Raw genomic sequence first — 113,460 nt, 5'->3', positions numbered from 1 at the left:
AGAAGGTCGGCCTGTCCATCTGCGTGCTGGCCAACGTCAGCCTCGTGCGGCACAGCGAAGGCGCCGTGGAACAGTTCGAGCGCCTCGTGGCTACGCGGCGGGAGATCATCGAATGCCACGCCATCACCGGCGAGGCGGACTACGTCATCAAGGTCGTCGCCGCCGACATGAAGGCCTATGACCTCTTCCTGCAGCAGCACATCTTCAAGCTGCCCGGCGTCAGCAGTGTGCGCAGCAACGTCGTGCTGCGCGAGGTGAAGTATGAAACCGCTCTGCCCGTGGGTTAGCCGCTCTAAAGTAGGGGCGTCTCCACTCGCCACCGGTCATGGATTCCTTCTTCGCCCAGCTCTCCGATTCCGTCAGCAAGGCCCGCACGCTGGAAGACTTGACCAGGCCGCTGCTCGAGATGCTCGAGGCCGTCACGGGCCTGGAATCGACTTACCTGACGACCATCGACCTCGACAACGGCCTGCAGCACGTCATGTACGTGCGCAATTCGCACGAGCTGCAGATCCCCGAGGGCCTGACCGTGCCCTGGGGCGACACCTTGTGCAAGCGCGCCCTCGACGAGGGGCGGCCGTACACCGACTGCGTCGCCAGCCTCTGGGGTGATTCCGATGCGGCGCGGCTGCTCGGCATCCAGACCTATGTGAGCACTCCCGTGCGTACCGACGACGGCGCGCTCTACGGCACGCTGTGCGCTGCCAGTTCGCGGCGCCAGCCGCTCAGCGCGGAGGCCGAGCATGTGCTGCGCCTGTTCGCCCGCCTCATCGAGCAGCATGTGGAGCGCGAACGGCTCGTCGAAAAGCTGCAGCGTGCCAATGCCGAACTGCAGGCCCAGGCGCTGACCGATGCGCTGACCGGGCTGCTGAACCGTCGTGCGCTGATGCGGGAGCTGACCCAGCTGGCCGCACTGGCCCAGCGCACCGGCAGCTGGCTGTTGGCAGGTGCCATCGACCTGGACGGATTCAAGCAGATCAACGACACCCGCGGCCACGACGCGGGCGATGAATTCCTGTGCAGCATCGCCGTCCAGCTGCAGGCATCCCTGCGCGGCGGCGACGTGCTGGCGCGCATGGGCGGCGACGAGTTCGTCGTCATCGGCCTTGGCCCCAAGCTTGACGAGGACGGTACGGCGGCCGCGGCGCTGCTGCAGCAGCGCCTGGCCTTCGCCACCGTGGGCCGGCACCCGGCCGGCACGGCCAGCGTGGACTATGCCGGTGCCAGCGTCGGCGTGGCCTGCCTGGACCCTCAGCGCGTAGACATCGAGCAGGCCCTGCGCGAGTCTGACGCGGCGATGTATCGCGTCAAGCTGGCGCGGCGCCAGCAGGGCTGAGCAGGGCCAGCGCGGCGTCGAAGTCCAGCCGCTGCAGCGCGTGCTGCAACTGCTCGAAGGCCGTTTCGCCGCAGGCTGAACGAAGGGCCGGCGCAAGCGCGGCGAACCGGGCCAATGCCGCCAGGTCCTGGGCCTGCAGCGCCGCGCGCAACCCCGCCAGCGCCTGCGCGTCGGGCAGGCCCGCGGCCCCAGGCACCTCGGGCTGCCGGACAGGCTCGCGCTGCTGCAGCCAGGGGCGAGCTTCTGCCTCCAGTGCGGCCAGCAGGCGGCCCACTTCGGCCAGTTCGGCGCTGAAGTCAGCGCCGGCCCGGGCCTGGGCCTCGCCGCGTCCAGCTACGGCGGACAGGGCCGCCGCTCCGAGCAGGGCGGCGCTGCCGCCGAGCTTGTGCAGGCGTGACGCCACCCAGGCGGCGTCGGACGACGCGGGCGGTGTCGCCAGGTCGGCAAACTCGTCCAGCAGCCGGGCCAGCAGCCGGGCGAAGAAGTCGGCATCGCCTTGCAGGTGCTGCCGGGCTTCCTCGCGGTCAATGCCGGCCAGGGCGGGCCAGAGCGGATCCGACCGCGCATCGTCCACGCGGGTGGTGGTCGGCAGACGGTGTGGCTGTGTGCGTTCCACCTGCTGGCGCAGCAGAAGCACCAATCCGTCGGGGTCGAAGGGCTTGCTGACGAAGTCGTTCATGCCGGCATCCAGGGCTCGCTGGCGCTCGCTGAGCAGGGCTCCGGCCGTCAGCGCAATCAGGGGCAGCTCGCGCAGGCCGAGCTCGGCTCGGATGCAGCGTGCCGCGGCCAGGCCGTCGAGAACCGGCATCTGCACGTCCAGCAGCACTGCATCGAAGCCCGCGGGCTGGGCCCGCAGCCGGGCGACGGCCGCAGCGCCGTCATGGGCCAGCGTGATGGCGGCACCTTCGTCCTCCAGGATGCGCTGGGCCACTTCGAGGTTGATGACGCTGTCGTCGGCCACGAGCACTCGCACGCCGGGCAGCCGCTGCACGGCCGTCGCCTCGTGCGCCCAGTCCTGCTGCGGCTTTGGCGGCGGCGCGGGCCGAGGGGCTTCGCTTACCGGCTCGAAGGCAAGGCGCACGACGAAGCGGGAACCAGTGCCGGGCGTGCTGCTGACATCGACGCGGCCGCCCATCAGCCCACACAGCTGCCTGACGATGGACAGGCCCAGGCCTGTGCCGCCGTAGCGCCGCGACATGGAGCTGTCGGCCTGGGTGAAGGGCGTGAACAGCCGCGATAGCGCGTCGGCCGGGATGCCGATGCCGCTGTCCTCGACGGTGATCTCCAGGGGCAGGGGGCGGGCGTCGGGGCGTGGGCAGCGAGCCGTCAGGCGGATCCCGCCCACGGCGGTGAACTTGACCGCGTTGGAGAGCAGGTTGCCAATGATCTGGCGCAGCCTCGCCGCGTCGCCGAGCAGCAGCGCAGGCAGGTCGGTGTCCAGGGCCAGCCCGAGCGTGACGCCCTTGGCTTGGGCTTGTGGCTGGAACAGGCCGGCGACCTCCTGCAGCAGCGCGCTCGGGTCGAAGGGGGCCGTCTCAAGCGCCATCTCGCCGGCTTCGATCTTGGACAGGTCCAGCACCGCGTTGATGACGTCGAGCAGCGAGCGGCTGGCGCCGTTGATCTTGGCCAGAAGGTCCTGCTGCTCGGCGTTCAGCGGCGTGCGTTCGAGCAGGAAGGACAGCCCCATGACGGCGTTCATGGGGGTGCGGATCTCGTGACCCATATTGGCCAGGAACTCGCTCTTGGCCGCGCTGGCCGCGTCGGCCGCCTCCGTGGCGCGGCGCAGCGTGTCGGCCACGGCGCGGCGCTCGGTGATGTCCTGCATTGCGCCCATCAGTCGCACGACGCGGCCGCCGGGATCGCGCTCGGCGGCCCCGATGGAATGCAGCCAGCGCGGCTGGCCATGGATCGCTGGCAGTTCCAGCTCCAGGTCCCAGCCCTGGCCGCTGCGCCGGGCCCCGCCCATGGCATCGCGCAGACGCTGCTCGGACTCGGGCGTGAAGCTGCGCAGCAGCCCTTCCGCATCCAGCTCGGGGCCGGGGCCGAGCCGATGGATGGCGTGGGTCTGGGTGGTCCAGGTCAGCTGCCGGCTGTCCAGTTCCAGCTCCCAGGCGCTGACGCCCGTCATGCGGCCGGCGCGCTCCAGGAAGGCCTTGTTGCGGGCCAACTGGCGGTTGGACTCGCGCAGCGCCGCGTCGCGCTGCTGCAGGGCAGCCGTCATCGCATCCAGTGCCTGCGACAGCTGGCCAAGCTCATCGCGACGCCGCAGGCCGCTGCGCGCTGTCAGATCACCCCCCTCGACGGCTTCGGCCACGTTGCGCAGCCTGTCGATGGGCCTGAGCACGCGGCGTAGCAGCAGGCCGGCGAGCATGAGGGTGACGGCCAGCAGAGACAGCTGCGTGGCCACAGTCAGCCAGCGCTGCCGCTGCGCATCCGTGCGCCGTCGCTCGGCCAGGTTGCGCGACAGGTCGAATGCACCGTCGCTGACCCGACGTGTGGCGTCGAATAGCTGGGCAGTCAGTGCCTCGCGGCGCGCGTGCGCCGAAATGTCGTCCTGCACCGTGGCCTCGCGCAGCGCCGCGAAGAGCTGCGGCAGCGCCCGCGCCGTGGCTTGCAGCTCGGCGACCTGCGGGCTGCCGTCATCGTCCGCGTAGTCGGACAGCGCCTGTGACAGCCGCTGGTGCACCTGGCCCCATTCGCGGGCCGCCCGCTCGCCGTGGCGCAGGCCGTAGTCCTGCGTCAGCACCAGCAGGTTGGTGGCGTCGCGCGAGATGACGTCCACCATCTGGCTCTGCGCGTCGTTGCCGGCTGCGGCCTGGCGCGCAATAGCGATGCTCGTCAGGCGCAGCGCGACGACCGCCAGCGCGGCGACCATGCAGGCCATCAGGGCCGGGCGCAGACGCATCGGTACCGTCCGACCCTCTAGGCCGCGACGGGCGGCTCGTGCCCGCCGCCGGGAAGGGCTGTGCACAGCTGCAGGCCGGCGGCTGCGTTGGCGCGCGCAGCATTGAGCGCCGCTTGCGCCGCGACCGCCGCGTCACCCGTGCCGCTGGCGAGCAGTCCGGCGCCCAGGGCCAGGGCAATGCCGTCGTTGCCGGCGTCACGCAAGGCCTGGCGCAGGCGCCGATCCAGCGCGACGGCGCCGGCGCCGGTCGTGTCGGGCAGCAGCAGCGCAAAGACGTCATCAGCGTGGCGGGCCAGCAGGTCTGCCGGCCGCTGTAGCGCCTGCTGGGCCAGCACGGCGACATGGCGCAGCGCATTGTCGGCAGCGGCGGGTCCATGGCGTTGGCGGTAGGCGGCCAGGCCTTCGATGCCGACTAGCAGTAGCGCCAGCGGCTGGCCGCTGCGGCGGGCGCGACGGCATTCCAGGTCGAGCTCCTCGTCGAAGTGCACGCGTTCGACCAAGCCGGTCAATGCGTCGCGGCGGGCGAGGCGCAGCAGGCGCTGGGCGGTGCGGTGCAGGCGCAACTGCATGGCCACGCGGGCGCGCAGCGCCGGGCCGGCCACGGGCTTGGCGACGAAGTCGGCCGCCCCGAGCTCGAACACGGCCGACTCGACGCGGGCATCGGTGTGCCGGGTCACGAAGATGACGGGCACCTCCACCAGCAGCGGATCGGCCTTGAGGCGGCGGCAGACCTCGAAGCCGTCGATGCCAGGCATCTCGGCGTCAAGCAGGATCAGCTCGGGCTGCCAGCCGTGCGCGATGGCCAGCGCCTGCTCGCCGTCGGTTGCGAAGCGCAGCTGGCTATAGCCGGCCAGCAGCCGGCCCAGTTGCTGGATCATGCCGGGGTCGTCGTCCACCAGCAGCACGCGGGCATCGGCCAGCGACGGCAGCAGGGCGTCGAGGCGGCCGGCAAGCGGACTCGGGGCGTTGATGCGGGTCAGGGGCATGGTGCGGCGGGGTCAGTCGTCGTTGCTGATCAGTCCATGGCGCAGGGCCAGCTTCACGAGGGCCGTCACGTCGGGCGCGCCGAGCTTGGCCATCAGCCGGCTGCGGTAGCTGTCCACCGTCTTGGGCGAGAGGTGCAGAGCGGCGGCGATCTCGTTGCTGGAGTGTCCGTTGACCACCATGGAGACGACCTGGCGCTCGCGCACCGACAGGCTGGCGAAGGGGTCTTCGCCGTCGTCCTGGGCGAGTGCGCGGGCGGCGAGTTCAGCCACGCCGGGCCCGAGGTGGCGGCGCCCTCCACGCAGTGCCGCTATGGCCTGCAGCAACTCCTCGGACGGCGAGCCCTTGAGCACATAGCCACTGGCGCCGAGCTTGAGCGCCATGCCGACGTGGCGCGGCTGGGCCGACATCGTCAGTACCAGCGGCCGCACGGGAAGGCGGCGGCGCTGCAGCTCCGCCAGCAGTTCCATGCCCGATCGCGGGCCGACGCAGAGGTCGACGAGGACGACGTCGGGGGCCAGATGCTGCAGCTCGGCCAGCGCCGCGGTGATGTCGCCGCTGTCTCCGACGACCTCATGCCCGGCCTCGGTCAGCAAGGCGCGCAGGCCCTGGCGCACCATGGCGTGGTCGTCGACAAGGTAGACGCGGGCCGGCGGTGTCATTGCGGCATGCGCCAGCGCAGCGTCAGCTGGGTGCCGCCCTGTTCGCGCGGACCCAGCGCGAGCGTCGCGCCGATCGCGCGGGCACGCTCGCGCATGCCGATGAGGCCGAAGTGGCCCGGCCGGCGCTCGAAGCCGCTGGCCAGTCCGCTGCCATCGTCGGCCACGCCCAGCTCGACCTCATCGGCGAAGCCGTAGAGGCTCAGCCGGACCTCGGTGGGGCTCGCGTGGCGCAGTGCGTTCTCCAGGCCTTCGCGGGCAATCATGAAGAGAGCGTACTCGACAGGGGCGGGCCAGCGCTGCTCCAGCAGCTCGGCCTCGGCATCCAGCGCCAGGCGCACGCCGGGGTGCAGTGCGCGGCGCTGGGCGAGCTCGTTGTCCAGTGCCGCGGCCAGGCCCTCATCCTCCAGCAGCGGTGGGCGCAGATCCACGAGCGCCTGGCGTACCTCGCGCAGGGCCTGGTCGGTGAGGCCGCGGGCCTGGTCGCGGGCGCTCGAGGCTTCGAGGTCCAGCGTCAGGCGCAGGGCGGTGAGCGTCTGGCCGAGCTGGTCGTGCAGGGCCTGGGCCAGTCGCTGAGTCGTGCGGCGCTCCTGATCCATCAGTTGCTCGGCCAGCGCCGACAGCGCGGCTTCGGCGTCCACCTGCACGGTGATGTCGACGACGACGCACAGCAGCAGCGGGCGACCCGCCAGTTCCATGGGCTCGGCCACCAGCTTGGCATGTAGCCGGGCGCCCGAGACCGGGCGCAGTTCGCGGTGGTCGACCTCGGTGCGGCCGGCCATGCCCGGCAGCGGCGTCAGGCCGAGCGTGGCGGCAGTCAGGCCAGCCACGGAGGGCGTCGGCCAGTCCAGCAGGCGCCCGAGCTCGTCGTTGGCTTCGATGACGGTCTCGCTGGCGATGTCGATGACCGCGATGCCGACGGGCACGGTGTGGAAGAGGGCGCGGAACTTGGCCTGGCTGTCGCTCAGGGCCTGTTCAGTGAACTTGGACGTCGTCACGTCGGACAGCGTGGCCAGCACGCGGGCGGGCTGGCCCAGGGCGTCGCGCTCCGTCCAGCCGCTGCAACGCAGCCAGCGCAGCGTGGCGCCGGCCAGGCGCAGGTCGATGTCCAGCGGCGCACCGTGCTGTAGATGGGATTGCAAGGCGGCCCGCCACAGGCCCTGGTCGTCGGCCTGCAGTTGTGCGGCAAGGCTGCCAGGGTGGCCGAGCAGGGCCAGCGCCCGCGGCGAGAAGTACTCGCTGCCTGTGGCAATGTCCCATTCCCACAGGCCGTCGGCCACGCCCTGCATGGCGCGGGCGTAGCGTGCCTGCTCGGCGTCCAGCGCGGCTTGGGCGCTGACGTCGCGGGCGATGTAGAGCCAGCCGGTGCCGCTACCCGGCAGCGGCACGATGCTGGCCTCGAAGCGGGCCAGGCGCCCGCTCGCCGTGCGCAGCGCATAGTTCAGCCGTTGTGGGCCGCTGCCGCAGGCAGCAATCGTCCGCCGTGCCAGGTCTGGCGGGCCGATGCTGTGCAGCGGGCGGCCCCGCAGCGTCGCCCAGGGGGCGTGCAGATCGGCGTGGCCAGGCCGGTTGCAGGCTGCGAAGCGCAGGTCAGGACCGATCAAGAAGCAAAGATCGGGCAGGGCTGCCGCGATGGCCGGCGCTGCGCTGGCCCAGGACTCCTGCACCTGCATCTCAGCGGCGGACGGATCTGGCGGGCCGGGCGCCGGGCCTCCCCCGAACTGGCCCGCACGGCCGATCCACTTGCCCGCGAGCATCATCGTCTCCTAGGGAGACCGGCCAAGGTGCTCCTTGGACGAGAGACGCCATCAAAGCGTGCCGTAGCTGTGCAGGCCCGAGAGGAACATGTTGACGCCGAGGAAGGCGAACGTGGTCACCAGCAGGCCCACCAGCGCCCACCAGGCCGACGCCATGCCGCGCAAGCCCTTCATCAGCCGCATGTGCAGCCAGGCCGCGTAGTTGAGCCAGACGATCAGTGCCCAGGTTTCCTTGGGGTCCCAGCTCCAGTAGCCCCCCCAGGCCTCGGCGGCCCAGAAGGCGCCCAGGATGGTGGCGATGGTGAAGAAGGCGAAGCCCAGCGCGATGGCCTTGTACATGAGGTCGTCGAGCTGGGGTAGTTCGGGCAGGCGCGCCGTCAAGCGGCCGCGCAGCGCGACGGCGATGGCCAGGAAGGCCGCGACGCCTGTGATCTTGTAGGCCCAGCCGTTCAGGCCAGTGACGGTGGCGGCCTCTAGCGTGGCGCCGAAGCGCACGGCCAGGATGAGCGCCACGATGCCCAGCGGCATGGCGATGAGGCCGATGACGAGGGCGCGCGTGGTTGCCGTCTTCAGCAGATAGGCCAGTGCCACCATGGCCGCCAGCGCGAAGCTGCCGTAGCCGACGAAGTTCGCCGGCACGTGGATCTTCATCCACCAGCTCTGCAGGGCCGGCACCAGAGGCTGGATCTCCTGCGCGTCGCGTGCCACCGTGTACCAGAGCAGGAAGCTGACCGCGCCGCTGACGACCAGCATCACAAAGGCGCCCAGCGAGCGTGTCGCGAAGCGGGCCTCGTAATAGAGGTAGAACAGCGTCGTCATCCAGCAGAACAGCACGAAGACTTCGTAGAGGTTGCTGACGGGGATGTGGCCGATGTCAGGGCCGATCTGGTGGCTTTCGTACCAGCGCACGAACGTGCCGATGAGGGCCATCAGCACACCGCCCCAGGCCAGCTTCGAGCCGACGACCTCGGCCATGCTGTTACGACCGGCGCCGGTGAAGAAGCCGCCCCAATAGAAGAGCATGCTCATGTAAAACAGCAAGCTCATCCACAGGATGGCGCTCTGGCTGGACAGCATGTACTTCAGCCAGAAAGTCTGCTCGCCGGCGGCGAGGTCGGCGCCGAAGCCGTCAGTGTGCTGGCCGTACAGCGCGATGGCTGCCAGCGTGGCCGCGCCGGCAGCGACACTGAGGGTGCGCAGCGGCTTCCAGAACCAGCCCAGCGCGATCAGCGTCGGCATCGCGCACAGGAGGATGCCCTGCTCATAGACGTCCATGCTGGCGTGATAGCGCCTGAAAGCGTAGCCGCCGCCGAGCAGCACGAGGACGGCGAAGACCCAGTCGAGGGCGTCGCGGCGCTGGAGCGCGTGGCGGCGTGGCAGGTCGAAGGTGGTGGTGTTCATGAGGGCTCCTTCAGCACGGCGGCCTTGAGCTGGGCGAAGAGGGTGGCGTTGTCCGGAGATTCGCGGGTGCTAGACATGGCCATGCGCACCTGCGAGCCGCCCATGTCGAGGCCCGGCGCGATCCAGACCCACAGCCGCCGCTCCTTGACGTAGAGCATGGCGAAGACGCCGACGATGAGCAAGAGGGCGCCCAGATAGACCAGTTTCTGGCCAGGGGCGCGCGCAACCTGGAAGACGCTGGCCTGCACCTGCTCGAAGTCCTGCAGCTGCAGCAGCACGGGCGCAGGGTAGTAGAGGCTGTCGGACAGCGACAGCACGGCCTGGGTCATGAAGCCTTGGCTGGTGGCGTCGGCGGCTACGGGCTTGAGGCCGGCACGCTCGCGGGCGAGCTGATGCAGCTCGAACAGGCTGCCGTTGAGGATGCGCAGCAGCACCTCGGAGACGCGTTGGCGCTCCGGCTCGGGTACGTCGCGCTCGATGAACTGCGACAGCGCCGGCAGGCCACCCTTGACTTCGTCCCCGGGCGTGGCTGCAGCGCCCGAGAAGAGTGTCAGCGCGCGCTGGGCAGTGAGCTTGAGCTGCGGTGCCAGTTGCGGCTGGTGGGGGGGCGTGGCCGAGACGGCGTAGCGTTGAGCAGCGGTGTCGCGCAGGGCGGGGTCGGCCAGTGCTTGGCGCAGGCGCAGCCAGCCATCCAGGTTGCCGTCCTCATCGGCCGGCATGCGCAGGTAGCGGAAGTTCTCGGCCGGCGTATCGCGCACGCCGGCCAGGAAGACCTTCTGGCCCTCCAGCTCGACGGGCAGCATGTAGTTGTTGTACTCGCGCGCCTGGCCGGACGCGTCGCGCAGCCGGTAGCTGAAGCTTGGGCCGACGTTGTGCAAGGCCTTGGTCGAGTTGGACCTGGCGCCACTGCCCAGGTGTTTGCCGAGGCGTTCGCCAAGGTCGACCTTGCGCACGTCGGCGCCGCTGGCGTTGCTTTCGCCGGCAAGGTTCTCGACGTTGATGACACGCAGACCATCGAGCTCCAGCGTCTGGTCGCCGAAGGCCATCTTGGTGCCGACGCGGCCCGCAAGCTCGGCCGGCGCGCCGCCATGGGTCAGCGGCAGGGCCTGGAGCTTGAGCTTGCTGCCGCCGTCTTCGAAGCTGCTCTGGTAGATGGCCAGGCCGTTGTGGATGACGGGCTCGTTGACCTTGACCGTGGCCTCGCGCAGCGTTGCACCGTCATGGATGACGATGTCGCTGGCAAAGCTCTTGGGCATGCCGGTCGGGTAGTAGTCGACGCTGAACTTCTTCAGCTCGATGTCGAAGGGCAGGTCCTGCAACACGACGCCGCTGGGCAGGCTGAGGACGGCGATGCCCTGGCGCTGGTGCTCGGCGACCGAGACGTTGCCGCGGAAGCTTGGGTTGCCTGTGGAGAGTCGGTGTTCAGGCTTGATGTCGGACACGAAGCCGGAGCCGGTGTAGAGCTGCTTGCCCTGCGTCCACATGGCCAGCTTGACCATGGCGTTGCCGTCCAGCACGCCGCCGACGAGGATGAGGACGATGGCCGAGTGCGCCGCCAGGTAGCCGAGCTTGTTGGCGGCGCCGCGGCGGGCCGCAATCATGATGCCGTTGTCGCGCTGCTGCACGCGGGCCTTCCAGCCGAGCTGCGTCAGCGTCGAGCCGATCTCCGCCAGGGCCATCTGCGGGTTGCTGGGCAGCTCGGCGATGGCCTTGTGGTGGTGGGCCTGCAGCGACTGCTCGCGCACGCCTTCCTTGTAGCTCTTCAGGTCGACCAGAATCTTGGGCGTGTTGCGGGCGATGCACAGGCTGGTCGACACGACCAGGAAGGCCAGGATGACGAGGAACCAGGTCGCGCTGTAGACCGTGTACAGCCCCAGCTTGCCGAACACTTCGGCCCAGAATGGGCCGAATTGATTGATGTAGTTGCCCATGGGCTCGCTCTGGCGCAGCACGGTGCCGATGACCGAGGCAATGCAGATCACGCTGAGCAGCGCGATGGCGAAGCGCATGGACGAGAGAAGGTCCAGCAGTTCGCGGGCGACGGAGGGACGGTGAACGGCTTGTGACATCAGGCGCAGGAGCGGGGCGGAAAAAAAGGCCGGTGGGGAGCACCGGCCTTCGTTCTCGAGGCTTGCGAAAAGTTCAGCGCAGGCCGGCGATGTAGTCGGAGACCGCCTTGATTTCGGCGTCGTTCATCTTCGCGGCGACGGTCGTCATGACGGGGTTGTTGGCGCGGGCACCGCTGCGGAAGGCCGTCATCTGGGCCTCGACGTAGTCGCCATGCTGGCCGCCCAGGCGCGGGTACTGGGCCGGCAGGCCGGCGCCGGTGGGGCTATGGCAGCCTGCGCAGGCGGGCACGTTGCGTTCGGCGATGCCGCCGCGGTAGATCTTTTCGCCCAGCATCACCGTCTCTTTGTTCTTGGCAAAGCCGGGCTTGGCAGTCTTGCCAGCGTAGAAGGCGGACACGTTGCGGATGTCCTCTTCCGACAGCGGGGCGGCCATGCCGCTCATGACGGCGTTCTTGCGCTTGCCCGACTTGAACTCGGCCAGTTGCTTGGCGAGGTATTCGGGGTGCTGGCCTTGCAGGATGGGATTGGCCGGGCTGCCGCGCGAACCGTCGGCGGTGTGACAGGCCGCGCACACCTGGGACGCGATGACGCCGCCCTTGCCGATGTCGGGCTTGGCCGACGCGGCCGCGGGCTCGTTTGCATGAGCCGTGGCGGCCAGCAGCAGACTCGACAGGAGGAAGGCGACAGTCTTCATGGATTTATGGGGTTTCGTTGGGCGCAACTTCCAAATTTTACAATGCTGAATCACAGCGCCCGCCCCTGCCATGACCAACGAAATCCCTGATGCGGCGTCCGCCGAGCCGATCACCGAAAAGCTCGCGCTGGCCTGGACGCACACTGCGCGCTTCCTAACTACCGCCAGCCAACTCATTCACCTACCGCCCACCGAGCTGCCCGAGATCGCCTTCGTGGGTCGATCCAACGCAGGCAAGTCGACGGCCATCAACACGCTAGCCCAGCAAAAGCGCCTGGCTTTCGCGTCCAAGACGCCGGGGCGCACTCAGCACATCAACCTGTTCGAGCTGGGCCCCAAGGATGCGCCGGACGCACTCTTTGCCGACCTGCCCGGGTACGGCTACGCGGCCGTGGCCAAGACTGCCAAGCTGCGCTGGCAGAAGGTGATGGCCGACTATCTGGAGGTGCGCCGCAGCCTGTCCGGCGTCGTGCTGATGGTCGACTCACGGCTGGGCTTGACCGACCTGGACAAGCAACTGCTGGAGTTCGTGGCCGCCCGCGTCGCCACGGGCGAGATCCGGCTGCTGGTGCTGCTGACCAAGTCCGACAAGCTCAATCGCAAGGAGGCGGACGCGGCCCTGCGTGCGACAACCGACTTCCTGGCCGGCATGACGACCGAGCATTCCGACGTGGCGGTGACGCTGTTCTCGGCGCTGAAGAAGAGCGGCGTGGGCGATGTGGCGCTGGCCCTGCGCGAGTGGGTGACGACGCACCGGCTGCCGGGGACGGTGCCGGATGCGGTGCTGGCGGCCGAACCACCGGTGGCGGACTGAGTCTCAGCCGCCGTCCAGGTCGCTCATCAGCGTGTCGACGGCGCGCTGGACGATGTTGTCGTCCTCCAGCGCCGTGATGAGGCCGTTGGCCAGCAGGGCCTCCAGCGCGCGGCGCGTCAGCGGCAGGCGCTCGTCGGCCTCGCGGCCGACGAAGAGCATGAACTGGCCGCCCTCGCCGATCCAGGCCAGTTGCGCGGTGTGCCAGTCGCCCTGGATGAACAGGTGGAACCAGCGCCCGATCTCGATGCCGTCGATCCAGCGTTGCAGCGCGGCGCGGGCGTCGGGTGAGTCGTTCTCGTTGTAGAGCTGCACCGGCACGGTGGGCAGTTCGCCGCGGTCAACGTCAGCGCTCAGCCAGTGCGAGGGCACCTGGGAGTCGCGTTCCTCCATCAGGCGTCGCACGATCTCGTCCGCCGAAGCCGGCGCCGCGTTGCCGGCGGCAGCCCGCCTGGGCGCCGGGGCGCGACGCTCTGCCGGGTCCAGGGCCGGTAGCCCGCGCAGCAGCCGGGCATGCTGGGCCATCAGCTCCGACAGCGGCGGCTCGCGCCGGGCCTCGGGCAACTGGATGCTGTCGCAGCCAGCCGACAGGCGCTCGATGAGCACGGGCAGTCGCATCCGCAACGCCTCACGGTCGGCGAGGTCGCGCGGCGTGGTGAGACTGTCGATGACGGCGTCGACGACTTCCATCGCGGCCTGGGCCTCGGGCGAGTCGCGGCCGTGGCGCACCATGGCCGTGACGATGACCTCAACCCAGCTCGTCTGCAGGAAGCGGTGCATGCGCGGACCGAGCGGCGCGTCCACCATCTGGTGGTCGACCTGCTCACGCAGCAGTTCGCGCCATTCGGCGCGCTGGTGCTCGCGCTCCAGGGCGGCGAGCGCGACGGCGTTGCGTTCGCCGCTCTGGCGGGCCTGCTGGCCGATGTGGGCATCCACGCGGGCCAGCGCCTGCTGGAAGAGCTGGGCCGTGGGCGTCGGTGCGTCCACGAGCAGTTGGGCCTCGGCCTCCATGAAGCGCAGGAAGTCGACCAGGCGCGGGTCGTCTGCCCGCTCGAAGGCCATGCCGTGTGCCGCGACGCGGTTCAGCAGTGCCCATGTGGGGTGGTCCTGGCGGCGCAGCAGCGTGTTGTCGGCGCGCGCCAGGCGTACGACGGCGATCTGCAGCCGCGCGAGCAGCCCCTTGAGCGGCGGCAGCAGGCGCGGGTCGGCCAGGATCTGGTCGTAGAGCCGGCTCAGCATGTCCGGGCCTGTCGTGCGCACGAAGGGGGCGGGGGCCTGCGGGTCGCGCGGTACCACCGCACCAGGGGCACCCAGGCCCTGGGGCTTCGAGTTGACGGCGTCGACGCGGCGCGACAGCCCGTCCAGCGTGCCGTGGGCCTGAGGCCGCGCGCCGATGCCGCGGGCGGCCGCCAGGCGTTGGTGGGCCAATGGATCGCTGCGTGCGTTGCCATGGGAGGCCACCATGTCGCCGATGTCGGCGGCGTGCAGCGTCACGCAGGCCTGGGTGTAGAGGCGGTGCAGGGCGCGGGCAAGCGGCGTGGCGGCCACGCGCATCAGCTCGTACTGGGCCTGCGCGCCAAGCGGGCTGGCGGCCAGCGCATGGTGCAACGCATGGGCGAAGAGGGCGGGGCGCAGCGGGTTGTCGCGCTCGCGGGCCCGGGCGGTACCACGCAGCGCGGCGTAGAAATTGCCGATCTGGTGCAGCTCGGCGCGGCTGAGCTCCTCGGCCGTGTGGGCAACGTGGGCGATGGCCACGTCCTGCAGCGCCTGGTGCTCGTCGACGAGGCTCAGGCTTTCCAGGCCGCCGAACTGCAGCGGTGCCCGATGCAGAGGATCTTCGCCGCGCCGGCCGGCCTGCAGCAGTTCGATGAGCTTGCCTTCGAAATCGGCCGCGAAGTGGCTGCGCACCTTGCGCCAGCCCTCGCGCAGCGGGTAGTGCTGGGGCTGGGCATCGAGTTCGTCTTGCACCACATTCAGCAGTTCGCGGGCCAGCGGTCCGGCCTCGGTCAACGCGTGGTCGAGCAGTTCGTGGGGATGCAGACTGGAGAACATGGAAGCAGGGAAACAGCGAGATGAGATTATCTGGCGCGAGCCTGGGGCTTCCCGGCGTGTTGCCCTCTCTTACCTCCCCCCTGAACCGTATGGCCAGCGCCGGACTTCATGACCTTTTCACGCTTTTCCAGGCGGGGCGTCACGCCGAGATGGCGGCCCTGGCGCGCACGCTGTTGGGCGGGCAGCCGCAGGACGGGGCGCTGTGGAAGGCCTTGTCGGTGGCCCAGCAGATGCTCGGCGAGGATGCCTTGCCGGCATTGCGGCGCGCGATGGAGTTGCTGCCTGGAGATGCGGAACTTGCGGCCAACCTGGGGGCGCTACTGGCGGCTCGCGGCCGCTGGGCCGAAGCGCGCGCGGCCTATGAGCAGGCGCTTCGCCTGCGGCCGCGCCTGGCCGGGGCGCACAACAACCTTGGCAATGCGCTGCTGGCGCTGCGCCAGCCCGCCGAAGCACTGGCGGCCTTCGACGCGGCCCTGGCCTGTCAGCCGGGCCTGGCTGCGGCCCTTGGCAACCGCGGACGCGCGCTGCTGGCCTTGGGGCGGCATGACGAGGCAGCCCAGGCATTTGGCCTCGCCGTGGACTCGCGGCCGGGCGATGCCGGGCTGCGCGTGCATGCCGCTACGGCACTGGCGGCGGCCGGCCGTGCGGCAGAGGCAGTGACCCGGCTTCGCGAGGCCGTGGCGCTGGCCCCCGACCGCCCCGAGCCCTGGTTCACGCTCGGCAATCTGCTCCAGGACACTGGGGACGCGGCGGGCGCCGCCGAAGCCTGGGAACAGGTGCTCGCGCTGGACGCCGGCCACGTGGAAGCCGCCTGCAACCTGAGCCTGCTGCGGCCCGAACGCGGCGAAACCGTGCTTGGCGCGGCGCTGGTGGCCGGGGCGGCCGGCGAGCGCCGCGCAGCCGTGCTCGCCAACCTTGGCGGGCTGAGGCTGCAAGAGGGGCGCTTCGGCGACGCCGTGACCGCCTACCGCCAGGCTCTGGCCGATGCGCCCGACTCGTCCCGCGCGCTGAGCAATCTCGCCCAGGCCTTGAAGCGCCAGGGCGCGCTGGACGAGGCCGACGCCGTGCTGAGCCGCCTGATCGAGCTCGATCCGGCCCTGCCGAGCGCGCGCAGTGACCGGCTGCTGTTGCGCAGCTATCGCCAGGCTCGTGTCGAGGAGGCCATCGCGCTGCGGGCCGAGGCGATGGATTTCGGGCGTGTTGTGCAGGCCGCGCCGCTGCAGCGGCCTGCACCACGCGCGGCACGGCTGCGCGTGGGTTTTGTGTCCGCGGACCTGCGGGCCCATCCGGTCGGGCGCCTGGCCGAGGCCTGGATGCCGGCGCTGGCCCTGCGATGCGAGTTGTCGGTCTATTCGAACTCGCGGGCCGACGATGCGCTGACGCAGCGGCTGCGCGAGGCGGTGCCGCGCTGGATGCGGGCCGCGGATCTCGACGACGCGGCCTTGGCGGCGCGCATCGCCGACGACGGCATCGATGTGCTGATCGACCTGAACGGCCACACGGGTGGGCACCGGCTTGGCGTGTTCGCGCGCCGGCCCGCGCCGCGGCAGTTCAGCTGGCTGGGCTATGCGGCCAGCACCGGGCTGGCAGAGATCGATGGCTTCATTGGCGACCGCTGGCTGTTGCCGGCCGGGACCGAGTCCGGCTTCATCGAGCCGTTGCTGCGGCTGCCGCATAGCTTCACGGTCTACGCGCCGCCGGCCGGCGCGCCGACCGTGCCGCCGCTGGGCGGCGCGCCGTGTTTCGGCAGCTTCAATGCGCTGCACAAGCTCGGCGATGAGGTGCTGGCGCTGTGGGCGCGCGTGCTGGACGCGACACCCGGCAGCCGGCTGCTCGTCAAGGCGCCTGGGCTGCAGAACGAGGCCGAGCGGGCTGCGCTACGGACCCGCTGGCCGGGCGACGCCAACCGGCTGGACCTGGAAGGCCCGGGCCCGCTGGCCGACTACCTCGCTGCCTTCGGCCGCGTGGACATTGCCCTTGATCCATTCCCGCACAGCGGCGGCATGACGACGCTGGATGGACTGTGGATGGGCGTGCCGGTGCTGACGCTCCCCGGGCCGGCGCCGATCTCGCGCCAGGGGCTGAGCTTCATGCAGGCCCTGGGTCTGGCCGAGGACTGGGTGGCGGCCGACGAGGACGACTTCGTGTGCCTGGCCCGGGCCCGCCTGCAGGACCGCTCGGGGCTCGCCGCCCTTCGCGCCGGGCTGCGCGAGCGCATGGCAGCCAGCGCGCTGTGCGACGGCGCCGGCTTCGCCGATGCGCTGCTCGCTCTGGTGGCGGCATGATGCGCGCCGTTGCTGCTCTTGAATTGCCCATGAAACGCATTCTGGTTCTCGGCCTCGCCTGCGCGGGTGCCGGTGCTCATGCCGACGCACCCGCTCGCCCCGACTTGCCGCTATGGGAGGTGGGGGCGGCGGCCGGTGTGATATCCCAGCAGGCCTACCCGGGCGCGGACGAGCAGGTGAGTCGCACGCCGCTGCTTCCCTACGTGATCTACCGTGGCAAGGTGCTGCACGCCGATGACGAGGGGGCGGGCCTGCGCGCGGTGCGTACCGAGGCCTTCGAACTGGACGTGTCGTTCGCGGGTTCGCTGAGCGCCGGTGGCAAGTCGCTGCGGGCTCGCGAGGGCATGCCACGGCTGGGAACGCTGGTCGAGTTCGGGCCGGTGGGGCGCTGGTTCCTGAACGGGCGTGGCGCCGAACAACGCCTGACGTTCGAGCTGCCGCTGCGCGGCGTGTTCGAGGCGCGCGACCTGCGCCGGCATCGCGGCATGAGCCTGGAGCCGGAATTGAGCCTGGAGCACCGTACCAAGGGCGGCTGGAGCTATGGACTGGGCGTAGCGGTGCTGATCGGTGACGAGCGGCTCGGGGCGACCTACTACGGCGTCGCGCCCGACGAGGTGTTGCCGGATCGGTCGGCCTATGGCGCGCGCGCGGGCCTGATCGCGTGGCGGCTGAAGGGTGGCTTGTCGCGCCAACTGGCGCCGGACGTGCGCGTGTTTGCCTTCGGTCGCGTGGACAGTGTGGCGGGTGCCGCAAATCGCGACAGTCCCCTGGTGCGCCGGACGACCGGGGCCAGCGTCGGCATCGGGCTGACCTACACGCTGAAGCGGTCCGCGGCGCGCGCCAGCGACTGACCTCTTCGCCAGCGGAAGGTGAACGAAAAAAAGGGGCTGCGCGAGCAGCCCCTTTTCGTTCAGTGCTTGCATCGGCGACGGGTGTGTCGCCGATGTGGACTTACATGTCCATGCCGCCCATGCCGCCCATGCCACCCATGCCGCCAGGCATGCCGGCCGGAGCGTCGTCCTTGGGGGACTCGGCGACCATGCACTCGGTCGTCAGCATCAGCGACGCGACGGAGGCGGCGTTCTGCAGCGCGGTGCGGGTCACCTTGGTCGGATCCAGGATGCCCATCTCGATCATGTCGCCATAGGTGCCGTTGGCAGCGTTGTAGCCGTAGTTGCCCTTGCCACCCAGCACGGCGTTGACGACGACGGACGACTCTTCACCAGCGTTGTAGACGATCTCGCGCAGCGGGGCTTCGATGGCCTTCAGGATCAGCTTGATACCGGCGTCCTGGTCGGCGTTGTCGCCCTTGATCTCGCCAGCGGCTTGCTTGGCACGCAGCAGGGCCACGCCACCACCGGCGACGATGCCTTCCTCGACGGCGGCACGCGTGGCGTGCAGCGCGTCTTCCACGCGGGCCTTCTTTTCCTTCATCTCAACTTCGGTGGCGGCACCGACCTTGATGACGGCCACGCCACCGGCCAGCTTGGCCACGCGCTCTTGCAGCTTCTCGCGGTCGTAGTCGCTGGTGGCTTCCTCGATCTGGATACGCACTTGCTTGACGCGGGCTTCGATGTCGGCAGCGGCACCGGCGCCATCGATGATGGTGGTGTTTTCCTTGCCCACTTCGACGCGCTTGGCCTGGCCCAGGTCAGCCAGCGTGACCTTCTCCAGCGACAGGCCCACTTCCTCGGCGATGACCTTGCCGCCCGTCAGGATGGCGATGTCTTCCAGCATGGCCTTGCGGCGGTCACCGAAGCCCGGGGCCTTGACGGCGACGACCTTCAGGATGCCGCGGATCGTGTTGACCACCAGGGTCGCCAGGGCTTCGCCCTCGACTTCCTCGGCAATGATCAGCAGCGGACGGCCAGCCTTGGCGACGGCTTCCAGCGTGGGCAGCAGGTCGCGGATGTTGGACACCTTCTTGTCGTACAGCAGCACGAAGGGGTTGTCCAGGATCGCGGATTGCTTTTCCGGGTTGTTGATGAAGTAGGGCGACAGGTAGCCGCGGTCGAACTGCATGCCTTCGACGACGTCCAGCTCGTTGTTCAGGCTCTTGCCGTCTTCGACGGTGATGACGCCTTCCTTGCCGACCTTGTCCATCGCGTTGGCGATGATCTGGCCGACGTCGGCATCGCTGTTGGCCGAGATGGTGCCGACCTGGGCGATTTCCTTGGACGTCGTGGTGGCCTTGGAGGCCTTCTTCAGCTGCTCGACCAGGGCGGTGACGGCCTTGTCGATGCCGCGCTTCAGGTCCATCGGGTTCATGCCGGCGGCAACGTACTTCATGCCTTCGCGCACGATGGCCTGGGCCAGCACGGTGGCGGTGGTGGTGCCGTCACCGGCGTTGTCGCTGGTCTTGGAAGCGACTTCCTTGACCATCTGCGCGCCCATGTTCTGGAGCTTGTCCTTGAGCTCGATCTCCTTGGCCACGGACACGCCGTCCTTGGTCACGGTGGGGGCGCCGAACGAGCGCTCCAGCACCACGTTGCGGCCCTTTGGGCCCAGGGTCACCTTGACCGCGTTGGCCAGGATGTTGACGCCCTCAACCATGCGGGCACGGGCTTCGCCGCCAAAGATCACGTCTTTTGCTGCCATTTGATTCTCCGGATATCTAAATTGGGTTCAGAGTCGATGGATTCGCTCTGGATCGGCGAGGGCGGCGCATCACGGCTTGATGCACCCGCCCCCGAGTCATTACTTCTGAACGACGGCGAAGAGGTCTTCTTCGCGCATGACCAGCAGTTCCTCGCCATCGACCTTGACGGCCTGGCCGGAGTACTTGCCAAACAGCACGCGGTCGCCGACGGTGACATTCAAGGCCACGAACTCACCCTTGTCGTTGCGCTTGCCCGGGCCAACGGCCAGCACTTCGCCTTGATCGGGCTTCTCTGCGGCGTTGTCGGGGATGACGATGCCCGAGGCGGTCTTGGTCTCTTGCTCCAGACGGCGAACGATCACGCGATCGTGCAGGGGGCGCAGCTTCATGGAATCTCCTTGAGAGTAAGTGCTGGAGCGGCCGCGACCTGCACAGGCCGCGGCTCGCGAAAAACTGGGCCTACCGGCATGCCGGCGGACCCGATTTCGTTAGCACTCATGTGTGTTGAGTGCTAGCAGTCAGGCATTATAGGGACGGAGCGTGACGATTCAAGCCACTGTGACGCTGTCGATCCTCAGCTAACTCGGAACTCTCGTCGCCTAAGTCTGAACTCGACAATCGACGCAAGTACTCGCTAACTATCGTTGGCGGAGCCACGCCGCTTGCTGATATCGATGCACTAGCTGGGGAACCAATGGTCTGACCTACCCTGCGGGTGGCTGTCCAGATTGAACACTGGTCCCCGCAACTGTCACGCGGTGTTTGGTCCCGGCCAGATCCCGACGGCGAACTCGAACAGCGCTTCGCCCCGGGCCGAGATGGCAGCCTCATCCCAGGACTCGCGCGTCATCAAGGCGCGATTCAAGTGCAAGTTCGAGTGCTCGAAAAGCGCTTCGCGCTTCGCGCCATAGCCGTGGTTCTGGAGAGCGCGGTTGACGCCGAGGTGGACGAGTGTCAGGTTTCCGAGCCTCGGTATCGCGTCTTCCCGATCAAGAATGGCTTGAGTCCTCGGATCGACATCAGCACTAGAGAAGCGCAGGGGCTGAGCGTTAATGGCGTCGAAGGCCGATGCCGCTGTGCCATCAGCCAGTAACCAGTGGCCGTACCAGGACTTCGGCATGATGTGGTCGATGTCGAGGGCGTCAAGGGTCAGCGGTACAAGCTCCTCTGTTTTCTCGCTGCGCATCGCCGTTTCCAGGCGGTGGAAGATGGCTCGCAGCTTCGCTGCATCGAGCCGTCCAGGATAGGTAGCCCCTTCGATCCACTGACGCTTGAACTCGTCATCGGTCGGCCAGCGCGAGGCTTCGCCGCTCAGCGACGCGAGCGCGGCGCGGAAGGCCACTGTCGTCAAGTCGCCATCGATTAACCGCTTCAGCTGCTGAGCGAAGACCTTGTTGTAGTTCTTCCGGGACAGCCCGCAGACTGCGCGCCGGACAAGGTAGGACTCGATGCAGCTGTAGATCTCTTGCTGTTCATCGGTCGACAGCGAAGAGGTCGCCACGCGGAGGGCGAGGGCATGCGTCGGCGACGCATCCCACACGGCGATGCGGCGCCCAAAGACGGCGATCGGCTCGGACCCGGTTCCCGTCACGAGGGCCCGGTAGTGCTCGCCGAAGCGATTCAGCATGCCAAGCTGTGCGCCAGCAGCATGCGGACCGGCTGCGCTGTCCACGAAGCGCCGGTAGCCGGCGTACAGGCGGCCGACATCAATCTCTTCACCTGTCTGAGCCTGAACGGTCGTCTGGACGAACCACTCCAGGCGCGGCCTGCTCAGCCGGCCCCGCGTTTGCTTCTCTGACCAGATCGGGGCTTCGAACTGACTCCACAGGTTGTTGTAGAGGTCGTCGGCATCCGTGCCTGCCCGCATGAAGATGAAGTTGCGGATGAGGTCGGTGGCGTGCAGCTCCGCGCCATGGCCGTTCAGCGTCTCGAAGATCACTTGGGCGTCATCATCCTCGCCGAGCGAGATGCAGACGATGGACAAGTCAGTCAGCACCGCGGCAGCCAACGCGGTGGCGCGCGTCGCTACGTCGCCCTCCGCCTCGTCGTTGACCCAGTCGAGCATCTGCTCATGAAAGAACACGATCGCTTCCAGCGCTGGAGGATGGTCCGCGCCGATCTTGCGCAAGCTACCCGTCTGCGTGAAGCTGGCTGGAAAGCGTTGACGCAGCTCGTCAAGCGACGCTGCGGTCATCGCCAGCTCGTACTGCTTGCGATCACGGAATGTCGGCCACAGCTTGAAGCGCTCGACGGCAACGTCCTCCATCGTCTCTGGGTTCGAGTTGGTCAGGCAGGCCTCGATGAGCGGCAGCAGCTTGTCGTTCTTGGCAGCGCGCAGCGTGTGCACTAGCGCGGTCATCACGTACTGCAGCGTGGTCAGACGCTGCTGGCCGTCGATGATGTGGTGCCGTTCCACCCCGAGAAGGCCGGTCTTCTTCTGCGGCTCCAGCACGACAGCGCCCATGAAGTGGGGGAACGTCTTGCCACCTTGCAGGCGCGCTTCGGCCTTGTCGCGGATGTCTTCCCAGAGTCTGCCCCACTGGTCATCACGATTCCAGACGTACGGGCGCTGGTAGAACGGCACGCGGTACTGGCGCCGGTCTTGGTAGATCTGCTGAACGGTGAAGGTCCTCGAATCCATGTCCTGCCCTCCCTGGGCTCTATGAGCTGCTGACTACGTTTCGAACGAGTGAAGGGCTCTTGGCCTCTTCTAAGCCATCGCCTGCGCCCGCTCGACCAACCCCGCCACATCCTTAAACTTGTCGTAAATGGCTGGCTTCTCGCCAACGGCCAGTGCCTTGAAGTGCGCACGGCCGCACTCGATCTTGGCGCTCTCCGTGTCGCGTAGGTCGTTGCCGAACAAGCTGCTCTTGGTCTCGACGACGAAGTAGAGGCGGTCGCCGTCGGGCGTTGTCACCAGCACGGCCCAGTCGGGGTTGTAGGTGCCCAGCGGCGTGGGCACCTTGAACCAGCCGGGCAGCTTGGCGTAAACCTTGATCGCGTCGTTCTTCTCCAGCTGGTCGGCGAAGTCCCGCTCGACCTCAGAGTCGTAGACGACGTGCTGGTAGACCGAGCGCTGGGCGTCCTGCAGCATGTTCTTCAGGTAGCCGGTCAGCTCTTCCTTCTCGAACAGCTCCTGAGCGTAGTACTGGTCGTCGCCCAGGCGTTGGTAGCGGATGCCATCCACCAGCACGACGCGCTTGCAGCGGTTGATGGCGTCGGCCACGATCTCGATGAACTGCTGCGGGTTGCGCTTGAAGTCGTGCAGGCGATGGCTCTCGACCAGGATCTGCGCGATGCTGCGGCGGGTCAGCTGGGTGCGGTTCTGTAGTTCGGTCAGGATGTCGGGCAGCTCGATGTCGCCCTCATCCAGCACGACGACGCTGGCGCCACCGGTCTCCTGGGCCACGATGCCGGCCTGGCCGATCTCCATGTTGGCCTTGCGCCACTGCAGGCGCACCTTGCTGATGGGCGGCGCAGCGATCACCGCGGCGATGCAGTCGCGGATCAGCTTGTCGTTGTCGAAGTGGACCCGGTACGTGGTCTTGAACTTGATGCGGTCCCACAGCGCCTTGAACTCGGGGCTGTCCAGCACGGCGCGGCGCACCGGCACCTGGCGGCGCTCATCGGCGTTCTTGATCTCCAGCTTGCCGGCAACCTTGCGCAGCAGCTCCAGAATCTGAGCGCGCTGGGCTTCCAGCTCGGGGGGCAGCGTCAAGCTGCCGTCCTTGATGGCTTGGCGCAGGGTGTCCTGTACCTTGCCCTTGGCATCGATCAGGCGCTGCGCGCGCAGGTGCTCGGCCAGTACCTTGGACGCGTCGAAGCCCAGCGGCTTCTGCGTGCCGTCCGTCTGCTTGACGGCCACGCCCGCGAAGAGGTGGTCGGGCACGACGCCGAACTGGAAGCCGTCTTCCTCGATCTCCTTCTGCAGGCTGTCGGCGAACTGCTGGTAGCTCTCGTTGGCGATCACGGTCAGCGTGTTCACCTCGAAGCCGCGCAGGCGCAGGCCTTCCTGGTTGACACACAGCCGCAAGCCGCGGCCGATGGTCTGCCGGCGCCAGCGCTCGGTGGATCGGGTGCTGAAGTTGCAGATCTGGAAGACGTTGGGGTTGTCCCAGCCTTCCTTCAGGGCCGAGTGGCTGAAGATGAACTTCAGCGGCGAGGAGAAGCTGAGCAGCTTCTCCTTGTCGCGCATGATGAGGTTGTAGGTGTCGTCGTCGGCCGCAGTGCTGCCGCTGGTATCCTTCAGCATCTCCACCGTCTTGCCGCCGACCTTCTTCTTGTCGATCGAGAAGTAGCCGTTGTGAACCTCGTGCGCCGCAGCGCTCAGGTCCACTTCGTTGAACATGCTGCGGTAGTCGGGGTGCCGCGCCCAGCGCTGGTACTCCTCTTCGAAGATCGTGGCGTACACGCCCTTCTGCGGGTTGCCCTGCTCGTCATAGACGCGGTACTTGCTGACCTCGTCGATGAAGAACAGGCTGAGCACCTTCACGCCCATGGGGCGCAGGCGCTTCTCCTTGTCCAGGTGCTCCTTGATGGTGCGGCGGATCATCTCGCGCTGCACCGCCAGCGGCTCGACGCCGCCCCAGCTGTCGTCCACGCGCAGGAACTCCTGCCCCCCGGGCAGGTGCAGTTCCATCAGGGCTTCGGTCTTGGGGCTCTTGGCGGCCGCCCGCAGCGTGCCCACGCGCATGTTGGCGTAGACCTCGCGGCCGGTGGTCTGCTCCAGGTCGTCACCGTCCTGCACCACGACTTCCTTGCGCTGCACGCTGCCAGCCTTGCCCAGCACGTCCAGCTCCACCGTGGCAGCCACGACGCCGCGCTTGTTGCTGATGCCCACCAGCTTCACGTAGGGCTTGTTGAAACCCTGCTCGACGGTGGCCGAGGCCACCTCGATCTGCTTGACCAGCTTCTGCTCGTAGGCGTCCACAGCGTCGAGCCGGTAGACCATGTTGTGCTTGTCCACGTGCGTGGCCGAGTAGCGCAGCGTGCACAGCGGGTTCATGCGCGACAGCGCCTTCTTGCCGCGGCCGTCGATGCCGCCGTCCACGCTCTGCGGCTCGTCCACGATGAGGATGGGCCGCGTGGCGCGCACCAGGTCGATGGGCTTTTCGCCGCCCGTCTTTTCGCTGGCGCGGTACATCACGTTCTTGCTCTTCTCGCGGCGCAGGGCTTCGTCAGCTTCTTCCAGCGCTGCTTCCTGCTCGTCGCCGAACTTGTTGATCGCGCCGACCGTGATCACCATGATCTGCACGTTCGAGCTCGTGGCGAAGTTGCGCACCTTGCTCAGGTTGCCGGAGTCGTACTGGAAGAACTCGTAGCCCTTGGCGCTGGGGTACAGCGTCTCGAAGTGCTCGCGCGTGATCTGCAGCGTTTTGTTGACGCCCTCCTTGATGGCGACCGAGGGCACGACGATGACGAACTTGGTGAAGCCGTAGTTGCGGTTCAGCTCGAAAGCCGTCTTCAGGTAGACGTAGGTCTTGCCGGTGCCAGTCTCCATCTCCACGGTGAAGTCGGGCGACAGCTTGGTAGAGGGCGGCACTCCGTTGCGGAGTTGGATCGAGCGCAGGTTCTCTTCGATCTCCTCGTCCAGCAGGGTCAAACGGTTGCCGATGCCCCCTTGCTCGGTAGCCAGCATGCCGTCCAGCGAGCCTTGCGTGGCTGCCAGGTCGTCGTAGGTGCGCGCGGCACGGACCGTCACCGTGAACTCGGTGCGGCAGATCTCCTGCCCGCGGAACAGGTCGCAGACGGCCTTGATCGCCTCGGACTGGTAGGGGAGGTCCGCTTCGAAATGAAGTTTCATCGCAGCTTCCCCGTTACAGGCTACGCACCTTGGCGATGCCGTGCTGTTCGAGGATGGCAGCCAAGTTGGTCTTGGCGACATCGTTCTCGAAGGCGCTGTCGAGGAAGACGCAGGTCACTTCGCCTGCCGTGGCTTGCTCCTTGTGCCAGGTCACGATGCCAAGCGCCAGCGGCTCAGCTTCAGTAGCGCTGATACGGTCGTCGAGACATGCGAGCAGCACGCCGCCCCCGATGCTGTGAACAGCTTTGCCGGCGACTTCCCTTGTCTGCATGGGCACGCACAGGTCGAGTCCGAGCTTGAGCAGCAACTCGTACAGCACATCGTTAGTGCTGCGCCCCGACTTCACATGTTCAAGGTGGTCTAGCAATGCCTGCCCGATGTCGTTGCTGCGCGGTGTCCAGGCCTTGAGGTTGGAGGTGTCCAGGCGAAACGCGCGGAATCCAACATCGACAGAGTTGTGTCCCTCGGTCTTGATCCTTTGCCCTGACCGGCGAAGTCGCTCTTTCGTCAACTCCGAGATGATCGGAGGCCGGCCGATGTTCAAGCAGTAGTCTCGGGAGATCCTTGACTCGGAAGAGTCGCCGATTGGCTCTGGCAGTTGGACGAGCACGTAGCGTCGCTGCCCCCCGTCAGCAGCGTTGAGCATCATCACTGCTTCTCCCATGCTGCCAGACCCCGCAAAGAAGTCCAGGCAGATGTCGTCACGCCCACACCCCAGGTGCGCCAGCAGCTTCAGGAGCTCAGTGGGCTTGGGTGTGTCAAACACAGATTTCTGTCCGAACAGGACCTCCAGCTCCCGTGCAGCATGCTGATTCAGCGGCATGTCAGGGAGTATGGAGGGCGTCGTCATGCCTGGCTTGGCCTCGCTTAGGAACAGCTTTCGCATCGGTGTCGTTGCCGTGCCGTTCACACCCCAGTACAGACGACCGTCCGCTTGTAAGCGATCCATCTCCTCTTTGGAATGACGCCAGCAGGTGCCGTCCCTGGGGTAGCACATCTCGCCAGTAGTCGGGTTCCGCACTCCGAAGTGAAGTGATGCGACATCCCTTCCGCCCTTGGCGTTCGCGGTCGTGTCAATCTTGCGAAACTTGCCCCTCGGGTCTGGTCCACCTGGCTCCCGAAACTCTTGGTACTCGGCATCAGCCTTCTCGGTTCGCGGCATCAAGTTGAGCCGGTCTTCCGCGAGTGTGCGAGCTGAGCCAGCTGTCAGGGTCTTGCCGTACACGAGGATGTGCTCGTGAACGGATCCGATGTTTCTATCGTTGGGAGCCCCGTCGCGCTTCTTCCAGATTAGGTCGATGATGAAGCACTCTTCCCCGAAGACCTCGTCAAGTAACAGTCGGAGATTGGCAACTTCTGTAGAGTCAATTGACACGAACAGAATCCCGTCGTCGCGGAGCAGGTTTCTCGCTAGCTTCGCCCGCGGGTACAGCATCGACAGCCAGTCGGTGTGGAATCGACCGCTCGCCTCAGTGTTGCTACTGATCTTTCGGCCGCCCTCAACCTGACCGGTCAGCTCCAGGTAGTTCCGGATGCTGTCCTGAAAGTTGTCGGGGTAGACGAAGTCCTTGCCGGTGTTGTATGGCGGGTCGATGTAGACCATCTTGACCTTGCCGGCGTAGCTCTTCTGCAGCAGCTTCAGCACTTCGAGGTTGTCGCCCTCGATCATCAGGTTTCGCGTCGTCTCCCAGTCCACGCTCTCTTCGGGACACGGACGGAGCGTGCCGGCGCTGGGCGTCAGGGCGAGCTGGCGAGCCGCGCGCTTCCCGTGCCAGTTGAGGCCGTACTTCTCATCCGCGTCGGTCACGGTCGCATCGCCGACCAGAGCCTTGAGCACGTCGATGTTGATGGCCGGCCCCTTGGTGCCTTCAGTCACCAGCTCGGGGAACAGAGCCTTCAGCCGGGCGAGGTTGTCGGCCAGGATGTCAGCGCTCTGGCTCTCTGGCATGCCGGGTTCGATCTTCTGGATGGACATGGTTCGTTCTTCTTGGACTTCAGTGTTCTTGGGCTTGAGCCACGGCGCCATCGGCGCGTGCGTGGGTCGGCAGGGGCGGCGGTAGATCAGCGGCAAACTCAACTTGGAGCCTGCTGAAGCGCCGGACCATGGGCTGGCTACCAGCCAGTACAGCCAGCATCATGCCAGTCATCAACAGCAGGCCGCTGCAGTTGCGCAGGGCGCCGATCACCAGTGGCTCGGGAAAGCCCTGCGCATGCCTGTGCAGGGCGTGGATGCCGCCGTGCACGAAGGAGTTCAGCGCGGCGGCGTTGTTGTCCTTGAAGGCCTGCAGGCCGAGGAGCGGCTGCGCCGCGGCAGGCTTGTCGGCCAGTTGCTTGAGCATCTCGGCCAGCATCGGCAGCTTGTTGGCCGCAGCTTCGGTCTCTTTCGACAGCGGGGCAGCGAGCTTGTCCACTGCGAGGTCCGTTGCCGCGTAGAGCAGCCACACGGCGCGCGTCAGCGCCTCGTGCTGTAGGCGGAGCAAGCTGAGCGCTGCGGTCGGCAGCCCTTGAGCCACCAGCACCCGGAGCGCTCGGCCATGCTCCAGCGCCACGCAAGCGGCACTGACGCTGGCGCTGATGCGCGCCGACCCGTCGTAAGGGCGGTACTGCTCGGAGTCGATGGCCGCCATAACGGCTCCATCCAGCTCGTCGGCGCGGGCCAGCGCCTGTCCCAGCGCGTCAAGCTTCAAGTCTGCGTCGTGTGGTGCAGTGGTTTGCGTCATGCCGACTCCCCGGACAGCGTGCGCTGCAAGGCCTGCAACCGGCTCTGCGCGGCATGGATCTCTTGGTTCAGCGCCACCTGGCGGGGCATCTGCCTTTCCTTGTCGGCTTGGCTGCGCAACTGTGCGATCTGTACTTGGAGCTGGCGGCAGTCCTGCAGGGCAACGTGCCGCGCCGCGGCTTGTTCACGCGTCAGGCTGGGCAGGAAGCGGCCTGTTTCCTTCGCGATGTCCAGCGCGCTCGCCGTGTCCAGCCAGCCTTGGTAGAGGGCGTACAGGTCGGACTGGGGCTGCTTGGCCAGCGCCACCGACGCGTAGAAGTCGGCGCCATGCTCTGCGTCTGGCAGCAGGACGGACAGTACGGAGCCATCCAGCACCGTCTTGTCAGCCTCATTCTGGGATGCGCGGATGTGAGCGAGCGACAGGCTGGCGCCGAGGTCGGAACTGGCGAGCAGCAGCACGGGGTAGGGCACGGCGCGATGCAGTAGCTCGGCCAGGCGGCCGGGTTTGGCGCCGGGCTTGAGCTTTAGGCTCAGCACCGCCACTTCCAGATACTCGCGCTGCTCATCCTTGAAAGCCGGCACACCGATCAGGTGGGGCTTGAGGGACGCCAGCCACTGAACCTCGTCGACGCCGTCCTGCACCTGTCGCTTGTCGGCCGCCGTGGCGGCGCCATGCTCGGCCAGCAACTTCTTGGGCACGCGCTGGTCCACCCGAGTGGCATCGGGCAGACCGAGGGCTTGGATCAGTGCATCCGCACTCATGCCGCTGCCGTGCTTGCCGCAGCTCCAACTGCCGTGGCGGTGGTGCCTGGCAGTACAACCAGGTAGGCCAACACCTCGAAGTCGTTCATGCCGGCGAACTCGCCTCGCATGGCATGGGTACCGCCCGGCGCAAAGAGACTGGCGACAGCCCGCTCCTCACCTTTGCCGACGATGGAGCCGACCGCGGCGGCCAGGAGGTCTTGGGCGTGGCGCATGTCGGAGAACTGCCGTGTGCTCTTGGCGTGGCGAGCGACGGCGCCTGCGTCGGGCAGCTCGCGGCCCATGCTCAGGCGCTTCAGCCGATCCAGCACGTGCTTGGCCTGTGTGTAGGGCAGCAGGACGGTTCCGTGCTCGCCGATGTGCACCAAGTAGATGGGCGCCAGCGGGTAGTTGGGGTCGACGGCCTTCTCTGCCGCGACGCCCTCGGCGCGCAGGCAGAAGAGCATGCCGGGCGGGATGTCGGCTTCGTGGGTGGTGGTGACGGCGCAGGCACCCAGGGGCATGCTCTCCAGCTTGCCGGGGTGGGCCTTGAGGTAGCGCGCCAGATCGATGCGGTAGTCGGTGAGGGTCAGGTCGGTGATGGACACGCCGCTGGACAGGTCTTCCAGGTCGATCACCGCGTCCTGCAGCTTCAACAGCTGCTTGCGCCGGTACTCCAGGTCGTTCATCGGGTCGCCAGACTGCTGCTCGATGATGTTCTCTTCACCCGTGGCGGAGACGTCCAGCAGCACCATGCGACCGCTGACGCGCTGCTCCAGGCCGATGTACTCCTCCAGCTCCATGTTGGGCCAGAAGTTGACGAGCTGGATGCTGGTGTTGGGCGAGCCCAGCCGGTCCACCCGGCCGAAGCGCTGGATGATGCGAACCGGGTTCCAGTGGATGTCGTAGTTCACCAGCCAGTCGCAGTCCTGCAGGTTCTGGCCTTCGCTGATGCAGTCGGTGGCGATCAGCAGGTCGAGCTCGCCCTCGTGGGCAAGGCCGGCAGGCCGCTCCTTGGACCGGGGGGAGAAGGTCGTGAGGATCGTCGTCAGATCCTTGCGCAGGCCTGGCAGGGTAGACCGATTCCGCCCCGCGCCTGTGACCAGGGCAGCTTCGACCTGTAAGTGGGTCTTGGCCCAGTCCGCCAGGTGCTCATACAGGTACTCGGCCGTGTCGGCAAACGCGGTGAAGACGATGACCTTGCGGTTGCCCGCGTTGATGGGGTTGCGCACCTTCTCCGCGATCAGGTCACGCAGCTTGCCGAGCTTGTCGTCGCGGGCCGCGTCGACTTGGAGCGCGGCAGCGTTGAGCGTGGCCAACCGGTTACGGTCTTCGGTGAGGTCCTGGCGCCAGCGGGCGAGGTCGATGTCGCTGAGCAGCACCTTGACCTTGCGGCCGACCAGCAGGGTTTCGAAGGCGGGATCGTCCACGTCGACATCGGCGATGTCGATCTCTTCGAACTCGTCTTCGGCGCCAACGCTGCCGGCCTTGTAGGCCTGCAGCCGGGCCAGGGTCTCGTCAACATCATTGAGCTGGCGGCCCACGGTCAGGGCGAAGGAGAAGACCGAGCTTTCCATGCGCTTGAGCAGGTTGACCCGCATCAGGTGGATCAGGCTCTCCTCGCGGTCGACCTGGCGAAAGATGCTTTCGCCGCCGCGGATGGCCGTGCTGTACTTGGCGTCGTAGCTGGACAGCTTGTCTTCCTTGACGTAACGCAGCGGCGCGTAGCTGGCCAGCTTGAGCCGGCGGATCTCGAAGTTGATCTCCTTGATCGGCTGGAACTCACCAGCCTTGTCGACATCGGCCTTGATGTTGATGGGAGGTAGGCGACCGGGGAAGCGGCCGGTCTCCGAGGTGCCGTAGTACTTCTCGATGTGTCGGCGGGAGCGCGCGATGGTCAGGTGGTCCAGCAGCGCAAAGTAGTCGAAGCCCAGCATCTCCACCAGCAGCTGCGGCGTGCGCTCTTCTTCTGGCAGCTCCAGCCAGCGGTTGAAGGACTTCTGAGCACGGCGCGTGGTGCTGTCGATGCTGGCAATGCCGTGGTCGAAGAGGGCGGTGTCGTCGCCCTCGGTGACGAAGGCGATCTGGTTCTTCAGATCGGCCAGGCGGTTGTTGACCGGCGTGGCTGACAACATCAGCACGCGGGTCTTGACGCCCTCACGGATGATCTTGCGCATCAGGCGGTCGTAGCGAGTCTCGGCGCCTTGCTTCGGAGCCTTCTTGTTGCGGAAGTTGTGGGACTCGTCGATGACGACAAGGTCATAGTTGCCCCAGTTGACATGCGCAAGGTCGACGTCGCCCGACAGGCCGCCGTCACGCGACAGGTCCGTGTGGTTCAGTACGTCGTAGTTGAACCGGTCTGACGCCAGGAGGTTGCGCTGGTCGTTGGCCTTGTAGATGGTCCAGTTGTCACGCAGGCGTTTGGGGCACAGCACGAGCACGCGGTCGTTGCGCAGCTCGTGGTACTTGATGATGGCCAGCGCCTCGAAGGTCTTCCCGAGGCCGACGCTGTCGGCAATGATGCAGCCGCCGAAGCGGTCCAGCTTGTCGATGGCGCCAACAACGCCATCGCGCTGGAACCTGTAAAGCTTCTTCCAGACGACGGTGTTGCGGATGCCGGTAGCCGACTTGACGATGCGGTCCTCGTCCATGTCCTGGCTGTCCGCCCTGAACAGGTGGTACAGCATCGCGGTGTAGACGCTCATCGGGTCGCGCGCAGCTGCCAGCTCGTCGAGGGCTTGCAGGATGGCGGTCTTCGCGGCGGGTTGCTGGCCGAGACCCTCCCACTGGAGGTCGAACCACTGGGCCAGTGTCTCGGCCTCCTGAGCCGTCTCCGACGCCTGGATGAAGCTCAGAGGGTTGCCGGGTGTGATGCCCAGTCCATCGGTCGATAGGCCGAAGGATCCGTGAACGGCTTGCCTGGCTTTGCCATCAGGGCCGCGAAGGACCGCAAGGCCTTGGGGTATGGCACCTTGTGCGCAACGCACCTCCGCCTTGGCGCGAATCCATTCTGCGAACTGCTTGGCGAGGTTCGGAGCCCGCAGGCGATTCCGTGCAGGGCGATCAGCCGCGTTGCCCAGTAGGCTGAAGTCGGCGGCATCTGCGGACATCAGCAGGCGGGCGGCACTTAGCTTACTGACGCCTTCTTGAAGCGCTTCGAACGCGAACAATGACTCCGACGCCGTCATCAGGTCGATCTGGTTACCAGGCTGGAGCCCCGGCGAAATGATGTCTACGACACGGTCGGTGCCTGCATTGCGGATCAGCTTCATCGTCTTCTTACTCCCTGTAGCAATCTAACCCAGGGGCGAAGTGATTCGGCAGGGAGTTCTTCCTAGGTGGTGCCGTGTGCCAGCGTCACATGTAGAACCTGTAGGACGGATTGGGCGACGGATCGTCGCCTAGCTCCGTCATCACCATCCCCACGCGGCGAGCGAATGAGATCGTCACGGGGTAGCGCGCCAACCCGTCGGAACTGTTCCAGTTCATCTTGGTCAGCGTCAGGATTTCTTCAGCGCGCGCCTTCAAATCCGTTTTGTTGTGGCTGCCAAAAAGCAGTGGAGCGGGGATGTGGGGGCCAGGGTACTCCTTCCACCAAGGCACGTAGCCGGTGGTGAACAGATAGTTCTCCCTGCCGTCGACGTCCACCCAAGTGCCGCGCCAGACCTCTTGGCTCCCCTTCTTCACGAGGCGGAAGCCAGTCTGTCCTAGCCAGACCAAATCGATGGCAGCTGCCTTACTTAGGCCCGCATTGAATCCATCGGCTTCCTCCGCGTGGTAGCGAGAAGTCTTGTGCACCACCACACGGTCCGGCACCGTTCCGGCGTTCTTGACGTAGGCGTCGATCACTCGGTCAATGAGATCAGCAGCCTGAGCTTGCTTGAGGTACGGCTGTTTGTATTCGACCTGGTCCTTGGGGATCGTTGCCCCACGCAGCACAAACGGCTGCACCGTGCTCGAGAAGGCTTGAGCCACGCTGGCATACATGACGTCGCCTGCCTTGCGCTTGAGGTGGTGGAATGAAACACCGACGAAGCAGTAGTTGGAAGGCAGGTCCTTCGGGCGCCATGGGATTGAACCGGCCTTGTAGAAGAGCGACGTCCCGAGGTTCCACGCCCGTGTGGCGCCACTTTGACTTGCCTTGTCCTCGCGATAGGTGTGCTCGCGAATTACCTGAAGCGGCACGGCATTCGGGCGCTGCATCATGCGTGCCTTCAAGGCTCGGTAGAAGTTCCGGAACAGAAGTTCTTCAGCCTGTGGCTTCAGCTCCGCTATCCGCTTGAGTTCCTCTGGATCCGGTGCGAATAGCTCGGTCTGCTTGTCATCTTCGCGCTGCAGATACTCAAGTGCTTGTCGCTCCTCGGGGCTGAGCTTGGAGTTGGTAACTCTCAGGTCAGCCTCGGACTCTCGGAAGGCGACCAACACCACCCTCGGACGGACGTCGTTGAACATGGACTCGATCTTTCCGCCGTAGAGGTCGAGCAATCCTTCAAACTTGTCTGCCGGATTCTTGCTCTGCTGCAGCGCAAACTCCTTCTGGTCAATCGTCCTAATGAACTGGTCAGGGATTTCGTAGACGCACCCGAATGCTTTCTCGGTGCCGGGAAAAGCACCGAAGCGACTGGCGTTCGCCTCGTCGCCCATGACCAGTCCACGCATCACAGAGAACCAGGTCTTGATCGCCTGCACCTCTTCTGCGGGGCACACCAGTCCAAGCTGATGCGTCTCAAGTCGATCAGGCACGGCCATCAAGGCGCCGCTCTTTCGCATTGCCAGCCGAGGGTCGACTCCAAACTCGCCACGACCGAACTCAAGGAGTGGTTCACCCAAAACCTGCAACCTGATCGTCATTGGCCAGCCTCCGCGTTCGGGTCAAAGATTTCGATCTCGTGGAAGGCCCCCGCCATGAGCAGGTCGTAGTCGCCCGTGGGGCACAGCTGAACGGTGGCCGCACCGCGAGCCAGGTACCGTGACCAGAACCCGAGATCGCTCACGACTGCCTGATTTCGATCGAAGCGCATCCGGCTGGTGGATAGCTTTGTTCTCCGATACGGCGGCAACGGAGTCCTGCCGTCCGCCTCTGTGAACATATAGAAGGGTTTGATCTGGACGGCCCAGGCTCCCTGGAACCGAATCACGTCGAAAGCAAAGCCTTCGTTCTCATGGAAGACATCCCTCTTGTTCTCCCGACGCTTCACCATCTCACGCTCCACGCCGGAGCGCTTGGGCGCGTCGTACCTGATCTTCACCGGGTCATCAGTCAGCTTTACAAAGTAGGCGCGGTGGCCACCGCCTTCAACGTACAGCCCGTCAGCCTGAAAGCCACGAAGGTAGCGGACGAAGTGCTCTCGCAGCAGATGCGACACCGTGCTGTGCCCCCCCTGTTGGCCGGCGAAGTGGTCCACATCTACCACCTTGTACGTTCCGGAGCGAGCGCCCAAAACCGCTGGCTTGCAGAAGCTCACCGCTCTATCCCTCTGGCGAATCAGCACGTGTGTGCTCTCAGGCATCGCTTGACCCAGCAGATCTACACCGCTCGGCACGTTGATCTTGGGACTGTTCTGCTGGTCAACCGTCGTGATGGCGCCAGGCATCACCTCGAACCGAAGGTGGTTCGTCATGTATGCGCCGAACGGGTGTAACGCCAGAGCAGTCTCCGAGCTTCCCGGAGCCTGCTGACGCGCCTGAAAAAGTTCTGCGATGAAATGCGTATTGCCGGGCTCGACCAAATACCGTGCGGTACCACCTTGCTCGAGCATTAATTCCTTGGCATCGCTTAGCCCAGAGCCTCGCTTGTCCATCGGTCCGATGCCATAAAAGACGTCAGCGATTGAGTAATTTCGTATGTCCGTGACGGAGCGAACGGGTGCGAACTCTCCGTCCGCACCGGGTGAAAGTCTCTTCAGTACGACTTCCGGCAAGCCCCCGGGGTTAGAGAAACGAATTCGACTGCCTTCCTCCACATCGATCTTGCTTTGCTCAGCAGCTGAATAGTCTCGATGAACGAGCATGTTCACGATCATCTCGGTGATGCTTCGTGAGTGATAGGCTTGCTGCCTTTTTGAAGATGAGCTCGTCTTCACGCGCAACTGAGGATTCACCTCTGCGGAATCCAGCAACTCGCGTAGTTCAGCAAACTGTTGAATGAGATTGCCGTTGATGAGCTTTCGCTTCTTTCCACCTTGCGTGAACTCGACGCACGCCTGCGGAAAGAGCGATTGAACGTCCTTTCCGAACAGAATGACTGCCTCGGGGGTTGGCCTAGGTTCACCGTTTGCGTCAGCGAGAACAAGACCAAGCTCGCCAAGAAGTCCCCACATCCTGGCGCGATCAACCCGCGGACGCAGCACCTTGTCGCAGTACTCGCCAAGCTTCGCAAGGATCAAGTCATGGTCGAGGTCATCCAGGGCCAAACTGCGGCTGGTCTTGATGGGACTGTTCTGCTCAGCGCGTGCTGACGGCCGATAGACATCCTGATCACGAAGAGTCTCGTCAAGATCGATGAGTAGCTCATCGAACCCATCGATAGTGAGGTTAAAGAAGTTGCCCCCAATCGCGGACTGAAGTGCTTCTACGCGATCATGCAAGGGTGCTCTGCCGAGGTCGCACCAGTACACCCCGCACTTGAAGGCGAGAGTTGACTGCATAAGAGCCTGGAAGAGCCCATTCATGATGGACGGCTCGCCGCCGCGATACCCAACCACTACCAGAGGTGAGGCGGTCAGCATCTGCTTGAGCATCTCAACCAGACCAGGTGGGAGACTCTCGGTCTCCTCAGTGGTGTTCAAGTCCGTGTAGGAGTCGATTGCGCCATGCAGGTACACGACCATCGGTTCCTGGCCGTAGACCGAGAACGAAATGTGGTCATCGGGCGTCTGGTTGATCTCAACCGGACGCGGAACATGCGGAGCGAGCGCCGACAGGGCTTCGACGATGCAGCCATCGAAGTTGGTGGTCAGAGTGACGCGTGAGAGGCCTCGCTGCGCAAGGCGCGCAAGGGCGTGATAGCCCTCTGAGGTGCCGTTAAAGGGACGCAACTCACGCCGGAAAAACTCGCGCCTGTACTCGCGGGGAACAAGAAGCTGGCGCACGGCCAACGGGAAGTTGTCGCCAAGCCGGCCGGGCTCGGCGATGAACCAAGGCTGTTCGGAGAGGAATCGCGCGATGTCGCCTGGCATGACCCGGGCAGTGCTACTGGTGCCCAGCTTCTTTCTGGCGTAGACCTCTTTTGCTATGCGCTTGACCGCATCATCGGCGAGAGGGACGCCGGATCTGTAGGAAGCGCCTGCACCGAGCAAGAAGACGGGCCTTGCCCGCTGACTGGCTTCGAATAGAGCAGACAGCTGACGCACCGCCGATAGGTGGGCCTCAGAACGGTGTGAAGACTGCGTGCCAGATCCCATATTGTGTTTTCTCCCTGCAGACGCAGGGCGATGTTGACACAAGCGGTCGGCGCTGGCTCCGCGCTACCTGGCTTTTTGCCGAGCCGGCTGCATCGCTGTGCAGCCTGATGCAGGTCGCAGCGGGGATATGGGCCGTTGGGGTATCCGGTTGGAACCAATGCTAACTTCTACTCCGATGGCAGGCGCTTCACCTCGGCCACGAGCTGAAGCTGCTGCAGATAGTCGTTGTGAAACCGGGCCAGCCAGCGAACGACGTGGGCGTTTTCCAGCAACGACTTGATGTGTGCCTTGATGATGGCCAGTTGAAGCGTTAGGTCGCCGTAGGTCTCCTCGATCAGCTTCGTGTCAGCCTGCATGGCCGCCAGCTCGCGCTGTAGCCGCTGAACGGTCTCGGTTGCGCCAGATCGCTGCACCTTGACCTTGGTGTCCGGTGCCAGTTGGTCCGGTGGCGTGTGCTGAAGCATCGCCTGGGCGAACTTCACGGAGTAGTTCTCCAGCCCAACCATAGTGCGAGCGACGTCGATCTGTCGGAAGTGGCCCATCTTGCGCAACACGCCGAACATGGTCCTGCCGGCTGGTTTGTCAGCGAGTAGCCGAACGACTTCATCACAGATGCCCTCCAGCATCCGGAAGCTGTCGGTGATCGACCGCTCCGACACGTTCAGCGCGGCGGCAAGGCGCTGCACCGAAGCGCCACGCTCCGCAGCCCGCACGATCATCTTGTGTTCCTGGACCACCGACAGCCGGCTGACGCGCTTGTTGTACGTGTAGCCCTCATCGTCCGTCGACACGAGGCACATGGCCCGATCGACACCGAGCTCACCCAAGGCCATGTGTCGGAGATGTCCATCCAGGATTTGGAACCCGCCCTGGTGGGCCGGGTGATGGATCACGACGAGCGGTTCGACGAGCCCGATCTCTGACAACGAAGACTTGACCTGCTTGTACTTGACGCTGATCTTGAGCGTCGAAGGCACAACCCGGCTCGGATGGAGGAGGTTCAGTGGAACCTCAATGCAGTCCAGCTCGAACCCCAGGCGAATGGGCTTGATGGGCTTTTCCATCAGACCAGCCCCGACTTCTTCGCCGTCTCGGCCAGCGGCTTCGGCATGCTGGTCAGCCCTTCCGTCTTGAGCAGCTTGCGGAACTCGGCGTTGGCCAGCAGCTCCTTGAAGATCTGCTGGACGACGGTCAGCGTGGACTGGGTGTTTTCAGCGCGCTTCTGGATTCGCCGGTGCTCGTCGGCATTGCGCTGATAGAGCTTGGTCAGCTCCTCAGGGGTCATGCGCTTGTACTGGGAACCGCCGCGGCCGTAGATCTCAGGACTGTGCCGCTTGCCGCTGCGCGCCCGGTTCTCAAGGATGCGCCGCATCACCGCGACCTTGCGGCCTTTGAGGTCACCACGGTTGTAGGCTTCGAGCAGTAGCTCCTGCGCTTCACTGTCATTGGCCCGGGCGATCTGCACAGCGATGTGCAGCGGGACGTGCCCAGCCTCTGCTGCGGTCAGCAGCCGACGCTCGCCGCGTTCGAGCAGCGTGCCAACATGGTTGACCCACGACGCTGTGCAGCCGATCTTCTTGCCAATTTCGGCGTCCGAGTAGCCTTTGCTGCGAAGCACACCTACCTGCTCCAGCATCTCGCTGGCGCGAGGCGTGCGGCGGGCGATGTTTTCCACCAAGCTCATCACATGCCCGGTCTCCTCGTCGGTGTCGACAACCAGCGCAGCAATGCGTGACTGCCCAAGTGCCTTGCAGGACTCCAGCCGGCCTTGACCGCAGATGAGCGCGAACTTCGTGCCGTCGTCGCCGGCGGGCAGGCGCCGAACGGTGATGGGGCGCTTGAGGCCAATCTGGCCGATGTTGTCAGTGATCTCCTTGTGCAGCTTGGTGTTCCGGACCCGAGGGTTTGCGACCAACACCGCCTCGATCGGGATCATCTCGACGCGTGAGGATTTGTCCGTCATGCCGCCTCCGCGTAGGCAGTCCTGGCGCAAAGCGCATAGAAATCGTCGAGCGCATTGACGCGATAGAAGTCGAGCGAGAAGCCGTTTGCCTCCCGCTCTGGCAGCTGTGACGCCCCGAAGTCCAGCGACGGCAGGACATAGAAGTCGAAGGGATCCCGGTTGGACTGGTCCATCCGGGTGACGATGGTGATGTCGGGCTCCAGGCTGGCGTCCAACCGAATCAGCCAGCGGAACTTGCCAGCTGGCGTGGGTTTGCACCGGGCCACGACGACCGACACCGTGAACTCCTCGTTCACCGTGAGGAGGTCCGTATCCTTGTTCGATCTAGCACAGCCGCCCACGTCGCTGATGCCCTGCGCGACGCGTTGCATCACGGTCGGGTGATACCGACGCAGAGCACGGTTGATCTCCAGATAGGCGCAGTCCCGTCGAGGCTGAAAGCCGACAAGGTTGTACGCCCGGTACAGGCTGCCGAAGCGGGTCCTATAGCTGGAGCTGGACGGCAGCCCGTCCTCCTCGTCGATCAAGACGCCCGACAGGCCGCCGTGCCGTTCCAGCACCTGGCGCAGCAGCGCGAGCATCTCCTCGTCATCAAGATGGCGTGACCGCTGGGCAATGATGGCCTGGGCCTGCCAGAACAGCTCCGGGCGGACGATGGCCTCGAAGGCGCCGTCCTTGCGGATCCAGTCTGAAGGCGGGTTCTGCTTGTGCTCGATCTTCAGCTTGAACGAGGTTCGGTTGTAGACGTTGTTGCCGATGTACTTCTCATTCGTCAGCACCTGGTGCACGGTCCCGCGGCTCCAGGGGCGCCCGAGGTCTGTCTTGAGACCCTGCCGGTTCAGCTCCGATGCGATCACGCGCTCGGGTTTGGCGTCTTCCAGGAACAGCCGATAGATCTGGTGGACCGTCGCGACTTCGGCTTGCGGGCCGGGGACCAGAAAGACGCGGTCCGTCTGGATGCTCTTCTTCTCGCCCCGTGTAAGCAGCCCCTTGACGTTGTGGTGCTCATCCACGAGCTGTCGACGCAGGCCGAAGCCCGGTGCACCACCCTGCCGGTAGCCGCGCTGGACGAGGTTGCGGTGGCCGGCGAACACCTTGACCGACAGCTCGCGGCTGTACTCCGCGGCCATGCTTCTCTTCAGGCCTACCATCACGGTCGAGGAGAGAGACCCGTCGTTCTTGAACTGCTCGGCGCAGTAGATGATGCGGATGCCGCGGCGCTTGCAGGTCTGCTCATAAACGGCGGCCTCGTCCGGATCAGGAAATCGGCCCCAGCGGCTGATGTCGTAGACGAGCACAGCGGAGAAGCCAGGATTCGGCGCGCCGACGTCGTTGAGAAGCTGCTGCAACCCGGGCCGGCCACGCAGGTTCAGGCCGCTCTTGCCGGCGTCCATGTAAGTTCGGACAACCCGCATCTTGTGCAGTTCGGCGTACGCCGCGATGACCTGGGCTTGGTTGTCGGTGGAGTACTTCTGATGCTCCGTCGACATGCGGACGTATTGCGCCACGGGCAACAGGTCGTCGGGTGCTCCATGCATATCGGACTCGACATGCAAGCGCAGATTCAATCCTTCAGTCATCGCAGCCCTCCCGGGCGAACGGTCATCGGAAGGTCATGGTTGCCGCCCGAAGTGACCGTTAGATGACGCCTTCATGGCGAAGGCGCTTCCATCTAGGGGGATAGCCCGAACTGGTTCTGAAGCCGGGCCTGAGCATGGCGGATCGAAAACGGGCGGTAGAAGGCCGCCACGTAGAGTCCAGCAGCGACCACCGTCAACTGCGCGGCAATCAGGGCTGCCCCCAGGCTGACGCAGGAGAGGCAGCCCTGGGTGTGAAGTGCATTTCCCGCCGCTACTAGCAAGCCAATGACCGCCGCGATGGTAATGATGCAAATCACCCGAGCGCATGCGATGGCCGCTCGCAGCCGGAGTGAATGGCTGTTCCGCACCGTCCCACGGTGCGACGCACTTGCCGCGGAATCACATGCCCAAAACACGCAGAAGGCGCTCAGCCACCCTTGGAACTGGAGGTGCCGGAGCGCATAGATCTTCGTGGGATCAAGCCGTCGGAAGTCGTCGAAGCCCTCGACGAGCAAGATGCGGCGGTTGAGGCGATCCTGCCAGCCCGGGCGCCTGTCGAACTTCCGGGTCAGGAGCGCAAGCACGCAGCGCCTGGGCCTCAGGACCAGCTGCCACCACCGCAACCTGTATGTCATCACGTAGCTCACGGGCGGAAGTTCGGCGAGCCGCTCCATGAGCGTGCCGTCGGCGTTACCAGCCTCGTTGAAGAACTTCAGCGCTTCCCGAAAGCGCCGCTCGTTCTCGAAGTCCGGTAACTCCGGTGGGCTCATGGCCGAACGCCGAGGAGGGTCTCGATCTCATTCTTGCTGTTGGCGATCGCCGCAGCGCCAGCGGGGGCGAGATGCTCACGCCTCTGGCGATACAGGCGCTCAACGAGCGCCCATTTGTAGTCGTCCGGGCAGTCCGCCCAATGAAGGGCGCAGTACTGACCGACATCCCTGACGCACGACCTGATCAGCTTCCAGTCGTCCCCCGACACGCTGACCGCGGATGCACCTGCCAGCACGACGCCGATGTCGACCCCAACCTCCTGCGCCGCCTGGAGGTAGCTCGTGTTGAGTGCGTTCTGGTCTGTCTCAAACCGGTGCTGAGTCATCAACGAAACATCGCACGCCTCGCCAAGTCGCTTCTGCGATAGGCCAAGCCGTTCCCGCTCGCCGCGCAGCCGAGCGCCGATGCCTTGAATGACCTTTAACATTTTTGTAGAAGAAATCTTATTTTCGAGATATCTTATGGCATTCAACAAGACAGTGCTGTAGTGCTTGAGCAAGAACGCCTGACCCAAGTTAAGGAGGCCTTCGAGGCCCGCGGCTTGTCGATCGCCGAGTGGGCGCGTGCGAATGGCTTCGATGCGCCCATGGTGTACGCCGTCCTTGCGGGACGCGTGCAGGCCAGGCGCGGTAAGGCACACCGCATCGCGATGGCGCTTGGCGTGAAGCAGGCGCCGATACACGCCGACTGGCTGGACAGGGTGTTCACCGCTTCCAAGCCAGCCGTCCCCCGAAGCTCTCAGCTCGAGGAGGCCACCATGTAGAAAAAAGAACGCCGACCCATCCGAAGATTGGCCGGCGGTCCCGCTTCGAGAGGAACTCCCTAAGCTGTGGCAGGCCCGAGTTTCCTCCTCCGCGGGACCCCAGTCAAGGCCGCCTATGCGCGATGCGCAGGGCGTTGACTCCCAAGGAGGTTCTATGAAACCAGCACGGCGCGTCGTCACGCGCTCGCCGCACAAGAACGTCGGCGTGGTCTGCTGCCCCTGGCTGCAAGTTGATCCGATCGAGTTCGAGTCCATCATGGAGCGATGGTTCCTGACCGTCGCGGTGCTGCTGCCGCGTCTGCAGCGAATCGAGCATCAGCCTTTTCGACTCGAATTGCCTCCACGAGAGGACAGCACAAAGCCCACAACCTATGTGCCGGATTTCTTGCTCACCTTCGACTCCGGCGAACAGGTCGTCATCGAGGTCAAGCCTTCAGCGTTTTTGAAGAAGCACCACGCAAAGCTGACGGCGGCTGCTGACGCTCTTAGGGCGCAAGAGAAGACCTTTTTTGTCATCACGGAGAAGAATCTTCGATCGGCCGGACCAATGGCCGACGCGATGCAAATCCGTCGGATCGCCAGGGGTGAGTTTCCCGATGCCGATGTTGCTCGAACTTTAGCGGTGCTAGCCGATGAATCAGGCTATGTGGCCGCCGGTGAGCTGAGCGCTCGCGCCGGCGTGGGACGCGACGTGGTTGCGTGGCTCGTGGGGCGGCGCTTGGTTGGAACCAAGGCTCCCCGCGTCGTTGATGACGCAACCCTTCTGATTCATCTCGACAAGGAGGACTGCCATGCCGCGCTATCAGTTGGCCGCTGGTTTGCTGCTACGCCGTGGTGAACGGGTGCTCGCCGTCCGCCGGATCATTGACAACAAGACGGTTGTGTTGGAAGACCAGGCCACCGGAGCGTTCTCGAACTCGTCGGTGGCCAAGCTGTCGGCCGATGTTCTGGATGGCACGTTGGCACTGGTGCACACCACATACATCAGCCCGGACGCAAGTCCGCCCGAAGAGAAACCGATCGACCTTGTGGCGTCTCTGGACTCGCTTCCGGAGCGATATCGCAAGGAACTGCTTCGGAAGCGTGCATACATTGCGCATCTGCGGCGCCACGGCCTAAGCCGTGGGATGCGACGGGACATCAAGAAAAAGCTTGCGGCGCTTAGGGCACGGCTTGCTTCGAACGGCGAAGACGGGTGCGTTGACGATGATCCGACGGAGAAGGAGCTGCGTGGGCGGTTGACCCTGCCCGTGCCATCAGCGTCCACCGTCATGAACTGGTGGCGTGTGTTTGAGATCGAAGGCAGTGCACCCAGCGCTCTGATCAGCAAGAACGTCGACCGAAAGCGCCGCCGAGTCCTGCCGGACTTCGTCTTCGCTATCGTCATGGAAAAGCTGCGGGGCCACTACTGCACCCGGGCTCAGCCTCCGTTGACGGATACGGTCATCGAGATCAACAAGCGCCTCGAGCACCTCTCACACCTCGGCGATCCTTATCAGGTTAGCGAGTCAACAGTACGCCGCGCGCTGACCGAGATTGAGCCTTTCGCGGTGGATGCGGCGCGACACGGTACGGCGTACGCCCGCAACAAGTGGAGATACAGCTTGAAGGGGGTGTGCGCAACCCGGCCCCTTGAGCGTGTTGAGATCGACCACACGCTGTTAGATCTCGTGGTCGTCCATGACGCGAACGGCATGCCACTCGGACGCCCCACGGTCACCATGGTCGTGGATGCGTTCTCTGGTTACGTCCTGGGCTTCTTCATCAGTTTCTGGGGGACCGGGCTGCCTTCAACCCTGAGCGCCATCCGGCAGGCCGTGCTCCCCAAAGACGAGATCACGGCAGCAGCGCCCGGCTTGAAGCGCCCTTGGCTTGCCTGGGGGTTGCACGATCTGTGGGTGGTCGACAACGGCCTCGAATTCCATTCGCCCCAGTTCCGCCTTGCGGCACTCGAGATGGGGGGCGACGTGCTGTTCTGTCCAGTCCGCCAGCCTTGGTTCAAGCCGGTCGTCGAACGGACGATGCTGGACTTGAAGATGGCCTTGCCCAAAGAGGGGCTCGTCAGGAAGGGCCTGACCAACGAGCTTCCGCTCGATCCACTCAAGTCGGCCTGCATCCGTTTCAGTGACCTTTGTTTTGCTTTGCTGAAGGCATTTGTGGACGAGCATCCGACCCAAGTGAACGATCGCCGGCTCGCGCGCCCGTTGGATCTATTCGCCGAAGGGCTGGACAGCATGCCCATGCCCGAGCTGCCCGCCGACCTGAAGTCTTTCGATTTGCTCGGCTGCATGTCTAGGCAGTTGACGGTCGGCAATGAGGGGGTCGTCATGGAGTACCTCCGATTCAATTCGAAAGAGCTGCAGGACATCCGTCGCCGGACAGCCAGTACCTTCCCGACCATGGTGAAGTTTCAGCCGGGGGATCTGGGAATGGCTTACGTCCAGGATCCGGCTAGCAAGCGCTGGTTGTGCGTTCCCTCGACAAATCCGGAATACACCTCCGGGCTTTCTCTCATCCAGCATCGGGCGATCCGCCAAATGCGCAAGGACCACCTTGAGAGCATCGGCGCGGAGAAGCAGTACCTCACCGCCAAGGCGGAGCTCAACGAAATCTGGGCGAATGCAGTGAAAGTCGGCCGAAAGCTGAAGGGGCTGCAACTACGGGCCATGCAGGGTCTCACGTCTGCCGACGTCCTCGGTGGTGCTGCCCCTTCATGCCCACCGCCGGACGAGTACTTGTCGCGCGCCGAGGCCGATCCGACCGAGGGCGTTGAGCGCGATGTCCCCTCCTACGAATCTTTCCAGATGGAGTGACACATGACCTCACAGGTATTGTCTGCAGCCCACCTGGCGTGCCAGCAAATCGGTCAGGCGGTGGTCCTGCACGACGCATTCAAGCAGGCCCGGGACACGATCATCGACCTCGTCGAGGTGGCCGAGATCAGCCGGACACCGTTCGGTGCCAGCGTAATGGGGCCAAGCGGCATCGGCAAGAACACCTTGATCAGCGCCCTTCAGCAACAGGTCGGCAGCGCTGATCTGCTTGGCGCTCGACCGCTTGCCCTGAGCCTGTCGATCCAGGCAACGCCGTCCGTAGGCCAGGTCATCGCTTCCATGCTGACGCAGCTGTCCTTCCCCCCGACGATTCGGCCGGCGAAGATCTATGACCAGTCAGAGGACCTGATCTCGGCCCTGAAAGAACAGCGGATCAAGCTGCTGTTCATCAACGAGGTACATCACCTCACGCAAGGACAGCGAAAGTTGTCCGGGAAGACGATCACGGACTACCTGAAGCTGGTAGTCGACGAGACCAATATCGTCGTAGTCATGCTGGGCGTCGCCGGAGGGGGATACCTGGAACAGCTCAATGATCAGCTGTTCAGCCGGGCGCCGGCGCGGTGCAAGTTGGAGCCGTTCTCGGCCAACGACAAATGGATCGGCTTCCTGCAGGCGCTGGCAAACGAATGCAGGGCCTTCGACATTCACATCGCGCACCGCAAATTCAGTCGGCAGATCCACCGTGCGACGCATGGGCTCATTCGCCCGTTGAAGCAGCTCCTCGAAATCGCGGTCCACTTGGCAGCAAAACGAGGGTTGCTGGCCATCGACGAGCAGTCGCTTTTCGATGCCTTCGCCGTGTTGTTTGGCGCGAGTGGAAGCGTGGCGAATCCATTTCTCAAGAAGGTCGTCCATGCTGCGCCAGCTGCCGCGTAGTGACGAGGCCTTCGCGGATGAGGCGGTCCTCGGCTACGCCTTGCGCATGGCTGAAGCGAATCGGGTTCGAGGCCTTGCTGGCACGGCGCGTCTGCTTGGCTGCAGTTCGGTTGTGCGAGGCGGCGAGGCGCATGCGGCGGCCATCGCGCAGCTCTACGGTGCGTCTCCGTCGCGCCTGATCGCACTCGCGCCCCATCAGTTGCGCCGTGACGGTGAGCTTCATATCTCACTGATGGGCCGTGAGCTCTCAAAGCCTTGGCTGCTGCGATCACATCGCCCGCAGGTGTGTCCGACGTGCCTTGCTGTCGACGGCTATGCGCGTGTCGACTGGGACGTACTTTTCATGACCCGGTGCAGGCTGCATTGGACGCCGCTCCTGGATCAGTGTCCGAACTGCAAGGAGGCCTTGTGCTGGCGGCGCATGACGCTGACGCGCTGCAGGTGTGGACAAGACCTCTCCCGGATTGATCCGGGCAGTCCATCGGACGGCGTGCCGACGTGGATGACTGCATGGCTTGCAGATCGCATGGATCTGCCGGCCGTAGCGGGGGTGCGATCGGTCAGTCACGGCGATCTGGATAAGTTCTTCGATGCGATGTCGGTTGATGGGGCATCGCGGTTGATTTGGGCGCTGGGCGTCAGGCGCAGCCAGCACGACAACGTCGATCCCGGGAGGACACACGGCCCGATGCAGACCCGGGAGGTTGAGGCAATGGTCGAGCGTGCGGGTGCTCGTCTGCGGCAGATTGTTTCGGGCTCAAGGCCGGCGGATGAGATCACCTTGGCCGTTCACATCAATGCCCTCGTCACCTTGGCGGCACGGGGCTTGACTGACCATGACCGTCGGACGTCCACCCAGTTGGTTGCCAAGCTTGGCTTCAGGACGTGGAAGAGCGCCCGTCTTCGAGATCGAAGTCCGCATGCGCAGTTGGAACTATTTGGATCCGTGCTGGGCTGACGATCGGGAGATACCCATGCCTTACCGTCTCCATGGCGCCCCGGCGCCGTTTCCGACTGAGTCCCCCAACTCCTGGCTGCAGCGCCTTGCGTATCGCTATGACCTTGGCTTCGCTGACTTGCAGGAGGCGGTGGGAGCGCGGTGGAACTTAGACGCTGACGTCGAGTTGTCGCGTCCAGCTTATGGTGCGCTCGCTCGCGCCTGTGGTCGGCCGGTGGCTGAAACCAGCTTGATGTATTCCATCTTTTGCGCCGGGCTGGGAGCTCAAGTGGCGCTTGGCGATTCTGACGGGCGACCGCTGTACAAGTTCTGCCTGGCCTGTTTCCAGGAAGACGCAGTTCCCTATCTGCGTATCGAGTGGCGACTGAGGCCCTGGAAGGCCTGCCCTCAACATCTATGTTCCCTGCGGCGGGCCTGTGGTGCCTGCGGCAAAGCTTGGCGCATGGAGAACGCAGTTCTCCGTGAGCGCCATTCGAAGGCGCGGACGCTTGCACATTGCAGATGGTGCGGCTTCGACCAGCGGAAGATGCCCCGGGATATGCCTTCCCCGAACCTTGCCCGCGACGCAGCGCGCGGTCGTGCGGTGCTTAGCGCGTTGGCAAATCGGCATGCTGAAGTCGTTCGGGGGGGCTCAATAACCAGGGTCAGCGCTTCCTTCTTGCTATCCAACCTGCACCGTGCTCAACCGTTAGCGACAGCCGTCGACGAAAGCTTTGTAAACCTGGTCATTGATCGGACGGCGACCATAGGAAAAGAGCGCTGGCTGGCTTTGCAGCGGGCCGGTATCGCCCCGCAACAACCGGGGCGCCTCTGCATCCTGTACGACAGGCATCACATCGGAATCAGAGATGGCGGCCGCGTACACAAACTCGTGTCGTTACCGGCGCAGCAGTGGCCGAACCGCGATAGACCGTTCGCGACGACGCCAAAAGCAGGCGAGTCCGTGGACTCGCTGAGTCGCACGTTGCGCTCAACGGGGACAGGAGCTCACGCTGACCTCGGGGGGGATGTGCATGGTGATGAGGAGTCCAATGAAGTGGTCTGTCGGCCTTGTGGTGCGACAGCTGCATGATGAAGAAGAAGTTTTTGCAGGCGGCGATGTTGATGGCCAAACGCAACTCGCCGTACTTGCCGTTGGCACAGGCCAGAGCGCTTTTGACCGACAGCTCGACGGCGCGGACGCTGATATTGCAAGCCGCAGACATGGTGACGGTCCGAGGCGCCGCCCGGCTTGCCGGCGTCAGTGTGGTCAAGATGCGCCGATGGATCATGGAGGTCCGCGTTATCGCGGTCATGGATGGGGCCGGCGTTGTAAATTGCCGCAGTGGCGGATTGCGTCTGAAATCTGAGAGGTTCTACCTGCGATACCAGCGCACAACGGGGCTCGACCTAGGCGCGCCGGGGAACGCCGGGGAATTCAGGGGGCTGAAGATCCGTTGGCCTCGGCCGTGCTGTCCAGGTCCCATCCTTCGCGCCGAGCGAGCTCCTTCAGGATCCAGCGCGCTTCAGCGGGACTCAGCTTCCAACGAAGCCGTTCATGCTCGATTCCCCGCCTCAGACGATCACACAGTTGCGCGGACGACCATGTCGGGTTCTGTGTTGCGAACTGGAGCGCAGCCTTCTGCAGCTGCTCGACCAAATCAATGCAGCCTTCATATCGGAGCTCCACTTCATCGGGTGTCATGCCGACCACATATCGCCCATCGATGAGACGTGCCACAAACTTTTCCGTTGAACCTGGTAGGGCGCTGGTCTCGATCGCGCGAGGGAAGTCGTTTGGAACCATTTGCAATCCTGTTGAGTCTCGCTGCGACCCGCATCCCTGCCAGCGTAAAGCTGCGAGGCCGCTTGTGCTGCGCGTCGTCACAGCATAAGCACTGACTGGCTCATCTGGTGAGCCAGTCACAGTCCCTGCCAGTCTCTGCGCAATGCCACATACCAGCCAACTCGGCATCCCGAGCCCACCAGGCACATCCCAAGTTCAACTAGATTCAATGACCTACGCCGCGCACAAACAGGGACACTGGAACCTTCGCGTGATCGAGTTCGACGCTGGGGAGGACTCGTACTGCGCTGTGCACGAGGTGTACTACGACGCGAACGGCCGCCTTCGAGGCTACTCGGTAAACCCGGCGGTCGTGATGTGGACCGTCGACGATGAGCCAGGCGCCCCTCAGAGGGCTCTCGAGAAGATTCAGCGAGCTCTCTCGGAGCCACCCATCAACGTGAAGGAGTTCGGATGACGTCGCTCAGAAAGCAACGCATCAGAGTCCGACGCATCCACCAGGTTATGCGCCGCCGGCGGCGGCAGGACGCCATCGATGTCCCGCGGCGTCAACTGGGTTGGCTCAAAGACAAGATCAACGTTGCCGCCGATTTTGATGCCCCGTTGCCGGACGAACTTCTGGATGACTTCGAGGGGTGTCGGCCTGGGCGCTGAAGCGCTGAGGCGCTGGCAAACCAAGTCTGGCATGGCTGTGGCCTGAATAGTGCTGGCGACTGCTACGACGGTGTAACGCAGATCCGCGCAAGGATGGCCATGGTGCCGCTGGACGAAGTCGATCCACCGGCGCTGGCCGAAGGCAAAGCCGCCAATCAGTTCTACGGCAAGCTGATGGATGGGGCGGTGGCGGCGGACAATTATCTTGAGCGCTCAGCGACAACTATCGTGAGCGGTTGACGCAGGCCGCCGGGGAGCGTTTTGCGGGTGGGTTCCTACAGTGGTTGGCTTCCAGAGGGAGGCAGCCACGGTGCCCGGCAAACGCATAACGGACCTGCAAGTGAGCAAGTACAAGGAACTGAGGGGCAAGCACAGCCAGGAGGCTGCTGCAGCCAAGACGGGCATCAGCGTGGCCAGCGCGCGGCGGCTGGAATCGGCGACGACATTGCCATCACAACGCCCACCGCGACACTGGCGCACCCGCGCCGACCCGCTGGCCGAGGTGTGGGCCAGTGAGGTGGTGCCCATGCTGGAAGGCGCACCGTCGTTGATGGCCGTCACCGTGCTGGAGGAGTTGCAGCGCCGCCACCCCGAGCGGTTCGCCGATGGAGTGCTGCGCACGCTGCAGCGGCGCGTGAGCCAGTGGCGCGCCGAGCACGGCGGCGAGCGCGAGTTGTTCTTCGCGCAGGAGCATCCGCCGGGCCGGCTGGGGCTGTCGGACTTCACTGTGGCCGACGATCTGGACGTCAGTCTGGGGGGGCTGGCCTTCCCACACCGGCTGTACCAGTTCGCGCTGGCCCACAGCGGCTGGCGCCATGCGAGGGTGGTCCTGGGCGGTGAGAGCTTCCAGAGCCTGGCTGCAGGGCTACAAGACGCGCTATGGATGGCCGGTGGCGTCCCGCAGGAACACCGCACCGACAGCCTGTCGGCGGCCTTCAACAACCTGGCCGAGCGCGAAGAGCTGACGCGGCGTTACCAGGCCCTGTGCAAGCACTATGGCATGCGGCCCACGCGCAATAACACCGGCGTGAGCCACGAGAACGGCTCCATTGAAGCGCGCCAAGGCAGCCTCAAGCGCGGACTGGACCAGGCTCTGCTGCTGCGTGGCAGCCGCGAGTTCGATGACCTGCCGGCCTATGAGCAGTTCGTGGCGGAGACCGTGCGCCGGCTCAACGCGCGCTGCGCGCGCGCATGGGAAGTCGAGCGCACCAGCCTTCAACCGCTGCCGACTCGGCGCACGTCCGACTTCGAGGAGATGGATGCGCGCGTTAGCAAGTTCGGCGTGTTCAGCGCCAAGGGCGTGCTCTACAGCGTGCCTTCGCGTCTGGCCGGTCAACGGTTGAAGGTGAGGCTGCACAGCACCTATCTGGACGCCTGGCTGGGCGGAGTGAAGGTCTTCGAGTGCGAGCGGCTGCATGCCAGCACGGCCGATCGCCACCCCAAGCGCATTGACTGGCGTCACATGCTGCCCAACTTGAAGCGCAAGCCCGGCGCCTTCGCGCGTTGGGTGTTGCGCGATGCGATGTTCCCGCGCAGCGAGTACGCCCTGGCCTGGGAGCACATTAGCCAGGCGTTGCCCGAGCGGGCGGCCTGCCGCTTGATGGTGGACCTGCTGGACCTGGCCGACCGAGCCAACGTGGTGGCAGAGCTGGCCATCGAACTCGCTCGCTTGCTGGATGGCGCCGAGCTCCCCGACATCGATGTGCTCAGGGACAGGTTCGCGCCACGACCGGCTGCGATGCCTCAGGTGGTCGTGGTGCTGCCGTCAGCGGCGGTCTACGACGAACTGCTGGAGGCCGCATGAGTGCCGACACCAATGCATCGGGGGCAGCGGTGCCACTGATGCTCACCGAGCTGCGCCTGCCGACCATCAAGCGCTTGTGGGCCGATGTGGCCGCGCAGTCCAACCGCGAGGGCTGGCCGGCCGAGCGGCTGCTGCACACGCTGCTGGGCCATGAGATGGCCGAGCGCGAGACGCGGCGCCTGGCCCGTGCACGGGTCGACAGCCAGCTGCCGCCGGGCAAGAGCCTGGCCGACTTCGACTTCGCTGCGGTGCCGGCCGTCTCCAAGGCCCATGTGATGGCGCTGGCCGAGGCCGACAGCTGGATTGCGCAGGGCCACAACTTGCTGGCCTTCGGCCCGCCGGGCACCGGCAAGACGCATCTCGTGGCGGCCATCGGCCACGCGCTGATCGACCGTGGGCTGAAGGTGCTGTTCGTGCGCACCAGCGAGCTGGTGCAGCGCCTGCAGGCAGCCCGGCGCGACCTGCGCCTGCCGGCGGAGTTGTCCAAGCTCGACCGGTTCGACTTGATCATCTTGGACGACCTCAGCTATGCACGGCGCGACCAGGCCGAGACCTCGGTGCTGTTCGAGCTGATCGCCGAGCGGTACGAGCGCAAGAGCCTGGCCATCACGGCCAACGCACCGTTCTCGGCGTGGGATGAGGTCTTCCCGGACAAAGCCATGACGGTGGCTGCGGTCGACCGCCTGGTGCATCACTCGACCATCCTGGAGATGAACGTGGACAGCTACCGACGCCGCGCTGCGTTGCCGGCGCGCCGGCAACGCAGCGCACCTCCAACACCGTGATCAACACCCATCCGCACCGCTCAAGATAGTTGACGCTGGCAGCTCAGGATAGTTGACGCCGGGCAGGGCGGAAGCAGTGGTCGTCGATGTGGATGGGATGAGCGGCGGGCCGATCTATGCGCGGCATGCAAATTTCAGCCACTCCCGGGCGCAAGGTTCAGCGTCACTTGATCAGCCGTTTCGGCAACGTCGGCATTTGAGAGCCGGTGGTGGCGCTCGATGACGGCGCAAGGCTGGAAGCGGACCAAGACTTCGGACGACTCGAACGGCTGCCCAGAAGCGTTCAGCTAGTTAGCGTGTGCTGCGTGGCTCTAGGCAAGCCTGCCAGCCGCTATCAGCTCACGATGATTGCAGTCGGCGGACCATCGTCCTGATCCAGGACATGGCGGTCTCGATGGCCCAGTCTGTCTGCGGCAGTGTCAAGGTCGGCATCGGCTGATCGCCTGGCCCGTGGCCTACCGCATTGCGAACCTTTATGAAGTAGTCTTTCAGCATCTCGCCTTCCCAAAGCTCAAGGAAGCCGTGATCCTTCTTCATCAAGTTGTCGATGTACTGCGCCGCACCTCTCTCCGTGCCTCTAGTCCATCCCTTCTCGGCCGAGACAATCTTGATCGTGCTCTCTAGTGCCTTGGCCGCATAGATCGCTGGATCCTTGCCATTGCTGTCGCGCTGGTCCAAAGCCTCCTTCATGTCTATATCGACGTTTGACCACTTGGGCTCAGCGACCAAGGTCCAGAACGGCTTAGAGACTTGGCGCTCGACGAGCTGGTCAGTTGCGAACTGGATGAAGCCGTTGTGGAAACTCAACGGCGCACCAGCTCGCCGGAAGCGCTCGTTGAGTTCCTCGACCTTCGCGTTGAACACATCGTTGACGGCCTTGTTTCTGGCGATTACGCCTTCAGCTGGGTCGCCTGGTACATGCAGACCTCGCCCTCGTGCCCTGGCCGCGTTGATGCTTGCATCGCGGATTTCAGTAGTCAGGAGGTAGTTGATCGCGGCAACCTCGGTGCCGCGCTTGCGCATCACCAGTTCGATCAGGCTAATGCGGGCCTTGATGTATGCGTCGGGGTCCCACGAGTCATTAAATGGGCCGGTTAGGAATTGCTCGAAGACGTGCTCGTATGAGTACCAGCCGCTGACCGGCATGTCGGTACCGAACGCATTCTTCTGGGTGTAGGAGTAGTAGCGAGGGGCAAGCTCCTTGCGTCCAAGTTCGTTGGCCAGTTGATCGTGCAGTTCCTTGTACATCGCGACGTTGATCGTGTTCTCTTTCCCATCGCGCCAGTACGGATAGACCTCCTTGATGAGGTTGTAGATCTGAGTCAGCAGGCGGCGCTCGGACTCGCCGAATTTGGTCCAAATCGGCTGGTCTTTATATCGGTCCGCGAAGATGTCAGTCAGCATGTTCTTTAGCTCTTCTCCCTGAGTCGCATCAATGCTAAGCGAACGACTGAAATGCTAGGTAGGTGATTCGACCGCAGCGGGGCCTTAGCGCCCGTCACATCGCGCGCTAAGGGCCCGCCAAGATCGCGAAACGGCACTCTCCGCTTGGAATTCTTTGTGTGTCGGGCATGGCCCGGTCAACGTCCGCACCCGCTGCCAAGCAGCCGCTCGTCAGGGGTGGCCGCCAATGCTCATGAACACTGGTTCAGCTGTTCATGGCGCTGAACTGGGCGCTCACGTCCACCGGAATACGCACGGCACAGGATCGACGACAAATGGATATACAAGGCGATCGGGGCGCTGAGTGCCTGGTACAGAGTAGACCGCATCGTGGCCTTCTGTCCCATTGCCCCCTTCGCCACCGCGGATGCGGATGCTTTGCACGGTGAACCTCAGGGATGAGGGCTGCTCAGCTTGGCGGGAATTCGACCCCGTACCCTGTTAGTCAGCATGCGAGCTGGCGAAGTGAGCGGCTGATGTGACCTGCAACCCGCCACCTGTACCAGGGCAATAGAGAAGAATCCGCGCACCGTAGTCAGTGCGGTCATTGGTGGAACTGCTTCGGTACTCGGCGGGGGCAAATTTTCTAATGGTGCGCGGACTGCGGCGTTTGGGTACCTCTTTAATTGCCTCGCCCACAAATGCAATGGCGCCGACTACGACTCGAAGGACCCGAACTTCCATGAGTACGGGCCATTTGCGAGTTCGATATGCGACACGGCGGCGGCGGGGTGCCTTGACGCCGCTCGGCAGCAGTTGCTGTGCAGCTCTGCGCCGGGTGCTGGCCAATGTGCTGTGGTTGGGAGAACAGTACCTCAGGAATTGAGCGGCCTTACCAGCGCGAATCCGATTACCCAGTACGCTCCGAACCAAGACATGGTCATCAATGGCACCTCGCCGGGCCATGTGTTCAACGATGGCTACGTTGTGCGATGGCTCTCGGTGAACGATGCGGGCATTGCTCAGATTTGGACCTATGGGCGAGGGGTCAATACAAACTTTTTAACGACGTTCGGCAATCAGTACGGTGGTGTAGCGATATTCAAATGGATGGGTCTGCGGAACTCTGCCAAGGCCAACAACCAAATCAAGAAGGATGGCGATGGGCCTTGAGTTCTTATTTGCGCCAATCACGATGCTGGTCTTTGCTGGCGTCATGTTCGGCCTAGTCCTGTTGCAGCGCCTACTGTTCCGCAGTGTCTTCGCAGTCTTGGGGGCGAAGCAGGTGACGGTTGGGTATGCCATCGTCTTGGTTCTGAGCCTTGTGCTTGGCGCTATCTCGGGTGGAGACTCTCTCAGAGCCTCGGCGGCCAATGGGCTGCTAGCGTGCTACCTCTCTCTGATGTTCGTCACGCTCGGCCTGTTGCCGCTCTCGCTGTTGCTGGCGCGGCGCGGCAAGGTCTCGATTGCCGCAGTAATCGGAGCGGGCGTCCTCTTGTCGATAGTCATCGGGGTCGGCATGGTGTTGACCGTCGGGCTTGATAGGGTCGTTGAGCGCGGCGCAGGGTGGCTGACCATGCAAGGCTCCACTCTCGGGTTTTTGGTAGCGGTGTCGATAGCCTTCGCGTTGGGCCAGAAAACGCGCTGATGGATGGCGGACAGCCGGGTCTGAAGCGCACCATCCCAGCGGGTTGCCTGAAGCCCGAGGAACATCGCTACACGGGGCAACAACTCACCCCGCCATGCAACCCCATCCCCAACCTTGCCCTTCCTGGTATGTCCTCGACGCCGCCGGCCCCGAGCCGGTGCACCTGCTGACTGCCACTGGCGCTGCCGTGACATTCCGCGGTTGGGATGCAGCCATAACGCGATACAACGGCGGCAGCGACCCGAACTACTTGTCGAAGGTGAAAACCCAATTGCAGAACCTGTCATGCGCAAAGCCACCATGCTGAAAACCTTCGCCGCTGTCGTGGTGGCAGTCTCGTCGGTGGGCTGTTCATTGGCCGCAGGATCTTCGGCATCGACGGCTCGATGCCTGGACGGTCGCCAAGCTGCGCTCAAGGCCGGAGGCTTCTCTGGGCCGCTGTTATGCGACGGGCCGCGCGCGTCCTTCAAGCTGGCGGGAACCATTCGCGGGACAAAGCAAAGCTACTTGGCATATGACTACAGGTATCAGTTCATGCCAGAGGGCGGCAATGTTCTGCATGGAGGGCAGCGCGTGCTCGTCCTGACTTCCGAGGGACGGTACGTCGGTCAATACGCGTTAACACCGCCACCGCCGTTGGATGTTGCGGTCAATGATGTTGCTATCGTCATCAGCATTGGTGGAGACCCCAAGGGCACGATTGAGTTCAAGGATGGCCCCCCACCTGAGGCCTTCGTGGATGGCGACAAGTTGACGTTCTTCAAGTGATCGTCAATATTGCTGTGATGAGCCGCGCGACCACGCCCGTGGTCAGCCCACCAAGTAAAGCTATTCCGCAACGCGTTGCGTCCCCGCCCAACCACTGGCGTGGTTTGCGGCCTACAGAGGGTCCCGCTTCGGGATGGGAGGCTTCTCGATGTTGGCCATGAAGTCCTTGGATGCCGCAGCCCACGCGGCTGGCGACACGCGCAACCACGGCCCCAATGTCTCCTTCAGGCAGGCGTGGCAGATGTCGAGTTCCACGTGATTGCCATCGCCAAGGTCTGAGCCCCAGCTCGCATCGAACTCGATCTGCAGGAAGTTGTTGAAGCCGTCGTCGACGTTGTGCTGCGCTTCGGCGCCGCAACGGTCGCAACGAAGCTGAAAAACAAACGGCTGCGGCCGGACATCTTTGATCCTCATGGCGGCTCCTGAAACCGCCACGGGGCGGCTTGCCGAATGGTACTTAGCCTCAGGTTTCTTGCTTCCTCTTCGCCGTCGTCGACAGGCGGTTCAAGGTGAGTTGGCCGGTCGCTGCGCACGACGACGGTGTTGGCCAGCCGGACCTACACGTGCCCACCTTCCCATTACGCATAGCAGCTGCTTCCTTCAGTCTGATCGATCAAGTCCTGTTTATTTAGACAGCACTTTCGGTTCAGACTTAGCTGGTGTCGGCAGGCGAAAGTTCAAACTTAGGCGACGAAGCGCGTCAAAGTTGTTTGACGAGCTTTCCGGCTGCCCCAGGGCGATCGGTTCAGAGTTAGCTGGCGTTCAACAGACGCGCCGGCATGTGTGGCGTTCGGGGCCTGCTGGTTGCAGCTGTCCCGACGCCCAAATGAAACGACCGCCGGGCGGCGGTCGTTGGCTGGGTGGGAGTGGCGGCCTAGCGCGACGCGCGCTTGCGGGTCCAGCCCAATGCGCCCAGCGCACTCAGAGCGAGGGCGATGCCGCCGGGCTCGGGCAGTTGCCCGCCGCCTGCGTTGGTCGTGAAGGTCAGGTTGTCAAGCAGGAACGCCTGGTTGTCGGCTTCGAACTTGACGGTGCTGGCCCCCTTGAAGCCGCTCAGGGAGATTACATTGGACCAGGTGCAGAAGAAATCGCCGCCGCAGGCCTGGGCGCCCAGGCTGTCGAGGCTGCTCAGCAGTGCGCCGGTCGCGTCGTAAATCGATACCGACAGCTTGGAGTCGCCATTGCTGCCGGAGTAGATGAAGGACAGCGCGTCGAAGCCGTTCCCCACCTTCAGCGTCATCGAGCTGGTCTGGTTGTCGTTCGGTTCGGCCAGCCACAGGGCGCCGCAATTGCCAACGCCGGGGAAGGCAATGGCGATGGGGTCGTTCGGGAAGCAAGACACATTCGCCGCCGTCCAGGCCGCGCCGGACGCCTCGACGAACCACGGTGCTCCTGCATACTGGTTGGTGAGCGGCGCGGTGGCCGTCACATCGTTGAAGTCCAGCGTGACCGTGCCTGCCATGGCCGGCTGCAGGGCAACTGCCAACGTTAGGGCCAGTAGTTTGCTCGTCTTGCGCATGGCGTTCTCCGTCCAGGATTCGAGTTGGGTTTGTGGAAGGAAATGTAAACAAGCCATCTCATAACCGGCTGGCCCCGCCCCCCTGCAGTTGAGGGGGCATCAGGGGCCGGGGGGCGCCGAGCTTGAGGGGGGTGCCTGGCCTGTGCCGCGAGCCCGTCGGAAGCTGCCGGAGCGGTGCGAAGGCCTTGGCTACACTGCCGTGGGTGGAAACCAAATGGCTTGAAGACTTCGTCAGCCTGGCCGAGACGCGCAGCTTCTCGCGCTCCGCCCAGCTCCGCCACGTGACCCAGCCGGCTTTCTCGCGCCGCATCCAGGCGCTGGAGGCCTGGGCCGGCGTCGACCTGGTCGACCGCTCGTCCTACCCGACGCGGCTGACGGCCGCGGGTGCCACGTTGCTGGCCCAGGCGGTTGAGCTGCTAGGCCATCTGCAGGCCACGCGCAACATGCTGCGCAGCCATCAGGCGGCGGATCAGGACATGATCGAGTTCGCCGTGCCGCATTCGCTGGCCTTCTCCTTCTTCCCTCACTGGCTGATGGGTCTGCGGCGCGGCTTTGGCGCCATCAAGTGCCGGCTCAATGCAGCCAATGTGCACGACGCGATGCTGCAGCTGAGCGAAGGCAACTGCGACCTGCTGCTGGTCTACCACCATGCCAGCCAGCCTTTGCAACTGGACCCCGAGCGTTATCAGATGGTGTCCCTGGGCCACGAGACGCTGTCGCCCTATGCCAGGGCCGACGCCCAGGGCGAGCCGATGTTCCGCCTGCCCGGGCGGCCGGGTCAGAAGATCCCCTTTCTGAGCTACGCGGCAGGGGCCTATCTCGGCCGGCTGGTCGAGCTCATCGTCAAGGAGGCCGACTGTGCCTTGAACCTCGACGCGATCTACGAGACCGACATGGCCGAGGGCTTGAAGGCGATGGCGCTCGAAGGTCATGGTTTCGCCTTCCTGCCGGCCAGCTCAGTGCAGAAGGAGCTGGCCGGGGGGCGCCTCGTGCCGGCCGCAGCGCCGGGGACATTCAGCCTCAGCATGGAGTTGCGGATCTACCGCGAGCGCCCCGAGCTGTCGCGCCGCCAGAAGCCCGCGGCCCAGGCGCTATGGGACTATCTCGCGTCAGCAGCGTGACGCCGACCTGCTGTGCGGGCCGCGTGAAAACCCGTATTCGGACAGAGTGAGAGGCGTGGTCTGCTTGGACCTGTTATCGATGTCCCACTTCCCTGTTGTTGGAGTCTCCATGAAGAAAGTTCTGCTCGTCGCCGCCCTGCTGGCTGGTGTTTCGGCCGTGCACGCCCAAGACACGCTGAAGAAGATCAAGGACAGCGGCGTCATCACGATGGGCGTGCGCGAGTCCTCGGGCCTGTCCTACACCATTGGTGACGGCAAGTACGTCGGCTACCACATCGATGTCTGTGAGCGCGTCATCGCCGACCTGCGCAAGCAGCTGGGCGTCAAGATTGACGTCAAGTACCAGCCGGTCACGTCGGCCAACCGCATCCCGCTGACGGTCAATGGCACCGTGGACCTGGAGTGCGGGTCTACGACCAACAACGTCGCCCGTCAGAAGGACGTCGCCTTTGCCGTGACGACCTATGTCGAGGAGGTGCGTATTGCCGTGAAGGCCAATTCCGGCATCACGTCCATCAACCAGCTCAATGGCAAGACCATCGCGACGACCACCGGCACCACTTCGGTGCAGACGCTGCGCAAGCACGAGCGGGCCACCGGCGTGGACTTCAAGGAAGTCTTCGGCAAGGACCACGCCGACAGCTTCCTGCTGCTGGACTCCGGCCGTGCCGACGCCTTCGTCATGGACGGCTCCATCCTGGCCAAGAACATCGCGACGTCCAAGAATCCGGCCGATTTCAAGATCGTCGGCGAGGTGCTGTCCGTCGAACCCATCGCGATCATGATCCGCAAGGACGACCCAGCCTTCAAGAAGGCCGTGGACGACAGCATCAAGGCGCAGATCAAGTCCGGCGATCTCGCCAAGACTTACGACAAGTGGTTCCTGCAGCCGATCCCGCCGACCAACACCAAGATCGGGCTGCCGCTGTCCGCCGCGACCAAGGAAGCGTGGGCCAATCCCAACGACAAGCCGATGGAAGACTACGCGAAGAAGTGATTCGCGCAGTGACCTGAAAGACCTTGGAGCGGGTGCCTGGCACCCGCTTTGCTTTAGATGCGAGGCTTGAGGAGAGGGCCATGAGCTGGGACTGGCAGTTCTACTGCAATGACACCGCCACCGGAGAGGCCGTCGCCGGCTGCTTCGGCCCTGGCGGCAAGGAGCAGACCTATCTGCAGTGGATGCTGCACGCCTGGGGCTGGACGTTGACCGTCTCGCTGCTGGCGCTGCTGCTGGCGCTGGTCGTGGGCTCGCTGATCGGCATCATCCGCACAGCGCCCAACCGATGGCTGGCCCGCTTCGGCGAGGCGTGGACGGAGCTGTTTCGCAACATCCCGCTGCTGGTGCAGGTCTTCCTCTGGTACCACGTGCTGCCGGCACTGTTCCCGGTCCTGCGGGATAACCTGTCGTCCTCGGTGCTGGTCGTCTTCGCGCTGGGCTTCTTCACCAGCGCACGTATCGGCGAGCAGGTCAAGGCGGGCATCCAGACCCTGCCGCGCGGCCAGCGCTATGCCGGGCAGGCCATGGGCATGACGCTGCCTCAGACCTACCGCTTCGTGCTGTTGCCCATGGCCTTTCGCATCGTCATCCCGCCGTTGACGAGTGAGAGCATGAACATCGTCAAGAACTCCGCCGTGGCCTTCGCGGTCAGCATCCCGGAGCTGGCGCAGTTCGCGCAGCAGGCGTCGGAGGAGACCTCGCACTTCGAGGAGATCTTCATTCCCGTGACGCTGCTCTATTTCGTCTCCGCCTTCGCGATCAACCGCATCGCCAAGTTCATCGAGGGGCGCGTGCGCATCCCCGGCACGGTGGGAGCGAAGTGATGTTGAACCTCGACTACTCCTTCCTGAACTGGGCCGTTATCCAGAGCTTCATCGCCAAGGGTTTCTGGTTCTCGATCCAGCTGACCCTGGTGTCCATGATTGGCGGCATCATCCTCGGCACGCTGCTGGCGATGATGCGGCTGTCCAGCCACCGCTGGCTATCGGTGCCGGCGGCCTTCTACGTGGACACGCTGCGCTCCATCCCGCTGGTGATGGTGATCCTGTGGTTCTTCCTGCTCATCCCCAAGCTGCTCGGGCCGCTGGGCGGGCAGATGTCGGCCTTCATCACTTTCACGTTGTTCGAGGCAACCTACTACTCCGAGATCATGCGGGCCGGCATCCAGTCGGTGTCCAAGGGGCAGGTCAATGCCGGCTACGCGGTGGGCATGACCTATGGCCAGACGATGAGGTTCGTCGTGCTGCCGCAGGCCTTCCGCAACATGCTGCCGGTGCTGCTGACCCAGACCATCATCCTGTTCCAGGACACGTCGCTGGTCTATGCGGTCGGCGAGTACGACCTGCTCAAGGGCTTCGAGGTCGCGGGCAAGAACTTCAACCGTCCGGTCGAGACCTATCTCGTCGCCGCCGTTGTCTACTTCGTCATCTGCTTCGGCCTGTCGCAGCTCGTGCGCCGCCTGCAGAAGAAGATCGCCATCATCCGTTGATTGGGGGCCACCATGATCGACATCAAGAACATTTCCAAGTGGTACGGCAGCTTCCAGGTGCTGACCGATTGCACGACGTCCATCAAGAAGGGCGAGGTCGTTGTCGTCTGCGGGCCCTCGGGCTCGGGCAAGTCGACGCTGATCAAGACGGTCAATGCGCTGGAGCCCTTCCAGAAGGGCGACATCGTCGTGGACGGCATCTCCATCGCCGATCCCAAGACCAACCTGCCCAAGTTGCGCTCGCGCGTTGGCATGGTGTTCCAGCATTTCGAGCTGTTTCCGCACCTGTCGGTGACTGAGAACCTGACCATTGCACAGATCAAGGTGCTGGGCCGTTCGCCGGCCGATGCCAAGGCCCGCGGCCTGAAGATGCTGGATCGCGTGGGCCTGTCCGCCCATAAGGACAAGTTCCCCGGCCAGTTGTCCGGTGGCCAGCAACAGCGCGTGGCCATCGCGCGTGCGCTGTCCATGGACCCCATCGTCATGCTGTTCGACGAACCGACGTCGGCGCTGGACCCGGAGATGGTCGGCGAGGTGCTGGACGTGATGGTGCAACTGGCCAACGAGGGCATGACCATGATGTGCGTGACGCACGAGATGGGCTTCGCCAAGCGCGTCAGCAACCGCGTCATCTTCATGGACGCGGGCAAGATCAACGAGGACTGCAGCAGCGCCGACTTCTTCAACAAGCCCGATGAGCGCTCGCCGCGCGCCAAGGACTTCCTCGCGAAGATCCTGCAGCACTGAACTGCTGCGGCATGAAAGCGGGGCCGCTCGCACGGGCCTGGAGAATTTCTTCGGCTGGATGAACCGCGACATGCTGGTGGGCCGGCGTCAAGAGACGCATCGTGGACGAGGCCGCTCTGCGGCTCATCCGTGCCAGCGGCGAATGTGGCGAAACGGAGGGGGCGAGCAACAGCCGCCACTGGTAGAGCACAGCGACGGCCCACTCAAGATGGCCCCGACCATCAACCACTTCGAGCAGCTGGGCCTTCCCGGTCTCGCATCATCCGGAACTCTCGAACCGCCCGTTGCGGAGTCGCATGCCGGCCGGTGCGCGAGGGGCTCAGGCTACAAGGACTGACTCCTGCCCCGATTCAGGGCTCGATTGCCGCGCCCACCAGCGCGCCAGCCGCCACAGTGCCGATGCGCGTCGCCTTGCCGGATGTCAGGTCGATGCGGTACCAGATCGACTGGCCGCCCATCGTGATGGCCGAGTAAGCCGCATTGGATACATCCGAGATGTCCAGCGTTGCCTTGTCGAACGATCCCACGCCCAGCGAGCCAACCGTGTAGAGCCGCCCCGTGTTAGGCGAAACGATCGGCTGTGCGCCTTCCTTGCTGCCCTGGTGCACCAGCACACCCTGGCGGCCGTCCAGCGCGTAGTTGGTCGTGATCTTGTCGTTGTCCTTGTTGTACGTGTAGCCGGCCGCGACGACACCAGGTCTCTTGCCGGCATTCACGTCCGCCGCGTCGTAGGCCAGCCTGCCGTCCAACTGCACTCCGGGCTGGTCCGGATCGCCGTCGACGATGGCGCCGGTGTCCGGGTGCAGGCGCAGGTTGTCGCCGGCGTCGTTGACGACTCGGATGCGGTCAACTGTCGGGTTGAAGTCGAAGCCCCACTCGGTGGTGCTGCCCCCAGGTAGCGCGCTGGGCGCGCCGACCGTGGCGAGCGCGCCGGTTTTCGTGTCGATGCGGTAGAGCTGGCCGCTGGCACCCAGGCCGAACAGCTGGCCCCTGGCGACGCGGTAGTCGATGCCTACCAGCCGGTCACCTGCGTTGAAGCCGGTCAGCGGCTTGCTGGACAGTGTTTTCTGCGGCTGGCCGGCATTGAACTGCACCAGCAGCTGACTGGCTGCCGTCACGGCGTAGATTGTCTCCCTGGTTGGCGGGCCGACCTGCTCCGAAGGCGCGCTGGCGCAGCCGGCGATCAATGCGGCGGAGGCAACAAGTACGAGTGTGTGACGGGACATGGCAACGCCTTTCGGTTTCCAGGGGCGAACGCTTTATACGTTCACTGCCCGGTGTCACTGTCGGGCGGCTCGGCCCAGCGACGGCGAACTAGAGGAACATGCCCCCCGAGGCTTCGATGCGCTGGCCGGTGATCCAGCCCGCATCACGCCGCATCAGTGTGGCCGCCGCGCCGCCGATGTCCTCGGCCTCGCCGACGCGGCCCAGCGCGGTGACCGACGCCACGAAGCGGGCCACGTCGGCGTTGTCGCGCACTGCGCCGCCGCCGAAGTCCGTTGCGATCGCGCCGGGCGCCAGCGTGTTGACGCGGATGCCGCGTGCCGCCAGCTCCTTGGCCTGGTAGCGGCCGAGCACTTCCACGGCCCCCTTCATTGCGGCATAGGCCGAGTAGCCGGGCAGCGTGAAGCGTGCCAGGCCGCTGGAGATGTTCAGCACGCGCGCGCCCGTTCTTTCTCCGGTTGCCAGCAGCGGCAGCAGTGCCTGAGTCAGGAAGAACGGGCCGCGCAGGTGGATGGCCACCATCGCGTCGAACTGCGCCGGCGTCGTCTCAGCGAAGCTGGCGTGCGCGCCAGCGCCGGCGTTGTTGATGAGGCCGTCGAGCGTCTTCGCGCCCCAGTCGGCCAAGCCGTCACGTAACCGCGCGGCAAAGCCGGCGAAGCTGGCCGCGTCGGCCACGTCCAGCCGGAGCGCCTGTGCGCGGCGGCCCAGCGCCTGGATCTGCGCGACGACGGCGTCAGCCGCGCTGGCGGCTTCGCGATAGGTCAGCACGATGTCGTGCCCGTCGCGGGCCAGTGCCAGCGCCATCTGGGCGCCCAGGCCTCGGCTGCCGCCGGTGATCAGGGTGATGGGGTGGGGCGTGGAAGTCATGGGTGCTCCGTCGGGTGGTTGGGTGGGACGGAGGTGAATTTATTGTTCGACTAGAAATGGATAAAGTCTCAAAAAATGAAATGACTGTGCTTTGAATGGACGCCAATATCGACCTCGCTGCGCTGCGCGTCTTTCTGCAGGTCGCCGAGCTGGCCCATTTCAGTCGCGCGGCTGATGAGCTGGGGCTGCCCAAGGGACGGGTCAGCCAGGTTGTGCGCGAACTGGAGGCCCGACTGGGCAGCAGGCTGTTCCAGCGCACGACGCGGCGCGTCAGCCTGACCTCGGACGGCGAGCTACTTGCTGAGCGCGCCCGCAGCTTGCTGGCCGACGCCAGCGAGATCGAGGCGCTGTTCCAGCAGGACCGCCAGCTTGGCGGCCGCCTGCGGGTGGACATGCCAGTGCGGCTGGCGCTCGGCCGCGTGTTGCCTGCGCTGCCAGGCTTCCTTGCCGAGCATCCGGGGCTGCAGGTGGAGCTGAGCTGCTCGGACCGGCGCGTGGATCTGGTGGAGGAGGGGTTCGACTGCGTGCTGCGCGTGGGTGCAGTGCACGACCCGCTGCTGGTGGCCCGCCCGCTGGGGCGGGTAAGCCTGATCAACGTCGCCAGCCCCGCCTACTTGGCGGCTCGGGGCACGCCCCGCACTCCCGACGACCTGCTCGCCCAGGGCCATGCCCTGGTTCATTACAGCCAGACCTGGGCTGACCGCCGACCGCGCTTCGATTGGGTGGGAGGTGATGGCCGTCCGCACAGCGTGCATCTGCCGGCGCGGGTCAGCGTCAACCACACGGACGCCTATGAGGTGGCTGCGCTTGCCGGCATGGGTATCGTCCAGGCGCCGCACATCGGCCTGCAGGCGGCCTTGGCCCAGGGGCGGCTTGTGCGCGTTCTGGCGGGCTTCGAGCCGGCGCCGCTGCCAGTCAATCTGGTCATGAGCCAGCGCCGCCACACGCCTCGGCGCGTACGCGTCTTCATGGACTGGCTGGCCAGCCTGCTCGCGGCCGACCTGGACGACGACAATCCCCTCCCATCATGACCAACACCCTCATCCTCACCCGTCCGGACGACTGGCACCTGCACCTGCGCGACGAGGCCGCGCTCGCAAGCGTGCTGCCCTATACGGCGCAGCAGTTCGCGCGCGCCATCGTCATGCCCAACCTGCGCCCGCCGGTCACCGCCGCCGCGCAGGCCGTGGCCTACCGCGAGCGCATCCTGGCCGCGTTGCCCAAGGACGGCCCCGGTTCCGACTTCCAGCCGCTGATGACGCTCTACCTGACGGACAACACACCCGTCGATGAGATCAAGCGCGCCAAGGACGCTGGCGTCGTTGCGCTCAAGCTCTATCCGGCTGGTGCCACGACCAACAGTGATGCCGGCGTGACCGACCTGCGCAAGACGTACAAGACGCTGGAGGCCATGCAGCGCGAAGGACTGTTGCTGCTGGTGCATGGCGAGGTGACGGACGGCGACATCGACGTCTTCGATCGCGAGGCCGTGTTCGTCGAGCGTGTCATGAAGCCGCTGCGCGCGGCGATGCCGGAGCTCAAGGTCGTCTTCGAGCACATCACGACCAAGGACGCCGCGCAGTACGTGACCGAGGCCGACCGCTTCACGGCCGCCACCATCACGCCGCAGCACCTGCTCTACAACCGCAATGCCATCTTCACCGGCGGCCTGCGCCCGCACTACTACTGCCTGCCCGTGCTCAAGCGTGAGGAGCACCGCCAGGCGCTGCTGAAGGCCGCAGCCTCCGGCCTGCCGAAATTCTTCCTTGGCACCGATAGCGCGCCGCATGCGTCGGTGATGAAGGAGAACTCGGTCTGCGGCGCCGGTTGCTTCACGGCCATTTCGGCGCTGGAGCTGTACGCCGAGGCCTTCGAGGCCATCGGCGCGCTGGACAAACTTGACGCCTTCGCCGGCCACCATGGCCCCGATTTCTACGGCCTGCCGCGCAACCGCGGCACTGTCACGCTGCAGCGCCAACCCTGGACGCTGCCGGAGGCCGTGCCTTTCGGCGAGGCGCAACTCAAGCCGCTGCGCGGCGGTGAAACCCTGCAGTGGAAGCTGATCGCATGAACGACAACAAGAAAGTTGCCTTCCTCGTCGACTTCGACAACGTCGCCACCGACGTCATCGAGCAAGCGCTGAACGCCGTGTTCAAGGACTACGGCGCCGCCCACATCCGCCGCGCCTACTGCAACGCCGAGCAGGCGCTGCGTGAGCAGAGCTTCCTGAAACGGCTGGGTCTGCGCGCCATCGTCAACCTCGCCATCGGCAAGAACTCGACGGACATTGCGCTCGCCGCCGACGCGATGGACCTTGCCATTGCCGAGAAGCCTGACGTCATCGTGCTGGTGTCGTCAGACAGCGACTTTGCGCCGCTGGTGCTGCGCCTGCGTGAGAAGGGCGCCTGGCTGCGTGGCTTCGGTCAGTACGGCAAGACCGGCGACGGCGTCATCCAGATCTATGACCAATTCAACGAGCTGGCGCATGACAGCGGGCGCTCGTCGGCGAAGTCCGTGCCCAAGCCTGCGGCGAAGCGGGCGCCAGCCCGCAAGGCCACCGCTGCCAAACCAGCGGTGAAGAAGGGCGAACCGCCGAAGTCGGCGGCGCCTGCGCCGACTCCGGCACCCAAGCCAGCCGCTCCGGCGGCAGCTCCGGTGAGCTCCCCCGTGGCAGCGCCGATGCCGGCTGCCAAGGCCGCAGCGCCCGCCCAGGTCGCCAAGGCGGCCCCGGCCGCCCCGACCGTCAAGGCGGCCCCGCACCCCGTGGACGCCAACGTCGCCGCGGCCAAGGAAATCAACGCCGTGTTGAACCTGCTGCCCAAGCTGGCCGACGGCCAGTGGCACGACCTCGGCGCCGCTGCCAAGGTGCTGAAGGCGGCCGGCCTGCTGGCGAAGAATGCGCCGTCGACCAGGCTCTTTCGCAAGCACCCGCAGGCCTTCCAGCTGCAGCCGGAAAAGAATCCCAATCAGGTCCGCTTCGGCCACGGATGATCTGCCCCGACTGGGCGCTGCCCTGGTTCGCGCCCTACCGTGGCGTGGCCAGTCCGGTGCTCGCGCGGTTGGCGGCTGGCCAGCCAGTGCACCAAGCGTTGGGCCATGAACGCTTCGAGCCGGCCGGCCCGCTGGCCGCCGGCTACGAGCAGCACGTCGCCGCCACCGGCCGCGTGCCGACGCGGCATAACGCGCATGACCTTTTCAACGGCCTGGTCTGGCTGCGCTGCCCGGCGTTCAAGGCGGCACTGAACCGGGCTCACATTGCAGCGCCGCCGGCGCCGCCGGGCCGGCGCGGCCCGGTGCGCGACGCGCTGACGCTGCTCGACGAGAGCGGCCTGCTGCTGGTCGCGCCGGCGCCGCTCCAGCAGGCCTTGCGCGAGCAGGACTGGGGCACCCTCTTCATCACCCGGCGCGCACTGTGGCAGGAGACCCGCGCCCTCGTGGTGGGCCATGCGCTGCTGGAAAAGCTGCTCGCGCCGCGCCCGCCACTGTGTGCCCGCGTCCTCTTCGTGGCCGATGCCGAGGCGCCGCAACTGCCTGCGACCCTCTGCCCGGCCGACCTGCCGCCCCTGCCGGTGCTCGGCATTCCTGGCTGGTGGGCGCCGAATGCTGCTCACGGCTTCTACGCTGACGACCGGATTTTCCGCCCAAAGCGGCTAGCATCGGCGCCCGCCTAGGGAGGTTTCGCTTGTTGATGAAGTCCTGTTTGAAGCTGCTGACAGGTATGGCCCTCGCCGGCCTGGCTGCCTTCGCCGCCGCGCAGCCGGCGCCGCCCGTTGCTCCCCCCGCCGCAGCGCCCCAGGCCCAGCAGCCGCCCACCGTGTCCGCCAGCGCTCGGCGCCTGTACGAGCGCAGCAAAGGACAGCTGCTGCAGATCCGCACGCTGCTCAAGACCCAGGACAGCCAGGCCTCGGTGGGCTCGGGCTTTCTCGTCAGCGACGACGGTCACGTTGTCACCAACTACCACGTCATCAGCCAGTTCGCGCTGGAGCCCGACAGCTACCGACTGCGCTACGCGACGACCGATGGCCAGAGCGGCGCGCTGGAGCTGCTGGACTTCGATGCCCGCCGCGACCTGGCGTTGCTGCGTGCCGTCGATGACGGCAAAGGCGGGGGGCTGAGGGGCCGCGGCGCGCTGGGTTTCAGGCCGCAGAGCCAGCCACTGGCCAAGGGCGAGCGCATTTACTCCATGGGCAACCCGCACGACGTCGCCTTCGCCGTCGTCGAGGGCAATTACAACGGCCTGGTGGAGCGTAGCTTCGACCCGCTGATCTACTACGCTGGCGGCATCAACCCCGGCATGAGTGGTGGCCCGGTGCTGGACGAGGACGGCTTGGTCGTTGGCGTCAACGTGTCCACGCTGCTTTTCGCGCAGCAGGTCAGCTTCCTGGTGCCCGGCGAGTTCGCGGAAGGGTTGGTCAAGCGCAGCCTCGCCGCCAAGCCGATTCGCACCGCGGCCTGGAGCCGGCTGCGCGACCAGCTCACCAGGTACCAGGACGAACTCGTCACCCGCTTCCTGGCTCTGCCCTGGGAGAGTGCCAACAACGACCGTTACCGCCTGCCGGTGCCCAAGCAGGACTTCATGCGCTGCTGGGGACGGGGCACGCCCGCCGACACCAAGGGCCTGGACTTTGAGCGTTCGCAATGCCGCATGGACCATCCGCTCTTCGTGGGCGGGAACCTGCAGACCGGCTGGCTGGACATGTCCCACGAGGCCTATGACGGCAGCAAGCTCGGCGCGCTGCGTTTCGCGCGCCAGTATTCGGGCAGCTTCCGCAACGAGCGACTGGGACAGGCCGACAAGTCGCGTACCGCGCCTTATTGCAAGGAGCAGTTCGTTGACCGCGACGGCCTGCCATTGCGTGCCGTCGTCTGCCTGCGCGCCTACCGCAAGCTGGAGGGGTTGCACGACCTCAGTGTCCTTGTGACGACGGTGGATGCCGCCAAGGAAGGCGCGCTGGGCCGCTTCGACGCCCGTGGCGTCAGCTTCGACAACGCGCTCAAGCTTGCGGCGCACTACCTGGAGGGCTTCGCGTGGACGAACAGCAGCAAGGCCAAGTGATGGCGGACGCCCCGGTGGCGCCGGCATCGGCCGTCGTCGAGCTGCTGGGCCGCGACGGCCGCGCCACCCTGGTGCAGCGTGTGACGAGGTGGCCGGTGCGCATCGGCCGCTCGCCCGGCTGCGACATCGTGCTGGACGACGGCCACCTCGCCGCCGAGCATGCGGAACTCCACCTCGCGCCGGGCGGAGGCGTGCTGCTGAAACTGCTGGAAAGCCGCAACGGCGGCCACGTCGGCCGGCAGCGCATGGTTGCCGGCGACGAAGCCCCGTTGCCCGCGGGCGGTGTCTTCCAACTGGCCGGCTGCTCGCTGCGCCTGCGCACTACCGATGACAGGCTGGCGCCGGAGCACCTGCTCATCGTCGACAAGACGCGCCACTGGGCATTGGTGCCGCTGCTGCTGGTGTCGATGCTGTTCTTCCAGTGGGTGGATCGCTGGAGCGCCGTCGACCCCGACGCGCGCTGGGTGGACTATGCGTCGCCGCTGCTGGCTCCGCTTGCCTTCGTGCTCGCCTGGGCAGGGTTGTGGTCGCTGGCCAGCCAGCTGTTCCGGCATCGTTTCCCGTTCACGACGCATCTGCGCCGCGCCCTGGTCGTCGTCGTGGTGCTGCAGGTGCTGGACTGGACCCTGCCGGCAATCGCCTACGCTGTGTCCTGGCCGCGCCTGTTGGCCCTGGAGTCGCTGGCAACGCCCGTGGGTGCTGCGGTGCTGGTCGCCTGGCATTCACGTCTCGTTTGGCCGGGTGCGCGGCGGACGTTGAACGGCGGCATCGTGGCCTTGCTGCTGCTGGGCCTGGGCCTGCAGGTTGGCAGCCGTCAGGAGCAGCAATACGTCTTCGGTCCGCCCTACCTCGCCAGCCTGCCCCCGCCGGCTCTGCGCCTCGTGTCGCCCAAGCCGCCCGAAACCCTCATCGAATCGCTGAAGCCGCTGAAGGCTGAACTGGCCAAGCAGGCCCGCAAGGACAACGAGGGCTTCGAGGAAGATCCAAGCGGCGAGTAGCTGCCGCCGGCCCTGCGCGGGAGCGCTCAGTTCTGAGGCAGAAAGCCCTCGACGGACAGGTAGCGCTCGCCGGTGTCGTAATTGAAGCCCAGCACGCGCGCATTCGCGGGCAGCTCGGGCAGCTTCTTCGCGATGGCGGCCAGTGTTGCGCCGCTGGAGATGCCCACCAGCAGCCCTTCTTCGCGGGCGCAGCGGCGGGCGTACTCGCGCGCGGCCTCGGCCTCGACCTGGATGACGCCGTCAAGCAGCGCGGTGTCCAGCACAGCCGGGATGAAGCCGGCGCCTATACCCTGGATGGGGTGGGGGCTGGGCTGGCCGCCACTGATGACCGGCGAGGCGCTGGGCTCCACGGCGTAGACCTTGAGCCCGGGCCAGGCGGCCTTCAGCACCTGGGCGCAGCCAGTGATGTGGCCGCCGGTGCCCACGCCCGTGATCAACACGTCCAGACCTTCGGGGAAGTCGCGCAGGATCTCCTGCGCTGTCGCCTTGACGTGGATGGCCGGGTTGGCTGCGTTCTCGAACTGCTGCGGCATCCATGAGCCGGGGTGCTGCTCCAGCAGCTCGCGGGCTCGGGCGATGGCGCCCTTCATGCCCTTCTCGCGAGGCGTCAGGTCGAAGCTTGCGCCGTAGGCCAGCATCAGGCGGCGGCGCTCGACGCTCATGCTGTCGGGCATCACGAGGATGAGCTTGTAGCCCTTCACGGCCGCAACCATGGCCAGGCCTACGCCGGTGTTGCCGGAGGTCGGCTCAATGATGGTGCCGCCGGGCTTGAGCAGGCCTTGCGCCTCGGCGTCTTCGATCATGGATAGCGCAATGCGGTCCTTGATCGAGCCGCCCGGGTTGCTGCGCTCGGACTTGATCCAGACTTCGTTGGCGCCGAACAGGCGCTGCACGCGGATGTGGGGGGTGTTGCCGATGGTGTCGAGGATGCTGGCGGCTTTCATTCGCGTTCCCTGGGGCAGTGCTGAGATAATCGCTAGTGTGAAGCAAGCCAGACCGCCGCTGGGGCAAGCATGGAAACATGGCCCTGGAGGAAGGTCCGGACTGCATAGAGCGGCGTAGCAGCTAACGGCTGCCCGGCGTAAGCCGAGGATCAGAGCAACAGAGACGAGCCGGTTAAGTCCGGGTGAAACGGGCAATCTCTACGCGCAGCAACACCAAGTAGGCCAGCGTCGATGCGGCTCGCAGAGCTGGCGGGTAGGTGGCACCGAGCCGGGCAGTGATGTCCGGCCCAGAGGAATGGCGGTCACGCCGTCCGAACCGCAAGGGGAGGGCGGTGCACAGAATCCGGCCTATCGGCTTGCTTCACTCTTTCTTTCGCTTCCCCTTCCCGCATCCTTTTTTCCTCGCCAAGCGCGTTTGCAGCGGCTAGATTCACGCTTTAACGACGTTAGCCCCATCGCGACGTCGTGCCACTCCATGCCTGGCGCCGCGCGGCGCAGCCGCCGCCCCGGGCCGGGCGGCCATCGAATCTTCCACGGTGCTCGAAGTGCCCGAATCGAGTGCTGGGTTCAGGCTTCGGGCGACATCAAGGGGAGTGTTGCGATGAAGTTGAGCAATCTGCGTTTGCGCTCCAAGCTGATGCTGGGCTTCGCCCTGCTGGCGGCTGTCGTGCTGCTGGTGTCGGGCCTGGCGTTGAACTCACTGAGCCGATCCAACGGCCGCTTCACCGGCTACCTGGAGGGCGTCGGCGAGCGTGAGAGCCTGGTCAACGACGTGCGTGGGGCGGCGTCTCGGCGGGCCATTGCGGCGCGCAACCTGGTGCTGGTGACGACGCCGGCCGACCGTGACCTTGAGAAGGCGGCCGTCACCCGGGCGCACGAGGACATGGGGCGGGTCATGGCCGCGCTCAAGCAGGCGGTGGCCCAGGCGGGCGACCTGGGCGAGCGCGATGCTGCCCTGGTGGCCGACATGGAACGTATCGAGGCCCAGTACGGCCCGGTGGCCCTGGCCATCGTTGGCATGGCGCTGGACGGCAAGCGCGACGAGGCGATCGCCAAGATGAACGGCGAGTGCCGTCCGTTGCTCGCTGCGCTGTTGAAGGCCACCGAGGACTACCTCGCCTACGAGGGGCGCGAGTCTCTTGCGCGCGTGCGCCAGACCGAGGTTGCCTATGGCCGCGACCGCGCGGTGATGGCGAGTGCCAGCGTCGCGGCTGTGGCTGCCGCGGTACTGCTGGGCTGGGCGCTGAGCAATGCCGTTACGCGGCCGCTGGAGCGGGCCGTGCGGCTGGCCGAGGCGGTAGCCTCGGGCGACTTGAGTTCGGACATCGTCGTCGACCGTGACGACGAGACTGGCCAGCTGCTGGCCGCTCTCAAGCGCATGAACGACGGCCTGGTGGACATGGTGGGGCGTGTGCGCCAGTCGGCGGACAGCATCGCCACCGCGTCGCAGCAGATTGCGACAGGCAACCATGATCTGTCCAGCCGCACCGAGCGGCAGGCCAGCGCGCTGCAGCAGACTGCGGCGTCCATGCAGGAGATGACGTCCACGGTGCAGCAGGCTGCCGAGAACTCCCGCCAGGCCAGCCCGCTGGCCACCGCCGCGACCGAGGTGGCGGGGCGTGGCGGCGACGTCGTGCAGCGCGTCGTGACCACCATGGGCGAGATCAGCGATTCCAGTCGCCGCATCGCCGACATCATTGGCACCATTGATGGGATCGCCTTCCAGACCAACATCCTGGCGCTGAACGCGGCAGTGGAGGCTGCGCGGGCCGGAGAGCAGGGGCGCGGCTTTGCCGTCGTGGCCGGCGAGGTGCGTGCCCTGGCCCAGCGCAGTGCGCAGGCGGCGCGCGAGATCAAGGGACTGATCGGCGCCAGCGTCGAGAAAGTCCATGCCGGCAGTCAGCTCGTCGGCGAGGCCGGCGCGACCATGGGCGACATCGTCAGCCAGGTGCGCCGCATGACGGACCTGATGGCCGAGATCAACGCCGCTGCCACCGAGCAAAGCAGCGGCATCGGCCAGGTCAACCAGGCGGTCGCATCCATCGACCAGGGCACACAGCAGAACGCCGCACTGGTCGAGCAGAGTGCCGCTGCGGCCGAGAGCTTGCGGCAGCAGGCTGCCGGCCTGCTCGACGTCATCGCGCAGTTCAAGACGGCGCAGTCGCGACACGGTTTTGCGTGAGGCGAGCCGCAACCCCACGCAGGCACGCGTGGGGGCGGGTCGATACACTGGGCGGCCGCCGCAACCCGTGGCTGCCTGCCTGTCCACCCGACCGCCCCGATGAATCCTGACGCCAGCCGCCTGTGGCGCGCGCCCCGCTGGGCCCTGTCCGTTCTGCTGGCCTGCCTGGCCATGGTCGGCCCCTTCTCCATCGATACCTACCTGCCGGCCTTCGCCGGCATTGCTGAGGCGCTTGATGCGACGCCGGTGGAGATGCAGCAGACGCTGTCGGCCTACCTGCTGGGCTTTGCCTTCATGAATCTCTTCCACGGTGCGCTGTCGGACTGCTTCGGCCGCCGGCCTGTCGTGCTGGTCGGCCTGGCCGTCTTCACAGGGGCCAGCATCGGCTGCGCGGTGGCAAGCTCCATCGGCCAGTTGGTGTTCTGGCGCACGGTGCAAGGCATGTCGGCCGGCGCGGGCATTGTCGTGTCGCGGGCCATCATCCGCGACATGTTCCCGCCCGCGGACGCGCAGCGGGTGATGTCGCAGGTGACGCTGTTCTTCGGCGTTGCGCCGGCCATCGCGCCCATGGTGGGCGGTTTCCTCTTCGTGCACGCCGACTGGCACTCGATCTTCTGGTTCTTGACGGCGGTTTCTGCGGCGCTGCTGGTGTCCAACTGGCGGCTGTTGCCTGAGACGCTGCATCCCAACCTGGTCCAGCCCTTCCACGTCGGTGCGCTGATGCGCGAGTACTGGCGGTTGTGCACCAGCAAGCGCTTCATGATGCTGGTGCTGGCCAGCGGAATCCCGTTCAACGGCATGTTCCTCTACGTGCTGGCCACGCCGGTGTTCCTGGGCGACCATCTGCAGTTCGCGCCGACGCAGTTCTTCTGGTTCTTTCTGTGCACTATCGGCGGCATCATGGCCGGCGCCGCCGTCAGCGGCCGGCTGGCCGGCAAGATGTCGCCGCAGCGCCAGATCATGCGGGGCTTCCGCATCATGGTGGCGGTTTCGGCCGTCAACATTGCGCTCAATCTGGTCGCGCCGCTGAACGCCTTCTGGGCGCTGCCACTGATCGGCCTGTTCTCCTTTGGGTGGGCGATGATGGTGCCGGTCGTCACGCTGCTGGTGCTGGATCAGGTGCCTGAGCGCCGCGGGATGGCCTCATCGCTGCAAGCCTGCATTGGTTCGGCGGCCAACGGCCTCGTCGCGGGCCTGCTGGTGCCGCTGGTCATGCATTCAACGGTGGCCCTGGCGCTTACGTCCGCAGGGTTGATGCTGATCGGCCTGGTGGCTTGGTACGGCGTCAGGCGCTCGATCGCTGCCTGATGTGCCGCTCAAGCTCGCGGCTAGCCTGCCGAAAATGACCGGCATGAAAACGCGCGTGACTCTCTCCGCCTGCCTGCTCGCGCTTGCTGCTCAGGCCCAGGAGCCCAAGGAGCCTGTCGAGGTGCTGCGCCAGCGCCTGGCGGAGCGGCTGGCGACTCCGGTCGAAGGCCTTGCCACCGCCCGGCCTGCGGCCAAGGCCGCACGGACGCCCAAGGCCGAGACGCCCAAGCCCATGCATTGGGGCTATGCGGGAGAGGTTGGGCCGGAGCATTGGGCCGAGCTGGCGCCCGAGAACCGGCTCTGCGCCATCGGCACGCGCCAGAGCCCCATCGACATTCGCGAGGGGCTGGCCGTCGATCTGGAACCCATCGCCTTCGACTATCGGCCCGGCAGCTTCTCGGTGCTGGACAACGGCCACACCATCCAGGTCGACGTCGCGCCGGGCAATGGGCTTACCGTCATGGGCCGGCGCTACGAGCTGCAGCAGTTCCATTTCCACCGCCCCAGCGAGGAGCGCGTCAACGGCAAGCAGTTCGACATGGTGGCCCATCTCGTGCATCGGGATGCCCAGGGCCGGCTGGCCGTGGTCGCGGTGCTGCTGGAGCGGGGGCGCGATGACAAGGCCCATCCCATCATCCAGACCGTCTGGGGCAACCTGCCTCTGGAAAAGGGCGAGGCGCTTCCGGCCCAGGCGCTCATCGACCTGAACCAGCTGCTGCCCGACGAGCGGGGCTACTACACCTACATGGGCTCGCTGACGACCCCGCCCTGCAGCGAGGGCGTTCTGTGGATGGTGCTGCGCCAGCCGGTCGCGCTGTCGGGCCAACAGCTCGACGTCTTTGCCCGCCTCTACCCGATGAACGCACGGCCGTTGCAGGCTGGCTCCGGCCGGGTCATCAAGGAGTCGCTGGGCGGTCCCTGACGGCACCAGGGCGGCCCGCGGCCGTCGTGCGCGACCCTGACAGCCAGTCGTAGAGCGTCGCGAACAGTTGCTCGGCGACGACGGGCTTGGCGACATGGTCGTCCATGCCGGCATCCAGGCAGCGCCGGCGCTCCTCATCGAAGGCATTGGCCGTCATGGCCAGGATGGGCAGCGTGGCGCCCTGGGGCAGCCGACGGATCGCCCGGGTCGCGTCAAGGCCGTCCATGACGGGCATCTGCACGTCCATCAGTACGAGGGCATAGTCGCCGGCCTTGACCATCTCGATGGCCTGGCGGCCGTCCACGGCCACGTCCACGGCCAGCCCGGCACTGCCGATGAGGGCGACGGCCACCTCCTGGTTGACCGGGTTGTCCTCGGCCAGCAGGATGCGGCGCGGCTCCGTCCTGGCCAGTCCGGCCAGCCGTTCGCGCGCCGAGTGCGGCCGCGGCGCTGGCGTGGCCGTCGAGGGGGTGTAAGCCGCAGCTTCGACGTTGAGCGTGAACCAGAAGCTGCTGCCGCGACCCAGTTCGCTGTCGACACCGACGCTGCCACCCATCAGCGCGGCCAGGCGACGGCAGATGGCCAGGCCCAGGCCGGTGCCGCCGTAGCGGCGCGTCGTTGAGCTGTCGGCCTGCTCGAAGTCACGGAAGAGGCGGGCCTGCGCCTCGGGCGCGATGCCGATGCCACTGTCCTCCACCTCGAAGCGCAGCGCCAGTCCGGGGCCGGTTCCGCCCTCGGCCAGCCGTGCGCTCAGGCGCACGAAACCCGTGTCTGTGAACTTGACTGCGTTGCCGGCGAAGTTCAGGAGCACTTCAGAGATGCGCTGCGGGTCGCCGATCAGCGCCCGCCCGCGCAGGGCCGGCGCGATGTCGGTCTCGACGCGCAGGCGCTTGGCGGCGGCAGCCTGCGTCGTCATGTTGGCGATGTTGTCCAGCACTTGGTCGACGGTGAACTCGCGTCGCTCCAGCTGGACCTTGCCAGCCTCGATCTTGGAGAAGTCCAGCACGTTGTTGATGACGCTGAGCAGGTGTTCGGCGGCATCGGCGACCTTCTGCAGCCGCTGCTGCTGCTCGGGTTCGATGGTGTCGCTCTGGGCAAGATAGGTCAGGCCGATGATGGCGTTCATCGGCGTGCGTATCTCGTGGCTCATGTTGGCGAGGAAGGCGCTCTTGGCGAGGCTGGCTGCTTGCGCCGCCTGGGTGGCCTCGGCCAGTTCGGCCGTACGCGCCTCGACCAGTTCCTCCAGGTGATGGCGGTAGCGCTCCAGTTCCAGCGCGTCTCGGCGCTGGCGCGAGATGTCGGTCAGGAAGCCATGCCACAGCACGCTGCCGTCGGCCTCGCGCTGGGCGATGGCGTTGCCGTACAGCCAGCGCTCGCCGCCATCGGCCTGGGGGGTGCGGAATTCCTGCTGCCAGGGGCTGAGGTTGCGGGCCGAGGCGAGCAGGCTTTCGCGCACGATGGCGCGGTCGTCAGGGTGGATGCGCTCGAACCAGGGGGCGGCGCTGCGGCTGAGTTCTGCGCTGCCGAGCAGGAAGTACTCGCGCACGGCTTCGCTGACGTAGGCGAAGCTGAACTCGCCGCTGACGGCCAAGCGCAGCTGGTAGACGACGCCGGGCACGGTCTCGGACATGCCGCGCAGTCGCTCAATGAGGTGGCGCTGCGCGTCGAACTGCTGCTGAAGCGCGTCGCGCATGTGCTCCAGGTGGCTGCCCAACTGGCCGATCTCGTCATCGCGCCGGTGCTCCAGCTTGGCGCTGAAACGACCTTCGGCGAGGTCGTTGGCGAAGCCGCCCAGCTCGCGCAACGGGCGAAACAGCCGCGAATTCAGCAGCCACAGCACCAGCGCGAGCGAGGCCAGCAACTGGCCGCCGACGGTCGCGCCGTAGAGCCAGCGCTGGCGCAGCACGGCAGCCGTGCTGAGGTGGTCGTCGATCTCGATCTGGATGTGGCCGATGCGTGTGGCGCCACGCAGGATATCCCGCCCGCCGGTCAGCGTCTGGCCCAGTCGGCGTTCGGGAAGGTGGTTCTCGATGAAGGGAAGGCCTTGCGACGCGTCGTTGACGCTGACGCGCACGACCTCAGGCGACTTGACGATGGCCGATACCACCTCGCGTGCCGCGACGGCATCCAGGTTCCATAGCAGCTCGGGCAGGCTGCTAGCCAGCACGTCCAGCTTTGCATCCAGGTCACGCTGCAGGGACTGCTCGGCCACCCTGGATTCGCGCAGCCCGATGAAGAGGCCGCCGACGATGAGTGCCGGCAGCAGCAGGCCGATGCTGGCGCCCAAGGCCAGGGCGGCGAAGAGCGAGGATGAGTGCTGGCGGCTCAAGATGCAGTCACGCCGGCATGAGGCAGGCGCGCGCCCCGACGCACTCGGGTCGTCCCTGGCCCGTTTTTTCGGGGGGCGGTGAGGCGTCGACGATAGGCCGCGATGGCCTCGACCATCGGCTCGGCGTTCTTCGGCATGCGCGTGTCCATGTCATGCATGGTATGCGTGGCGCACCTGCGGCGGCGGCAAGGCGTTGCCCGAAGCACACGGGGAGCAAGAACGGCACATGGTTTCCTCGGTGGGTGGGCGGCAGGCTGAAACCGCCTGAAATTTCAGCAGAAATCGCCGCTTGCCAAACATTCTGAGTGAGCAATGCTCAGCGCATGCCGTGATATGTGCAGCAAAACCAGGATTGGCTCCGTCCTTCGACGGCTTCGCCACGGACCGGATCTGCCGGGCTAGTCCGTCGCGGTGCCTGACGTGCTTTTCACCGGCCAGGAGGGGCAGGTCGATCACATGGACCTCGCCAAGGCGCGCTTCGTACTGGCCTTCCATGACTGCGGAACCCATTTCGTCGGGGAAAGCAGTGCACGCTGCCGGCTGAAGTTGCAGACGATTTGGTCGGTATCCCGGGAGACTTCGCGAAGCGCGCCTTCGCATCGGAGGCGGCCGCATAGTCGTTCTGCACGGAGCGGCCCGCGCTTCGTGCCGGGCGGGACGCGGCCAACCCGCCGCCCATCGTGAGTCAGGCTGTTGGGTTGGGGGCAGCGTTCATCTTGAACCGCCTGCGGTACACCGTTGGAGGCAATCCGACCACGCGATGGAAACGGGCTCTGAACGTTATCGGTGATTCGAATCCGGTGGCGCTGGCGATCTTCTCAATGGAGGCGGCTGACGTTTCAAGCAACTCCTGTGCTCGCCGCACCCGCATCCTAAGCAACCACTGAACGGGCGTTGACCCAACTTGTTCTACGAACCGGCGCGCGAAGGTTCGAGGTGACATGCAGGCGCGAGCGGCCAGAGTCGCTACGTCAAGGCGCTGGTCGAGGTTGCGCAGCATCCAGTCGATCAGCGGTGCCAGTGTGCCGTTTCCGGCGGGGGCGTGTTGCTGGATGAACTGCGCTTGGCCACCGTCGCGGTAGAGCGGGGCAACTGCCAGCCTAGCTGAGTGAGCGGCAACAGCTTCGCCGTAGTGGCGCCGCACCAGATAGAGGCACATGTCGAGTCCCGCCGAGGCGCCAGCGGACGTGACGACGTCGCCACTGTCGACGAACAACACATCAGCGTCAACGTCGACTTCCGGGTGCCGTCGCTTCAGCTCGGCTGTTGCAGCCCAGTGCGTGGTTGCTCGCCTGCTATCCAGCAGGCCCGCTGCTGCCAAAAGGAACGCGCCGCTGCAGATGGATGCGACCAGAGCGCCTTTCTCATGGGCTCTTTGAACAGCCCGAAGCGCAGAGGGTGAGAAGGGGGCGTGGACATCCTCGATGCCTGGCACGATGACAATTTCAGCGGAGCTCAGCTCTCTCAGGCGCCATTGCGTGCAGATCTCGAACGAACCGGCTGCGACCCGGTCCGACTCGGCACACACGCGGACTCGGTAGCCGGCCTCTCCGTTTGGCAGCTTCACGCGACTGAATACATCGCAGGCGATGCCAAGGTCATAGGGAATGACGCTCTTTGAAGCCAGGATGGCAACCGTCTTCATGTTGCGGGTTGGCAGAAATCAACCAAATGATGGCAATTCTGCCACTCGCGGTCACTAGGAGGGTCGCGTTACAAATGACCTTCACCTCAGCCATGACGCTATGCCATCGACACCCCATGATCAGCACCTCCCCACTCAACGGTCGACAGCGAACAGCAGAGACACAACGTCGCTCCTTGGAGCTGAGATTGAACAGTTGCGCTCGCTTGAGTTCGCCTCAATCTGCGAGGCCGTAACACTCATCCTTTTACTCGGTATTGCCGTCCCGCTGAAACATCTCGCCGGCTCAGCCTTGGCGGTGAAGGTGATGGGACCAGTGCATGGGCTGGCGTTCTTGATATATGCCTGGCTCATCGTTCAGACTGTGGCTGCGGGCGGGTGGCGTCCACGCGAGGTTGCATTGCTCTTTCTGGGGGCAATGCTTCCATTCGGAGGGTTCTTCAACCGAAAGCGGATTGCTCGCAGAGCGGCGTCATTGCTGCAGGAGAGTCAGCGTTGATCCCGTCCGTCTACTTGGCGCTCAAGGGTCTTCACGTTGCGTCTGCCTTGGTCTTCTTTGGAGGCACCTTGGCTGTATCGCTTCTTCTGTCAATGCCAGTTGGCCCAGAAGCCATGGGTAACGCTGCAAGAGCGGTGCGCCGATGGGACCGCGGAGTGACAACCCCCGCGATGTTCCTTGTATGGGCGTTTGGAATCTTCGCCGCCGTTCAAGGGCACTGGTTCTCTAGCGCCTGGCTTCAGCTAAAGCTCGCGTTTGTGGTGGCCGTTTCTGTGATCCATGGTGTGCAGTCGGGGCGGCTGCGGACTTTGGCGGAGAAGCCCGGCGCAGCGGCGGCGGCGAGTTCGTGGCGGCTATGGTGCGTCGTGGCTTGTGCGGTAGCGATCGCACTGCTGGCCACCATCAAGCCGTTCTGAATGGCCAAGTGATGGCGGTCCGGGCGGCCTTCTCCGCAGCGACCAAGCAATATGCAGCAGTAGCGTTACTTGTGCCGGGGCAGTTCCTCTAGAAACGAACGCCTTGACGTTCGGGGTCGCGCGTCAGCTTTCAGGCCATCTCCGGTGTGAGGTGACGTCAAGTATTGCCGCCCCTTGGGGGGTGTACTGGATGTCGCTTGACAGGCCGGGCGGCCGTGATCGTTGTCCTGTCGCCTGTTGTCATTGATCGGCGTAATCCGGCCACTCGCGATCGGCATTTACCGGCCACTTGAGCCTGTGCCGAGGGGCGTCTCGAACGACCCCGTAGGGGCCTTCATTTTGCGGTGTTTTCAGGGCCCTTCGATCCCCCCTTTTTCGACGCCGGTGGCACCTTCGGGTCGCGGTAGCTGCGCCCGTCCAACTCCAGGCAATAGGCGTTGTGGCGCAGCCGGTCCAACGTGGCCGAGGCGAGCAGCCGGTTGGTAACGAAGGCCTGATCCCACTCGGCGAAGTCCAGGTTGCTCGTCACGATGGTGGCGGCCTGCTCGTAGCGCTCGGCGATGAGGTCGTGCAGGTCCTCGTCGGCGGGCGCGCGAAGTGGCTTGAGCCCGAAGTCATCAATGATGAGCAGCGGCACGCGCGCCAGCGTGGCGAGCCGGCGCTCGTATGCGCCGGTGGCCCGCGCCGCGTTCAGGCTCTGGGTGAGTGCCGTGCAGGTGGAGAAGACCACGTCGACGCCTTGGCGCACCGCGCAGTGCCCGAGCGCCTGCGCCAGATGCGACTTGCCGATGCCCGACGGGCCAACGATGAGTACTGGGGACTTCTCGCTGAGGTAGCGCCCGGCGGCCAGGTCCGCCACGAGCGCGCGGTTCAGCCTCGGCAGCCGCTCGAAGTCGAACTGCTCCAGCGTCTTGGTCGTGCGGAACTGGGCGCGGCGCAGCCGCATCGAGAGCTTCTTGTTCTCGCGCCGGGCGACCTCGTCGCCGATCAGCATGGCGAGGAACTCGGTGTAGGCGAGCTTGCCCTCGATGGCCTGGCGGTTGCGGGCTTCGAGCGAGTCGAGGATGCCCGACAGGCGCAGCATCTTCAGCTGCGGCGTGAGCTCGGGGATGGGGCTGGTGTTCATGTGGAGTCCTTGGTGGGGCCGTGGCATCGAGCTGGCCTCGCGCGCGCGTCCACGGCCCCGCCGGCCGCGTCGTGCGAGGCGAGGTTCAGTGCCGTGTGCCTTCGCCGTCGAAGAGCTCGGCAGCGGCGCGCGTGAAGCGGGCATGGCCATAGGCCGCCGGCGTGTCGGGCGCAGCATTGGGCTGCAGGTCGGCGTCGGTGGCCAGGATGGTCTTGACGGTGCGGTAGTGCGCGCTGTCATGCGTGAGCGCGCGGTCGCAGGCCGTCTCCAGTCGTTGGTGGCCGTAACGCGTGGCCAGCGCGAGCACGCCCTGGGCCGCTCTGAGGCGTTCGCTGACGCGATCGGCCAGCAGGCGCTCGACGAGCTCCGCGCAGCGGGGCCCGACGTCGGCGGCGCGTGCGAGGCACCAGGCCTTGTCGCGAGCGAAGAAGGCACGCGCCGGCGGCGGCAGGTGGTCGCGCTGCGTCATGCGCTGACCCGGCCGCCGGGCGCGCAGGTGCGACGCCAGATGCCGGTAGTCCTCGTAGAGCACCACCACGTTGTCGGTGGCGCGCAGCCACAGCTCCTGGCCCACATGGGTGAAGGGCGCGGAGTAGAAGGCTCGATCGAACTGCACATGGCAGTCGCGATGCACGCTGACGCGCTGCCACGTGCCCAGGTCGGGTGCGATGGCAGGCAGCCGACGCATGAGCGGGCGCTCCAGTGCGAACAGCACCAGTGGCTGCTGCAATGTCGTTCCGTGCCGACGCTGCCCCGCCTCCTCCAGCACCCAGGTACGGACCTGCGCGTTGAGGTCGACCAGGTCGCGGAAGCGCCGCGTGGGCAGGAAGTTGCCTTTGACGTACTTCACGCCGGACTCGACGATGCCCTTCTTCTGCGGGTCGTGAGGCGGGCAGGCCTCGATTCGGAAGCCGTACCCTTCGGCGCACTCGGCGTAGGCGCGCTGCACCAGCGGGTCGTGCCGACAGGCCTTCACGATGGCGCACTTGGCGTTGTCGACAATGACGCGCTCGGGCACGCCATCGAACCACTCGAAGGCGCGGCGGTGACAGCCCAGCCAGGTCGCCACGGTCTGGTCCCAGACGAACTCGACGTACTGGTGGCGGCTGTGGGCCAGCGTCATCACGAAGGCCCAGGTCCGCCGGGGTTTGCCGTCCGGATGGGTCAGCACGGGGCCGGCTCCGAAGTCGACCTGTGCGGCCTCGCCCGGCGCGAACGACAGGCGCACCGTCGCCTCCGGTGGCCGCGCAGCCTGCATGCCTTGCAGCATGCGCCGCACCGCCGAGTAGCTGCCGGTGAAGCCGTGCTCGCGCTTGAGGGCGGCGTGGATCGCGCTGCCCTGCACGCCGGCGTCGAACCAGCGCTGCACGACCTCGCGCAGCGGCTCAAGGCTGGAGACGGTGGAGGCGGCCCGCTTGGGCGGCGTCAGCGCCATGACGATGGCTGCGTCGTCGGGCAAGTCGGCGGCGGCATCGAGCCAAGCACGGGCCTGCGCCACCTTTACCAGCTCAGTGGTCAGGCCTGCAAAACGCCTGGAACCCGCATGAACACTGGCATTGCGGGTGATCGCCGATAGTCCGAACTCCCAGTTTGCGTTGCAATGACGCGCAGTTCCTGGGAGTTTGGAGACCACCGCCGATGGCCACCGACGACTTCTTCCGCGCGCGCCTGGAGCAAATGATCGACATGCGCCACGCGCTGGCGGTGCTGGCCACGCGCATGCCGTGGGCGCAGATCGAGGCGTCGCTGGCGCCGCTGTTCGCGCACCAGGATCGCTCCGGCCGTGTGATCGAGGACACCGACCTGTTCGGCCCGACACTGGCGGTGGCCGGAGCCGGCGTGAGCCAGCGTGGCCGCCCACGGCTGCCGATCCGGCTGATGGTGGCGCTGCTGTACTTGAAGCACGCCTATGGCGAGAGCGACGAGTCGGTGGTCGAGCGCTGGGCCCAGGACGTGTACTTCCAGTTCTTCAGCGGACAGGTGTACTTCGAACCGCGGCTGCCCTGCGACGCGACGCAGATCGGGCGCTTCCGGCGGGTGCTCGGCGAGGCCGGCGTGGAGCAGTTGCTGAAGTCCACGATCGAGGCGGCCGTGGGCATGAAGGCGATCCGGCCCGCGGAGTTCGAGCGCGTGATCGTCGACAGCACGGTGCAGGAGAAGGCCATCGCTCACCCGACCGACAGCCGGCTGCTGGAGGTGGCGCGCGAGAAGATCGCGCGGCTGGCGCAGCGCGCGGGCTTGCAGCTCAAGCAGACGCATCAGCGCGAGGGCAAGACGCTGCGCCGGCGCGCGGCCGGCTATGCCCACGCCAAGCAGTTCAAGCGCTTGAAGCGCGTGCTGCGCCGCCAGCGAACGATCCTCGGGGCGCTGCTGCGCGACGTGCAGCGCAAGATGGTGACGCTGCCGCAGCAGGCCCAGGATCAGCTGAACATCTGGCTGCAGCGGGCCGAGCGCATCCGCACACAGCGTCCGCACGACAAGGGCAAGCTCTACGCCTTGCACGCGCCGGAGGCGGAGTGCATCGGCAAGGGCAAGGCCCGCCAACCCTACGAGTTCGGCTGCAAGGTGAGCCTGGCGGTGACGCACAGGCAAGGCCTCATGGTGGGCGCCAGGAGCTTCCCCGGCAACCCGTTCGACGGCCACACCCTGGCCGCACAAATCGAGCAGACCACGGTGCTGCTGCAGGACCTCGGTGTGAAGCCCACGACGGCCATCGTCGATCTGGGCTACCGCGGCGTGGATCACGAGGTCGCGCCGGTGCAGGTGATCCATCGCGGCAAGCACAAGACGCTGACCAACACGCAGCGCCGCTGGCTGAAGCGTCGTCAGGCGATCGAGCCGGTGATCGGCCACACCAAGCACGACAACGGGATGCATCGCTGCTGGCTCAAGGGCAGCGAGGGCGACGCCTTGCACGCCGTGCTGTGCGCGGCCGGCTTCAACATCCGCTGGCTGCTGCGTGCCATCGTGCGTCTGGGCCTGGCGGCCCTTCTCTTGTACTTGCGCAGCCTCGCTGCATTGGCCTGGCTGGCCCTGCATCGCTCCGCGACCGCCTCAGGCCGATCAACGGCCATCGATCACCGGCTCGCCTTCACGCTGCGCTGAGTTGGTGGAATAGAAATTTGCAGGGCCGACTCAGTGATCTTGTCGCGGCCCAGCAGGCCGCTGCGCGCGATCTCGCGCGCCGTGTCGCCCGCGCGCAGCCGCACGAGCACTTGTCGGTACTGGAACATCTCGATCCTTCTGCGACCCACCTGCCAGCCCTCCAGGCAACGAAAGCCAGGGACGGTAGCGGTGAGGTGGTTGAAGACTCGAGACGCCTTCTCGGCCGACGGCTGGCCGGTAAACGCCGATCACGAAGTGGCCGGTATATGCCGATCCTGCACTGGCCGGTAAATGCCGATCACGTGCTGGCCGGCAGATGCCGATCCTGGTCGCCGTTGTCTACCGGCTCAGCTGGCCGGTATATGCCGATCCTCGGGTGGCCGGTTTATGCCGATCGCTGACACCTGTGAACTGGTCTGAGGCGGGGAGGGTGGCTGGCTTGACGGTGGACGCCAGTTCGCGACCGTGGTCCAGGCTTCGCGAGGGGCGCGCATGGCGCTTCTTTGGCGGGGGCGTGCGTCGATCTGCGACCGTGACAACCGCTGGTGGGCGAATTCCTCAGTTTGCGAGTCCGTACCGCTAGCTCGCCGGGCGGAAGGTGCCTCGCCGGAACATGGGACAAACGTGATGAAGGTTGAGTGCGTAGTTCAAGCTCCACTTCGCAACATCCTGCCAAGTCCTTATTTATGAACGTATTTTCTCGGCATAACTGTATAAAACGACAGTCAACCCTAAGTGCTTGATTTCATTGAAAAAACTTGTGCCGAACCTTGACCCGCTACGGTCCGACCCTTAAAGTGGGAGGAAGTGTCGTTTCGTGGTGAAAAGTGTCGGAAATCGTCTTTCAGGGAGCCTCCAACTTGGCGTTAGACGCCAAGGGCCGCCTGAGTGTGCCCAGCCGACACCGCGAGGTGCTGCAGTTGCTCTGCCAGGGGCGCTTGACGGTCACCAAGCATCCCGATGGTTGCCTGATGCTGTTCCCGCGGCCGACCTGGGAGGTCTTTCGCGACAAGGTCGCGGCACTGCCGATGTCGGCCGCCGGCTGGAAGCGGGTCTTCCTCGGCAACGCGATGGATGTCGACATCGACTCGGCAGCGCGCGTGCTGATCTCGCCCGAGCTGCGCAAGAGCGCCGGGCTCAAGAGCGATGTGATGCTGCTGGGCATGGGTAGCCACTTCGAACTCTGGGATGCCGAGGCCCATGCTGCCCACGAGGCCGACGTGATGGCCGGTCCGCTGCCCGACGCGCTCAAGGATTTCAGCTTCTGATGGCCGCCGGGATGGACGAGACCACGTTCCGCCACACCACCGTGCTGCTGAACGAGGCGGTCGATGGCGTGCTTGCACGGCCGGACGGCATCTACGTGGATGGCACGTTCGGCCGCGGCGGACATTCACGTGCGCTGCTGTCGAGGCTGGCGCCTGAGGGGCGTCTGATAGCCATCGACCGCGACCCGGAGGCCATCGCCGCGGCAGCAGCCATCACCGACGCACGCTTCGCCATCGTCCACAGCGGCTTTGCCGACATGGCCGAGCAGTTGGCGGCGCTGGGTGTGCATCAGGTGGATGGCGTGCTGCTGGACCTGGGCGTGTCCAGCCCGCAGATCGATAACCCGGCGCGTGGCTTCAGCTTCCGCTTCGACGGGCCGCTGGACATGCGCATGGACACGACGCGAGGGCTGAGCGCGGCGGACTTCCTCGCCAGCGCCGACGAGCGCGAGATTGCACGGGTGATTCGAGACTATGGCGAAGAACGGTTTGCTGCACAGATTGCAAAGGCGGTTGTTGCTCGCCGCGAAACCGGTGCGCCGCTCGCGCGCACCGACGAATTGCGCGAACTCGTGGCTCGCGCGGTCAAGACCCGCGAGCCCGGCCAGGACCCGGCAACACGCACCTTTCAAGCCCTTCGGATTCATGTCAATGGCGAGCTTGAGGAGCTTGAGCAGGGGTTGAGCGCTGCGCTTCGCCTGTTGGCGCCTGGTGGACGGCTGAGCGTTATCAGCTTCCATTCGCTGGAGGATCGGCGCGTCAAGCAGTTCATCGCTGCCCACAGCAAGGCTGAGGTGGACCGCCGGGCGCCGTTCGCGCCGCCCCCGGCGCTGGCGCTGAAGGCGCTGGGCCGCGTGATGCCCAGCGCTGCAGAGGTGGCTGCCAACCCCCGCGCGCGCTCCGCGGTGCTGCGTGTGGCCGAGCGCACGGACGCGCCATTGAAGGTGGTGTGACGCCGTGGCCAAGCTCAACCTCATCCTCCTGCTGGCCGTGCTGGCCAGCGGCCTGGCGCTGGTGCACAACGCCTACGAGTCGCGTCGGCTCTTCGCCGAGCGCGAGCGTGCGAAGAACGAAGGGCAGCGTCTGGCCGCCGACGCCGAGCGGCTGAAGGCCGAGCGTCATGCGCAGGCAACCAACCTGCGCGTGGAGCAGGTGGCCCGCGAACGCCTGGGCATGCGCGTGATCTCGCCGGCCGTCGTCGCGTCGGGGGTGTCGCAATGAGCAAGGGACACAAGTCCGGCGCGCGTGCCCTGGGCTCGGGGCGCGGCGTCAGCTATTCCACCAGCCCGCTGCTGGCCTCCAAGACGCCACCCTGGCGCTCGCGCTTCCTTGTCGCACTGGTGGGCCTGGCCTTCGCAGGCTTGCTGGGCCGGGCCATCTACGTGCAGGTGCTGCACACCGAGTTCTTCCAGAAGCAGGGCGAGGCTCGCTACGCACACACGCTGGAGCTGCCGGCCAGCCGCGGCCGCATCAACGACCGCAGCGGCCAGGTGCTGGCCGCCAGTGTGGCCGTGCCATCCATCTGGGCCATTCCCAAGGAAGTCGACACCGACGCCGAAAAGCGCCGCGAACTGGCCAAGGCGCTAGGCCTGTCGAACAAGGAGCTGGCATCCAAGCTCAACCCCGAGGCCCGTTTCGTCTGGCTCAAGCGGTTGGCCGACGACGACACCGCCGCGCGCGTGAAAGCCATCGGCCTCAAGGGGATCTTCCAGGACCGCGAGTACCGCCGCAAGTATCCGGAGGGCGAAGCGGCGGCTCATGTAGTGGGCTTCACGAATGTCGAGGACCGTGGCCAGGAGGGTATCGAGCTGGCCTTCCAGAAGGAGCTGCAGGGCCGCGACGGCTCGCGCTCGGTCGTGCGAGACCGCCTTGGCCGCGTCGTCGAGGACATCGGCGATATCGTGCCTGCCGCCAACGGCCACGACATCGATCTTGCCGTCGACTCCAAGGTGCAGTTTTTCGCCTACCAGCGCATCCGTGACGCGGTGGCCGAGAACAAGGCCAAGGCCGGCTCCGTCGTCGTGTTGGACGTGCAAAGCGGCGAGGTGCTGGCCCTGGCCAACTTCCCGAGCTACGACCCCGGTAACCGACAGAACCTCTCCGGCGAGCAACTGCGCAACCGCGCGCTGACCGACGTCTTCGAGCCAGGCTCGACGATGAAGCCCTTCATCGCCGGCCTGTCCATGGAGACCGGCCGCTCCACGCCCGACACGCTGGTGGATACCGGCAATGGCAAGTACGCATTCCAAGGGGCTGTCATCAGCGACACCAAAGCCCATGGTGTGATCCCGGTGCGCGAGGTCATCAAGTTCTCCAGCAACATCGGCGCCGCCAAGCTGGCGATGCAGATGCCGCCGCGGGAGATGCACGAGATGTTCACGGCCATCGGCCTGGGCCAGCGACCGCAGATCAGCTTTCCTGGCGCCATCTCCGGCAAGCTGCGCCCCTACAAGACCTGGCGGCCTATCGAGCAGGCCACCATGAGCTATGGCTACGGCCTGTCGGCATCGCTGTTCCAGCTGGCCCGGGCGTACACGGTGTTCGCGCGCGACGGCGAGATCATTCCGGTCAGCATGCTGCGCCAGCCTCACGACCATCCGGTCGCCGGCATCCGCGTCTTCAAGCCTGAGGTGGCCCGGGAGCTGCGCTTGATGCTGCAAGCTGCGGCCGGCCCCGGCGGCACGGCACCTGATGCCCAGGTGCCTGGCTACAGCATCGGTGGCAAGAGTGGCACGGCGCACAAGCAGGAGGGGCGCGGTTACGCCAGCCACAAGTACCGTTCCTGGTTTGTCGGCGTGGCACCCATCAGCAAGCCGCGCATTGTTGTCGCCGTCATGGTGGACGAACCCACGGCCGGTGCTTACTACGGTGGCAAGGTCGCCGGCCCGGTGTTCAGCCAGGTCACGGCGCAGACACTGCGCTTGCTGGGCGTGCAGCCAGACCTGGACGTGAAGAGCCAGATCGTCGCCAACCAGAAGGCTGTCGCGGTCGAGGAGAGCTTCTGATGCTGACACGCCTGAAATCCTCCGACGCTGCCGCCCGTTGGCTGGCCGAATGGTGCACCGGCACGCTGCGCACCGACAGCCGTCATGTCCAACCGGGCGACGCCTTCATCGCATGGCCTGGCTATGCCCGTGACGGCCGCGAGTTCGTTGCCGCGGCGCTGGCCTCAGGTGCCGCCACCTGCCTGGTGGAGGATGGCGACGTCGAGCGCTTCGGCTTTGTCGATGCGCGCGTGGCTTCGCTGCCGGGGCTTAAGGCGCGCACCGGTGAAATCGCTGCGGCCTTCTTTGGAAATCCCACCGACGTGCTGGACGTCATCGCCGTCACCGGCACGAACGGAAAGACCTCGTCGGCCTGGTGGATCGCGCAGGCTTCCAGTCAGTTGGGCCGACGCTGCGGCGTCGTAGGTACGCTGGGCATCGGCGAGCCGCCCAGGCTGGACTACAACGGCCTGACCACGCCAGACCCCGTGCTGCTGCAGGCAGCCTTCGCCCGCATGCGCGACCAGGGCTTCTCTGCCTGCGCCATCGAGGCCAGCAGCATTGGCATTGTCGAAGGCCGGCTGGCTGGTAGCGCCGTGCGCGTAGCCGTGTTCACCAATTTCACGCAGGACCATCTGGACTATCACGGCACCATGGGCGCCTACTGGGCAGCCAAGCGTGCGCTGTTCGATTTCCCCGGCCTGCGCGCCGCAGTCGTCAACCTCGACGATCCCAAGGGAGAGGGCCTGGCGGCGGAGCTGGCGTCGCTGGAAGTCTGGACTACCGGCGTCGAGCGTACCGACGCTCGTCTGACAGCGCGCGGCCTGCACTACACCGGCGAGGGGCTGGCCTTTACGCTGCATGAGGGCGGCGAGGCGGTCCACGTGCAGACCGGCCTGATCGGCGACTACAACGCGGCCAACCTGCTGGGCGTGGCCGGCGCACTGCGCGCGCAAGGCCATGCGCTGGCCGACGTGGCCCGTGTGCTGACCTGCGTGACACCAGTGCCGGGTCGCATGCAGCGTGTTGGCAACGGTCGTGAATTGCCCCAGGTGGTCGTCGACTACGCGCACACGCCGGACGCGCTGGACAAGGCGCTGTCGGCGCTGCAGGGCCTGGCCCAGGCGCGCGGCGGCGAGCTGGTCTGCGTGTTCGGCTGCGGCGGTGACCGCGATGCGACCAAGCGCCCGTTGATGGGCGCCATCGCCGCGCGCCTGGCCGGTCGCGTCTTCGTAACGACCGACAACCCGCGTACCGAAGCGCCCGCACGGATCATGGCCGACATCGCCGTGGCAGCGCCGCAGGCGCTGGTCATCGAGGCGCGCGAGGAGGCCATCCGAACGGCCATTGCCCAGGCCGGGCCGCGCGACATCGTGCTGGTCGCCGGCAAGGGTCACGAGGACTACCAGGAGGTGATGGGCGTGCGCCGCCCGTTCTCCGACGTCGGCGAGGCGCGTGCGGCGCTGCTGGAAAGGGCGGGCCTGTGAACCTCGCAGCGCTGGGTCTGCCCAAGCTAGTGAGCTGCCCTTCGACGGGGCGGCCGACGTACGCATCGGACGAGGGGGGCGCATGTTTCTGACGCTCGCTCGAGCGCAGGCACTGCTGCCGGGTTCGACGCTGGTCGGCGATGGTGAGACGGGCTTCGCCCGCGTGCACAGTGACACGCGCACGCTCAAGGCCGGAGACCTGTTCGTCGCATTGCGCGGCGAGCGATTCGATGCCAATGACTTCCTCAGCGAAGCCAAGGCTTCCGGCGCGGTTGCGGCGCTGGCCGAACGCGGCCTGGCCGAGGCCGGGCTGCCGGGCTTGCTGGTGCCAGACGCCAAGGCTGCGCTGGGCCAGCTCGCCGCGGCCTGGCGCCGTCTGCAGCAGTTGCCCGTCATCGCCGTCACGGGCTCCAACGGCAAGACGACGACGACGCAGATGATCGCCAGCATCCTGCGCGCATGGGTGGGCGATGCGGCACTGGCCACCGAGGGCAACTACAACAACGATATCGGCGTGCCGCTGACGCTGCTGCGCCTGCGCCACGATGACGAAGTCAGCCACCGTGCTGCCGTCGTCGAGCTGGGCATGAACCATCCCGGCGAAATTGCGCCGCTGGCCGTGATGACCGCACCCACCGTGGCCCTGGTCAACAACGCGCAGCGCGAGCATCAGGAGTTCATGGCCACCGTCGAGGCCGTCGCGCGCGAGAACGGTGCCGTCATCGAGGCATTGGGATCCAGTGGCTGCGCCGTGTTTCCGGCCGAGGATGCCTGCGCGCCCATCTGGCTGGAGCTGGCTGGTTCGCGCCCGCATCTGAGCTTTGCGCTGCGCGGCCAGGCCGACGTGACGGGCGATGCCACCTGGATGGGCCGGCATTGGGCGCTGGAGATCCACACGCCGGCCGGCATGGCGCCGGTAGCGCTGCAACTGGCTGGCGAGCACAACGTGCGCAATGCGCTGGCAGCGGCAGCTTGTGCCCTTGCCGCCGGCGCGCCGCTAGCCGCCATTGCCGACGGGCTGCAGGCCTTCCGCGCAGTCAAGGGGCGCTCCGAGTCGAAGGCCGACGCATTCGGCCGCACGCTGATCGATGACAGCTACAACGCCAATCCCGACAGCGTGCGTGCCGCAATCGACCTGCTGGCCGACATGCCCGGCGAGGCCTGGCTCATCCTTGGGGACATGGGAGAGGTGGGCAATAACGGGCCGGCCTTCCATCGTGAGGTGGGCGCCTATGCGTCCCAGCGTGGCATTGCGCACCTGTGGACGGCCGGCGCGGCCGCCCGCGACGCGGCCTCGGCCTATGGCCCATCGGCGCGGGCTTTTGACACGACGGCCGCGCTGATTGCGGCCCTGAATGAACAACCCGACGCGGCCCAGACTCTGGTCAAGGGCTCGCGCTTCATGAAGATGGAACAAGTGGTCTCCGCACTTCAATCTCAATCAGGAGACGGCCATGCTGCTTAGCCTCGCCCAGTGGCTGCAGGGCATCTACCCAGACCTGGGCTTTCTGCGCCTGTTCCAGTACATCACCTTCCGCGCGGTAATGGCCGCAATGACGGCACTGCTGATCGGACTGGCCTTCGGACCCTGGGTCATTCGCAGCCTGACTGCCATGAAGATAGGCCAGCCCGTGCGCAGCTACGGCGTGCAGGCCCACCTGGCCAAGAGTGGCACGCCCACCATGGGGGGCGTGCTCATCCTGATCGGGATCGGTGTGTCCACGCTGCTGTGGTTTGACTGGAGCAACCGCTTCGTCTGGGTAGTCATGTTGGTCACCATGGGCTTTGGCGCCGTGGGATGGGTGGACGACTGGCGCAAGGTTGTCGACAAGAACCCCGAGGGCATGCGCAGCCGCGAGAAGTTCTTCTGGCAGAGCCTGATCGGACTGGTCGCCGCCATCTACCTGGCGTTCAGCGTGTCGGAGACATCGTTCCTGGGCGTGGTGCAGCTGTTCTTCCGCTGGGTTACCAGCGGCTTCTCGACCGAGCTGCCGCCCAAGGCTGACCTGCTGATCCCCTTCTTCAAGACCATCTCGATGCCGCTGGGCGTGTGGGGCTTCGTGGGGCTGTCCTATTTCGTCATTGTTGGTACCAGCAATGCCGTGAACTTCACCGACGGCCTGGACGGCCTGGCCATCATGCCCGTCGTCATGGTGGGCTCGGCGCTGGGCCTGTTTGCCTACCTGACCGGCTCGTCAGTGTTCGCCAAATACCTGCTGCTGCCCTACATCCCCGGCGCAGGCGAACTGCTGATCTTCTGTGCCGCCATGGCCGGCGCGGGCCTGGCCTTCCTGTGGTTCAACGCCCACCCGGCCCAGGTCTTCATGGGCGACGTGGGCGCGCTGGCGTTGGGCGGCGGCCTGGGCACACTGGCCGTCATCACGCGTCAGGAGATCCTGCTGGGCATCATGGGGGGCATCTTCGTCGCCGAAGTACTCAGCGTGATGCTGCAGGTGAGCTGGTTCAAGTTCACGAAGAAGCGCTTCGGCGAGGGGCGGCGCATCTTCAAGATGGCACCGCTGCACCACCACTTCGAGAAGAGCGGCTGGAACGAGACGCAGGTCGTCATCCGTTTCTGGATCATCACCATGCTGCTGTGCCTGATCGGCCTGGCCAGCCTCAAGCTGCGATAAGTGCATGAAGCTTGACCTGCCGCAACTCGCCGGACAGCGCGTGCTGGTGCTGGGCCTCGGGGACTCCGGTCTCGCGATGGCCCGCTGGTGCGCGCGCTTCGGCGCGCAGGTCACAGTGTGGGATTCGCGCGAGCGGCCGCCGCAGCGCGAGGCTCTGGGCGTGCTGGACGATGTCGCTTTCATCACCGGCGAGCTGACGGCCGAGACTGCGGCGGGCTTCAACGCGGCGCTGAAGAGCCCTGGCCTGTCACCGCTGGATGCCCGTCTGGCGGCCGTGTACGAGCACGGCCCTGCCGTGCGCAGCGAGCTAGATCTGTTTGCCGACGCGCTCGCAGCGCTGAAGGCCCAGCAGGGTTATGCCCCGGCCGTGTTGGCCATTACCGGCACGAACGGCAAGACGACGACGACGAGCATGACCGGCTTGTTTGTCGAGCGCGCCGGCAAGCGCGTCGCAGTCGCCGGCAACATCGGCCCAACATTGCTGGGCACGCTGACCGAGGTGCTGGACAAGGAGCCTGACCCGGCGCCCGCTGAGGCATCGGCCGAGAGACAGGCCGAGCTGGTCGCCGACTTCGAGGACGTGCCCGTCGAGGATGAGACCGTCGCCGAGGAGGCGACCGTGCCACCCGACGAAGACGTTCCGCTGCCCATAGACCCGCCTCCGCCGCGCGGCCCGGTGTTCGAGGCGCTGCCCGAGGTTTGGGTGCTGGAGCTGTCCAGCTTCCAGCTCGACGGTGTGCAGAGCTTCGAACCCACCGCCGGCGCCGTGCTGAACCTGACGCAGGACCATCTCGACTGGCATGGCGACATGGCCGCCTACGGCCGAGCCAAGGCGCGAATCTTTGGCCGTGAATCCCTCCTCGTCGTCAATCGCGATGACGCTGAGGTGGAGGGGCTTGTGCCCGCGCCGGTGTTCGTCAAGGGCTCGCGCGGCAAGCCGGGGCGCACGGTGTCGCGCCGCGTCGTGCGCTTCGGCTTGAACGCACCGATGGCGCCGGGCGACTTCGGGCTGGTGGAAGAGGGCGGGCTGGCCTGGCTGGTACGCGCTCGCGAACTGGATCCAACGATCAAGAAGCGCAAGGGCGACGACGACGAGCCGCTTGTCATCCAGCGCCTGATGCCCGCCGATGCGCTGCGCGTGCGCGGCCGCCACAACGCTGCAAATGCGCTGGCCGCACTGGCGCTGGCTTGCGCCGCCGGCTGCGAGCTGGCGCCCATGTTGCACGGTCTGCGCGAGTACCGCGGCGAACCGCACCGTGTCGAGCCCGTCGGAAGCATTGACGGTGTCGAGTTCTATGACGACAGCAAGGGCACCAACGTCGGCGCGACGGTGGCAGCGATCTCTGGCCTGGGTGCCGATCGCGCGCCCGCCAAGCTGGTGCTCATCCTCGGCGGCGACGGCAAGGGCCAGGACTTCTCTCCGCTGGCCGACGGCGTTGCCCGTCATGCCCGCGCAGTCGCACTGATCGGCCGCGACGCGCCCCAGATCGAGGCCGTGCTCGCAGGCGCCGGTGTACCCATGCAGCGCCACGACACATTGGAGGCCGCCACCGTGTGGTGCATGGGGCAAGCGCAGGCGGGCGACAGCGTGCTGCTGTCCCCCGCCTGCGCCAGCCTGGACATGTTCCGCAACTACGCCCATCGCGCCGAGGTGTTCGTCGCGACGGTGCAGCGTCTGGCCGACGAACGCGGGGTGGCATTGTGAACGCGGTGTTGACTGGATTCGCCGCGAGGCTGCAGCGCCTGTGGAAGCGCGACGGCGAGGACGCCAGTGTGCCTGTGCGCGACTGGGTGTCCACGTCGGCCGGGCGACCCACGCAGTTGCAGGGCTTCGACATCACGCTGGTGTGGGTGGTCGTCGCGCTGATGGCCTTTGGCCTGCTGATGGTGTATTCCGCTTCCATCGCCATGCCGGACAACCCGCGCTTTGCCAAGTACCTGCCCACCCACTTTCTGACGCGCCACCTGGTCGCCATAGGCTTCGCGCTGACCGCGGGTCTCATCACGGTGCAGATCCCGGTGGCGCTGTGGGAGCGCTATGCGCCATGGGTCTTCGTCGTGGCGTTGGTGCTGCTGGTTGCCGTGCTCATACCGGGCATCGGCAAGGTGGTCTACGGTGCGCGGCGCTGGATTCCTCTTGGCGTCATGAACTTCCAGCCCTCGGAGCTGGCCAAGTTCGGCATCGCGCTGTACGCGGCGAATTACATGATGCGCAAGATGGACGCGCGGGAGAACTTCTTCCAGGCTGTCACGCCCGTGGCGATCTCGCTGGCCTTCGTGGGCTTGCTGCTGCTGGCCGAGCCGGACATGGGCGCCTTCCTGGTCATCGCGGCCATCGCGATGGGCATTCTGTTCCTGGGCGGTGTCAACGGCCGCATGTTCCTGCTGATCACGCTGGTGCTGGTTGGGGCGTTCACCCTGATGATCACCTTCAGCGAATTCCGTCGCGAGCGCATCTTCGCCTACCTCAACCCCTGGGATGAGAAGTACGCCCAGGGCAAGGCCTACCAGCTGACGCACAGCTTGATCGCCTTCGGTCGCGGCGAGTGGTTCGGCCAGGGGCTGGGCGGCAGCGTCGAGAAGCTGCACTACCTGCCTGAGGCCCACACCGACTTCCTGCTGGCCGTCATCGGCGAGGAACTCGGCTTTGCCGGCGTGGCTGTCGTCATCGTGGCCTTCTTCTGGCTCACGCGCCGCTGCTTCCTGATCGGTCGCCAGGCCATCGCGCTGGACCGCGTGTTCGCGGGCCTGTATGCGCAGGGCATAGGCATCTGGATGGGCGGCCAGGCCTTCATCAACATGGGCGTGAACCTGGGCGCACTGCCCACCAAGGGGCTGACGTTGCCTCTGATGAGCTTTGGTGGCTCGGCCATCCTGATGAACTGCGTGGCGCTGGCTGTCGTGCTGCGCATCGATCTTGAGAACCGCCAGATGATGAGAGGAGGTCGCTCATGAGTGAGAGGCACCTCGTCGTGATGGCCGCGGGGACGGGTGGCCACATCATCCCGGGCCTTGCCGTCGCGGAGGAGATGCAGCGTCGTGGCTGGACCGTGTCGTGGATAGGCACGCCGGCCGGCATGGAAAACCGCCTGGTGCCGGCGCGCGGCATAGCGATCGACGCGCTGCCCTTCGCGGGCCTGCGCGGCAAGGGGCTCAAGCACATGCTGCGCGGCCTCGTCGGCTTCTTCCAATCGCTGGGCCAGGCGCGCCGGGTCTACGAGCAGCGCCGCGCGACGGCCGTGCTAGGCATGGGCGGCTATGTCTGCGTGCCCGCCGGCCTTGCGGCTGCCTTCAGTGGCCGGCCCCTGATGCTGGTGAACGCCGACGCGGCGATGCTGAAGAGCAATCTCGCACTGAAGCCCTTCGCGCGCCGCATCGCCTTTGGCTTTGATGGCGCGGCCGCGGCCTCCACGTCGGGGGCCGTCGTCAGCGGCAACCCGGTGCGCGCCGAGATCGAGGCGCTACCAGCGCCGGCAGAGCGCATGGCCGGCCGCGGGGGGGCGCTGCATGTGTTGGTGCTGGGCGGCTCGCTGGGCGCGCGCGCGCTGAACCAGGCGCTGCCGCAGGCGCTGGCCCTTTGGCCGGCCGAGCAGCGCCCGCAAGTGCTGCACCAGTCAGGTCAGGACCACCTGGGTGCCGTCTGGCAGGCCTACAGCGATGCAGGCCTCGCAGCTGAGGTGAGACCTTTCATCGATGACATGGCTGCAGCGCTGGCCTGGGCCGACGTGGTGGTCTGCCGCGCCGGCGCCATCACCGTCAGCGAACTGTGTGCTGCCGGCTGCGCGGCAGTGCTGGTGCCGCTGGTTGTCAGTACCACCTCGCACCAGCGCGACAACGCCATCTTCATGGCCCAGCATGGCGCAGCCATCCACCTGCCGCAGGCGGAGCTGACGCCCGCGAAGCTCTACGAGCTGTTGAGTGACCTCGACCGTCCAGCGCTGCTGGCCATGGGCGAGAGGGCGCGTGCGTTGGCCCGGCCGCGTGCGGCCGCGCGCGTGGCCGATGAGATCGAAGGGATGCTCAAGTGAAGCACGCGGTGCAACGGCTGCATTTCGTTGGCATCGGCGGGGCCGGCATGAGCGGCATCGCCGAAATCCTGCACAACCTTGGCTTCAAGGTCAGCGGGTCGGATGCGGCCGAAAGCGTGGCGACCGAGCGGCTGCGTTCGCTGGGCTTGCGCGTGGAAATCGGCCATTCCGCGCCCCACATCGGCGACGCCCAGGCGCTGGTCACCAGCACAGCAGTTGCGGCGGACAACCCCGAGGTCATTGCTGCGCGGGCGCGCCAGATCCCGATCGTGCCCCGCGCCGTCATGCTGGCGGAGCTGATGCGGCTGCGCCGCGGCATCGCCATCGCCGGCACGCATGGCAAGACGACAACGACATCGCTGGTCACCGCCATCCTCGTCGAAGCGGGCCTGGACCCGACCTTCGTTATCGGCGGCAAGCTAAACGCGGCGGGTGCGAACTCGCGCCTGGGCAGCGGTGAATTCATCGTCGTCGAGGCCGACGAGAGTGATGCCTCCTTCCTGAAGCTTAGCCCCGTGCTTGCCGTCGTCACCAATATCGACGAGGACCACATGGACACGTACGGGCATTCGGTCGAACGCCTGCACGAGGCCTTCATCGAGTTCCTGCACCGTATGCCCTTCTATGGCGCCGCGGTGGTCTGCGCGGACGACCCCGGTGTACGCGCCATCCTCGGCCGCATCGAGAGGCCGGTGGTCAGCTACGGCTTGCTCGAAGGCGCCTGTGTGCGCGGCGTCGACGTGCAGGCGCTCGCCGATGCGCAGATGCGCTTTACCTGCGTGCGCGAAGGAGCGGCCGATCTCGACGTGCTGTTGAATCTGGCCGGCGAGCACAACGTGCGCAACGCTCTTGCGGCCATCGCCATTGCGATGGAGCTGGACTGCCCGGACGAGGCCATCCTGAAGGCGCTGGCGAAGTTCGCCGGCGTGGGGCGTCGCTTCGAGAAGCATGGCGAATGGCCCGCCGCCGACGGTGGCCGCTTCACGCTGATCGACGACTACGGTCACCACCCGGTGGAGATGGCCGCCGTGCTGGCCGCCGCGCGTGGGGCTTATCCGGGCCGCCGCCTCGTGCTGGCCTTCCAACCGCACCGCTACACCCGCACCCGCGACTGCTTCGTCGACTTCGTGCGGGTGATGCAAGGCGCTGATGTCGTGCTGCTGACAGAGGTGTACTCGGCTGGCGAAGCGCCCATCGCCGGCGCGACGGGCGCGGTGCTGGCGCAGGCCGTCGGCACGTCCCACTTCGTCGCCAGCGTGGCTGACATGCCGGCCGCGCTGTCCGTGCTGACCCGCGACGGCGACGTCGTCATTGGCATGGGCGCCGGCTCCATGAGCGCTCTGCCGCGCCTCGTGGCCCAACATTTCCCTCAAGGAGCGTCCCAGTGAAGGCGCCAATCGATCTGAACATCGACGCCGCTTCCTTCGGCAAGGTGGCCGTGCTGTTTGGCGGCAACAGCGCCGAGCGGCCGGTGTCGCTGATGAGCGGCGAGGGCGTGCTGGCCGCGCTGCGCTCGCTGGGCGCGGACGCCCATGGCTTCGACCCCGCCGAACAGCCGTTGCAGGCGCTCAAGGACCAGGGGTTCAAGCGCGCCTTCATTGCGCTGCATGGTCGCGGTGGGGAGGACGGCACGCTGCAGGGCGCCCTGGAATGGTTGGGTGTGCCCTACACCGGCTCCGGCGTCACGGCGTCAGGCGTTGCGATGGACAAGACCCTGACCAAGCGTGTGTGGGCTAGCGAGGCGCTGTCGACGCCGCAGTACCTGGCCCTGACTCGCGCCGAGCTGACGCGCGAGCGCGTGCGTGGCATCCCGGACGTGCTCGGGCTGCCCGTCGTCGTCAAGCCTCCGCACGAGGGCAGCAGCATTGGCATCACCAAGGCTGCTGGCTACTCCGAGATGCAGGGTGCCGTCGAGCTTGCGCTGAGCTTCGACGACGAGCTGCTGTTCGAGCAGTGCATCGAAGGGCCTGAGCTGACCTGCGCGGTGCTGGGTGAAGGCTTGGGCGCTGTCGCACTGCCCGTTATCGAGATCCGTGCCGAGGCTGGCAACTACGACTTCGCGAACAAGTACGAGACCGATACGACGCAGTACCTGTTCGGCTCGTTGCCCGCCGCACTTGAGGCGGAGATCCAGCAGCTGGTACTGCGCGCATACCGCCTGCTGGGCTGCCGCGGCTGGGGCCGTGCCGACCTGATGCTGCGCAAGTCGGACATGAAGCCGTTCCTGCTGGAGATGAACACGAGTCCTGGCATGACCTCGCATTCACTGGTGCCCAAGGCGGCCAATGCCGTGGGCATCGCTTACCCGCAACTGTGCTTGTGGCTGCTGGCGCAGGCCCGCCTGGACCGCGCTTGACTGCATGAACTCAGCTGCTGCCACCGCCGTGCTGCCACCCGACATCCGCTTGATGAATGCGGTGTCGGCGCTGCTCGTCGCCGCCTTGCTGGCGACGGTGGCCTGGGGGCTGATGCGCTGGGCGGTGCGGCTGCCGGTGTTCAACCTGCGCGCCATCCAAGTGGTGGGCGACGTCAGCCGCAACAGCGTTGCGTCGCTGCGCGCCAACGCGCTGCCGCGTCTGCAGGGGTCCTTTCTAAGTATGAACCTCAAGGATGGCCGTGCTGCGTTCGAAGCCGTGCCCTGGGTGCGGCACGCGCAGCTGCAGCGCATCTGGCCGATGCGGCTCAAGGTCAACCTGGAGGAGCACCGCGCCGCGGCCTACTGGGAGGCCCGCGCCGACGGCGCCGATGCCGCCACCGAGGCCGCTGCGGAGCGGGCCCTGGTCAACAGCTTCGGCGAGGTCTTCCAGGCCAACCTGGGCGACGTCGAGGATGAGGACCTGCCCATGCTGGCCGGGCCAGCCCATACCGCCGGCGCGATGCTGCAGATGTGGCGGGCACTGGAGCCGGCCGCCGAGAAGCTGGGCGAGAGCATCGAGCGCCTGGACCTTTCTGGCCGTGGCTCCTGGCGTGCCACCTTCGGCAGCGGCGCCGTCGTGGAACTCGGCCGTGGCGGGGAGTCCGAGGTCGCCGAGCGCTTCGGTCGCTTTGCCCGCTCCATTTCGCAGGTCACCGCGACCTACAACAGCCCGCTGCTGTCCGCAGACCTGCGTCACGCCGACGGCTACGCAGTCAAGCTACGCGGCGTGACGATACAAACTCCGGGTAAACCCGTAAATAGAAAACGCTGAGGACGGACATGGCCAAGGAATACAAGGATTTGGTCGTCGGGCTGGATATTGGAACTGCCAAGATCATGGCCGTCGTGGCCGAGGTATTGCCGGGTGGTGAATTGCGCATTGCCGGCCTCGGCGTGGCTCCGTCGCACGGCCTCAAGCGTGGTGTCGTCGTCAATATCGATGCCACCGTCCAGTCCATCCAGCAGGCCTTGAAAGAGGCCGAAATGATGGCCGACTGCAAAATCTCCCGGGTTTACACGGGGATCACTGGCAGCCATATCCGCGGCCAGAACTCCACCGGCATGGTCATCGTGCGTGACAAGGAGGTCACACCGGTGGACGTGACCCGGGTGGTCGAAACGGCAAAGGCCATCAATATTCCCAACGATCAGCGCCTGCTGCTGGTCGAACCCCAGGAATTCGTCATCGACGGCCATGAGGTCAAAGAACCCATCGGCATGAGCGGCGGCCGGCTGGAGGTCAAGGTCCATATCGTGACGGGAGCGCAGAGTGCGGCTGAAAACATCGTCAAATGCGTGCGCCGCTGCGGCCTGGAGGTCGATCAACTGGTTTTGAATCCCAGCGCTTCCAGTCATGCCGCCTTGACCGCCGACGAACGCGACCTGGGTGTAGCCCTGGTGGATATCGGCGCTGGCACGACGGATGTGGCGATATTCACAGGCGGCTCCATCCGCCATACCGCCGTCATCCCGATCGCGGGCGACCTGATCACCAGCGATATCGCGATGGCGCTGCGCACGCCGACCAAGGACGCCGAGGAAATCAAGGTTGAGTATGGCGTCGCCAAGCAGTTGCTGGCGGACCCTTCCGACCAGGTGGAAGTGCCCGGACTGGGCGACCGCAGCCCCAGGATGCTGTCCAAGCAGGCACTGGCCGGTGTCATCGAGCCGCGCGTTGAGGAAATCTTTTCGTTGGTCCATCAGGTCATTCGCGAGAGCGGGTATGAGGAATTGCTCTCCTCCGGCATCGTGCTGACCGGCGGTTCGGCTGTCATGCCCGGCATGGTGGAACTCGCAGAGGATATTTTTCTGAAACCTGTCAGGCGTGGCCTTCCCACCTATTCGGGGGCCCTTTTCGACATGGTTGCCAACCCGCGTTCCGCCACCGTCATGGGTCTGCTGGAAGAGGCGCGACTGTCGCGCAGTCGGGGTTTCAAGGCAGCACAGCAGGCTGGCTCGGTGCAAACCCTGCTCGGTCGCGTCAAGGATTGGTTCATGGGGAATTTTTGACCCCCTAAAAACCACGGTGTGCTACGAAAAATTTGTTTCAGCAACTAGTCATTCATTGAGTGCCAAGGCACAATTGCAGCAGTTAGGAGGTTGATATGCCCATCGAGATGATCGAAGAATTTGACCAAGGCACCCAAATCAAGGTGATCGGGGTCGGTGGTGGTGGTGGCAATGCCGTGGACCACATGATCGCCCAGGGCGTTCAAGGAGTTGAATTCATCTGCGCGAATACCGACGCGCAGGCGCTCAACCGTTCCAAGGCCGACCAATTGCTGCAACTCGGGTCGACCGGCCTGGGTGCTGGCGCCAAACCCGAGATGGGCAAGGCGGCCGCCGAGGAGGCGGAAAACCGCATCCGCGAATCCATTGCCGGCGCCAATATGCTGTTCATCACCGCTGGCATGGGTGGCGGCACGGGCACCGGCGCAGCGCCGGTGATTGCGCGCGTCGCCAAGGAAATGGGCATCCTGACGGTGGGCGTGGTCACCAAACCCTTCGAATTCGAAGGCGGCCGTCGCGCCAAGGCGGCCGACAACGGCCTGGCCGAACTGGAGGCTAATGTCGACTCGCTGATCGTCGTGCTGAACGACAAGTTGCTCGATGTACTGGGCGACGATGTCACGCAAGATCAGGCCTTCGCGCACGCCAATGACGTGCTGAAGAACGCCGTTGGCGGCATTTCCGACATCATTCACATCCCCGGCCTGGTCAACGTCGACTTCGAGGACGTCAAGACGGTGATGAGTGAGCCCGGCAAGGCCATGATGGGTACGGCCCAGGCCACCGGCCCGGATCGGGCTACCAAGGCTGCCGAGGCCGCCGTGGCCTGCCCGCTGCTGGAAGGCATCGACCTCTCCGGTGCGCGCGGCGTGCTGGTGCTGATCGCCGCAAGCCGCAGCAACTTCAAGCTCAGCGAGTCGCGCAACGCGATGAACGCGATCAAGCGCTACGCCTCGGAAGAAGCCCACATCATCTACGGCACGGCCTATGACGAGAGCCTGGGCGATGCGCTGCGCGTGACCGTCATCGCGACTGGTCTGACGGCCGGTCGCGCCCGTCAGCAGGCGCCGCTGCAGGTGGTGCAGAGCCAGCCCGTTGTGCGCAACGGCACCGACGGCATGCCTGTGTTGACGCAGGCGGTGGCGATGGCTGCGCCGGCTGCCGGTCAGCCGCAGCAGGCCAACGTGGGCCTCGGTCTGGGCGACTTCGCAAACGCCAACGTGCCCAGCGTCTGGCGCCATGGCCGTTCTGGCAGCGCGGCCGCCAAGGTTGAGGCGCTGTCGTCCAACGGCATGGACGAGATCGAGATCCCGGCCTTCCTGCGCAAGCAGGCTGACTGAGCGGCGCGCATCTCAATCACGAAAGGGCGGGCCTTGCGGCGCGCCCTTTTCCTTTTCAGGACGCGCCGACGGCGACCGACCTGACGGGCTGGCGAGCCAGGCCAGCAGCCCGCCACCGGCGAGCACGAGGGCCAGTGCGTCCATGCGCGCGGCCGGCAGCGTTGCGGCCGTCGTTGTCAGTGCTGCCGCGACAGCCATTTGCAGGAAGCCCAGCAGCGCCGAGGCTTGCCCGGCCTGGGTTGCAAACGGTGTCAGCGCCAGCGCCGTGCCGGTGGGCGACACCAGACCCATGCCGAACAGGAAGACGCAGGAGGCGGCCGCGAAGCCTGCCAGGTCGAGCGTGCCCGCTGCCAGCATCGCCAACCCGCCGCAGGCTGCCAGCCCGGCGCCTAGACGCAGCACCATCGGCCCGCCACGGCGCGCCGACCAGCGCGGCGCAGCCCGTCCCGCGGCGAAGACGACGAAGACCGAGGTCGCAAAGAAGAGACCCACCTGCAGCGCGGAGAAGCCGTACTGGCGTACCAGAACCAGCGGAGCAGTGCCGAAGAAGGCGAAGAGTGCCCCGAGGATGGCAGCCGTTGCGAGTGCCGGGCGCATGAAGCGTGAGTCTCCCAGCAGCACGGCGTAGCCACGCGCCAGGGCAACGGCCGGCTGTTGGCGACGCAGCTCCGCGGGCAGGGTTTCGCCGACGATGCGCGCGTAGGCTGCCGCCAACGCCAGCCCGGCGAGCACCAGCAGCACGAACGGCGCCCGCCAGCCCCAGGCGGCCTGCAGCAGGCCGCCCAGCAGCGGCGAGAAGCCCGGCGCAGCGGCCATGACGACCATGATGCGGCCGAGCAGCGCGGCCAACTGCGGGCCGTCGAAGCGGTCGCGCGCGGCCGCGCGTGCCAGCACAGACGCCGCAGCGGCGCCCATGGCCTGCAGCGCGCGGCCGGTCAGCAGCAAGGGGAGGTCGACGGCGAGCGCACCCAGCGCGCTGCCGACGATGAAGACGGCCAGGCCGCCGAGGACCACGGGCTTGCGGCCAATGCGGTCTGACCAGGGGCCAACGACCAGTTGCGCGGCAGCGAACACGGCGAGGAAGAGACTCAGCACTGCCGCCATCTCTGCCTCGCCGGACCCAAGGGTCTGTGCCATCAGCGGCAGAGAGGGCATCAGGATGTTGGTGGACAGTGTCGCGAGCGCCGCCAGCGCCGCCAGCGTGAGCAGCCACGGGCGGGGCACGGCCGTCATGGCGCCCGTCCCTCAGCCACGAAGGCGACGCTGCGGGCAATGACGCCGGCGTCCGCTAGCAGCCTGCGGTGACCCAGGCCAGTGGCGCGCTCCAGCCTTGAGCCGGCCCAGGCCTGGTGCAAGGCCTCGGAGGCGACGAAGGGTACGGTCCGGTCTTCGGGGTCGTGCACGATGAGGCCGGGGTGGCGCAACCCGTGCTGTAGCCGCTCCAGATCGACATAAGCCATGCGCGTGCCGATGAAGGCCTCCACCCAGCCGGCCAGGGCCGCCGCGTCGGCCGGACCGAGGCCATGCGCCTGGGCCAGGCCCTTGACCATGGGCGTCAGCGATGAGGGGCCGGCCAGGTGCACGCTGCGCTTGACCTGCAGCCCATGCGCAAAGGCCAGCAGCGCGGCTGCAGAGCCCATGGAATGACCGATGACGGCATGCACGTTGCCGATGGCGGTCATTACCGCGCGCAGCGCGCGGCCGGCATGGACGACGCTGGCCGCGTGGCCGCCGGAGTCGCCGTGGCCGGGCAGGTCGAACAGCGTGACCGAGAGGCCTGCCCGGACCAGCGCCTGTGCCAAGGCCAGCAGATGGGCGCCGCGACTGTTCCAGCCATGCACGAGGACCACGCGTGGACCCGTGCCCAGTGTCCAGCGTGCCAGCTTCAGCCCCTCGTGGCGTAGCGGCGGCTCGGCGGCGCCAGCCAGCGCGGCGCGTTCGTCGGTGCTCAGCGGCACGCGTTCGGGTGCCGAGAACGCGTGGCGGGCAGCGGCCAGATGGCCGCCGGCGTGGGCCGCCAGCGGTGCGGCCAGGGCGGGGGGCGCGACCATGGCGGCCTCCTCTTCAGCCGGCATAGGCCGGTGTGGGGCTGGACAGGCTGTGCTTGACCTGGCGGCTGAGGTCGTCGGCCAGTACCTCGAAGGCGCCGGCCTCGATGCCCTCGAATGCAAGGCGGGCCACATCGGCCGGCGCGGCCTTGGCGGCATCAAGGCCGCGCGTCATGTCGGTATCCATGTAGCCGACATGCAGGCTGGTCACCTGCGTGCCCTGGGCCCTGAGCTCATTGCGCAGGCCGTTGCTCAGCGACCAGGCCGCGGCCTTGGAGGCGCTGTAGGTGGCCACGCCGGGTACCGTCACCCAGCTCAGTACGGACAGCACGTTCAGCACCGCGCCGCCGCCGTTGACCCGCAGCGCCGGCGCGAAGGCGCGGGTGAGCGCCCAGGGCCCGAAGAAGTTGGTCTCCAGCTCGGCTCGGGCGGCGGCCATGCCGTCGTCACCCAGCAGGCTGCCATGGCGCGAGATGCCGGCGTTGTTGACGAGCAGCGTTACATCGGCGCAGCGAGCCGCGGCGGCGGCAACCTGGGTGGGGTCAGTCACGTCCAGCGCGACAGGCACCACGCCGGCCAGGTCGATGGCGGCTGGATCACGCGCGGCGGCGTAGACCTTTGCGGCGCCGGCAGCGAGCGCGGCCTGGGCGAAGGCCCGGCCCAGGCCGCGGTTGGCACCGGTGATGAACACGACGGCGTTCTTGAGCTTCATGGCAGTTCCTTCTCTGGCGTCTATTCATGTCGATTGACATGATTGAATTAAATGTCGTTCAACATATAAAATCCGTCAAGCGATATCTGCAAGAACCTCAGGAGGCCACCATGAAGGTCAGCCGCGCCCAGGCCGAAGAAAACCGGGAACGCATCCTCGACAACGCCGCCCAACTGTTTCGCGAGCGGGGCTTCGACGGCATCGGCCTGAACGACCTAATGCAGGCCGCCGGCCTGACGCGCGGCGGCTTCTATGGCCATTTCGACTCCAAGGACGACTTAGCCGCCCAAGCCACCCGGCGCGCGCTGGCGGCAAACCGGGAGCAGTGGAAAAAGCAGACCGACCGCAGCCTGTCGGCCTGGATCAAGGCCTATCTGTCCGACACCCATCGCGACCACATCGGCGCAGGTTGTGGGCTGGTGGCGCTGGCGGGCGATGCGGCGCGCGGCGGCGCGGCGGTGCGCGAGGTCTTCGGCGAAGGTGTCGAAAGCCTGGTCGCAACGCTGCAGGCGCAGATGCCGGCGGCCGATGCCGACACGCGCCGCGAGCAGGCGCTGGCCATGCTGTCCACGCTGGTCGGCGCGCTGCTGCTGTCGCGGGCCGTGGGTGACGCCGGCCTGTCGCGAGAACTGCGCGAGGCGGCTCGCAGGCACCTGCCAGTGGCCGTCCGCTGAAGGCAAGCGCCCTGCGCGTGGCGCCGGCGCGGCAGCACCCTGTGTGGCATGCTGGCGCCCATGTCAATGACTAGAAGAAGTCTCGGCGATGCCTGAGCTGGGCCTGCTGCTGCGCCGCTGGCTGCTGGGGCTTGCCCTGCTGGCCGGACTGCCCGTGCAGGCACAGCGCCTGCCCCAGCCGAGTGCCCATGTCACCGGCGACGATGCCGTCCCGGCCGAACTCGCGACCAGCACCTGGACGCGCGCCCAGCTCGATGCCTGGTGGGCTGCGCTTCGCCATCACACGGTGACCGGGGCCGACCGCCTGAGCCTGCCCTCTGAGCTGTTGCCGCCCGCGGCGTCCACGGCTTGGCAGCCCGTGGCCATGCCTGACGTACGCAGCCGCCCCGGTGCTGCCATGGTTACCGATGCGCGCGGCTACCAGATGCGCTGGTACCGGCTGCATGTGCCGGGCGGGCATGACGAGTCCATGGCGCTGTACCTGCCGCGCTTGGTCACGCTGTCGGCTGCCGTGCTTGCGCGCACCGAGCGCGGCTGGCAACTGTTGCTCGACAACCAGCATGCCGAGCGGGAGCAGTGGGTGCAACCGATCTGGCTGCCGCTTCCCGGCGCTGGCGCGCAGGGGCTGGACCTGGTCGTGGCGCTGCCGGTGCCGGCGGGCAGCTACCACTCGGTGTCACGCATCTGGATCGGACCCCGAGATACGCTGGAGAAGCGCTGGCTGTGGCGGGTGCGCGCCCAGACCGGCCTGCCCCAAGCCGTCAGCCTGACGCTGGCTGTGCTGGGGCTGTTCGCGCTGACGCTGTGGCTGCGCCGGCCCGGCGAGGCCATCTACGGTCTGTTTGCCCTCGGTGCCGCAGCCTGGGTGGTGCGCAACCTCCACTACTACGTTGGCCTGCCAGCCTCGCCCGTGGCGCTGGACTGGTTCTGGTGGGCGACGCACGCGTCCATGGGTTGGGTGATGCTGTCGGCGCTGCTGTTCGCACTGCGTTTCGCGGATTGGCGCCTGAAGCGGCTGGAATGGGCGCTGACGGCGTCTGTGCTGGTCGTCAGCCTGCTCAGCATGCCGCTGTGGCTGCGTCGGCTCGACATGGTCGTCTTGCAGTACGTGGTGACGGCAGCCGTTGCCGCAGTTGGTACAGGCTGGCTCGCCTTCCTCGCCTGGCGCGAGCGCCGCACCGAGCTACGCATCATGGCGGCCGCGCTGCTCGCTGGCGTGCTCATCGGCGGGCACGACCTTGCCGTGCTGGCCGGCTGGGCATGGCCCGAGCATGTCTTCCTGATGCCGTTCGCGACGTTGATCGTCATGATCAGCTTCCTGCACGCGGTGCAGCGCCGCTACGTGGGTGCCGTCGAGCAGGTCAAGGCCGAAAACAGCCAGTTGCAGGAGGACCTGGAAGAGCAGGTGTCGGTGCTGCAGATGCAGAACGCCCAGTTGCGCGAAGCCGAGCGCCAGCAGGCATTGCTGCTGGAGCGCCAGCGCATCATGGCTGACATGCACGACGGCCTGGGGTCCTCGCTGCTGTCGGCGCTGGTGGCGATGGAGCAGGGCAGCATGTCGCACGAGCAGTGTGTGGAGGTGCTGCGCGAATGCGTGGATGACTTGCGTCTGGTCATCGACTCGCTGGAGCCCGTCGGACACGACCTCGTCTCGCTGCTGGCGACGATGCGCTACCGCCTGGGCAAGCGCCTACAAACCGGCGGACTCAAGCTCGAGTGGGACGTGCAGGACTTGCCGCCCCTGCCGTGGCTGGAGCCTCCCGACGCGCTGCACGTGCTTCGGCTGATGCAGGAGGCGCTGAACAACGTACTCAAGCATGCCCAGGCCAGCCGCGTGCGCATGGTGACGCGCCACCACGGCAGCTATGTCGAGATCCGGGTAGAGGACGACGGTGCCGGTTTCGACCTGGAGACCATCCAGCACGGCCGCGGCCTGAAGAGTCAGATCAAGCGTGCGCAGCGTCTGGGCGGCAAGTTGCGCATCGACTCCTCTCCCGGCAGCGGTACCCGGTTATCGCTGAGATTGCCCGTGGAGCGCAGGGCCCAACCCTGATCCGGGACAATCGCGGCATGCTCAAGCAACGCACCCTGAAGTCGATCACCCGCGCCGTAGGCGTGGGCATCCACAGTGGCCAGAAGGTCGAGCTGACGCTGCGTCCCGCGCCGCCGGACACGGGTATCGTCTTTCGCCGTGTGGACCTGTGCCCACCGGTGGATATCCCCGTCGGTGTCATGTCGGTCAGCGACACGCGCATGGCCACCACCATCAGCCCCGGCGGCGACCCCGGTGCCCCAAAAGTACAGACCATCGAGCACCTGCTGTCAGCCTGCGCCGGCCTCGGTCTGGACAACCTTGTCATCGACATCAATGCCGACGAGGTGCCAGTGTTGGACGGCTCGGCGGCCGCCTTCGTCTTCCTGCTGCAGTCTGCCGGCATCGTCATGCAGGACGCGCCCAAGCGCTTCTTGAAAGTGATGAAGCCCGTCGAGGTGCGCCAGGGTGAGGGCAAGAAGCTGATGTGGGCCAGGCTGGAACCCCATCATGGCTACACGCTGAGCTTCGAGATCGAGTTCGACAACCCGGCCGTGGCCGCCACGGGCAGTCAGTTCGTCTTCGACATGGGCTCGGGCAAGTACAAGAAGGAGATCGCCCGGGCCCGCACTTTCGGCATGACGGCCGACATCGACTTGATGCGCTCGCGGGGCCTGACACTGGGCGGATCGATGGACAACGCCATCGTTGTCGACGACTACAAGGTGCTGAATGCCGATGGGCTGCGCTACGACGACGAGTTCGTGAAGCACAAGATCCTCGACGCCATCGGCGACATGCAGGTCGCCGGCATGCCTCTGCTGGCGGCCTACACATCGTTCAAGGGCGGCCATGCGCTGAACAACAAGTTGCTGCGTGCGCTGCTTGCCGACGAGTCCGCGTACGAGGTCGTCAGCTTCGACGACGACCGAGCAGCGCCCAAGGGCTTCGCCGAGCTTGCACCTGCATGGTGAGCGGACATGAAGTCCCCACGCGCGCTTCGCTCACTGCCTCCCGACGGGGGGCGGCGTCACCTTTGGACGGCCGGGTGGCGCTGACATGCTGATAGCCCGCCTCGTCATCGGCCTGCTGCTGTTCTCGGCCATCGTCTGCTTCGCCCTGTCCATAGCTACCGGCCAGGTGCGCTGGCGGCGGATGGGTATCGTCATCATGAAATGGACGTTGATCGCCGGCCTGGCCTTCTTCGCCGTGCTGATCCTGGAGCGCCTGGCCCTGCTGTTGTGACGCCGTTCACGGGCGGCGTCCCTTACCCCTGAGCTTGCGGGGATGGCAGGGCGGCCCGTCTTGCCCAGAATGGTTACACGGTCGTCGCTCGAGTCGCGGCGACCCAGCCCAGGAAAGCAGCAAGTCCTGGGTGCCACGCGTGGAGATGGCCGGGGGGCCGGGGAAGCGCGGTGGGTTGAAAGAGAGATCGTTCGAAGTAGATTGGGCCGCTCCCGATGGAGCGGCCCTCTTTTTTTGCGCGCGCGCCACAGTCTGGCTGTCGGCGAGCTGTCGTCAGAGGTAGCGCTGGCGCAAATGCATTTCGAAGTGCGCCGGATTGAGGGGCTCGCCGCTGGCGCGCTGCACCAGCTCCGGTGTTTCATAACGGCTGGCCACCCGCCAGACATGGGTGGCCAACCAGCTGAACACGCCGCCCAGTTCGCCGTCGGCGATGCGTGCGTCCAGGTCGGGTTGCTGGGTGCGCATTGCCGCGAACCACTGGGCCGCGTACATCGCGCCCAGTGTGTAGCAGGGGAAGTAGCCAAACAGGCCGGCTGGCCAGTGCACGTCCTGCATTGGGCCGTCCTTGAAGTTGCCGCGCGTGTCCAGATCCAGCAGCTCGGCCATCTTGCCGTCCCAAAGTGCCGGGATGTCGTCCACCTCGGCCTCGCCCTCGATGAGCGCCCGCTCGATGTCGAAGCGCAGCAGGATGTGGGCAGGGTAGGTCACCTCGTCGGCATCCACGCGGATGAAGCCGGGCTTCACGCGCGTCAGCAGCCGGTGCAGGTTGCCGGGCTCGAAGGCGGACTGGGCGCCGAAGTGCTTGACCAGCAGCGGCGCCAGCAGCCCAGCGAAGGCCGGGTGGCTACCCAGCTGCATCTCGAATGACAGGCTCTGGCTCTCGTGGATGCCCATGGAGCGGGCGCGGGCGATGGGCTGGCCCAGCAACTCGCGCGGCAGGCCCTGCTCGTAGCGGCCATGGCCCGTCTCGTGGATGACACCCATCAAGGCCGGCAAGAAGTCGTCCTCGCGATAGCGGGTCGTCATACGAACGTCCTCGGGCACCCCGCCGCAGAAGGGGTGGGTGCTCTCATCTAGGCGGCCGGCGGCGAAATCGAAGCCCATCAGCTGCATCGCGTCCAGGCCCAGTGCCTTCTGTGCCGCCGTGGGGAAGGGGCCGACGGGTTCGATGACGTTCTCGGTGGCCTGCCTGGCGATGACGTCGCGGATCAGGCCCGGCAGCCATTGCCGCAGCGGTGCGAAGGCGCGCTCGACGCCCGAACTGCGCATGCCCGGCTCGTACAAGTCCAGCAGCGCGTCGTATCTGGACAGCCCTGCGCTCTGGGACAGGCAGTCGGCCTCCTGGCGGGCGATCCTGAGAACCTCGCGCAAGTTGGGCGCGAAGCCGGCCCAGTCGTTGGCCGGGCGCTGCGTGCGCCAGGCATGTTCGCAGCGGTTGTTGGCCAGGCTCTTGGCTTCCACCAGCGCCTGCGGGAGGGCGTTGGCGGCGCGCCAGACCCGGCGGATCTCGCGCAGGTTGGCGTGCTGCGTGTCGTCCAGCGGCTCGGCCGCAGCGGAGTCCAGCAGGCCGGGCAAAGCGGAGTCGGTGGCGAGCTGGTGCAGCAGCCCGTCCATCTCGGCCAGCGCCAGGCTGCGCGCCTCGTTGCCCTTGGCCGGCATGTTGGCGGCCTGATCCCATTGCGCGATGGCCTGCAGGTGACCGAGATGGTGCAGGCGCCGCTGGCGCGCGGCGAGATCTTGGTAGGCGGATGTCATGACAGCCAACTTTCGGGAATGAAGTACAGCAAGGCGATGGTGAAGCAGATGAAGCGCAGCCCCTTGCCCAGGGCCATCCAGCCCACGCAGGGCCAGAAGGGCAGCTTGAGCCAGCCGGCCACAGCGCACAGCGGGTCGCCCACGATGGGCAGCCAGCTCAGCACGCAGGCCTTGGGGCCGAAGCGTTTCAGCCAAGCCAGCGCGCGCGGGTTGGGCGGCTCGCGGTGCTTGACGGCCTCTACCGCTTTCTCCGCGCCATAGCCTAGCCACCAGCTGGTCATGCCGCCCAGGGTGTTGCCCACGGTCGCGACGGCGATGACCGGCCAGAACATGCCAGGGTCGGCCTTGACGACAAGAAAGACTGCCGGCTCCGAGCCTAGTGGCAGCAGCGTCGCCGAGACAAAAGTGATGATGAAGACCGCGACCAGCCCCACCTGGGGCAGGGCCAGGGCGGCCAGCAGATCTTGGATGAGTTGAGCCAGCCAGACTTCCATGGCGGCATTGTGGTCCGAGCGCGAAAGTCCGGATGGCTACAATCTCGCCTCTTTTTTGAGCAGACCCCTCGTGCAAATCGGCCCCCATTCACTCCCCAACGCGCTCTTCGTGGCGCCCATGGCCGGGGTGACGGACCGGCCCTTCCGCCAGCTGTGCCGGCGCCTCGGCGCGGGCTATGCGGTCAGCGAGATGGTCACGTCGCGCAAGGAGCTGTGGAACAGCCTGAAGACCTCGCGCCGCGCCGACCACAGCGGTGAGCCCGGTCCCATCGCAGTGCAGATCGCCGGGACCGACGCAGGCATGCTTGCCGAGGCCGCCGTGCACAACGTCGACCGCGGTGCGCAGATCATCGACATCAACATGGGCTGCCCGGCCAAGAAAGTCTGCAACAAGTGGGCAGGCTCCGCGCTGATGCGCAACGAGGCGCTGGCGCTGGAGATCGTGGAAGCCGTCTTGGCTGTCTGCGCACCGCGCGGTGTGCCGGTCACGCTGAAGATGCGCACCGGCTGGAGTCTTGAGGAGCGCAATGCGCTGAGGCTGGCCAAGCAGTTCGAGGCCGCGGGCATCGCGATGCTGACCATCCATGGTCGTACGCGCGAGCAGGGTTACAAGGGCCTGGCGGAGTACGACACCATCGCCGCCGTGAAGGCCGCGCTGGCGATTCCCGTCGTGGCCAACGGCGACATCGATTCGCCCGAGAAGGCCCGCGACGTGCTGGCTTATACCAATGCCGATGCACTGATGATCGGCCGCGCTGCGCAGGGGCGGCCCTGGATCTTTCGCGAGGTATCGCACTTCCTCGCCACCGGCGAGCACCTGCCGGCCCCCACTGTCGCCGAGGCGCGCGACGTGCTCATCGAGCACCTGTATGACCACTATGGCTTGTACGGCGAGCTCAGCGGCATGCGCAGCGCCCGCAAGCACATCGGCTGGGCAGTGCGCGGCCTGCCCGGCGGCGAGGACTTCCGCCGGCACATGAATACGCTGGAGAGCAGCGAGCTTCAGGTGCAGGCGTTGCGCGAATGGTTCGACGAATTCGGCCAGACCCACGACCGGTTGCCGCCTACCACGGCCGCCAACGACGACGAAGCCCAGGCCGACGAAGCCTGTGCCGCCTGAAACAAGAAGCTCCTGTCATGAGTGCCCAGAAGAACACCACCCCGCCCAACCCCATCGACGCCTGTGTGCGCGACAACCTTGAAGCCTTCTTCCGCGATCTGGACGGCCAGGAGCCGCACTCCATGCACGAGATGCTGGTGAAGCTTGTCGAGAAGCCGCTGTTCGAGATCGTCATGCGCGAGGCCGGCGGCAACCAGAGCAAGGCGGCGCAATGGCTGGGCATGAACCGCAACACGCTGCGCCGCAAGCTGACCGATCACGATCTCTGAACGACGGTAGGCCGATGAACCAGTTTCAAGCGATCCTCGGCTGCTTGGTGCACGGTCGTCCGCTTTTCGACGTCGAGGTCGACGACCAGACCCGTTGTGTCGTGCGGGGGAACCGCCGCCGCGTGGTCGTGACTCGTTCCAAACGTCAGGTCGAGATCGGCAAGCTGCGCTGCTCGGCTGACGCGGTTGATGCCGTCGTTTTGCGCAAGCGCGGCGCCATTGAACTTGAACGTGGCCGGCCGCACTGGGAGGTCGCCTTGCGCCTGCAGGCCGGCGAGGTGCTCGAAGTCGGTTTCAGTTACGACGATGTCGACGCCTCTGTTGCCGCTGCGGCCCTGGGCCGCGGCATCGGCTGTGTCGTTCAGCAGGCCTGAACCATTCCCAATCTTTGTTTCTTCCAGAAGTGGCTGCCATGTCTCAACTCACTGCACTCCTCTCGGTCTCCGACAAGACCGGTATCCTTGAATTCGCCAAGGAACTCCACGCGCTGGGCGCCAAGCTGCTGTCCACCGGCGGCACCGCCAAGCTGCTGGCCGACAACGGCCTGCCGGTGACCGAAGTGGCCGAGCACACCGGTTTCCCGGAGATGATGGACGGCCGCGTGAAGACGCTGCACCCCAAGATCCACGGTGGCCTGCTGGCCCGCTCCGACCTGCCTGAGCATGTGGCCGCGATGCGGCAGCACGGCATCACGCGCATCGACATACTGGCCGTCAACCTCTACCCCTTCGAGGCGACGGTGGCCAAGCCCGGCTGCACTCTGGAAGACGCCATCGAGAACATCGATATCGGTGGCCCGGCGATGGTGCGCAGCGCGGCCAAGAACTGGAAGGACGTGACGGTGCTGACTGACGCGGCCCAGTACGCGGGCGTGCTGGCCGAGCTGAAGGCCAATGGCAAGACCAGCGACAAGACCCGTTTCGCCGCGTCGGTTGCTGCCTTCAACCGCATCGCCCAGTACGACGCGGCCATCAGCAACTACCTGTCCAGCCTGCAAGATGACGGCAGCAAGGCCGAGTACCCGGCGCAGATGAATGCGACCTTCGTCAAGGTGCAGGACCTGCGCTATGGCGAGAACTCGCATCAGAGCGCCGCGCTGTATCGCGACCTGTTCCCGGCGCCTGGCTCGCTGGTGACGGGCAAGCAGTTGCAGGGCAAGGAGCTCAGCTACAACAACATCGCCGACGCCGATGCCGCGTGGGAGTGCGTGAAGAGCTTCGACACGCCGGCCTGCGTCATCATCAAACATGCCAACCCCTGCGGCGTGGCCGTGGGCGCTCACCCGGCAGAGGCCTACAGCAAGGCCTTCAAGACCGACCCCACCAGCGCCTTCGGCGGCATCATCGCCTTCAATCGCGAGGTGGACGGCGCAGCGGCTCAACTCGTCGCCAAGCAGTTCGTCGAGGTGTTGATGGCACCGAGCTTCAGCGCTGATGCGCTGGAGATCTTCAAGGGCAAGGCCAATGTGCGCCTGTTGCAGATCGCGCTGCCGCCGGGCGGGCCGCGCCCCTGGGACCAGGGCCGCAATGCCGGCGACAGCAAGCGCGTGGGCTCGGGGCTGCTGCTGCAGACAGCCGACAACCACTTCCTGAAGAAGGAAGACCTGAAGATCGTCACGACGCTGCAGCCCACGGTCCAGCAGATCGACGACCTGATG

Annotated in this window: 99 protein-coding genes and 1 other RNA gene (2 of these 100 running past the window's edge); 60 read left to right on the top strand and 40 right to left on the bottom strand. The window is 66.0% G+C overall.

Annotation, left to right across the window (positions count from 1 at the left end):
* Together QM732_RS19560 and QM732_RS19555 are read left to right on the top strand one after the other, a co-directional pair.
* A protein-coding gene (locus tag QM732_RS19560; RefSeq protein WP_415657762.1) for an Lrp/AsnC family transcriptional regulator crosses the window boundary here: on the top strand, positions 1–287 show its 3' portion. It extends 184 nt beyond the left edge of the window; the window shows 287 of its 471 coding nt (coding positions 185–471); its start codon lies beyond the left edge, outside the window; it ends in the stop codon at positions 285–287.
* Positions 288–325: 38 nt separating this feature from the next.
* Positions 326–1,336 carry a diguanylate cyclase gene (locus tag QM732_RS19555; RefSeq protein ID WP_415657761.1) on the top strand — a complete coding sequence of 337 codons (1,011 nt, stop codon included), beginning with the start codon at positions 326–328 and terminating at the stop codon, positions 1,334–1,336.
* Here the strand turns inward: QM732_RS19555 and QM732_RS19550 are convergent.
* From QM732_RS19550 to QM732_RS19520, 7 genes are all read right to left on the bottom strand, one after another.
* Entirely contained in the window at positions 1,308–4,241 is a 2,934-nt protein-coding gene (locus QM732_RS19550) for an ATP-binding protein (protein WP_415657760.1), read from the bottom strand. The two genes, QM732_RS19555 and QM732_RS19550, sit on opposite strands and share 29 nt — an antisense overlap.
* Positions 4,242–4,258: 17 nt before the next feature.
* Positions 4,259–5,227 (bottom strand): response regulator, encoded by a 969-nt coding sequence (locus QM732_RS19545; RefSeq protein WP_415657759.1) that lies wholly within the window; start codon positions 5,225–5,227, stop codon positions 4,259–4,261.
* 12 nt (positions 5,228–5,239) lie between these two features.
* Positions 5,240–5,887 (bottom strand): response regulator, encoded by a 648-nt coding sequence (locus tag QM732_RS19540; protein ID WP_415657758.1) that lies wholly within the window; start codon positions 5,885–5,887, stop codon positions 5,240–5,242.
* Positions 5,884–7,641 carry a PAS domain-containing protein gene (locus tag QM732_RS19535; RefSeq protein ID WP_415657757.1) on the bottom strand — a complete coding sequence of 586 codons (1,758 nt, stop codon included), beginning with the start codon at positions 7,639–7,641 and terminating at the stop codon, positions 5,884–5,886. The genes QM732_RS19540 and QM732_RS19535 overlap by 4 nt, the downstream gene beginning before the upstream one ends.
* A 51-nt stretch (positions 7,642–7,692) precedes the next feature.
* The gene (gene ccsB, locus QM732_RS19530) at positions 7,693–9,042 is read right to left on the bottom strand and encodes a c-type cytochrome biogenesis protein CcsB (RefSeq protein WP_415657756.1); all 1,350 of its coding nucleotides are present in this window, start codon (positions 9,040–9,042) and stop codon (positions 7,693–7,695) included.
* Positions 9,039–11,111, bottom strand: coding sequence for a cytochrome c biogenesis protein ResB (locus tag QM732_RS19525; protein ID WP_415657755.1), 2,073 nt, complete (start codon positions 11,109–11,111; stop codon positions 9,039–9,041). Before QM732_RS19525 ends, ccsB begins: the two co-directional genes overlap by 4 nt.
* Positions 11,112–11,184: 73 nt before the next feature.
* Complete coding sequence (locus tag QM732_RS19520) at positions 11,185–11,805, bottom strand: c-type cytochrome (RefSeq protein WP_415657754.1); 621 nt, start codon at positions 11,803–11,805, stop codon at positions 11,185–11,187.
* 70 nt (positions 11,806–11,875) lie between these two features.
* Here QM732_RS19520 and yihA point away from each other — a divergent pair, with 70 nt between their 5' ends.
* Positions 11,876–12,619 carry a ribosome biogenesis GTP-binding protein YihA/YsxC gene (gene yihA, locus QM732_RS19515; protein ID WP_415657753.1) on the top strand — a complete coding sequence of 248 codons (744 nt, stop codon included), beginning with the start codon at positions 11,876–11,878 and terminating at the stop codon, positions 12,617–12,619.
* A 3-nt stretch (positions 12,620–12,622) separates the two neighbouring features.
* On the opposite strand, the gene QM732_RS19510 is transcribed toward yihA, so the two are convergent.
* Positions 12,623–14,668, bottom strand: coding sequence for a DUF1631 family protein (locus QM732_RS19510; RefSeq protein WP_415657752.1), 2,046 nt, complete (start codon positions 14,666–14,668; stop codon positions 12,623–12,625).
* An 89-nt stretch (positions 14,669–14,757) separates the two neighbouring features.
* On the opposite strand from QM732_RS19510, the gene QM732_RS19505 reads away from it, so the two are divergent.
* Complete coding sequence (locus tag QM732_RS19505) at positions 14,758–16,953, top strand: tetratricopeptide repeat protein (protein ID WP_415657751.1); 2,196 nt, start codon at positions 14,758–14,760, stop codon at positions 16,951–16,953.
* A gap of 29 nt (positions 16,954–16,982) precedes the next feature.
* Positions 16,983–17,804 (top strand): MipA/OmpV family protein, encoded by an 822-nt coding sequence (locus QM732_RS19500; RefSeq protein WP_415657750.1) that lies wholly within the window; start codon positions 16,983–16,985, stop codon positions 17,802–17,804.
* Between the two features lie 100 nt (positions 17,805–17,904).
* Here the strand turns inward: QM732_RS19500 and groL are convergent, their stop codons facing one another.
* From groL to QM732_RS19425, 15 genes are all read right to left on the bottom strand, one after another.
* Positions 17,905–19,551 carry a chaperonin GroEL gene (groL, locus tag QM732_RS19495; RefSeq protein WP_415657749.1) on the bottom strand — a complete coding sequence of 549 codons (1,647 nt, stop codon included), beginning with the start codon at positions 19,549–19,551 and terminating at the stop codon, positions 17,905–17,907.
* A gap of 99 nt (positions 19,552–19,650) precedes the next feature.
* Positions 19,651–19,941, bottom strand: a complete 291-nt coding sequence (gene groES, locus QM732_RS19490; protein ID WP_293501792.1) for a co-chaperone GroES — start codon at positions 19,939–19,941, stop codon at positions 19,651–19,653.
* A gap of 362 nt (positions 19,942–20,303) precedes the next feature.
* Entirely contained in the window at positions 20,304–22,193 is a 1,890-nt protein-coding gene (locus QM732_RS19485) for a DUF262 domain-containing protein (protein ID WP_415657748.1), read from the bottom strand.
* Between the two features lie 69 nt (positions 22,194–22,262).
* Entirely contained in the window at positions 22,263–25,355 is a 3,093-nt protein-coding gene (locus tag QM732_RS19480) for a type III restriction-modification system endonuclease (protein ID WP_415657747.1), read from the bottom strand.
* Positions 25,356–25,368: 13 nt separating this feature from the next.
* On the bottom strand, positions 25,369–27,330 hold the full coding sequence (locus QM732_RS19475; RefSeq protein WP_415657746.1) for a site-specific DNA-methyltransferase: 1,962 nt from the start codon (positions 27,328–27,330) through the stop codon (positions 25,369–25,371).
* Between the two features lie 19 nt (positions 27,331–27,349).
* Positions 27,350–28,075, bottom strand: coding sequence for a DUF6988 family protein (locus QM732_RS19470; RefSeq protein ID WP_415657745.1), 726 nt, complete (start codon positions 28,073–28,075; stop codon positions 27,350–27,352).
* Positions 28,072–28,836: a DUF4391 domain-containing protein gene (locus QM732_RS19465; protein WP_415657744.1), complete on the bottom strand. Its 765-nt coding sequence runs from the start codon at positions 28,834–28,836 to the stop codon at positions 28,072–28,074. Before QM732_RS19465 ends, QM732_RS19470 begins: the two co-directional genes overlap by 4 nt.
* Positions 28,833–32,087, bottom strand: a complete 3,255-nt coding sequence (locus QM732_RS19460; RefSeq protein ID WP_415657743.1) for a helicase-related protein — start codon at positions 32,085–32,087, stop codon at positions 28,833–28,835. The genes QM732_RS19465 and QM732_RS19460 overlap by 4 nt, the downstream gene beginning before the upstream one ends.
* An 85-nt stretch (positions 32,088–32,172) precedes the next feature.
* Positions 32,173–33,666: a hypothetical protein gene (locus tag QM732_RS19455; protein WP_415657742.1), complete on the bottom strand. Its 1,494-nt coding sequence runs from the start codon at positions 33,664–33,666 to the stop codon at positions 32,173–32,175.
* Positions 33,663–36,218: an SIR2 family protein gene (locus QM732_RS19450; protein ID WP_415657741.1), complete on the bottom strand. Its 2,556-nt coding sequence runs from the start codon at positions 36,216–36,218 to the stop codon at positions 33,663–33,665. Before QM732_RS19450 ends, QM732_RS19455 begins: the two co-directional genes overlap by 4 nt.
* A gap of 167 nt (positions 36,219–36,385) precedes the next feature.
* The gene (locus QM732_RS19445; protein WP_415657740.1) at positions 36,386–37,282 is read right to left on the bottom strand and encodes a plasmid partitioning protein RepB C-terminal domain-containing protein; all 897 of its coding nucleotides are present in this window, start codon (positions 37,280–37,282) and stop codon (positions 36,386–36,388) included.
* Positions 37,282–38,154 carry a plasmid partitioning protein RepB C-terminal domain-containing protein gene (locus tag QM732_RS19440; protein WP_415657739.1) on the bottom strand — a complete coding sequence of 291 codons (873 nt, stop codon included), beginning with the start codon at positions 38,152–38,154 and terminating at the stop codon, positions 37,282–37,284. The genes QM732_RS19445 and QM732_RS19440 overlap by 1 nt, the downstream gene beginning before the upstream one ends.
* A gap of 23 nt (positions 38,155–38,177) precedes the next feature.
* The gene (locus QM732_RS19435) at positions 38,178–39,719 is read right to left on the bottom strand and encodes a recombinase family protein (RefSeq protein WP_415659418.1); all 1,542 of its coding nucleotides are present in this window, start codon (positions 39,717–39,719) and stop codon (positions 38,178–38,180) included.
* Between the two features lie 134 nt (positions 39,720–39,853).
* Positions 39,854–40,531 (bottom strand): hypothetical protein, encoded by a 678-nt coding sequence (locus tag QM732_RS19430; RefSeq protein ID WP_415657738.1) that lies wholly within the window; start codon positions 40,529–40,531, stop codon positions 39,854–39,856.
* On the bottom strand, positions 40,528–41,031 hold the full coding sequence (locus tag QM732_RS19425) for a helix-turn-helix domain-containing protein (RefSeq protein ID WP_415657737.1): 504 nt from the start codon (positions 41,029–41,031) through the stop codon (positions 40,528–40,530). The genes QM732_RS19430 and QM732_RS19425 overlap by 4 nt, the downstream gene beginning before the upstream one ends.
* Between QM732_RS19425 and QM732_RS19420 the strand changes: the two genes are divergently transcribed.
* From QM732_RS19420 to QM732_RS19395, 6 genes are all read left to right on the top strand, one after another.
* On the top strand, positions 41,020–41,295 hold the full coding sequence (locus QM732_RS19420; RefSeq protein ID WP_415657736.1) for a DNA-binding protein: 276 nt from the start codon (positions 41,020–41,022) through the stop codon (positions 41,293–41,295). The genes QM732_RS19425 and QM732_RS19420 overlap by 12 nt on opposite strands.
* Positions 41,296–41,449: 154 nt before the next feature.
* Positions 41,450–42,133: a Tn7 transposase TnsA N-terminal domain-containing protein gene (locus QM732_RS19415; RefSeq protein ID WP_415657735.1), complete on the top strand. Its 684-nt coding sequence runs from the start codon at positions 41,450–41,452 to the stop codon at positions 42,131–42,133.
* The gene (locus QM732_RS19410; RefSeq protein WP_415657734.1) at positions 42,087–44,108 is read left to right on the top strand and encodes a hypothetical protein; all 2,022 of its coding nucleotides are present in this window, start codon (positions 42,087–42,089) and stop codon (positions 44,106–44,108) included. The genes QM732_RS19415 and QM732_RS19410 overlap by 47 nt, the downstream gene beginning before the upstream one ends.
* A gap of 3 nt (positions 44,109–44,111) precedes the next feature.
* Entirely contained in the window at positions 44,112–45,008 is an 897-nt protein-coding gene (locus tag QM732_RS19405; protein ID WP_415657733.1) for a TniB family NTP-binding protein, read from the top strand.
* On the top strand, positions 44,986–45,966 hold the full coding sequence (locus QM732_RS19400) for a TniQ family protein (RefSeq protein WP_415657732.1): 981 nt from the start codon (positions 44,986–44,988) through the stop codon (positions 45,964–45,966). The genes QM732_RS19405 and QM732_RS19400 overlap by 23 nt, the downstream gene beginning before the upstream one ends.
* The gene (locus QM732_RS19395) at positions 45,929–47,038 is read left to right on the top strand and encodes a TniQ family protein (RefSeq protein ID WP_415657731.1); all 1,110 of its coding nucleotides are present in this window, start codon (positions 45,929–45,931) and stop codon (positions 47,036–47,038) included. The genes QM732_RS19400 and QM732_RS19395 overlap by 38 nt, the downstream gene beginning before the upstream one ends.
* A 345-nt stretch (positions 47,039–47,383) precedes the next feature.
* On the opposite strand, the gene QM732_RS19390 is transcribed toward QM732_RS19395, so the two are convergent.
* Positions 47,384–47,752: a hypothetical protein gene (locus QM732_RS19390; protein ID WP_415657730.1), complete on the bottom strand. Its 369-nt coding sequence runs from the start codon at positions 47,750–47,752 to the stop codon at positions 47,384–47,386.
* 250 nt (positions 47,753–48,002) lie between these two features.
* Here QM732_RS19390 and QM732_RS19385 point away from each other — a divergent pair, with 250 nt between their 5' ends.
* The 5 genes from QM732_RS19385 (at position 48,003) to istB (QM732_RS19365) (ending at position 50,995) form a co-directional block, all read left to right on the top strand.
* Entirely contained in the window at positions 48,003–48,209 is a 207-nt protein-coding gene (locus QM732_RS19385; RefSeq protein WP_415657729.1) for a hypothetical protein, read from the top strand.
* Positions 48,206–48,406 carry a hypothetical protein gene (locus QM732_RS19380; RefSeq protein ID WP_415657728.1) on the top strand — a complete coding sequence of 67 codons (201 nt, stop codon included), beginning with the start codon at positions 48,206–48,208 and terminating at the stop codon, positions 48,404–48,406. Before QM732_RS19385 ends, QM732_RS19380 begins: the two co-directional genes overlap by 4 nt.
* 99 nt (positions 48,407–48,505) lie before the next feature.
* A complete protein-coding gene (locus QM732_RS19375) occupies positions 48,506–48,646 on the top strand; it encodes a hypothetical protein (protein ID WP_415657727.1) in 141 nt (46 codons plus the stop codon).
* Positions 48,647–48,716: 70 nt separating this feature from the next.
* On the top strand, positions 48,717–50,210 hold the full coding sequence (gene istA, locus QM732_RS19370) for an IS21 family transposase (protein ID WP_415654706.1): 1,494 nt from the start codon (positions 48,717–48,719) through the stop codon (positions 50,208–50,210).
* Positions 50,207–50,995 (top strand): IS21-like element helper ATPase IstB, encoded by a 789-nt coding sequence (istB, locus tag QM732_RS19365; RefSeq protein WP_415654705.1) that lies wholly within the window; start codon positions 50,207–50,209, stop codon positions 50,993–50,995. Before istA (QM732_RS19370) ends, istB (QM732_RS19365) begins: the two co-directional genes overlap by 4 nt.
* A gap of 339 nt (positions 50,996–51,334) precedes the next feature.
* Here the strand turns inward: istB (QM732_RS19365) and QM732_RS19360 are convergent, their stop codons facing one another.
* The gene (locus tag QM732_RS19360) at positions 51,335–52,399 is read right to left on the bottom strand and encodes an AbiJ-NTD4 domain-containing protein (RefSeq protein ID WP_415657726.1); all 1,065 of its coding nucleotides are present in this window, start codon (positions 52,397–52,399) and stop codon (positions 51,335–51,337) included.
* 861 nt (positions 52,400–53,260) lie between these two features.
* Between QM732_RS19360 and QM732_RS19355 the strand changes: the two genes are divergently transcribed.
* The 3 genes from QM732_RS19355 to QM732_RS19345 all read left to right on the top strand — a co-directional run bounded on the left by QM732_RS19355 (position 53,261) and on the right by QM732_RS19345 (position 54,794).
* Positions 53,261–53,551, top strand: coding sequence for a hypothetical protein (locus QM732_RS19355; RefSeq protein ID WP_415657725.1), 291 nt, complete (start codon positions 53,261–53,263; stop codon positions 53,549–53,551).
* Positions 53,541–54,026 carry a hypothetical protein gene (locus tag QM732_RS19350; RefSeq protein ID WP_415657724.1) on the top strand — a complete coding sequence of 162 codons (486 nt, stop codon included), beginning with the start codon at positions 53,541–53,543 and terminating at the stop codon, positions 54,024–54,026. Before QM732_RS19355 ends, QM732_RS19350 begins: the two co-directional genes overlap by 11 nt.
* A gap of 285 nt (positions 54,027–54,311) precedes the next feature.
* On the top strand, positions 54,312–54,794 hold the full coding sequence (locus tag QM732_RS19345; RefSeq protein ID WP_415657723.1) for a hypothetical protein: 483 nt from the start codon (positions 54,312–54,314) through the stop codon (positions 54,792–54,794).
* 111 nt (positions 54,795–54,905) lie between these two features.
* Here QM732_RS19345 and QM732_RS19340 read toward each other — a convergent pair whose 3' ends face one another.
* A complete protein-coding gene (locus QM732_RS19340; protein WP_415657722.1) occupies positions 54,906–55,208 on the bottom strand; it encodes a hypothetical protein in 303 nt (100 codons plus the stop codon).
* A gap of 460 nt (positions 55,209–55,668) precedes the next feature.
* Positions 55,669–56,313, bottom strand: a complete 645-nt coding sequence (locus tag QM732_RS19335; RefSeq protein WP_415657721.1) for a hypothetical protein — start codon at positions 56,311–56,313, stop codon at positions 55,669–55,671.
* A gap of 203 nt (positions 56,314–56,516) precedes the next feature.
* Between QM732_RS19335 and QM732_RS19330 the strand changes: the two genes are divergently transcribed.
* The 5 genes from QM732_RS19330 to QM732_RS19310 all read left to right on the top strand — a co-directional run bounded on the left by QM732_RS19330 (position 56,517) and on the right by QM732_RS19310 (position 60,667).
* A complete protein-coding gene (locus QM732_RS19330) occupies positions 56,517–57,434 on the top strand; it encodes a LysR substrate-binding domain-containing protein (protein ID WP_415657720.1) in 918 nt (305 codons plus the stop codon).
* A 109-nt stretch (positions 57,435–57,543) separates the two neighbouring features.
* Positions 57,544–58,431 (top strand): amino acid ABC transporter substrate-binding protein, encoded by an 888-nt coding sequence (locus QM732_RS19325; RefSeq protein WP_415657719.1) that lies wholly within the window; start codon positions 57,544–57,546, stop codon positions 58,429–58,431.
* 80 nt (positions 58,432–58,511) lie between these two features.
* Entirely contained in the window at positions 58,512–59,255 is a 744-nt protein-coding gene (locus tag QM732_RS19320; RefSeq protein WP_415657718.1) for an amino acid ABC transporter permease, read from the top strand.
* Positions 59,255–59,920 (top strand): amino acid ABC transporter permease, encoded by a 666-nt coding sequence (locus tag QM732_RS19315; protein WP_415657717.1) that lies wholly within the window; start codon positions 59,255–59,257, stop codon positions 59,918–59,920. Before QM732_RS19320 ends, QM732_RS19315 begins: the two co-directional genes overlap by 1 nt.
* Positions 59,921–59,932: 12 nt before the next feature.
* On the top strand, positions 59,933–60,667 hold the full coding sequence (locus tag QM732_RS19310; RefSeq protein WP_415657716.1) for an amino acid ABC transporter ATP-binding protein: 735 nt from the start codon (positions 59,933–59,935) through the stop codon (positions 60,665–60,667).
* A 350-nt stretch (positions 60,668–61,017) separates the two neighbouring features.
* Here QM732_RS19310 and QM732_RS19305 read toward each other — a convergent pair whose 3' ends face one another.
* The gene (locus tag QM732_RS19305) at positions 61,018–61,785 is read right to left on the bottom strand and encodes a DUF4394 domain-containing protein (protein WP_415657715.1); all 768 of its coding nucleotides are present in this window, start codon (positions 61,783–61,785) and stop codon (positions 61,018–61,020) included.
* Between the two features lie 196 nt (positions 61,786–61,981).
* Entirely contained in the window at positions 61,982–62,758 is a 777-nt protein-coding gene (locus QM732_RS19300; protein ID WP_415657714.1) for an SDR family NAD(P)-dependent oxidoreductase, read from the bottom strand.
* Between the two features lie 95 nt (positions 62,759–62,853).
* Here QM732_RS19300 and QM732_RS19295 point away from each other — a divergent pair, with 95 nt between their 5' ends.
* The 6 genes from QM732_RS19295 to QM732_RS19270 are packed head-to-tail and all read left to right on the top strand — an operon-like array spanning position 62,854 to position 68,812.
* Positions 62,854–63,789 carry a LysR substrate-binding domain-containing protein gene (locus tag QM732_RS19295; RefSeq protein WP_415657713.1) on the top strand — a complete coding sequence of 312 codons (936 nt, stop codon included), beginning with the start codon at positions 62,854–62,856 and terminating at the stop codon, positions 63,787–63,789.
* Positions 63,786–64,829, top strand: coding sequence for a dihydroorotase (gene pyrC / locus QM732_RS19290; protein ID WP_415657712.1), 1,044 nt, complete (start codon positions 63,786–63,788; stop codon positions 64,827–64,829). Before QM732_RS19295 ends, pyrC begins: the two co-directional genes overlap by 4 nt.
* A complete protein-coding gene (locus QM732_RS19285) occupies positions 64,826–65,749 on the top strand; it encodes an NYN domain-containing protein (RefSeq protein ID WP_415657711.1) in 924 nt (307 codons plus the stop codon). The genes pyrC and QM732_RS19285 overlap by 4 nt, the downstream gene beginning before the upstream one ends.
* On the top strand, positions 65,746–66,429 hold the full coding sequence (locus QM732_RS19280) for a DUF3025 domain-containing protein (protein WP_415657710.1): 684 nt from the start codon (positions 65,746–65,748) through the stop codon (positions 66,427–66,429). Before QM732_RS19285 ends, QM732_RS19280 begins: the two co-directional genes overlap by 4 nt.
* A gap of 17 nt (positions 66,430–66,446) precedes the next feature.
* A complete protein-coding gene (locus tag QM732_RS19275; RefSeq protein ID WP_415657709.1) occupies positions 66,447–67,814 on the top strand; it encodes a S1 family peptidase in 1,368 nt (455 codons plus the stop codon).
* The gene (locus QM732_RS19270; protein WP_415657708.1) at positions 67,787–68,812 is read left to right on the top strand and encodes an FHA domain-containing protein; all 1,026 of its coding nucleotides are present in this window, start codon (positions 67,787–67,789) and stop codon (positions 68,810–68,812) included. Before QM732_RS19275 ends, QM732_RS19270 begins: the two co-directional genes overlap by 28 nt.
* 26 nt (positions 68,813–68,838) lie before the next feature.
* On the opposite strand, the gene cysK is transcribed toward QM732_RS19270, so the two are convergent.
* On the bottom strand, positions 68,839–69,756 hold the full coding sequence (cysK, locus tag QM732_RS19265; RefSeq protein WP_415657707.1) for a cysteine synthase A: 918 nt from the start codon (positions 69,754–69,756) through the stop codon (positions 68,839–68,841).
* 39 nt (positions 69,757–69,795) lie between these two features.
* Between cysK and rnpB the strand changes: the two genes are divergently transcribed.
* The 4 genes from rnpB (at position 69,796) to QM732_RS19245 (ending at position 74,168) form a co-directional block, all read left to right on the top strand.
* Positions 69,796–70,123, top strand: an RNA gene (gene rnpB / locus QM732_RS19260) — RNase P RNA component class A.
* A gap of 234 nt (positions 70,124–70,357) precedes the next feature.
* On the top strand, positions 70,358–71,938 hold the full coding sequence (locus QM732_RS19255; protein ID WP_415657706.1) for a methyl-accepting chemotaxis protein: 1,581 nt from the start codon (positions 70,358–70,360) through the stop codon (positions 71,936–71,938).
* A 99-nt stretch (positions 71,939–72,037) separates the two neighbouring features.
* Positions 72,038–73,246, top strand: coding sequence for a multidrug effflux MFS transporter (locus QM732_RS19250; protein WP_415657705.1), 1,209 nt, complete (start codon positions 72,038–72,040; stop codon positions 73,244–73,246).
* A 43-nt stretch (positions 73,247–73,289) separates the two neighbouring features.
* On the top strand, positions 73,290–74,168 hold the full coding sequence (locus tag QM732_RS19245) for a carbonic anhydrase (RefSeq protein WP_415657704.1): 879 nt from the start codon (positions 73,290–73,292) through the stop codon (positions 74,166–74,168).
* Here the strand turns inward: QM732_RS19245 and QM732_RS19240 are convergent.
* Positions 74,143–76,497 (bottom strand): ATP-binding protein, encoded by a 2,355-nt coding sequence (locus QM732_RS19240; protein ID WP_415657703.1) that lies wholly within the window; start codon positions 76,495–76,497, stop codon positions 74,143–74,145. The genes QM732_RS19245 and QM732_RS19240 overlap by 26 nt on opposite strands.
* Positions 76,498–77,182: 685 nt before the next feature.
* A complete protein-coding gene (locus QM732_RS19235) occupies positions 77,183–78,142 on the bottom strand; it encodes a GlxA family transcriptional regulator (RefSeq protein WP_415657702.1) in 960 nt (319 codons plus the stop codon).
* A gap of 100 nt (positions 78,143–78,242) precedes the next feature.
* Between QM732_RS19235 and QM732_RS19230 the strand changes: the two genes are divergently transcribed.
* Positions 78,243–78,641, top strand: coding sequence for a DUF3817 domain-containing protein (locus tag QM732_RS19230; RefSeq protein WP_415657701.1), 399 nt, complete (start codon positions 78,243–78,245; stop codon positions 78,639–78,641).
* The gene (locus QM732_RS19225; RefSeq protein ID WP_415657700.1) at positions 78,638–79,057 is read left to right on the top strand and encodes a CopD family protein; all 420 of its coding nucleotides are present in this window, start codon (positions 78,638–78,640) and stop codon (positions 79,055–79,057) included. The genes QM732_RS19230 and QM732_RS19225 overlap by 4 nt, the downstream gene beginning before the upstream one ends.
* Before the next feature lie 334 nt (positions 79,058–79,391).
* Here QM732_RS19225 and istB (QM732_RS19220) read toward each other — a convergent pair whose 3' ends face one another.
* Both istB (QM732_RS19220) and istA (QM732_RS19215) read right to left on the bottom strand, forming a co-directional pair.
* The gene (gene istB / locus QM732_RS19220; RefSeq protein WP_415657699.1) at positions 79,392–80,183 is read right to left on the bottom strand and encodes an IS21-like element helper ATPase IstB; all 792 of its coding nucleotides are present in this window, start codon (positions 80,181–80,183) and stop codon (positions 79,392–79,394) included.
* An 85-nt stretch (positions 80,184–80,268) separates the two neighbouring features.
* On the bottom strand, positions 80,269–81,681 hold the full coding sequence (istA, locus tag QM732_RS19215; protein WP_415657698.1) for an IS21 family transposase: 1,413 nt from the start codon (positions 81,679–81,681) through the stop codon (positions 80,269–80,271).
* 140 nt (positions 81,682–81,821) lie between these two features.
* Between istA (QM732_RS19215) and QM732_RS19210 the strand changes: the two genes are divergently transcribed.
* Entirely contained in the window at positions 81,822–83,288 is a 1,467-nt protein-coding gene (locus tag QM732_RS19210) for an IS5 family transposase (protein ID WP_415654708.1), read from the top strand.
* On the opposite strand, the gene QM732_RS19205 is transcribed toward QM732_RS19210, so the two are convergent.
* A complete protein-coding gene (locus QM732_RS19205) occupies positions 83,261–83,416 on the bottom strand; it encodes a hypothetical protein (RefSeq protein ID WP_415659443.1) in 156 nt (51 codons plus the stop codon). The two genes, QM732_RS19210 and QM732_RS19205, sit on opposite strands and share 28 nt — an antisense overlap.
* Positions 83,417–84,124: 708 nt before the next feature.
* Between QM732_RS19205 and QM732_RS19200 the strand changes: the two genes are divergently transcribed.
* The 15 genes from QM732_RS19200 (at position 84,125) to ftsZ (ending at position 101,454) form a co-directional block, all read left to right on the top strand.
* Entirely contained in the window at positions 84,125–84,556 is a 432-nt protein-coding gene (locus QM732_RS19200; RefSeq protein WP_415659417.1) for a division/cell wall cluster transcriptional repressor MraZ, read from the top strand.
* Positions 84,557–84,567: 11 nt separating this feature from the next.
* Entirely contained in the window at positions 84,568–85,509 is a 942-nt protein-coding gene (rsmH, locus tag QM732_RS19195) for a 16S rRNA (cytosine(1402)-N(4))-methyltransferase RsmH (protein WP_415657697.1), read from the top strand.
* Between the two features lie 4 nt (positions 85,510–85,513).
* The gene (ftsL, locus tag QM732_RS19190) at positions 85,514–85,777 is read left to right on the top strand and encodes a cell division protein FtsL (protein WP_415657696.1); all 264 of its coding nucleotides are present in this window, start codon (positions 85,514–85,516) and stop codon (positions 85,775–85,777) included.
* Positions 85,774–87,561 (top strand): peptidoglycan D,D-transpeptidase FtsI family protein, encoded by a 1,788-nt coding sequence (locus QM732_RS19185; protein WP_415657695.1) that lies wholly within the window; start codon positions 85,774–85,776, stop codon positions 87,559–87,561. Before ftsL ends, QM732_RS19185 begins: the two co-directional genes overlap by 4 nt.
* On the top strand, positions 87,561–89,027 hold the full coding sequence (locus QM732_RS19180; protein ID WP_415657694.1) for a UDP-N-acetylmuramoyl-L-alanyl-D-glutamate--2,6-diaminopimelate ligase: 1,467 nt from the start codon (positions 87,561–87,563) through the stop codon (positions 89,025–89,027). The genes QM732_RS19185 and QM732_RS19180 overlap by 1 nt, the downstream gene beginning before the upstream one ends.
* An 82-nt stretch (positions 89,028–89,109) precedes the next feature.
* Complete coding sequence (locus QM732_RS19175; protein ID WP_415657693.1) at positions 89,110–90,492, top strand: UDP-N-acetylmuramoyl-tripeptide--D-alanyl-D-alanine ligase; 1,383 nt, start codon at positions 89,110–89,112, stop codon at positions 90,490–90,492.
* On the top strand, positions 90,482–91,660 hold the full coding sequence (mraY, locus tag QM732_RS19170; protein WP_415657692.1) for a phospho-N-acetylmuramoyl-pentapeptide-transferase: 1,179 nt from the start codon (positions 90,482–90,484) through the stop codon (positions 91,658–91,660). The genes QM732_RS19175 and mraY overlap by 11 nt, the downstream gene beginning before the upstream one ends.
* A 4-nt stretch (positions 91,661–91,664) precedes the next feature.
* Positions 91,665–93,365 (top strand): UDP-N-acetylmuramoyl-L-alanine--D-glutamate ligase, encoded by a 1,701-nt coding sequence (murD, locus tag QM732_RS19165; protein ID WP_415657691.1) that lies wholly within the window; start codon positions 91,665–91,667, stop codon positions 93,363–93,365.
* A gap of 8 nt (positions 93,366–93,373) precedes the next feature.
* The gene (gene ftsW / locus QM732_RS19160; protein WP_415657690.1) at positions 93,374–94,615 is read left to right on the top strand and encodes a putative lipid II flippase FtsW; all 1,242 of its coding nucleotides are present in this window, start codon (positions 93,374–93,376) and stop codon (positions 94,613–94,615) included.
* Complete coding sequence (gene murG / locus QM732_RS19155; protein ID WP_415657689.1) at positions 94,612–95,688, top strand: undecaprenyldiphospho-muramoylpentapeptide beta-N-acetylglucosaminyltransferase; 1,077 nt, start codon at positions 94,612–94,614, stop codon at positions 95,686–95,688. The genes ftsW and murG overlap by 4 nt, the downstream gene beginning before the upstream one ends.
* Positions 95,685–97,076, top strand: coding sequence for a UDP-N-acetylmuramate--L-alanine ligase (gene murC, locus QM732_RS19150; RefSeq protein WP_415657688.1), 1,392 nt, complete (start codon positions 95,685–95,687; stop codon positions 97,074–97,076). The genes murG and murC overlap by 4 nt, the downstream gene beginning before the upstream one ends.
* Positions 97,073–98,044, top strand: a complete 972-nt coding sequence (locus QM732_RS19145) for a D-alanine--D-alanine ligase (protein WP_415657687.1) — start codon at positions 97,073–97,075, stop codon at positions 98,042–98,044. Before murC ends, QM732_RS19145 begins: the two co-directional genes overlap by 4 nt.
* Before the next feature lie 4 nt (positions 98,045–98,048).
* Entirely contained in the window at positions 98,049–98,876 is an 828-nt protein-coding gene (locus QM732_RS19140) for a cell division protein FtsQ/DivIB (RefSeq protein ID WP_415657686.1), read from the top strand.
* 8 nt (positions 98,877–98,884) lie between these two features.
* Positions 98,885–100,114 (top strand): cell division protein FtsA, encoded by a 1,230-nt coding sequence (ftsA, locus tag QM732_RS19135; protein WP_415657685.1) that lies wholly within the window; start codon positions 98,885–98,887, stop codon positions 100,112–100,114.
* Positions 100,115–100,209: 95 nt separating this feature from the next.
* Positions 100,210–101,454: a cell division protein FtsZ gene (gene ftsZ / locus QM732_RS19130; protein ID WP_415657684.1), complete on the top strand. Its 1,245-nt coding sequence runs from the start codon at positions 100,210–100,212 to the stop codon at positions 101,452–101,454.
* A 12-nt stretch (positions 101,455–101,466) separates the two neighbouring features.
* Here the strand turns inward: ftsZ and QM732_RS19125 are convergent, their stop codons facing one another.
* The 3 genes from QM732_RS19125 to QM732_RS19115 are packed head-to-tail and all read right to left on the bottom strand — an operon-like array spanning position 101,467 to position 104,214.
* Entirely contained in the window at positions 101,467–102,687 is a 1,221-nt protein-coding gene (locus tag QM732_RS19125) for a Bcr/CflA family efflux MFS transporter (protein WP_415657683.1), read from the bottom strand.
* A complete protein-coding gene (locus tag QM732_RS19120; protein ID WP_415657682.1) occupies positions 102,684–103,505 on the bottom strand; it encodes an alpha/beta fold hydrolase in 822 nt (273 codons plus the stop codon). The genes QM732_RS19125 and QM732_RS19120 overlap by 4 nt, the downstream gene beginning before the upstream one ends.
* A gap of 13 nt (positions 103,506–103,518) precedes the next feature.
* Positions 103,519–104,214, bottom strand: coding sequence for an SDR family oxidoreductase (locus QM732_RS19115; RefSeq protein ID WP_415657681.1), 696 nt, complete (start codon positions 104,212–104,214; stop codon positions 103,519–103,521).
* Positions 104,215–104,324: 110 nt separating this feature from the next.
* Between QM732_RS19115 and QM732_RS19110 the strand changes: the two genes are divergently transcribed.
* From QM732_RS19110 to QM732_RS19095, 4 genes are all read left to right on the top strand, one after another.
* Positions 104,325–104,888: a TetR/AcrR family transcriptional regulator gene (locus QM732_RS19110; protein WP_415657680.1), complete on the top strand. Its 564-nt coding sequence runs from the start codon at positions 104,325–104,327 to the stop codon at positions 104,886–104,888.
* 88 nt (positions 104,889–104,976) lie between these two features.
* Positions 104,977–106,941: an ATP-binding protein gene (locus QM732_RS19105; protein WP_415657679.1), complete on the top strand. Its 1,965-nt coding sequence runs from the start codon at positions 104,977–104,979 to the stop codon at positions 106,939–106,941.
* Positions 106,942–106,958: 17 nt separating this feature from the next.
* A complete protein-coding gene (gene lpxC / locus QM732_RS19100; RefSeq protein ID WP_415657678.1) occupies positions 106,959–107,894 on the top strand; it encodes a UDP-3-O-acyl-N-acetylglucosamine deacetylase in 936 nt (311 codons plus the stop codon).
* 85 nt (positions 107,895–107,979) lie between these two features.
* Positions 107,980–108,165, top strand: a complete 186-nt coding sequence (locus QM732_RS19095) for a hypothetical protein (protein ID WP_415657677.1) — start codon at positions 107,980–107,982, stop codon at positions 108,163–108,165.
* 273 nt (positions 108,166–108,438) lie between these two features.
* On the opposite strand, the gene QM732_RS19090 is transcribed toward QM732_RS19095, so the two are convergent.
* Both QM732_RS19090 and QM732_RS19085 read right to left on the bottom strand, forming a co-directional pair.
* Positions 108,439–109,920 (bottom strand): carboxypeptidase M32, encoded by a 1,482-nt coding sequence (locus QM732_RS19090; RefSeq protein WP_415657676.1) that lies wholly within the window; start codon positions 109,918–109,920, stop codon positions 108,439–108,441.
* Positions 109,917–110,414 (bottom strand): YqaA family protein, encoded by a 498-nt coding sequence (locus QM732_RS19085; protein ID WP_415657675.1) that lies wholly within the window; start codon positions 110,412–110,414, stop codon positions 109,917–109,919. The genes QM732_RS19090 and QM732_RS19085 overlap by 4 nt, the downstream gene beginning before the upstream one ends.
* A gap of 70 nt (positions 110,415–110,484) precedes the next feature.
* Between QM732_RS19085 and dusB the strand changes: the two genes are divergently transcribed.
* The 4 genes in view from dusB to purH are tightly spaced (at most 38 nt apart) and all read left to right on the top strand, a layout consistent with a single transcriptional unit that may run on beyond the window.
* Complete coding sequence (dusB, locus tag QM732_RS19080; RefSeq protein WP_415659416.1) at positions 110,485–111,534, top strand: tRNA dihydrouridine synthase DusB; 1,050 nt, start codon at positions 110,485–110,487, stop codon at positions 111,532–111,534.
* A 17-nt stretch (positions 111,535–111,551) separates the two neighbouring features.
* Positions 111,552–111,803: a helix-turn-helix domain-containing protein gene (locus tag QM732_RS19075; RefSeq protein WP_415657674.1), complete on the top strand. Its 252-nt coding sequence runs from the start codon at positions 111,552–111,554 to the stop codon at positions 111,801–111,803.
* 14 nt (positions 111,804–111,817) lie between these two features.
* On the top strand, positions 111,818–112,177 hold the full coding sequence (locus QM732_RS19070; protein ID WP_415657673.1) for a hypothetical protein: 360 nt from the start codon (positions 111,818–111,820) through the stop codon (positions 112,175–112,177).
* Between the two features lie 38 nt (positions 112,178–112,215).
* Positions 112,216–113,460, top strand: the 5' portion of a protein-coding gene (purH, locus tag QM732_RS19065; protein ID WP_415657672.1) for a bifunctional phosphoribosylaminoimidazolecarboxamide formyltransferase/IMP cyclohydrolase. The gene runs 336 nt beyond the window's last position; the window shows 1,245 of its 1,581 coding nt (coding positions 1–1,245); its start codon is at positions 112,216–112,218; its stop codon lies off the right edge, out of view.

The organism is Roseateles sp. (genome assembly GCF_047654805.1).
In the GTDB taxonomy this organism is placed as follows: Bacteria; Pseudomonadota; Gammaproteobacteria; order Burkholderiales; family Burkholderiaceae_C; genus Pelomonas.
Note: the sequence above shows the minus strand (reverse complement) of the source record. Positions and strands in the feature narration are given on the sequence as shown.

What these genes read in the sequence shown, in the direction of transcription:
- QM732_RS19555 (WP_415657761.1), top strand. Translation starts at nt 326, where the DNA reads ATGGATTCCTTCTTCGCCCAGCTCTCCGATTCCGTCAGCAAGGCCCGC.
- QM732_RS19550 (WP_415657760.1), bottom strand. Translation starts at nt 4,241, where the DNA reads ATGCGTCTGCGCCCGGCCCTGATGGCCTGCATGGTCGCCGCGCTGGCG.
- QM732_RS19545 (WP_415657759.1), bottom strand. Translation starts at nt 5,227, where the DNA reads ATGCCCCTGACCCGCATCAACGCCCCGAGTCCGCTTGCCGGCCGCCTC.
- QM732_RS19540 (WP_415657758.1), bottom strand. Translation starts at nt 5,887, where the DNA reads ATGACACCGCCGGCCCGCGTCTACCTTGTCGACGACCACGCCATGGTG.
- QM732_RS19535 (WP_415657757.1), bottom strand. Translation starts at nt 7,641, where the DNA reads ATGCTCGCGGGCAAGTGGATCGGCCGTGCGGGCCAGTTCGGGGGAGGC.
- ccsB (WP_415657756.1), bottom strand. Translation starts at nt 9,042, where the DNA reads ATGAACACCACCACCTTCGACCTGCCACGCCGCCACGCGCTCCAGCGC.
- QM732_RS19525 (WP_415657755.1), bottom strand. Translation starts at nt 11,111, where the DNA reads ATGTCACAAGCCGTTCACCGTCCCTCCGTCGCCCGCGAACTGCTGGAC.
- QM732_RS19520 (WP_415657754.1), bottom strand. Translation starts at nt 11,805, where the DNA reads ATGAAGACTGTCGCCTTCCTCCTGTCGAGTCTGCTGCTGGCCGCCACG.
- yihA (WP_415657753.1), top strand. Translation starts at nt 11,876, where the DNA reads ATGACCAACGAAATCCCTGATGCGGCGTCCGCCGAGCCGATCACCGAA.
- QM732_RS19510 (WP_415657752.1), bottom strand. Translation starts at nt 14,668, where the DNA reads ATGTTCTCCAGTCTGCATCCCCACGAACTGCTCGACCACGCGTTGACC.
- QM732_RS19505 (WP_415657751.1), top strand. Translation starts at nt 14,758, where the DNA reads ATGGCCAGCGCCGGACTTCATGACCTTTTCACGCTTTTCCAGGCGGGG.
- QM732_RS19500 (WP_415657750.1), top strand. Translation starts at nt 16,983, where the DNA reads ATGAAACGCATTCTGGTTCTCGGCCTCGCCTGCGCGGGTGCCGGTGCT.
- groL (WP_415657749.1), bottom strand. Translation starts at nt 19,551, where the DNA reads ATGGCAGCAAAAGACGTGATCTTTGGCGGCGAAGCCCGTGCCCGCATG.
- groES (WP_293501792.1), bottom strand. Translation starts at nt 19,941, where the DNA reads ATGAAGCTGCGCCCCCTGCACGATCGCGTGATCGTTCGCCGTCTGGAG.
- QM732_RS19485 (WP_415657748.1), bottom strand. Translation starts at nt 22,193, where the DNA reads ATGGATTCGAGGACCTTCACCGTTCAGCAGATCTACCAAGACCGGCGC.
- QM732_RS19480 (WP_415657747.1), bottom strand. Translation starts at nt 25,355, where the DNA reads ATGAAACTTCATTTCGAAGCGGACCTCCCCTACCAGTCCGAGGCGATC.
- QM732_RS19475 (WP_415657746.1), bottom strand. Translation starts at nt 27,330, where the DNA reads ATGTCCATCCAGAAGATCGAACCCGGCATGCCAGAGAGCCAGAGCGCT.
- QM732_RS19470 (WP_415657745.1), bottom strand. Translation starts at nt 28,075, where the DNA reads ATGACGCAAACCACTGCACCACACGACGCAGACTTGAAGCTTGACGCG.
- QM732_RS19465 (WP_415657744.1), bottom strand. Translation starts at nt 28,836, where the DNA reads ATGAGTGCGGATGCACTGATCCAAGCCCTCGGTCTGCCCGATGCCACT.
- QM732_RS19460 (WP_415657743.1), bottom strand. Translation starts at nt 32,087, where the DNA reads ATGAAGCTGATCCGCAATGCAGGCACCGACCGTGTCGTAGACATCATT.
- QM732_RS19455 (WP_415657742.1), bottom strand. Translation starts at nt 33,666, where the DNA reads ATGACGATCAGGTTGCAGGTTTTGGGTGAACCACTCCTTGAGTTCGGT.
- QM732_RS19450 (WP_415657741.1), bottom strand. Translation starts at nt 36,218, where the DNA reads ATGGGATCTGGCACGCAGTCTTCACACCGTTCTGAGGCCCACCTATCG.
- QM732_RS19445 (WP_415657740.1), bottom strand. Translation starts at nt 37,282, where the DNA reads ATGGAAAAGCCCATCAAGCCCATTCGCCTGGGGTTCGAGCTGGACTGC.
- QM732_RS19440 (WP_415657739.1), bottom strand. Translation starts at nt 38,154, where the DNA reads ATGATCCCGATCGAGGCGGTGTTGGTCGCAAACCCTCGGGTCCGGAAC.
- QM732_RS19435 (WP_415659418.1), bottom strand. Translation starts at nt 39,719, where the DNA reads ATGCATGGAGCACCCGACGACCTGTTGCCCGTGGCGCAATACGTCCGC.
- QM732_RS19430 (WP_415657738.1), bottom strand. Translation starts at nt 40,531, where the DNA reads ATGAGCCCACCGGAGTTACCGGACTTCGAGAACGAGCGGCGCTTTCGG.
- QM732_RS19415 (WP_415657735.1), top strand. Translation starts at nt 41,450, where the DNA reads ATGAAACCAGCACGGCGCGTCGTCACGCGCTCGCCGCACAAGAACGTC.
- QM732_RS19410 (WP_415657734.1), top strand. Translation starts at nt 42,087, where the DNA reads ATGCCGCGCTATCAGTTGGCCGCTGGTTTGCTGCTACGCCGTGGTGAA.
- QM732_RS19405 (WP_415657733.1), top strand. Translation starts at nt 44,112, where the DNA reads ATGACCTCACAGGTATTGTCTGCAGCCCACCTGGCGTGCCAGCAAATC.
- QM732_RS19400 (WP_415657732.1), top strand. Translation starts at nt 44,986, where the DNA reads ATGCTGCGCCAGCTGCCGCGTAGTGACGAGGCCTTCGCGGATGAGGCG.
- QM732_RS19395 (WP_415657731.1), top strand. Translation starts at nt 45,929, where the DNA reads ATGCGCAGTTGGAACTATTTGGATCCGTGCTGGGCTGACGATCGGGAG.
- QM732_RS19390 (WP_415657730.1), bottom strand. Translation starts at nt 47,752, where the DNA reads ATGGTTCCAAACGACTTCCCTCGCGCGATCGAGACCAGCGCCCTACCA.
- QM732_RS19380 (WP_415657728.1), top strand. Translation starts at nt 48,206, where the DNA reads ATGACGTCGCTCAGAAAGCAACGCATCAGAGTCCGACGCATCCACCAG.
- QM732_RS19375 (WP_415657727.1), top strand. Translation starts at nt 48,506, where the DNA reads ATGGTGCCGCTGGACGAAGTCGATCCACCGGCGCTGGCCGAAGGCAAA.
- istB (WP_415654705.1), top strand. Translation starts at nt 50,207, where the DNA reads ATGAGTGCCGACACCAATGCATCGGGGGCAGCGGTGCCACTGATGCTC.
- QM732_RS19360 (WP_415657726.1), bottom strand. Translation starts at nt 52,399, where the DNA reads ATGCTGACTGACATCTTCGCGGACCGATATAAAGACCAGCCGATTTGG.
- QM732_RS19350 (WP_415657724.1), top strand. Translation starts at nt 53,541, where the DNA reads ATGGGCCTTGAGTTCTTATTTGCGCCAATCACGATGCTGGTCTTTGCT.
- QM732_RS19345 (WP_415657723.1), top strand. Translation starts at nt 54,312, where the DNA reads ATGCGCAAAGCCACCATGCTGAAAACCTTCGCCGCTGTCGTGGTGGCA.
- QM732_RS19340 (WP_415657722.1), bottom strand. Translation starts at nt 55,208, where the DNA reads ATGAGGATCAAAGATGTCCGGCCGCAGCCGTTTGTTTTTCAGCTTCGT.
- QM732_RS19335 (WP_415657721.1), bottom strand. Translation starts at nt 56,313, where the DNA reads ATGCGCAAGACGAGCAAACTACTGGCCCTAACGTTGGCAGTTGCCCTG.
- QM732_RS19325 (WP_415657719.1), top strand. Translation starts at nt 57,544, where the DNA reads ATGAAGAAAGTTCTGCTCGTCGCCGCCCTGCTGGCTGGTGTTTCGGCC.
- QM732_RS19320 (WP_415657718.1), top strand. Translation starts at nt 58,512, where the DNA reads ATGAGCTGGGACTGGCAGTTCTACTGCAATGACACCGCCACCGGAGAG.
- QM732_RS19315 (WP_415657717.1), top strand. Translation starts at nt 59,255, where the DNA reads ATGTTGAACCTCGACTACTCCTTCCTGAACTGGGCCGTTATCCAGAGC.
- QM732_RS19310 (WP_415657716.1), top strand. Translation starts at nt 59,933, where the DNA reads ATGATCGACATCAAGAACATTTCCAAGTGGTACGGCAGCTTCCAGGTG.
- QM732_RS19300 (WP_415657714.1), bottom strand. Translation starts at nt 62,758, where the DNA reads ATGACTTCCACGCCCCACCCCATCACCCTGATCACCGGCGGCAGCCGA.
- QM732_RS19295 (WP_415657713.1), top strand. Translation starts at nt 62,854, where the DNA reads ATGGACGCCAATATCGACCTCGCTGCGCTGCGCGTCTTTCTGCAGGTC.
- pyrC (WP_415657712.1), top strand. Translation starts at nt 63,786, where the DNA reads ATGACCAACACCCTCATCCTCACCCGTCCGGACGACTGGCACCTGCAC.
- QM732_RS19285 (WP_415657711.1), top strand. Translation starts at nt 64,826, where the DNA reads ATGAACGACAACAAGAAAGTTGCCTTCCTCGTCGACTTCGACAACGTC.
- QM732_RS19280 (WP_415657710.1), top strand. Translation starts at nt 65,746, where the DNA reads ATGATCTGCCCCGACTGGGCGCTGCCCTGGTTCGCGCCCTACCGTGGC.
- QM732_RS19275 (WP_415657709.1), top strand. Translation starts at nt 66,447, where the DNA reads ATGAAGTCCTGTTTGAAGCTGCTGACAGGTATGGCCCTCGCCGGCCTG.
- cysK (WP_415657707.1), bottom strand. Translation starts at nt 69,756, where the DNA reads ATGAAAGCCGCCAGCATCCTCGACACCATCGGCAACACCCCCCACATC.
- QM732_RS19255 (WP_415657706.1), top strand. Translation starts at nt 70,358, where the DNA reads ATGAAGTTGAGCAATCTGCGTTTGCGCTCCAAGCTGATGCTGGGCTTC.
- QM732_RS19250 (WP_415657705.1), top strand. Translation starts at nt 72,038, where the DNA reads ATGAATCCTGACGCCAGCCGCCTGTGGCGCGCGCCCCGCTGGGCCCTG.
- QM732_RS19245 (WP_415657704.1), top strand. Translation starts at nt 73,290, where the DNA reads ATGAAAACGCGCGTGACTCTCTCCGCCTGCCTGCTCGCGCTTGCTGCT.
- QM732_RS19235 (WP_415657702.1), bottom strand. Translation starts at nt 78,142, where the DNA reads ATGAAGACGGTTGCCATCCTGGCTTCAAAGAGCGTCATTCCCTATGAC.
- QM732_RS19230 (WP_415657701.1), top strand. Translation starts at nt 78,243, where the DNA reads ATGCCATCGACACCCCATGATCAGCACCTCCCCACTCAACGGTCGACA.
- istB (WP_415657699.1), bottom strand. Translation starts at nt 80,183, where the DNA reads ATGAACACCAGCCCCATCCCCGAGCTCACGCCGCAGCTGAAGATGCTG.
- QM732_RS19210 (WP_415654708.1), top strand. Translation starts at nt 81,822, where the DNA reads ATGGCCACCGACGACTTCTTCCGCGCGCGCCTGGAGCAAATGATCGAC.
- QM732_RS19205 (WP_415659443.1), bottom strand. Translation starts at nt 83,416, where the DNA reads ATGTTCCAGTACCGACAAGTGCTCGTGCGGCTGCGCGCGGGCGACACG.
- rsmH (WP_415657697.1), top strand. Translation starts at nt 84,568, where the DNA reads ATGGACGAGACCACGTTCCGCCACACCACCGTGCTGCTGAACGAGGCG.
- QM732_RS19185 (WP_415657695.1), top strand. Translation starts at nt 85,774, where the DNA reads ATGAGCAAGGGACACAAGTCCGGCGCGCGTGCCCTGGGCTCGGGGCGC.
- QM732_RS19180 (WP_415657694.1), top strand. Translation starts at nt 87,561, where the DNA reads ATGCTGACACGCCTGAAATCCTCCGACGCTGCCGCCCGTTGGCTGGCC.
- QM732_RS19175 (WP_415657693.1), top strand. Translation starts at nt 89,110, where the DNA reads ATGTTTCTGACGCTCGCTCGAGCGCAGGCACTGCTGCCGGGTTCGACG.
- mraY (WP_415657692.1), top strand. Translation starts at nt 90,482, where the DNA reads ATGCTGCTTAGCCTCGCCCAGTGGCTGCAGGGCATCTACCCAGACCTG.
- murD (WP_415657691.1), top strand. Translation starts at nt 91,665, where the DNA reads ATGAAGCTTGACCTGCCGCAACTCGCCGGACAGCGCGTGCTGGTGCTG.
- murG (WP_415657689.1), top strand. Translation starts at nt 94,612, where the DNA reads ATGAGTGAGAGGCACCTCGTCGTGATGGCCGCGGGGACGGGTGGCCAC.
- QM732_RS19140 (WP_415657686.1), top strand. Translation starts at nt 98,049, where the DNA reads ATGAACTCAGCTGCTGCCACCGCCGTGCTGCCACCCGACATCCGCTTG.
- ftsA (WP_415657685.1), top strand. Translation starts at nt 98,885, where the DNA reads ATGGCCAAGGAATACAAGGATTTGGTCGTCGGGCTGGATATTGGAACT.
- ftsZ (WP_415657684.1), top strand. Translation starts at nt 100,210, where the DNA reads ATGCCCATCGAGATGATCGAAGAATTTGACCAAGGCACCCAAATCAAG.
- QM732_RS19125 (WP_415657683.1), bottom strand. Translation starts at nt 102,687, where the DNA reads ATGACGGCCGTGCCCCGCCCGTGGCTGCTCACGCTGGCGGCGCTGGCG.
- QM732_RS19120 (WP_415657682.1), bottom strand. Translation starts at nt 103,505, where the DNA reads ATGGTCGCGCCCCCCGCCCTGGCCGCACCGCTGGCGGCCCACGCCGGC.
- QM732_RS19115 (WP_415657681.1), bottom strand. Translation starts at nt 104,214, where the DNA reads ATGAAGCTCAAGAACGCCGTCGTGTTCATCACCGGTGCCAACCGCGGC.
- QM732_RS19110 (WP_415657680.1), top strand. Translation starts at nt 104,325, where the DNA reads ATGAAGGTCAGCCGCGCCCAGGCCGAAGAAAACCGGGAACGCATCCTC.
- QM732_RS19105 (WP_415657679.1), top strand. Translation starts at nt 104,977, where the DNA reads ATGCCTGAGCTGGGCCTGCTGCTGCGCCGCTGGCTGCTGGGGCTTGCC.
- lpxC (WP_415657678.1), top strand. Translation starts at nt 106,959, where the DNA reads ATGCTCAAGCAACGCACCCTGAAGTCGATCACCCGCGCCGTAGGCGTG.
- QM732_RS19095 (WP_415657677.1), top strand. Translation starts at nt 107,980, where the DNA reads ATGCTGATAGCCCGCCTCGTCATCGGCCTGCTGCTGTTCTCGGCCATC.
- QM732_RS19090 (WP_415657676.1), bottom strand. Translation starts at nt 109,920, where the DNA reads ATGACATCCGCCTACCAAGATCTCGCCGCGCGCCAGCGGCGCCTGCAC.
- QM732_RS19085 (WP_415657675.1), bottom strand. Translation starts at nt 110,414, where the DNA reads ATGGAAGTCTGGCTGGCTCAACTCATCCAAGATCTGCTGGCCGCCCTG.
- QM732_RS19075 (WP_415657674.1), top strand. Translation starts at nt 111,552, where the DNA reads ATGAGTGCCCAGAAGAACACCACCCCGCCCAACCCCATCGACGCCTGT.
- QM732_RS19070 (WP_415657673.1), top strand. Translation starts at nt 111,818, where the DNA reads ATGAACCAGTTTCAAGCGATCCTCGGCTGCTTGGTGCACGGTCGTCCG.